General features: G+C 72.6%; 109 protein-coding genes and 3 pseudogenes (2 of these 112 only partly in view). 60 read left to right on the top strand and 52 right to left on the bottom strand.

Features of this window, described 5'->3' with window-relative positions; translation table 11 throughout:
• From ACIRGB_RS14065 to ACIRGB_RS14055, 3 genes are all read right to left on the bottom strand, one after another.
• Positions 1–784: the 5' portion of an alpha/beta fold hydrolase gene (locus tag ACIRGB_RS14065; protein WP_403863275.1), read on the bottom strand. It extends 518 nt beyond the left edge of the window; 784 of the gene's 1,302 nt are visible here — the first part of the coding sequence; it begins with the start codon at positions 782–784; its stop codon lies beyond the left edge, outside the window.
• A gap of 115 nt (positions 785–899) precedes the next feature.
• Positions 900–1,925 (bottom strand): LacI family DNA-binding transcriptional regulator, encoded by a 1,026-nt coding sequence (locus ACIRGB_RS14060; RefSeq protein ID WP_403863273.1) that lies wholly within the window; start codon positions 1,923–1,925, stop codon positions 900–902.
• An 87-nt stretch (positions 1,926–2,012) separates the two neighbouring features.
• A complete protein-coding gene (locus tag ACIRGB_RS14055) occupies positions 2,013–2,333 on the bottom strand; it encodes an L-rhamnose mutarotase (protein ID WP_403863490.1) in 321 nt (106 codons plus the stop codon).
• A gap of 319 nt (positions 2,334–2,652) precedes the next feature.
• Here ACIRGB_RS14055 and rhaI point away from each other — a divergent pair, with 319 nt between their 5' ends.
• The 8 genes from rhaI to ACIRGB_RS14015 all read left to right on the top strand — a co-directional run bounded on the left by rhaI (position 2,653) and on the right by ACIRGB_RS14015 (position 12,630).
• Positions 2,653–3,813 (top strand): L-rhamnose isomerase, encoded by a 1,161-nt coding sequence (gene rhaI / locus ACIRGB_RS14050; RefSeq protein ID WP_403863270.1) that lies wholly within the window; start codon positions 2,653–2,655, stop codon positions 3,811–3,813.
• Positions 3,814–3,947: 134 nt separating this feature from the next.
• Positions 3,948–5,987, top strand: coding sequence for a bifunctional aldolase/short-chain dehydrogenase (locus tag ACIRGB_RS14045; protein WP_403863267.1), 2,040 nt, complete (start codon positions 3,948–3,950; stop codon positions 5,985–5,987).
• On the top strand, positions 5,984–7,438 hold the full coding sequence (locus tag ACIRGB_RS14040) for a rhamnulokinase family protein (RefSeq protein ID WP_403863264.1): 1,455 nt from the start codon (positions 5,984–5,986) through the stop codon (positions 7,436–7,438). Before ACIRGB_RS14045 ends, ACIRGB_RS14040 begins: the two co-directional genes overlap by 4 nt.
• Before the next feature lie 78 nt (positions 7,439–7,516).
• Entirely contained in the window at positions 7,517–8,272 is a 756-nt protein-coding gene (locus ACIRGB_RS14035; RefSeq protein ID WP_403863261.1) for a (Fe-S)-binding protein, read from the top strand.
• Complete coding sequence (locus ACIRGB_RS14030) at positions 8,269–9,762, top strand: lactate utilization protein B (RefSeq protein WP_403863258.1); 1,494 nt, start codon at positions 8,269–8,271, stop codon at positions 9,760–9,762. The genes ACIRGB_RS14035 and ACIRGB_RS14030 overlap by 4 nt, the downstream gene beginning before the upstream one ends.
• The gene (locus ACIRGB_RS14025; RefSeq protein ID WP_403863255.1) at positions 9,759–10,424 is read left to right on the top strand and encodes a lactate utilization protein C; all 666 of its coding nucleotides are present in this window, start codon (positions 9,759–9,761) and stop codon (positions 10,422–10,424) included. Before ACIRGB_RS14030 ends, ACIRGB_RS14025 begins: the two co-directional genes overlap by 4 nt.
• Before the next feature lie 106 nt (positions 10,425–10,530).
• Complete coding sequence (locus ACIRGB_RS14020; protein WP_403863252.1) at positions 10,531–11,316, top strand: ABC transporter ATP-binding protein; 786 nt, start codon at positions 10,531–10,533, stop codon at positions 11,314–11,316.
• Between the two features lie 3 nt (positions 11,317–11,319).
• Positions 11,320–12,630, top strand: a complete 1,311-nt coding sequence (locus ACIRGB_RS14015; RefSeq protein WP_403863249.1) for an FtsX-like permease family protein — start codon at positions 11,320–11,322, stop codon at positions 12,628–12,630.
• Between the two features lie 211 nt (positions 12,631–12,841).
• Here the strand turns inward: ACIRGB_RS14015 and ACIRGB_RS14010 are convergent, their stop codons facing one another.
• The 3 genes from ACIRGB_RS14010 to ACIRGB_RS14000 all read right to left on the bottom strand — a co-directional run bounded on the left by ACIRGB_RS14010 (position 12,842) and on the right by ACIRGB_RS14000 (position 14,946).
• Entirely contained in the window at positions 12,842–13,201 is a 360-nt protein-coding gene (locus ACIRGB_RS14010) for a cupin domain-containing protein (RefSeq protein WP_403863246.1), read from the bottom strand.
• A gap of 78 nt (positions 13,202–13,279) precedes the next feature.
• Positions 13,280–14,257 (bottom strand): pyridoxal-phosphate dependent enzyme, encoded by a 978-nt coding sequence (locus tag ACIRGB_RS14005; protein ID WP_403863244.1) that lies wholly within the window; start codon positions 14,255–14,257, stop codon positions 13,280–13,282.
• An 8-nt stretch (positions 14,258–14,265) separates the two neighbouring features.
• Positions 14,266–14,946 (bottom strand): transcriptional regulator, encoded by a 681-nt coding sequence (locus ACIRGB_RS14000; protein ID WP_403863241.1) that lies wholly within the window; start codon positions 14,944–14,946, stop codon positions 14,266–14,268.
• A gap of 183 nt (positions 14,947–15,129) precedes the next feature.
• On the opposite strand from ACIRGB_RS14000, the gene ACIRGB_RS13995 reads away from it, so the two are divergent.
• Entirely contained in the window at positions 15,130–15,930 is an 801-nt protein-coding gene (locus tag ACIRGB_RS13995; protein ID WP_403863238.1) for a class I SAM-dependent methyltransferase, read from the top strand.
• Positions 15,931–15,987: 57 nt separating this feature from the next.
• Here ACIRGB_RS13995 and ACIRGB_RS13990 read toward each other — a convergent pair whose 3' ends face one another.
• Positions 15,988–16,293 (bottom strand): hypothetical protein, encoded by a 306-nt coding sequence (locus tag ACIRGB_RS13990; protein ID WP_403863235.1) that lies wholly within the window; start codon positions 16,291–16,293, stop codon positions 15,988–15,990.
• Between the two features lie 144 nt (positions 16,294–16,437).
• Between ACIRGB_RS13990 and ACIRGB_RS13985 the strand changes: the two genes are divergently transcribed.
• Positions 16,438–18,099 carry an alkaline phosphatase D family protein gene (locus tag ACIRGB_RS13985; RefSeq protein WP_403863232.1) on the top strand — a complete coding sequence of 554 codons (1,662 nt, stop codon included), beginning with the start codon at positions 16,438–16,440 and terminating at the stop codon, positions 18,097–18,099.
• 198 nt (positions 18,100–18,297) lie between these two features.
• Entirely contained in the window at positions 18,298–19,674 is a 1,377-nt protein-coding gene (locus ACIRGB_RS13980) for a trypsin-like serine protease (RefSeq protein WP_403863229.1), read from the top strand.
• 58 nt (positions 19,675–19,732) lie between these two features.
• Here ACIRGB_RS13980 and ACIRGB_RS13975 read toward each other — a convergent pair whose 3' ends face one another.
• The 7 genes from ACIRGB_RS13975 to ACIRGB_RS13945 all read right to left on the bottom strand — a co-directional run bounded on the left by ACIRGB_RS13975 (position 19,733) and on the right by ACIRGB_RS13945 (position 25,522).
• A complete protein-coding gene (locus ACIRGB_RS13975; RefSeq protein WP_403863226.1) occupies positions 19,733–20,821 on the bottom strand; it encodes a serine hydrolase domain-containing protein in 1,089 nt (362 codons plus the stop codon).
• Positions 20,818–21,738 carry a DUF6895 family protein gene (locus ACIRGB_RS13970; protein ID WP_403863223.1) on the bottom strand — a complete coding sequence of 307 codons (921 nt, stop codon included), beginning with the start codon at positions 21,736–21,738 and terminating at the stop codon, positions 20,818–20,820. Before ACIRGB_RS13970 ends, ACIRGB_RS13975 begins: the two co-directional genes overlap by 4 nt.
• Entirely contained in the window at positions 21,735–22,700 is a 966-nt protein-coding gene (locus tag ACIRGB_RS13965; protein ID WP_403863220.1) for a DUF6895 family protein, read from the bottom strand. Before ACIRGB_RS13965 ends, ACIRGB_RS13970 begins: the two co-directional genes overlap by 4 nt.
• The gene (locus ACIRGB_RS13960) at positions 22,697–23,404 is read right to left on the bottom strand and encodes a hypothetical protein (RefSeq protein WP_403863217.1); all 708 of its coding nucleotides are present in this window, start codon (positions 23,402–23,404) and stop codon (positions 22,697–22,699) included. Before ACIRGB_RS13960 ends, ACIRGB_RS13965 begins: the two co-directional genes overlap by 4 nt.
• A 21-nt stretch (positions 23,405–23,425) precedes the next feature.
• Positions 23,426–23,614, bottom strand: coding sequence for a hypothetical protein (locus ACIRGB_RS13955; protein ID WP_104633466.1), 189 nt, complete (start codon positions 23,612–23,614; stop codon positions 23,426–23,428).
• Between the two features lie 102 nt (positions 23,615–23,716).
• On the bottom strand, positions 23,717–24,361 hold the full coding sequence (locus tag ACIRGB_RS13950; protein WP_403863214.1) for a class I SAM-dependent methyltransferase: 645 nt from the start codon (positions 24,359–24,361) through the stop codon (positions 23,717–23,719).
• A gap of 141 nt (positions 24,362–24,502) precedes the next feature.
• Positions 24,503–25,522: a mechanosensitive ion channel family protein gene (locus tag ACIRGB_RS13945; protein WP_403863212.1), complete on the bottom strand. Its 1,020-nt coding sequence runs from the start codon at positions 25,520–25,522 to the stop codon at positions 24,503–24,505.
• 142 nt (positions 25,523–25,664) lie between these two features.
• Between ACIRGB_RS13945 and ACIRGB_RS13940 the strand changes: the two genes are divergently transcribed.
• Complete coding sequence (locus ACIRGB_RS13940) at positions 25,665–25,847, top strand: hypothetical protein (protein WP_403863209.1); 183 nt, start codon at positions 25,665–25,667, stop codon at positions 25,845–25,847.
• A gap of 114 nt (positions 25,848–25,961) precedes the next feature.
• Positions 25,962–26,387, top strand: a complete 426-nt coding sequence (locus tag ACIRGB_RS13935) for a TIGR03618 family F420-dependent PPOX class oxidoreductase (RefSeq protein WP_403863207.1) — start codon at positions 25,962–25,964, stop codon at positions 26,385–26,387.
• A 21-nt stretch (positions 26,388–26,408) separates the two neighbouring features.
• Here ACIRGB_RS13935 and ACIRGB_RS13930 read toward each other — a convergent pair whose 3' ends face one another.
• Positions 26,409–28,520 carry an MMPL family transporter gene (locus ACIRGB_RS13930; RefSeq protein ID WP_403863204.1) on the bottom strand — a complete coding sequence of 704 codons (2,112 nt, stop codon included), beginning with the start codon at positions 28,518–28,520 and terminating at the stop codon, positions 26,409–26,411.
• Between the two features lie 142 nt (positions 28,521–28,662).
• A complete protein-coding gene (locus tag ACIRGB_RS13925) occupies positions 28,663–29,169 on the bottom strand; it encodes a MarR family winged helix-turn-helix transcriptional regulator (RefSeq protein WP_403863202.1) in 507 nt (168 codons plus the stop codon).
• A 104-nt stretch (positions 29,170–29,273) separates the two neighbouring features.
• Here ACIRGB_RS13925 and ACIRGB_RS13920 point away from each other — a divergent pair, with 104 nt between their 5' ends.
• Positions 29,274–30,836: an SDR family oxidoreductase gene (locus ACIRGB_RS13920; RefSeq protein WP_403863199.1), complete on the top strand. Its 1,563-nt coding sequence runs from the start codon at positions 29,274–29,276 to the stop codon at positions 30,834–30,836.
• Between the two features lie 33 nt (positions 30,837–30,869).
• Here ACIRGB_RS13920 and ACIRGB_RS13915 read toward each other — a convergent pair whose 3' ends face one another.
• Positions 30,870–31,307, bottom strand: a complete 438-nt coding sequence (locus ACIRGB_RS13915; protein WP_403863196.1) for a hypothetical protein — start codon at positions 31,305–31,307, stop codon at positions 30,870–30,872.
• Positions 31,300–31,641 (bottom strand): DUF3140 domain-containing protein, encoded by a 342-nt coding sequence (locus ACIRGB_RS13910; protein WP_403863193.1) that lies wholly within the window; start codon positions 31,639–31,641, stop codon positions 31,300–31,302. Before ACIRGB_RS13910 ends, ACIRGB_RS13915 begins: the two co-directional genes overlap by 8 nt.
• Before the next feature lie 201 nt (positions 31,642–31,842).
• Between ACIRGB_RS13910 and ACIRGB_RS13905 the strand changes: the two genes are divergently transcribed.
• A complete protein-coding gene (locus tag ACIRGB_RS13905) occupies positions 31,843–32,643 on the top strand; it encodes a thioesterase family protein (protein WP_403863190.1) in 801 nt (266 codons plus the stop codon).
• Between the two features lie 28 nt (positions 32,644–32,671).
• Here the strand turns inward: ACIRGB_RS13905 and ACIRGB_RS13900 are convergent, their stop codons facing one another.
• The 3 genes from ACIRGB_RS13900 to ACIRGB_RS13890 form a co-directional block, all read right to left on the bottom strand.
• Entirely contained in the window at positions 32,672–33,124 is a 453-nt protein-coding gene (locus tag ACIRGB_RS13900) for a VOC family protein (RefSeq protein ID WP_403863187.1), read from the bottom strand.
• Positions 33,125–33,220: 96 nt separating this feature from the next.
• Positions 33,221–34,222 (bottom strand): NADPH:quinone reductase, encoded by a 1,002-nt coding sequence (locus ACIRGB_RS13895; protein ID WP_403863184.1) that lies wholly within the window; start codon positions 34,220–34,222, stop codon positions 33,221–33,223.
• Between the two features lie 9 nt (positions 34,223–34,231).
• Positions 34,232–34,804 carry a DUF2269 domain-containing protein gene (locus ACIRGB_RS13890; RefSeq protein ID WP_403863181.1) on the bottom strand — a complete coding sequence of 191 codons (573 nt, stop codon included), beginning with the start codon at positions 34,802–34,804 and terminating at the stop codon, positions 34,232–34,234.
• 189 nt (positions 34,805–34,993) lie between these two features.
• Here ACIRGB_RS13890 and ACIRGB_RS13885 point away from each other — a divergent pair, with 189 nt between their 5' ends.
• On the top strand, positions 34,994–35,419 hold the full coding sequence (locus ACIRGB_RS13885; protein WP_403863178.1) for a hypothetical protein: 426 nt from the start codon (positions 34,994–34,996) through the stop codon (positions 35,417–35,419).
• A 340-nt stretch (positions 35,420–35,759) separates the two neighbouring features.
• Positions 35,760–36,431, top strand: coding sequence for a fascin domain-containing protein (locus tag ACIRGB_RS13880; protein WP_403863175.1), 672 nt, complete (start codon positions 35,760–35,762; stop codon positions 36,429–36,431).
• On the opposite strand, the gene ACIRGB_RS13875 is transcribed toward ACIRGB_RS13880, so the two are convergent.
• Positions 36,413–37,429 carry a sugar kinase gene (locus ACIRGB_RS13875; RefSeq protein WP_403863487.1) on the bottom strand — a complete coding sequence of 339 codons (1,017 nt, stop codon included), beginning with the start codon at positions 37,427–37,429 and terminating at the stop codon, positions 36,413–36,415. The genes ACIRGB_RS13880 and ACIRGB_RS13875 overlap by 19 nt on opposite strands.
• Positions 37,430–37,485: 56 nt before the next feature.
• Positions 37,486–38,118: a bifunctional 4-hydroxy-2-oxoglutarate aldolase/2-dehydro-3-deoxy-phosphogluconate aldolase gene (locus ACIRGB_RS13870; protein ID WP_403863172.1), complete on the bottom strand. Its 633-nt coding sequence runs from the start codon at positions 38,116–38,118 to the stop codon at positions 37,486–37,488.
• A gap of 240 nt (positions 38,119–38,358) precedes the next feature.
• Here ACIRGB_RS13870 and ACIRGB_RS13865 point away from each other — a divergent pair, with 240 nt between their 5' ends.
• Entirely contained in the window at positions 38,359–38,760 is a 402-nt protein-coding gene (locus ACIRGB_RS13865) for a hypothetical protein (RefSeq protein ID WP_403863169.1), read from the top strand.
• Positions 38,761–38,832: 72 nt separating this feature from the next.
• Here the strand turns inward: ACIRGB_RS13865 and ACIRGB_RS13860 are convergent, their stop codons facing one another.
• The 3 genes from ACIRGB_RS13860 to ACIRGB_RS13850 all read right to left on the bottom strand — a co-directional run bounded on the left by ACIRGB_RS13860 (position 38,833) and on the right by ACIRGB_RS13850 (position 41,767).
• The gene (locus ACIRGB_RS13860; RefSeq protein WP_403863166.1) at positions 38,833–40,083 is read right to left on the bottom strand and encodes a CynX/NimT family MFS transporter; all 1,251 of its coding nucleotides are present in this window, start codon (positions 40,081–40,083) and stop codon (positions 38,833–38,835) included.
• A complete protein-coding gene (locus tag ACIRGB_RS13855) occupies positions 40,080–40,790 on the bottom strand; it encodes a FadR/GntR family transcriptional regulator (RefSeq protein ID WP_403863163.1) in 711 nt (236 codons plus the stop codon). Before ACIRGB_RS13855 ends, ACIRGB_RS13860 begins: the two co-directional genes overlap by 4 nt.
• A gap of 68 nt (positions 40,791–40,858) precedes the next feature.
• Positions 40,859–41,767, bottom strand: coding sequence for a LysR family transcriptional regulator (locus tag ACIRGB_RS13850; RefSeq protein WP_403863160.1), 909 nt, complete (start codon positions 41,765–41,767; stop codon positions 40,859–40,861).
• A gap of 127 nt (positions 41,768–41,894) precedes the next feature.
• On the opposite strand from ACIRGB_RS13850, the gene ACIRGB_RS13845 reads away from it, so the two are divergent.
• From ACIRGB_RS13845 to ACIRGB_RS13810, 8 genes are all read left to right on the top strand, one after another.
• Complete coding sequence (locus ACIRGB_RS13845) at positions 41,895–42,896, top strand: fumarylacetoacetate hydrolase family protein (RefSeq protein WP_403863484.1); 1,002 nt, start codon at positions 41,895–41,897, stop codon at positions 42,894–42,896.
• Positions 42,893–43,855: a cyclase family protein gene (locus ACIRGB_RS13840; protein WP_403863157.1), complete on the top strand. Its 963-nt coding sequence runs from the start codon at positions 42,893–42,895 to the stop codon at positions 43,853–43,855. The genes ACIRGB_RS13845 and ACIRGB_RS13840 overlap by 4 nt, the downstream gene beginning before the upstream one ends.
• 23 nt (positions 43,856–43,878) lie before the next feature.
• On the top strand, positions 43,879–45,009 hold the full coding sequence (locus tag ACIRGB_RS13835; protein WP_403863154.1) for an FAD-dependent oxidoreductase: 1,131 nt from the start codon (positions 43,879–43,881) through the stop codon (positions 45,007–45,009).
• Complete coding sequence (locus ACIRGB_RS13830) at positions 45,006–46,004, top strand: amidohydrolase family protein (RefSeq protein WP_403863151.1); 999 nt, start codon at positions 45,006–45,008, stop codon at positions 46,002–46,004. Before ACIRGB_RS13835 ends, ACIRGB_RS13830 begins: the two co-directional genes overlap by 4 nt.
• Before the next feature lie 4 nt (positions 46,005–46,008).
• On the top strand, positions 46,009–46,947 hold the full coding sequence (locus ACIRGB_RS13825; protein WP_403863148.1) for a VOC family protein: 939 nt from the start codon (positions 46,009–46,011) through the stop codon (positions 46,945–46,947).
• A 55-nt stretch (positions 46,948–47,002) separates the two neighbouring features.
• A complete protein-coding gene (locus ACIRGB_RS13820; protein WP_403863145.1) occupies positions 47,003–47,974 on the top strand; it encodes a fumarylacetoacetate hydrolase family protein in 972 nt (323 codons plus the stop codon).
• Positions 47,971–48,117, top strand: a complete 147-nt coding sequence (locus ACIRGB_RS13815; protein ID WP_403863142.1) for a hypothetical protein — start codon at positions 47,971–47,973, stop codon at positions 48,115–48,117. Before ACIRGB_RS13820 ends, ACIRGB_RS13815 begins: the two co-directional genes overlap by 4 nt.
• A 103-nt stretch (positions 48,118–48,220) precedes the next feature.
• Positions 48,221–48,805, top strand: coding sequence for a hypothetical protein (locus ACIRGB_RS13810; RefSeq protein WP_403863140.1), 585 nt, complete (start codon positions 48,221–48,223; stop codon positions 48,803–48,805).
• A 488-nt stretch (positions 48,806–49,293) separates the two neighbouring features.
• On the opposite strand, the gene ACIRGB_RS13805 is transcribed toward ACIRGB_RS13810, so the two are convergent.
• Positions 49,294–49,683, bottom strand: a complete 390-nt coding sequence (locus ACIRGB_RS13805; protein ID WP_403863137.1) for a DUF2087 domain-containing protein — start codon at positions 49,681–49,683, stop codon at positions 49,294–49,296.
• An 827-nt stretch (positions 49,684–50,510) separates the two neighbouring features.
• On the opposite strand from ACIRGB_RS13805, the gene ACIRGB_RS13800 reads away from it, so the two are divergent.
• The 6 genes and pseudogenes from ACIRGB_RS13800 to ACIRGB_RS13775 form a co-directional block, all read left to right on the top strand.
• Positions 50,511–51,869: a glycoside hydrolase family 43 protein gene (locus tag ACIRGB_RS13800; protein WP_403863135.1), complete on the top strand. Its 1,359-nt coding sequence runs from the start codon at positions 50,511–50,513 to the stop codon at positions 51,867–51,869.
• Between the two features lie 107 nt (positions 51,870–51,976).
• The gene (locus ACIRGB_RS13795) at positions 51,977–54,283 is read left to right on the top strand and encodes a beta-L-arabinofuranosidase domain-containing protein (RefSeq protein WP_403863132.1); all 2,307 of its coding nucleotides are present in this window, start codon (positions 51,977–51,979) and stop codon (positions 54,281–54,283) included.
• 116 nt (positions 54,284–54,399) lie between these two features.
• Positions 54,400–55,809, top strand: coding sequence for a non-reducing end alpha-L-arabinofuranosidase family hydrolase (locus ACIRGB_RS13790; RefSeq protein ID WP_403863129.1), 1,410 nt, complete (start codon positions 54,400–54,402; stop codon positions 55,807–55,809).
• 77 nt (positions 55,810–55,886) lie between these two features.
• On the top strand, positions 55,887–57,533 hold the full coding sequence (locus ACIRGB_RS13785; RefSeq protein WP_403863126.1) for a glycoside hydrolase family 27 protein: 1,647 nt from the start codon (positions 55,887–55,889) through the stop codon (positions 57,531–57,533).
• Positions 57,534–57,729: 196 nt separating this feature from the next.
• Positions 57,730–57,873, top strand: a pseudogene (locus ACIRGB_RS13780) (peptidylprolyl isomerase); the annotation flags it as partial.
• Positions 57,865–58,075 (top strand): annotated as a pseudogene (locus ACIRGB_RS13775) (IS630 family transposase); the annotation flags it as partial. The pseudogenes ACIRGB_RS13780 and ACIRGB_RS13775, both read left to right, overlap by 9 nt.
• Positions 58,076–58,124: 49 nt before the next feature.
• On the opposite strand, the gene ACIRGB_RS13770 reads toward ACIRGB_RS13775, so the two are convergent.
• The 5 genes from ACIRGB_RS13770 to ACIRGB_RS13750 all read right to left on the bottom strand — a co-directional run bounded on the left by ACIRGB_RS13770 (position 58,125) and on the right by ACIRGB_RS13750 (position 62,977).
• Positions 58,125–58,442: an Imm51 family immunity protein gene (locus ACIRGB_RS13770; RefSeq protein ID WP_403863123.1), complete on the bottom strand. Its 318-nt coding sequence runs from the start codon at positions 58,440–58,442 to the stop codon at positions 58,125–58,127.
• A gap of 259 nt (positions 58,443–58,701) precedes the next feature.
• Entirely contained in the window at positions 58,702–59,205 is a 504-nt protein-coding gene (locus tag ACIRGB_RS13765) for a DoxX family protein (protein WP_403863120.1), read from the bottom strand.
• A 137-nt stretch (positions 59,206–59,342) separates the two neighbouring features.
• On the bottom strand, positions 59,343–59,999 hold the full coding sequence (locus tag ACIRGB_RS13760) for a lytic polysaccharide monooxygenase (RefSeq protein ID WP_403863117.1): 657 nt from the start codon (positions 59,997–59,999) through the stop codon (positions 59,343–59,345).
• Between the two features lie 85 nt (positions 60,000–60,084).
• Complete coding sequence (locus ACIRGB_RS13755) at positions 60,085–60,531, bottom strand: DoxX family protein (protein ID WP_403863114.1); 447 nt, start codon at positions 60,529–60,531, stop codon at positions 60,085–60,087.
• Between the two features lie 109 nt (positions 60,532–60,640).
• Positions 60,641–62,977 (bottom strand): family 49 glycosyl hydrolase, encoded by a 2,337-nt coding sequence (locus ACIRGB_RS13750; RefSeq protein ID WP_403863111.1) that lies wholly within the window; start codon positions 62,975–62,977, stop codon positions 60,641–60,643.
• 862 nt (positions 62,978–63,839) lie between these two features.
• Between ACIRGB_RS13750 and ACIRGB_RS13745 the strand changes: the two genes are divergently transcribed.
• The 9 genes from ACIRGB_RS13745 (at position 63,840) to ACIRGB_RS13705 (ending at position 74,545) form a co-directional block, all read left to right on the top strand.
• Positions 63,840–65,021: an ROK family protein gene (locus ACIRGB_RS13745; RefSeq protein ID WP_403863108.1), complete on the top strand. Its 1,182-nt coding sequence runs from the start codon at positions 63,840–63,842 to the stop codon at positions 65,019–65,021.
• A 75-nt stretch (positions 65,022–65,096) separates the two neighbouring features.
• Positions 65,097–66,833: an alpha-glucosidase gene (locus ACIRGB_RS13740; RefSeq protein ID WP_403863104.1), complete on the top strand. Its 1,737-nt coding sequence runs from the start codon at positions 65,097–65,099 to the stop codon at positions 66,831–66,833.
• A gap of 43 nt (positions 66,834–66,876) precedes the next feature.
• A complete protein-coding gene (locus ACIRGB_RS13735) occupies positions 66,877–68,193 on the top strand; it encodes an ABC transporter substrate-binding protein (RefSeq protein ID WP_403863101.1) in 1,317 nt (438 codons plus the stop codon).
• Between the two features lie 110 nt (positions 68,194–68,303).
• On the top strand, positions 68,304–69,197 hold the full coding sequence (locus ACIRGB_RS13730) for a carbohydrate ABC transporter permease (protein WP_403863098.1): 894 nt from the start codon (positions 68,304–68,306) through the stop codon (positions 69,195–69,197).
• 2 nt (positions 69,198–69,199) lie between these two features.
• Positions 69,200–70,123, top strand: coding sequence for a carbohydrate ABC transporter permease (locus tag ACIRGB_RS13725; protein WP_403863095.1), 924 nt, complete (start codon positions 69,200–69,202; stop codon positions 70,121–70,123).
• Positions 70,124–70,656: 533 nt separating this feature from the next.
• Positions 70,657–72,003, top strand: coding sequence for a beta-propeller fold lactonase family protein (locus tag ACIRGB_RS13720; protein ID WP_403863092.1), 1,347 nt, complete (start codon positions 70,657–70,659; stop codon positions 72,001–72,003).
• 432 nt (positions 72,004–72,435) lie between these two features.
• Positions 72,436–73,185, top strand: coding sequence for an SDR family oxidoreductase (locus ACIRGB_RS13715; protein WP_403863089.1), 750 nt, complete (start codon positions 72,436–72,438; stop codon positions 73,183–73,185).
• A gap of 276 nt (positions 73,186–73,461) precedes the next feature.
• Positions 73,462–73,668 (top strand): hypothetical protein, encoded by a 207-nt coding sequence (locus ACIRGB_RS13710; protein WP_403863086.1) that lies wholly within the window; start codon positions 73,462–73,464, stop codon positions 73,666–73,668.
• Between the two features lies 1 nt (position 73,669).
• Entirely contained in the window at positions 73,670–74,545 is an 876-nt protein-coding gene (locus ACIRGB_RS13705; protein ID WP_403863083.1) for a LysR substrate-binding domain-containing protein, read from the top strand.
• 31 nt (positions 74,546–74,576) lie between these two features.
• On the opposite strand, the pseudogene ACIRGB_RS13700 reads toward ACIRGB_RS13705, so the two are convergent.
• Positions 74,577–74,711, bottom strand: a pseudogene (locus tag ACIRGB_RS13700) (WhiB family transcriptional regulator); the annotation flags it as partial.
• Between the two features lie 406 nt (positions 74,712–75,117).
• On the opposite strand from ACIRGB_RS13700, the gene ACIRGB_RS13695 reads away from it, so the two are divergent.
• Positions 75,118–75,624, top strand: a complete 507-nt coding sequence (locus ACIRGB_RS13695) for a GNAT family N-acetyltransferase (RefSeq protein WP_403863080.1) — start codon at positions 75,118–75,120, stop codon at positions 75,622–75,624.
• A gap of 97 nt (positions 75,625–75,721) precedes the next feature.
• Here ACIRGB_RS13695 and ACIRGB_RS13690 read toward each other — a convergent pair whose 3' ends face one another.
• Positions 75,722–76,687 carry a pirin family protein gene (locus tag ACIRGB_RS13690; protein WP_403863077.1) on the bottom strand — a complete coding sequence of 322 codons (966 nt, stop codon included), beginning with the start codon at positions 76,685–76,687 and terminating at the stop codon, positions 75,722–75,724.
• A gap of 146 nt (positions 76,688–76,833) precedes the next feature.
• Here ACIRGB_RS13690 and ACIRGB_RS13685 point away from each other — a divergent pair, with 146 nt between their 5' ends.
• The gene (locus ACIRGB_RS13685; protein WP_403863074.1) at positions 76,834–77,181 is read left to right on the top strand and encodes a tetratricopeptide repeat protein; all 348 of its coding nucleotides are present in this window, start codon (positions 76,834–76,836) and stop codon (positions 77,179–77,181) included.
• A gap of 43 nt (positions 77,182–77,224) precedes the next feature.
• On the top strand, positions 77,225–77,881 hold the full coding sequence (locus ACIRGB_RS13680; RefSeq protein WP_403863481.1) for a peptide deformylase: 657 nt from the start codon (positions 77,225–77,227) through the stop codon (positions 77,879–77,881).
• Between the two features lie 35 nt (positions 77,882–77,916).
• Here ACIRGB_RS13680 and ACIRGB_RS13675 read toward each other — a convergent pair whose 3' ends face one another.
• The gene (locus ACIRGB_RS13675; RefSeq protein ID WP_403863071.1) at positions 77,917–79,350 is read right to left on the bottom strand and encodes a dihydrolipoyl dehydrogenase family protein; all 1,434 of its coding nucleotides are present in this window, start codon (positions 79,348–79,350) and stop codon (positions 77,917–77,919) included.
• A 120-nt stretch (positions 79,351–79,470) separates the two neighbouring features.
• Between ACIRGB_RS13675 and trxA the strand changes: the two genes are divergently transcribed.
• The gene (gene trxA / locus ACIRGB_RS13670; RefSeq protein ID WP_403863068.1) at positions 79,471–79,866 is read left to right on the top strand and encodes a thioredoxin; all 396 of its coding nucleotides are present in this window, start codon (positions 79,471–79,473) and stop codon (positions 79,864–79,866) included.
• A gap of 19 nt (positions 79,867–79,885) precedes the next feature.
• Here trxA and ACIRGB_RS13665 read toward each other — a convergent pair whose 3' ends face one another.
• Together ACIRGB_RS13665 and ACIRGB_RS13660 are read right to left on the bottom strand one after the other, a co-directional pair.
• On the bottom strand, positions 79,886–80,920 hold the full coding sequence (locus ACIRGB_RS13665; protein WP_403863065.1) for a LacI family DNA-binding transcriptional regulator: 1,035 nt from the start codon (positions 80,918–80,920) through the stop codon (positions 79,886–79,888).
• Positions 80,921–80,992: 72 nt separating this feature from the next.
• Positions 80,993–81,697: a TetR/AcrR family transcriptional regulator gene (locus tag ACIRGB_RS13660; protein WP_403863062.1), complete on the bottom strand. Its 705-nt coding sequence runs from the start codon at positions 81,695–81,697 to the stop codon at positions 80,993–80,995.
• Between the two features lie 140 nt (positions 81,698–81,837).
• Here ACIRGB_RS13660 and ACIRGB_RS13655 point away from each other — a divergent pair, with 140 nt between their 5' ends.
• On the top strand, positions 81,838–82,401 hold the full coding sequence (locus ACIRGB_RS13655; RefSeq protein ID WP_403863059.1) for an NAD(P)H-dependent oxidoreductase: 564 nt from the start codon (positions 81,838–81,840) through the stop codon (positions 82,399–82,401).
• Between the two features lie 58 nt (positions 82,402–82,459).
• Here the strand turns inward: ACIRGB_RS13655 and ACIRGB_RS13650 are convergent, their stop codons facing one another.
• Positions 82,460–83,365, bottom strand: a complete 906-nt coding sequence (locus tag ACIRGB_RS13650) for a LysR family transcriptional regulator (protein ID WP_403863056.1) — start codon at positions 83,363–83,365, stop codon at positions 82,460–82,462.
• Positions 83,366–83,501: 136 nt separating this feature from the next.
• Between ACIRGB_RS13650 and ACIRGB_RS13645 the strand changes: the two genes are divergently transcribed.
• Positions 83,502–83,705 carry a hypothetical protein gene (locus ACIRGB_RS13645; RefSeq protein ID WP_403863053.1) on the top strand — a complete coding sequence of 68 codons (204 nt, stop codon included), beginning with the start codon at positions 83,502–83,504 and terminating at the stop codon, positions 83,703–83,705.
• A gap of 4 nt (positions 83,706–83,709) precedes the next feature.
• Here ACIRGB_RS13645 and ACIRGB_RS13640 read toward each other — a convergent pair whose 3' ends face one another.
• Positions 83,710–84,417 (bottom strand): SDR family NAD(P)-dependent oxidoreductase, encoded by a 708-nt coding sequence (locus ACIRGB_RS13640; RefSeq protein ID WP_403863049.1) that lies wholly within the window; start codon positions 84,415–84,417, stop codon positions 83,710–83,712.
• Between the two features lie 103 nt (positions 84,418–84,520).
• Between ACIRGB_RS13640 and ACIRGB_RS13635 the strand changes: the two genes are divergently transcribed.
• Entirely contained in the window at positions 84,521–85,408 is an 888-nt protein-coding gene (locus ACIRGB_RS13635; RefSeq protein WP_403863047.1) for a helix-turn-helix transcriptional regulator, read from the top strand.
• On the opposite strand, the gene ACIRGB_RS13630 is transcribed toward ACIRGB_RS13635, so the two are convergent.
• Positions 85,365–86,333, bottom strand: coding sequence for a TerC/Alx family metal homeostasis membrane protein (locus ACIRGB_RS13630; RefSeq protein ID WP_403863044.1), 969 nt, complete (start codon positions 86,331–86,333; stop codon positions 85,365–85,367). The genes ACIRGB_RS13635 and ACIRGB_RS13630 overlap by 44 nt on opposite strands.
• Before the next feature lie 149 nt (positions 86,334–86,482).
• On the opposite strand from ACIRGB_RS13630, the gene ACIRGB_RS13625 reads away from it, so the two are divergent.
• A complete protein-coding gene (locus tag ACIRGB_RS13625; protein ID WP_403863041.1) occupies positions 86,483–87,736 on the top strand; it encodes a polysaccharide pyruvyl transferase family protein in 1,254 nt (417 codons plus the stop codon).
• A 12-nt stretch (positions 87,737–87,748) separates the two neighbouring features.
• A complete protein-coding gene (locus tag ACIRGB_RS13620) occupies positions 87,749–89,188 on the top strand; it encodes an FAD-dependent oxidoreductase (RefSeq protein WP_403863038.1) in 1,440 nt (479 codons plus the stop codon).
• Positions 89,189–89,209: 21 nt separating this feature from the next.
• Here the strand turns inward: ACIRGB_RS13620 and ACIRGB_RS13615 are convergent, their stop codons facing one another.
• The 4 genes from ACIRGB_RS13615 to ACIRGB_RS13600 form a co-directional block, all read right to left on the bottom strand.
• Positions 89,210–90,229: an RNA polymerase sigma factor RpoD/SigA gene (locus ACIRGB_RS13615; protein WP_403863035.1), complete on the bottom strand. Its 1,020-nt coding sequence runs from the start codon at positions 90,227–90,229 to the stop codon at positions 89,210–89,212.
• A 40-nt stretch (positions 90,230–90,269) separates the two neighbouring features.
• The gene (locus ACIRGB_RS13610; RefSeq protein WP_403863033.1) at positions 90,270–90,695 is read right to left on the bottom strand and encodes a CBS domain-containing protein; all 426 of its coding nucleotides are present in this window, start codon (positions 90,693–90,695) and stop codon (positions 90,270–90,272) included.
• An 88-nt stretch (positions 90,696–90,783) separates the two neighbouring features.
• Entirely contained in the window at positions 90,784–91,218 is a 435-nt protein-coding gene (locus ACIRGB_RS13605; RefSeq protein WP_403863030.1) for a PPC domain-containing DNA-binding protein, read from the bottom strand.
• Positions 91,219–91,385: 167 nt separating this feature from the next.
• On the bottom strand, positions 91,386–93,368 hold the full coding sequence (locus tag ACIRGB_RS13600; protein WP_403863027.1) for a BTAD domain-containing putative transcriptional regulator: 1,983 nt from the start codon (positions 93,366–93,368) through the stop codon (positions 91,386–91,388).
• A 180-nt stretch (positions 93,369–93,548) separates the two neighbouring features.
• Here ACIRGB_RS13600 and ACIRGB_RS13595 point away from each other — a divergent pair, with 180 nt between their 5' ends.
• Entirely contained in the window at positions 93,549–94,436 is an 888-nt protein-coding gene (locus tag ACIRGB_RS13595) for an alpha/beta fold hydrolase (protein WP_403863024.1), read from the top strand.
• A gap of 82 nt (positions 94,437–94,518) precedes the next feature.
• On the top strand, positions 94,519–95,802 hold the full coding sequence (locus ACIRGB_RS13590) for an MFS transporter (protein WP_403863021.1): 1,284 nt from the start codon (positions 94,519–94,521) through the stop codon (positions 95,800–95,802).
• Between the two features lie 38 nt (positions 95,803–95,840).
• Here ACIRGB_RS13590 and ACIRGB_RS13585 read toward each other — a convergent pair whose 3' ends face one another.
• The 4 genes from ACIRGB_RS13585 to ACIRGB_RS13570 all read right to left on the bottom strand — a co-directional run bounded on the left by ACIRGB_RS13585 (position 95,841) and on the right by ACIRGB_RS13570 (position 98,980).
• The gene (locus ACIRGB_RS13585) at positions 95,841–96,923 is read right to left on the bottom strand and encodes a hypothetical protein (RefSeq protein WP_403863018.1); all 1,083 of its coding nucleotides are present in this window, start codon (positions 96,921–96,923) and stop codon (positions 95,841–95,843) included.
• 95 nt (positions 96,924–97,018) lie between these two features.
• Complete coding sequence (locus ACIRGB_RS13580) at positions 97,019–97,447, bottom strand: VOC family protein (protein ID WP_403863015.1); 429 nt, start codon at positions 97,445–97,447, stop codon at positions 97,019–97,021.
• A 114-nt stretch (positions 97,448–97,561) separates the two neighbouring features.
• The gene (locus tag ACIRGB_RS13575; RefSeq protein ID WP_403863012.1) at positions 97,562–97,984 is read right to left on the bottom strand and encodes a PPOX class F420-dependent oxidoreductase; all 423 of its coding nucleotides are present in this window, start codon (positions 97,982–97,984) and stop codon (positions 97,562–97,564) included.
• Positions 97,985–98,089: 105 nt separating this feature from the next.
• Positions 98,090–98,980 (bottom strand): NAD(P)-dependent oxidoreductase, encoded by an 891-nt coding sequence (locus tag ACIRGB_RS13570; protein WP_403863009.1) that lies wholly within the window; start codon positions 98,978–98,980, stop codon positions 98,090–98,092.
• Positions 98,981–99,078: 98 nt separating this feature from the next.
• On the opposite strand from ACIRGB_RS13570, the gene ACIRGB_RS13565 reads away from it, so the two are divergent.
• On the top strand, positions 99,079–99,543 hold the full coding sequence (locus ACIRGB_RS13565; protein WP_403863006.1) for a type II toxin-antitoxin system PemK/MazF family toxin: 465 nt from the start codon (positions 99,079–99,081) through the stop codon (positions 99,541–99,543).
• On the opposite strand, the gene ACIRGB_RS13560 is transcribed toward ACIRGB_RS13565, so the two are convergent.
• A complete protein-coding gene (locus tag ACIRGB_RS13560) occupies positions 99,528–100,367 on the bottom strand; it encodes a TIGR02452 family protein (RefSeq protein ID WP_403863003.1) in 840 nt (279 codons plus the stop codon). The two genes, ACIRGB_RS13565 and ACIRGB_RS13560, sit on opposite strands and share 16 nt — an antisense overlap.
• Before the next feature lie 285 nt (positions 100,368–100,652).
• Here ACIRGB_RS13560 and egtA point away from each other — a divergent pair, with 285 nt between their 5' ends.
• The 4 genes from egtA to egtD are packed head-to-tail and all read left to right on the top strand — an operon-like array spanning position 100,653 to position 105,089.
• Positions 100,653–101,954: an ergothioneine biosynthesis glutamate--cysteine ligase EgtA gene (gene egtA, locus ACIRGB_RS13555; RefSeq protein ID WP_403863000.1), complete on the top strand. Its 1,302-nt coding sequence runs from the start codon at positions 100,653–100,655 to the stop codon at positions 101,952–101,954.
• Complete coding sequence (gene egtB, locus ACIRGB_RS13550; protein ID WP_403862996.1) at positions 101,951–103,321, top strand: ergothioneine biosynthesis protein EgtB; 1,371 nt, start codon at positions 101,951–101,953, stop codon at positions 103,319–103,321. The genes egtA and egtB overlap by 4 nt, the downstream gene beginning before the upstream one ends.
• Positions 103,321–104,121: an ergothioneine biosynthesis protein EgtC gene (gene egtC / locus ACIRGB_RS13545; RefSeq protein ID WP_403862993.1), complete on the top strand. Its 801-nt coding sequence runs from the start codon at positions 103,321–103,323 to the stop codon at positions 104,119–104,121. Before egtB ends, egtC begins: the two co-directional genes overlap by 1 nt.
• The gene (gene egtD, locus ACIRGB_RS13540) at positions 104,118–105,089 is read left to right on the top strand and encodes an L-histidine N(alpha)-methyltransferase (protein WP_403862990.1); all 972 of its coding nucleotides are present in this window, start codon (positions 104,118–104,120) and stop codon (positions 105,087–105,089) included. The genes egtC and egtD overlap by 4 nt, the downstream gene beginning before the upstream one ends.
• Positions 105,090–105,112: 23 nt before the next feature.
• Here the strand turns inward: egtD and ACIRGB_RS13535 are convergent, their stop codons facing one another.
• Entirely contained in the window at positions 105,113–106,381 is a 1,269-nt protein-coding gene (locus tag ACIRGB_RS13535; RefSeq protein WP_403862987.1) for an extracellular solute-binding protein, read from the bottom strand.
• A gap of 262 nt (positions 106,382–106,643) precedes the next feature.
• Between ACIRGB_RS13535 and ACIRGB_RS13530 the strand changes: the two genes are divergently transcribed.
• Positions 106,644–106,859: a dodecin gene (locus ACIRGB_RS13530; protein WP_030399431.1), complete on the top strand. Its 216-nt coding sequence runs from the start codon at positions 106,644–106,646 to the stop codon at positions 106,857–106,859.
• A 31-nt stretch (positions 106,860–106,890) separates the two neighbouring features.
• On the opposite strand, the gene ACIRGB_RS13525 is transcribed toward ACIRGB_RS13530, so the two are convergent.
• On the bottom strand, positions 106,891–107,382 hold the full coding sequence (locus tag ACIRGB_RS13525; protein WP_403862984.1) for a hypothetical protein: 492 nt from the start codon (positions 107,380–107,382) through the stop codon (positions 106,891–106,893).
• Positions 107,383–107,442: 60 nt separating this feature from the next.
• Here ACIRGB_RS13525 and ACIRGB_RS13520 point away from each other — a divergent pair, with 60 nt between their 5' ends.
• Positions 107,443–108,462, top strand: coding sequence for an LLM class flavin-dependent oxidoreductase (locus ACIRGB_RS13520; RefSeq protein ID WP_403862980.1), 1,020 nt, complete (start codon positions 107,443–107,445; stop codon positions 108,460–108,462).
• A gap of 41 nt (positions 108,463–108,503) precedes the next feature.
• Complete coding sequence (locus ACIRGB_RS13515; protein WP_403862977.1) at positions 108,504–110,849, top strand: ATP-binding cassette domain-containing protein; 2,346 nt, start codon at positions 108,504–108,506, stop codon at positions 110,847–110,849.
• Positions 110,850–110,906: 57 nt separating this feature from the next.
• Here the strand turns inward: ACIRGB_RS13515 and ACIRGB_RS13510 are convergent, their stop codons facing one another.
• Positions 110,907–110,946, bottom strand: partial view of a DUF2382 domain-containing protein gene (locus ACIRGB_RS13510; protein ID WP_403862974.1) — the 3' portion only. The gene runs 911 nt beyond the window's last position; the window shows 40 of its 951 coding nt (coding positions 912–951); the start codon falls outside the window, past its right edge; the stop codon is at positions 110,907–110,909.

The following is a 110,946-nucleotide window of genomic DNA, read 5'->3' as shown; positions in this document are numbered from 1 at the left end:
GTCCGTTCGGGGTGCGGACGAAGGCGTCCTCCAGGAGGAAGTGCAGCCGGTGGCTGCCCTCGCTGCCGCCGAGCATGATGCCGAGCGACTGGAACGCCTCCACGGTGAGGCGGTAGCCGTTCGGCAGGACCACGTCGTGGGTCAGGAGGTGGTCGGCGATGCGGCGGGCGCGCTCGACGTCCTGCGGGTAGCGGGCGTAGTGCGCGACGACCTTGCGTTCGATGCGCGGGTAGGCGGCCCGGTAGACGTCGTCCGCGTGGGCGTCCAGGGAGGGCAGGCCGCCGGTGATCAGGGCGGTGCTCAGGCCCTCGGGGGCCAGCGACAGGTAGGCGACGGTGCAGAAGCCGCCGAAGCTCTGGCCGAGGACGGTCCAGGGGGCGCCGCCGGTGACCCGGGGGCGGATGGCCTCGCAGTCGCGGACGATGGCGTCGGCGCGGAAGTGGGTGAGGTAGTCGGCCTGTTCGGCGGGGCCGCCGCGCAGCGGGAGCGTCTGGCGGTTGGCCGGGGTGGAGGCGCCGGTGCCGCGCTGGTCCAGGAGCAGGACGCGATAGTCCTTCAGGGCCCGGCCGAACCAGGCGGGACGGCCGATGAAACGGTTTGCCCCGAAGCCGGGCCCGCCCTGGAGGTAGACCAGCCAGGGCAGGTCCTGGTCGGCCTTGTCGCTCGCGACGGCCTCGCGGGCGTACAGCTCGATCGTCTCCCCGGTGGGGTCGGCGTGGTCGAGGGGCACGGTGAAACGGCGGTCGGTGAGGACGACGCCTGGCTGGCGGTAGCTGACGCTCAAGGGGTCTCCCGGGACGGACGGATCTGGCGGCCGGTTCTCGCGGCCGGGTCCCAGTTCAGCACACCGTCCGGCGGCCGCCGACCCCCGGGATCATGACATCGTGCTGACCGGCCGGTCAGCGGGCGGCGAGGCTGGAGCGCCGCACCACCAGCTCCGGCTGGAGGACGACCCGCCGGTGCGGGTGGGTCAGGTCGGTGCCCTCCAGCTCGGTCTCCTCCAGGAGCAGTTCGGCGGCCATGGCGCCCATGGTGACGGCGGGCTGGCGCACGGAGGTGAGCGGGACGGCCGCGGCGGCGGCGAACTCGATGTCGTCGTAGCCCACGATCGCGAGGTCGTCGGGGACGCCGACCCCGGCGGCGTACACGGCTTGCAGGACGCCGAGGGCGAGCAGGTCGTTGGCGCAGAAGACGGCGGTCGGGCGCTCGGCGAGGCCCAGGAGGCGGGCGCCGGCGTCGCGGCCCGCGGCGACGTCGAGGCGCTCGGTGGGCAGTTCGCGCAGTGCGTCGGGGCCGAGCCCGGCCTCGGCGAGCGCGGCGAGGGCGCCGGCGCGGCGGTCGCGCACCTGGTTGAGGCCGGGCGGGCCGCTGACGTAGGCGATGCGGCGGTGTCCGGCGTCCACGAGGTGGCGCACGGCCAGCGCGCCGCCCGCGACGTCGTCGACGGAGACCGAGCACTCGCTGGTGCCCTCGGCGACCCGGTCGACCAGCACGAAGGGGATGCGGTGGCGCCGGAAGCCCTCGATGTTGCGGCCGGTGGCGTCGGCGGGGGTGAGCAGGACGCCCCGGACCCGCTGCTCGGCGAAGAGCGAGAGGTACTCGGCCTCCTCCCCCGGGTTCTGCGCGCTGTTGCAGACCATCACGCCGAGCCCGGCCTCGCGGGCGGCGCGCTCGGCACCGCGGGCGACGTCGACGAAGAACGGGTTGCCCATGTCCAGGACGAGGAGCCCCATGATGCGGCTGCGGCCGGCGCGCAGCTGGCGCGCGGACTCGCTCCGGACGTACCCCAGCCGGTCGATGGCGGACAGCACCCGCGCGCGGGTCTCGGTGGCGACGGTGTCGGGGCGGTTGATGACGTTGGAGACCGTGCCCACGGAGACTCCGGCGGCGCGGGCGACGTCCTTGATACCCACGGAATGGGCCATCGGGCAGAGACCTCCGAGGTCGTACGGGGGATGCGTGGCGGCCGCGGGACCTGCACACAGTACCCGGGCCGCTCCGACGAGGCCCCGTCAGGCGAGGTGGAACACCTCGGTGAGGGGCTTCATCGCCTCGTCGGGGCGCGCCCCGTCGAGGGACTCGAACAGCGGGCCCATCTCCACCTGCCAGCGGGCGTTGACCTCGGTGGCCTCCATCCCGGCCCGGGCGGCGGCGAAGTCCTCGGTCTCCAGGTAGCCGACGAGCAGGCCGTCGTCCCGCAGGAAGAGCGAGTAGTTGTGCCAGCCGGTGGCGGAGAGCGCCGCGCACATCTCAGGCCACACGGCGGCGTGGCGTTCGCGGTACTCCGCGACGCGGTCCCGGCGGACCTTGAGCAGGAAACAGACGCGCTGCATGGAATGCCGCTTTCGTACGAAGGTGATCGGTACCCCATCGGCGAGGACCTCGCCGGCGCCGGACGGGACGGTCTTCACGGCGTCGTGAAAGGTTTCAACCCGGTTGCCGGGGACGTTAGGCAGCGAGGGTGTGTCACGTCAATGGGTTCCTGGTCGAAAAACTTTCGAGAGTCGAAGGCCGTCGCCTGGGTCGCGGAGGGCCGGGGCGGCCGCAAGGGTTGACACCCCTTCGGGCGGCTCATAGCTTCGCGTTCTGAATCGTTTCATGAACTGGTCGTGCGCACAGCGGGCCACGACCCGATGCCTCAGGAGCCCCGAAGTGACCGACCTCGCCGCGGTGAAGGCCGTGCTCAAGACCCAGGCCGTCGAGACGCCGTCGTGGGCGTACGGCAACTCGGGGACCCGTTTCAAGGTGTTCGCCCAGGCCGGTGTCCCGCGCGACCCGTTCGAGAAGCTGGACGACGCGGCGAAGGTGCACGAGTTCACCGGCGCGGCCCCGACCGTGGCCCTGCACATCCCCTGGGACCGGGTCGAGGACTACGCCGCGCTGGCCGCGCACGCCGAGCGGCGGGGCCTACGGATCGGCGCGATCAACTCCAACACCTTCCAGGACGACGACTACAGGCTGGGCAGCGTCTGCCACCCGGACGCGGCGGTGCGCAGGAAGGCCGTCGACCACCTGCTGGAGTGCGTCGACATCATGGACGCCACCGGGTCGCGCGACCTGAAACTGTGGTTCGCCGACGGCACCAACTACCCCGGCCAGGACGACATCCGGTCCCGGCAGGACCGGCTGGCCGAGGGCTTGGCCGAGGTGTACGAGCGGCTCGGCGAGGGGCAGCGGATGCTGCTCGAGTACAAGCTCTTCGAGCCGGCGTTCTACACGACGGACGTGCCGGACTGGGGCACGGCGTACGCGCACTGCCTGAAGCTGGGTGAGAAGGCGCAGGTGGTGGTCGACACGGGGCACCACGCGCCGGGCACGAACATCGAGTTCATCGTGGCGACGCTGCTGCGGGAGGGAAAGCTCGGCGGGTTCGACTTCAACTCGCGGTTCTACGCCGACGACGACCTGATGGTGGGTGCCGCCGACCCGTTCCAGCTGTTCCGCATCATGTACGAGGTGGTGCGCGGGGGCGGCTTCACCTCCGACGTGGCGTTCATGCTCGACCAGTGCCACAACATCGAGGCGAAGATCCCGGCCATCATCCGGTCGGTGATGAACGTGCAGGAGGCCACGGCGAAGGCGCTGCTGGTCGACGGGGCGGCGCTGGCTGCCGCGCAGGGCTCGGGGGATGTGCTGGAGGCCAACGCGGTGCTGATGGACGCGTATGACACGGACGTGCGTCCGATTCTTCGGGAGGTGCGGGAGGAGTCGGGGTTGGACCCCGAGCCCATGAGGGCGTATCGCTCCTGCGGGTGGGCGGAGAAGGTCGTCGCCGAGCGGGTGGGTGGACAGCAGGCCGGGTGGGGGGCGTGAGCATCCGCGTGGTTCCCGTTGTTCGCGGACTGCGGGTCGTTCGTGGTTGATCGCGCCCCCGCGGCGGAGCCGCACACAGATGCAGCCCCGCGCCCCTGAAGAATCACCCCTCGTTCAAGAAGGACTGTAGAGACATGGCGACCCACCCTGCTGCCGATGCCCTCCTCGCCCGTTCCCGTCGGCTCGGTGCCGATCCTCGGAACACCAACTACGCCGGTGGCAACGCGTCCGCCAAGGGCACCGCCATCGATCCCGTCACCGGGGGTGATGTGGAGCTGATGTGGGTCAAGGGGTCCGGCGGGGATCTCGGGACGCTCACCGGGGCGGGGCTCGCGGTGCTGCGGCTGGACCGGATGCGGGCGCTCAAGGGCGTCTACCCGGGCGTCGAGCGCGAGGACGAGATGGTCGCCGCCTTCGACTACTGCCTGCACGGCAAGGGCGGCGCCGCGCCCTCGATCGACACGGCGATGCACGGGCTGGTCGAGGCCGCCCACGTGGACCATCTGCACCCCGACTCCGGGATCGCGCTGGCCTGCGCGGCGGACGGCGAGAAGCTGACCGCCGAGTGCTTCGGCGACACCGTGGTGTGGGTGCCGTGGCGGCGGCCCGGTTTCCAGCTGGGGCTGGACATCGCGGCCGTCAAGGAGGCCCACCCGCAGGCGATCGGCTGCGTGCTCGGCGGGCACGGCATCACCGCGTGGGGCGGCACCTCCGAGGAGTGCGAGCGCAACTCGCTGCACATCATCCGCACCGCCGAGGCCTTCCTGGCCGAGCGCGGGAAGGCCGAGCCGTTCGGTGCGGTGATCGCCGGGTACGAGGCGCTGCCCGAGGCCGAGCGGCGCAAGCGGGCGGCGGCGCTGGCGCCGTACGTCCGGGGGCTGGCCTCGCGGGACCGGGCGCAGGTGGGGCACTTCACCGACGCGGAGGTGGTGCTCGACTTCCTGGCGCGGGCCGAGCACCCGCGGCTCGCCGCGCTCGGCACCTCCTGCCCGGACCACTTCCTGCGCACGAAGGTGCGTCCCCTGGTCCTGGACGTGCCGCCGACCGCCCCGCTGGACGAGGCGGTCGCCCGGCTCAAGGAGCTGCACGCGGCCTACCGGGAGGAGTACGCCGCCTACTACGAGCGGCACGCGGAGCCGGACTCCCCCGCCATGCGCGGCGCCGACCCGGCGATCGTGCTGGTGCCGGGCGTGGGCATGTTCAGCTTCGGCAAGGACAAGCAGACCGCGCGCGTGGCCGGCGAGTTCTACGTCAACGCGATCAACGTGATGCGCGGGGCCGAGGCGGTGTCGTCGTACGCGCCGATCGAGGAGTCGGAGAAGTTCCGCATCGAGTACTGGGCGCTGGAGGAGGCCAAGCTCCGGCGGATGCCGAGCCCCAAGCCGCTGGCCACCCGTGTCGCCCTGGTCACCGGCGCGGGCAGCGGGATCGGGAAGGCGATCGCGCGGCGGCTGGTGGACGAGGGTGCCTGTGTGGTCGTGGCCGACCTGAACGCCGAGAACGCGGCCGCCGTCGCCGAAGAGCTGGGCGGGGACGACCAGGCCGTCGCGGTGGGTGTCGACGTCACCTCCGAGGAGCAGATCGCCGCGGCGTTCGAGGCGGCCGTGCTCGCCTTCGGCGGGGTCGACCTGGTGGTCAACAACGCGGGGATCTCCATCTCCAAGCCACTGCTCGAGACCACGGCCAAGGACTGGGACCTCCAGCACGCCATCATGGCCCGCGGCTCCTTCCTCGTCTCGCGCGAGGCGGCCCGGGTGATGACCGCGCAGGAAATGGGCGGCGACATCGTCTACATCGTCTCGAAGAACGCCGTGTTCGCGGGCCCGAACAACATCGCCTACTCCGCCACCAAGGCCGACCAGGCCCACCAGGTGCGCCTGCTCGCCGCCGAGCTGGGCGAGCACGGCATCCGGGTCAACGGCGTCAACCCCGACGGTGTGGTGCGGGGTTCGGGCATCTTCGCGGGCGGCTGGGGGGCCCGGCGGGCGGCGGTGTACGGGGTGCCGGAGGAGAAGCTGGGCGAGTTCTACGCGCAGCGGACGCTGCTCAAGCGCGAGGTGCTGCCCGAGCACGTCGCGAACGCCGTGTTCGCGCTGACCGGCGGCGACCTCACCCACACCACCGGCCTGCACGTCCCGGTCGACGCCGGCGTCGCCGCCGCGTTCCTGCGATGAGCACCGCCGTGGACGCTGGGGCGTACGCCGCGGTCGACCTCGGCGCGTCCAGCGGGCGCGTCATGGTCGGCCGCGTGGGCGCCGACCGGCTGGAGCTGACCGAGGCGCACCGCTTCCCCAACCGGCCGGTCCGTACGCCCGACGGGCTGCGCTGGGACGTCCTCGCGCTGTACGCCGGGGTGCTGGACGGTCTGCGGGCGGCCGGGCCGGTGGACTCGGTGGGCGTGGACGGCTGGGCCGTCGACCACGGTCTGCTGGACGCGGACGGGGCGCTGCTCGGCAACCCCGTGCACTACCGCGACGCCCGTACCGAAGGCGTCGCGGAGCAGGTGCGGGCCTCGCTGCCGGCCGGCGAGCTGTACGCGGCGACCGGATTGCAGGACGCGCCCTTCAACACCCTGTACCAGCTCGTCGCGGCGCGCGGCACGGCCCAGTTCGCGGCCGCCCGGCGGCTGTTGCTCATCCCCGACCTGCTGACCTACTGGCTGACCGGCGAGCAGGGCACGGAGCTGACCAACGCCTCCACCACCCAGCTGATCGACCCCCGCACCCGGGACTGGTCGCGGGAGGTCGCGGACCGGCTGGGGATCGACCTCGGCCTGTTCGCACCGCTGCGCCGCCCCGGCGACGCGGCGGGGCTGCTGCGGCCGGAGGTGCTGGAGGAGACGGGCCTTGCGGGGCCCGTGCCGGTGACGGCGGTCGGTTCGCACGACACCGCCTCCGCGGTGGCCGCCGTACCCGCCCCGGGTGAACGCTTCGCCTACATCTGCACCGGCACCTGGTCGCTGGCCGGTCTCGAACTGACCGCTCCGGTGCTGACGGAGGAGAGCCGGGCCGCCAACTTCACCAACGAACTCGGCCTGGACGGCACCGTCCGCTACCTGCGCAACATCATGGGTCTGTGGCTGCTCCAGGAGTGCGTACGGGCCTGGGGCGACCCCGGTCTGGGTGAGCTGCTGCGCGCGGCGGCGCGGGTGCCGGCGCTGCGGTCGGTGGTGGACGCGGGTGACGCCGCGTTCCTGGCGCCGGGGCGGATGCCGGAGCGGATCGCCGAGGCGTGCCACGCCTCGGGGCAGCCGGTGCCCGGGACCCCCGCCGAGGTGACCCGGTGCATCCTCGACTCGCTGGCGCTGGCCCACCGCACGGCGGTCGAGCAGGCGCAGCGGCTCGCCGGGCATCCGGTCGACGTCGTGCACGTGGTCGGCGGCGGCACCCGCAACGCGCTGCTGTGCCAGCTGACCGCCGACGCCTGCGGGCTGCCGGTGGTGGCGGGGCCGACGGAGGCCGCCGCGCTCGGCAACGTCCTGGTGCAGGCCCGCGCCCACGGCCTGGCCGGCGACCTGGCGCAGATGCGCGGGCTGTTGGCCCGCACCCAGTCCCTGACCCGGTACCAGCCGCGCGGCGGCACGGCCCGCTGGCGGGCGGCCGCGGCCCGACTCGCCGACGGCTGAACCGGGGCTCCCCCGAGCCCGGTCCGCCGATTAGCCTGCACTCATCATTCGTCCGATGATCGAGCACGAGGAGCCGCGATGCGTGTCGCACTGTTCCTGACCTGCGTCAACGACACGCTCTATCCGGACACCGGCCGCGCCGTGGTGAAGCTGCTCACCGGACTCGGCGTCGAGGTCGACTTCCCGATGGCCCAGACGTGTTGCGGGCAGGCGCACTACAACACCGGCTACCGGCACGAGGCCGAGCCGCTCGCCCGGCACTTCGCCGACGTGTTCGCCGACTACGACGCCGTCGTGACGCCCTCGGGCTCGTGCGGCGCGATGGTGCGGGAGCTGTATCCGCGGATGGGTGAGCGGGCGCGGGCGGAGGGGCGCGGGGACACGCTCGCGGCCACGCTGGCGCCGGTGGTGCCGAAGACGTACGAGCTGACGGAGTTCCTCGTGGACGTGCTCGGGGTGACGGACGTGGGGGCGTACTACCCGCACACGGTGACGTACCACCCGACCTGCCACGGGCTGCGGAGCCTGGGCCTGGGCGACCGGCCGCGGCGGCTGCTGGCGGCGGTGCGGGGGCTGGAGCTGGTGGAGCTGCCGGGCGCCGAGGAGTGCTGCGGGTTCGGCGGCACCTTCGCCGTGAAGAACCCCGAGGTGTCGGCGGCGATGGGAGCGGACAAGGTGCGCAACGCGGAGTCGACCGGCGCGGACGTGCTGTGCGCGGCCGACAACTCCTGTCTGATGCACCTCGGCGGCACGATGTCGCGGCTGCGCTCGGGCATGCGGCCGGTGCACATCGCGGAGATCCTGGCGAGCACCGAGGAGGTGGCGGCCGTATGAGCGGGACCTTCGTCGGGATGCCGACCTTCCCCCGGGCGGCGCGCGAGGCGGTGGGCGACCCGACGCTGCGCGGCAATCTGCGCCACGCCACCCACACCATCCGCGACAAGCGGGCCCGCGCGGTCGCCGAACTGGACGACTGGGCGGCGCTGCGCGAGGCCGGGAAGCAGATCAAGGACCACACGCTGCGCCACCTCGACCGGTATCTGGTGCAGGTGGAGGAGGCGGTCACGGCCGCCGGCGGGACCGTGCACTGGGCCGCCGACGCGGACGAGGCGAACGAGATCGTCGCCCGGCTGGTGGAGGAGGCCGGCGGCAGCGACGGCGGGAGGCGGGAGGTCGTCAAGGTCAAGTCGATGGCGACGCAGGAGATCGGCCTCAACGAGGCGCTGGAGGCCCGCGGCATCCATGCCTACGAGACCGATCTCGCCGAGCTGATCGTGCAGTTGGGCAAGGACCGGCCCTCGCACATCCTGGTGCCGGCCATCCACCGCAACCGGGGCGAGATCCGGGACATCTTCCGCTCCGAGATGGGCGAGTGGGGCCGCCCCGCGCCCGAGGGGCTGACGGACACGCCCGCCGAACTCGCGGAGGCGGCCCGGCTGCACCTGCGGGAGAAGTTCCTGCGGGCCGGGGTCGGCATCTCCGGCGCCAACTTCGTGGTGGCCGAGACCGGGACACTGGTGGTCGTGGAGTCGGAGGGCAACGGGCGGATGTGCCTGACCCTGCCCGAGACGCTGATCTCGGTCGTCGGCATCGAGAAGATCGTGCCGAGGTGGCAGGACCTGGAGGTCTTCCTCCAGACCCTCCCCCGCTCCTCGACGGCCGAGCGCATGAACCCGTACACGTCCATGTGGACCGGCACCACCGACGAGGACGGCCCCAGCACCTTCCATCTGATCCTGCTGGACAACGGCCGCACCGACACCCTCGCCGACGAGGTCGGCCGCCAGGCGCTGCGCTGCATCCGCTGCTCGGCCTGCCTGAACGTGTGCCCGGTGTACGAGCGGGCGGGCGGCCACGCCTACGGCTCGGTGTACCCGGGACCGATCGGCGCGATCCTCAGCCCACAACTGCGGGGCACCGGCAGCGAGATCGACGCCTCCCTGCCGTACGCGTCCTCGCTGTGCGGCGCCTGCTACGAGGTGTGCCCGGTCGCCATCGACATCCCCGAGGTGCTGGTGCACCTGCGGGAGCGGGTGGTGCAGGGCGGGCCCGCGGTCCGTCGCGGCAACCGGGTGGTGCTGAAGCCCGCCAAGGGACACGCCGCCGAGCGGGCGGCGATGCGGGCGGCGCAGTGGGCGTTCACGCACCCGGGCGCGCTGCGCACCGGACAGCGGCTGGCCTCGCGCACCCGCCGGCTGCATCCACGCACGCTGCCCGGTCCCGGCCGGGCGTGGAGCGGCAGCCGGGACCTGCCTGCGGTGCCTGTGGAGCCGTTCCGGGACTGGTGGCAGCGCACGCACGGGGGAAAGGACGGAGCGAAGTGAGCAGCAGGGAACGCATCCTGGGCCGGGTACGGCGCGCGCTGGCGGACGTGCCGGACGACCCCAGGCCCTACGAGGAGGCCGTCGCCCGGGACTATCTGCGCGAGCACGGGCAGCGGTCCGTCCGGGAGACGGTGGACCTGCTCGCCGAGAACCTGGCGGACTACCGGGCGATCGTGCACCGCGCGGACGAGGAGGAACTGCCGCCGCTCATCGCGCGGTTGCTCGCCCGGCGTGGCCCCCGGTACGTGCTGGTGCCGCCGGGCCTGCCGCCCGCGTGGCTGTCGGCCGCCGATCCGACGCGCGTGCCCGACCGGGCGGTGAGCACACCGCACGACCTGGACCGGGTGGAGAGCGTGGTGACCGGCTGCGCCGTCGCCGTCGCCGAGACCGGCACGATCGTCCTGGACGGCTCCCCCGACCAGGGGCGGCGGCGCATCACCCTCGTCCCCGACCACCACATCTGCGTCGTGCGGGTACCCGACCAGGTCGTGTCGTCGGTGCCCGAGGCCCTCGAACGCCTGGACCCGAAGCGGCCGTTGACGTGGATCTCCGGACCCTCCGCGACCAGCGACATCGAGCTGGACCGCGTCGAGGGGGTGCACGGCCCGCGCACCCTGGAGGTGGTGCTGCTGGGCGGTTCGCGGCGCGCGGGGTGTCGCTGAGTACACCCCCCGATACGGGTTCTGCACCCAGTGTGGTCCGGGCCCACTCTCCGTAGCGTCTTCCACGAGGCACCGCACAGGGCGTGCCACACGGAAGGTGATCACGATGTTTCGCTCCGGCGCACGAGGCAAGCACGACCCGGGCCCCGCCTCCGAGGCTCTCCGGCTCGTCAAGGTGACCCGGACGTACGGCTCGGCGGAGAACGCCGTGACCGCCCTGGACGGGGTGACGCTGAGCCTGGGACGTGGCACGTTCACCGCGGTGATGGGACCGTCCGGCTCGGGCAAGTCCACACTGCTCCAGTGCGCGGCGGGCCTCGACCGGCCGGACAGCGGCATCGTGTGCGTGGACGGCAAGGAGCTGACGGGCGGCGGCGAGGCGGAGCTGACCAAGTTCCGGCGCGGCCGGGTCGGGTTCGTCTTCCAGCAGTACAACCTGCTGGAGACGCTGACCGTCGCGCAGAACACGGTGCTGCCGCTCAAGCTGGCCGGCCGCCGCGTCGACCGCGGGCGGACCCGGGAGGTCCTGACGTCGGTCGGTCTCGGAGACCGGCTCGGTCACCGTCCCGACCAGCTCTCCGGCGGTCAGCGGCAGCGGGTGGCGATCGCCCGGGCCCTGGTCACCGAACCGCGGGTGATCTTCGCGGACGAGCCGACGGGAGCGCTGGACACGCGCAGCGCCCGGCAGGTGCTGCTGCTGCTCCAGGAGGCGGTGCGGGTGCACGGGCGGACCGTGGTGATGGTGACGCACGACCCGGTCGCCGCCTCGTACGCGGACTCGGTGGTCTTCCTCGCCGACGGCCGGCTGGCGGGGCGGATGGACGCGCCGACCCCGGACGCGGTCGCGGAGCGCCTCGCGCACCTGGGCGACGACGTGCCGGCGGGGGTGTGAGCGATGTTCGTACTGGCTCTCCGGTCGATCCGGCGCCGCCCCGGGCGGTTCCTGGCGACGCTGCTCTCCGCCTTCCTGGGGGCGGCCATCATCATGACGTTCAACTCGATGCACGACACGGCCGGGCAGGACGGCGTCGACGAGGTCAGCGCGGGGACGCTGGGCACGGCGGCGGGGGTCGTCGGCGGGTACGGGACCCTGCTGGTGTTCTTCGCGGTGGCCTCGACGCTGACGGTCAACGTGCGTCAGCGCACCGCCGAGCTGGAGCTGCTGCGCTGCTCGGGGGCGACCCCGGCGCAGATCAAGCGGATGGTCGTGGGTGAGGCGGTGGCCGTGGCCCTGGTGGGCTCGGCACTGGCGATCGTCCCGGCGATGCTCGGCGGCCGGCTGCTGCTCGACCTGTTCCAGGACAGCGGCCAGGTGGCGCGGTCCGTGGACCACTCCTTCGGGCCCATCGCGCTACTGAGCGGCGTGGACCTCACCCTGCTGGCGTCCGCGGGCGCCGCGTTCCTGGCGGTACGGCGCCTGACCCGGGGCCGCCGGCAGCGGGCCGGGGTGAAGCGGTTCCTGACCTGCGCGGCGCTGGCCGTCGGGGCGGCCGGTGTGTGCTCCACCTTCCTGCTCCCGGCGACGGACGACGCGCTGATGGCGGCGCCGGCCAGCGGGGCCATCATGCTGTCGGCCGGTTTCGCGCTGCTGTCGCCGCGGCTGCTGAAGGGCGTACTGGGCCGCCTGCCGCTGGGCGGTGCGAGCGGCTGGCTGGCCGTGCGCAATCTGCGTGAGCGCATGGATCATCTGGCCGGGATCCTCGTGTCGTTGATCATGTTCACCGCCGTGTCGACGGCGACGCTCACGATGCAGGCCGTGGAGAGCGAGGCGGCGAAGGCCTCCGGTCTGGTGAAGTCGGTGGACGCCAAGAACCTGGAGACGCTCAACCTCACGGTGGTCGGCATCATCGCGGTGTTCGTCTGCGTGATGCTGGTCAACTCGCTGTACGCGGCGACGACGTACCGCTCGCGTGAATTCGGTCAGCAGCGGCTGGCGGGGGCGACGCCGGGGCAGGTGCTGGGCGTGGTGGCCGCCGAGGGGGTGATCCTCACGGTGACGGGGATCTTCTTCGGCACGGTGGCCGCGCTGGCCGGTGTGGTGCCGTTCACGGTGGTCCGCACCGACGCGGTGCTGCCGGACCAGTTCCTCGGGGTGTGGCTCGCGATGATGGCGGTCTCGGCGGCGGCGACGCTGGGGACGAGCCTGGGCACGGCCCGGCGGGTGCTGCGCACTCCGGCGGTGAGCGCGGTGACGCTGGCCGCCTGACCGGCACGGGAAGGGGGTGGGGGGGGGGGGGGGGGGGGGGGGGGGGGGCGGCGGCCGGGGGGCGGGGGGGCCGGGGGGGGGGGGGGGGGGGGCCCCGGGGGGGGGGGGGGGGGGGGGGGGGGGCGCCCCCCGCCGCGGGGGGGGGGGGGGGGGGGCCGCGGGGCCGCCCCCCCCCCCACCCCCTTTTTCCTGCTGTCTGCCGGACGTCCGGCTAGTCGGCCTTGGCGTACTCCTTCGCCATGCTGCCCGCGAAGTCGTACACGACGCACTGTCCGTCGCCGACGACCCAGGCGTCGTGGCCGGGCGAGCAGACGAAGACGTCGCCCGGGCCCACCTCGCTCTCGGTGCCGTCGTCCATGCGGACGTGCATGCGTCCCTCGGCCACGTAGCAGTTGTGGTGGATCATGCAGCTGTCGGTGCCGGCGATCGGTGCCACGGACTCCGACCAGCGCCAGCCCGGTTCGAAGGTGGCGACGGCGAAGTCGAGTCCTTCCAGGTGCACGGCCTCGATGTGCCCGCGGGGGAAATCGCGCCGCTCGTCCGGCTTGTCGAGCGTCTTTGCCTCCAGCATGACGCTCCTCCTTTCCTGGCCCCACCACTCCATCGTCCGCCTGTCAACTCGGCGCCGCCATCCGGGGGAGGCGCGCCGTCAGCGGGGCGGGCCGCAGAGGTCGGCGAAGCGGGCGGCGTCCACGTTGCCCCCGGAGAGGATCACGCCGACGCGTCGGGGCAGGGCGTCGATCCGGCCGTTCAGGAGTGCGGCCAGCGGGGTGGCGCCGCTGGGTTCGAGGACGGTCTTCAGCCGTTCGAAGGCGAACCGCATGGCGCCCCGGATCTCGTCGTCGGACACCACCACGATCCCGTCCAGGAGCCGCCGGTTGACGGAGAACGTCAGCTCGCCCGGGGTGGGGAGCGCCTGGCCGTCGGCGATGGTGCGCGGGACCGGCACCGTGACCCGCCGGCCCGCGGCCAGGGAGCGCCGGGTGTCGTCACCGGCCTCCGGCTCGACGCCGATCACCCGGGTGCCGGGGTGCAGGCCCTTGACCGCGGTGGCGCTCCCGGCGATCAGTCCGCCGCCGCCGACCGGTGCGACCAGGGCGTCCAGGTCTCCGGTCTCCTGGACCAGTTCGAGGGCGGCGGTGCCCTGGCCCGCGATGACGTGCGGGTGTTCGTAGGGCGGGATCAGGGTCAGTCCCCGCTCGGCGGCCAGAGCCTCGGCGAGGGCCACCCGGTCGCCGGTGTAGCGGTCGTAGGTGACGATCTCGGCGCCGTAGGCCGCGGTGGCGTCCCGTTTGGAGGGCGGTGCGTCCTCGGGCATGACGATCACCGCGGTGGTGCCCAGCTCGCGGGCGGCCAGGGCGACCGCCTGGGCGTGGTTGCCCGAGGAGTACGCGGCGATGCCCCGGGCGAGCTGCTCCGGCGTGAGGCGGGAGGCCGCGTTGTAGGCGCCGCGGAACTTGAAGGCGCCGACCCGCTGGTGGTTCTCGCACTTGAGGAAGACCTCGGCGCCGACCAGGGCGTCCAGGGTGCGCGAGCGCAGCACGGGGGTGCGGTGCGCGACGCCCTCGATGCGGGCGGCGGCGGAGCGGACGTCGTCGAGGGTGACCGGCGGGGTGGTGGTCGTCACGAGTGTCCTCAGGGGGTGTCGGCGGCCGGGCCGGTCACGGCGCGGGCCTGGGAGAGGTAGTGGTAGGCGGAGGCGCGGGAGATGCCGAGCCGGGCGGCGACGTGCTCGACCGAGCGGCGGACGGCGAAGACACCGCGCCCGTCGAGGTCGCGGAACAGTTCGAGCCGCCGCTCCCGGTCCAGCGCGGCCCAGCTGGTGTCCCGGCGCAGCGGGTGGGCGTCCACGATGGCGTCGACCACGGCGTCGATGTCGTCGCCGAAGGTGGTCGCCGGTACGTCGGCGGGGGTGCGGGCGGTCCCGGCGAGGGCGCCGAGGAGGGCGTGGGCCCGGTCGACGGCGGTGACGTCCAGATTGACGCACAGGGCGCCGAACACGGCGCCGGTGGAGTCGCGCAGCACCATGGTGGAGGACTTGAGCAGCGTGCCGTCGGCCGTGCGGGTGACGTAGTTCAGCTCGTCGCGCGCCTCGTCGCCGCGGGCCAGCACGCGCATGCCGATCTCGCTCATCGCCCCGCCCACCGTCCGCCCGGTCACCGACCCCGCGACGGCGACGACCGACCGCTCGGGGCGCCGGTAGTCGTGCAGCACCGCCTCGCAGACCGGTCCGAAGGTGGCGGCGATCCCGTCGACGACGGGGCGCAGCGCGGCGAGCACGGCGTCGCGTTCGGCGTCCAGCGCGGGTTCACTCATCCGGATCTCCAGTCGGGGACTTCGACGGATTCCAGACTACACGTCCAGCCCCTGGACAGGGAGTCCACGTCACTTCTCTGCCAGGAACGGGTATGTCTCCCGCTGCCACGAGACCACCGGGCCCGGCACCCCCGCCCGGCACCGCTCACCGCCCGAGTCCCTCGTACGGAGGTCGCTCCCCCCATGCCCAAGGACGCCAGGTCCCCGAAGAAGCTGCGCGGCAACCGTGCCGCGCTCACGCACAAGGCCGGGTACGCGCTGCGCCACCCCGAGCGCGTCGGCCCCTACCTCCGCCGGGCCGGCCGGGACGCGTGGCTGCGGCTCAGGCACCCCGACCACGTCGGCTACTACCGGGCGGTGATGGCCTCCGACGCCCGGCGCGACCCGGAGGCCGCGGTCGGCAGCCGGACCCACGACCGCTGGCTGGCGCTCGGGCGGATGCAGTTCGACTACCTGATCGAGCACGGTCTGCGCCCCGGGCACCGCATGCTCGACATCGGCTGCGGCAACCTGCGCGGCGGCTGGCGCTTCATCGACCACCTCGACCCCGGCCACTACTACGGCGTCGACATCTCCCCGGACATCCTGATCGCCGCCAACGAGACCCTGACCGAGCGCGGACTCCAGGCCAAGCTGCCCCATCTGACCCTCACCGGGGACCTGCGGCTGGACTTCCTGCCCGACGCCCACTTCGACGTCGTCCACGCGCACAGCGTCTTCTCGCACTCACCGCTGAGCGTCGTCGACGAGTGCCTCGCGCACGTCGGCCGCGTCCTGACGGAGACCGGGTTCTTCGACTTCACCTTCGACCGGACGGAGGGCACCGAGCACCAGGTGCTCCGGGAGGACTTCTACTACCGCACGGACACGCTGCTCACACTGGCCGCCCAGCACCGCCTGCACGCGCGGTTCATGGAGGACTGGGAGAAGCGGCCGCACGGCCAGTCCAAGATCCGGGTGAGCCGCTCACCCCTGCCCCTGTAAGGCACCGGTCGCGCCTCTCCGCGGGGGGGGGGGGGGGGCGGACCGTTCGTCCGGCCCCTACGGGCGCGGGTTGACGCGCCGCCAGGCGGGCCGGGCGTCCGCACCCCGGCGGCCGGCCGCGGCGGCGCAGCGGGGGCAGACCCGGCGCACGGCGTCGGCGGCGCCGCCGGACTCGGGCAGCACGTCGGTCCAGCCCACCGCCGGGAACCGGGAGAGCCGCGAGCGGTGGACCGACAGCCCGCACACGGTCTCGTTCCTGCCCTGCTCCCACGCGTGCACCTCACCGGCCGGCAGCCAGCGATGGTCGTCCTCGTCCCACCAGCGGCCGGAGGCCGCCACGTCGTAGCGCCGTGTCCTGGCCATGGCTTCCGGGTGCCCGGAGGGGCCGTGCGCACACGCGCGTACCTCCTCCTGTGTGATCACTCCGCAAGCCCTGCCCGTTTGGGAGGTTTTGTCTGCTTAGCATGCGGGGTCCGCGCATCGCCCCGTTGTACGAGAGGACCCCAGATGGCGCCCACGGGCCGTCCCAGCGCACTGGCCGAGCACGCCTTCTCCCCGCACGACGCCGTGATGGGCGCCGCCGCCCGGCACCTGGGCCGTCGGCGCTTCCTCACCGTCACCGCGGCCGCCGCCGCGCTCGCCTTCTCCACCAACCTGCCGGCCCGCGGCGCGGTCGCCGCCCCCGAACGCGCCGCCCGGATCAGCAAGGACCCCTTCACCCTCGGCGTCGCCTCCGGCGACCCGCTGCCGGACTCGGTACTGCTGTGGACCAGGCTGGCGCCCGAACCGTTCCTGGAGGACGGCGGGATGGGCACGGAACGGGTCACGGTCGAGTGGGAGGTGGCCCTGGACGAGTACTTCGCGGGTGTCCTGTTCCGGGGCACCGCCGACGCCCACGCCGAGTACAACCACAGCGTCCACGTGGATGTGAAGGGCCTGACGCCCGGGACGGTCTACTACTACCGGTTCCGCGCCGGCGCCTGGCTCAGCCCGGCGGGCCGCACCCGCACCGCGCCCGCGGCGGGCAGTGCCACCTCCTCGCTGAAGCTGGCGGCGGTCGCCTGCCAGGCGTACATGGACGGCTACTACACCGTGCTCCGCCATGTCTCCCAGGACGACGTGGACGTGGTGTTCCACCTCGGCGACTACCTGTACGAGTACGCGGTGAACTCCGAGGGCGGTGAGCGCCGCTACACCGACGTCACCCTGCCCGACGTGTTCAACCGCGAGACGATGACCCTCGCGGACTACCGGCTGCGCTACTCGCTCTACAAGCGCGACGAGGATCTGCGGGCCGCGCACGCCGCGCACCCGTTCGTCGTCGCCTGGGACGACCACGAGACCGAGAACAACTACGCGGGCGGCATCCCCGAGAACGACATCCCGCCGTCGGAGTTCCTGCTGCGCCGCGCCGCCGCCTACCGCGCGTACTGGGAGAACCAGCCGCTGCGCGCCGCCCAGCTGCCGCAGGGTCCGGACGCCCGGCTGTACCGCCGGCTGCACTGGGGCACGCTCGCCCAGTTCGACATCCTGGACACCCGCCAGTACCGCTCCGACCAGGCCTACGACGACCGGCCGCACGCCCCCGGGGCCGAGTCGGACGATCCGGCGCGCACCATCACCGGCGCCGAGCAGGAGCAGTGGCTGCTCGACGGCTGGAAGGGCTCGAGCGCGCTGTGGAACGTGATGCCCCAGCAGGTGTGCTTCTCCCAGCGCAAGTTCGACGTGACCGCCGACGCCCCCCTCTCCATGGACGCCTGGGACGGCTACCGCGCCTCGCGCGACCGGGTGGTCGCCGGGGCCAAGGCCGCCGGGGTCGACAACTGGCTGATCCTCACCGGCGACGTGCACGTGGGCTACGCCCTGGACGTCAAGGAGGACTTCGACGACCCGGCGTCCGCCACCGTCGGCACCGAAGTCACCTGCACCTCGGTGGCCAGCGGCCGGGACGGCGTGGAGAAGCCCGCCAACTGGGACCTGTACATGCAGGCCAACCCGCACATGAAGTTCTACAACGGCAAGCGCGGCTACGTCCGGGCCGAACTCGGCCGTCAGGCCACCCACCTCGACTTCAAGACGGTGTCCGCCATCAGCACGCCCGGCGCCGCCGTGACCACGGCCGCGTCCTTCGTCACCGAGGTGGGCGAACCGGGGCTGAAGCCCGCCTGATCCGGGCCCGCCGGGCGCAAGGGCGTCCGCGTACTGCACATGGCACCCACGGCGTCCCCCATAGCGCGAAACAGACCGGGGCCCGGCATCGCCGCGGACCTTTGCGGCAAGGCCTGTGACTTCGCCGCAGGCGACCGTGACCCGCGGTCGCCCACCGAACACCGCTGTCTCGCACAGCGTCCGAAGGAGGCACATCGCATGGTCGGCAGACATGCCGCGCGCAGCCGCCGCGCAGCCCTCACCGCGCTCGGCGCCCTGGTCCTGACCGCACTCCCCTCGGCCGCGTCGGCCGCACCGCCGCCCGTTCCCGGACCGCGGCCCGCCGTGGCCCAGGCGCCCGGAGCCGCCACCGCTCCGGCGCGCATGCTGAGCGCGATGGAGCGCGACCTGAAGCTGGCGCCCGGCCAGGCGGCGGCCCGGCTGGTCAACGAGGCGGAGGCGGGCACCCGCGCGGGCATGCTGCGCAACACTCTGGGCGACCGCTTCGCCGGGGCCTGGGTGAGCGGCGCGACCTCCGCCGAGCTGACCGTGGCCACCACCGACGCCGCGGACACCGCGGCCATCGAGGCGCAGGGCGCCAAGGCGGCCGTCGTCGGCAGGAACCTCGCCGAGCTGCGCGCGGTCAAGGAGAAGCTGGACGCCGCCGCCGTCCGTACCGGGACCCGGCAGACGCCGGTCTGGTACGTCGACGTGAAGACCAACCGGGTCACCGTCCAGGCCACCGGCGAGCCGGCCGCGGCCGCCTTCGTCGAGGCCGCCGGTGTGCCGGCCGAGGACGTGGGCGTCCGGGTCTCGCCGGACCAGCCGCGGGTGCTGGCGGACCTCGTGGGCGGCGACGCCTACTACATCAACGACCAGGCCCGCTGCTCCATCGGCTTCTCCGTCACCAAGGACGACCAGCAGGGCTTCGCCACGGCCGGGCACTGCGGCCAGCCGGGCGCCACCACCACCGGGTCCAACGAGGCCGCGCAGGGCACCTTCCAGGCCTCCACGTTCCCGGGCAAGGACATGGCCTGGGTGGGTGTCAACTCCGACTGGACCGCCACGCCGGACGTCAAGGCGCAGGACGGCGAGAAGATCCAGCTCGCCGGGTCGGTGGAGGCGCTCGTGGGGGCGTCGGTGTGCCGTTCCGGCTCGACCACGGGGTGGCACTGCGGCACGATCCAGCAGCACGACACGAGTGTCACCTACCCGGAGGGCACCGTCGACGGGCTGACCGAGACGACGGTGTGCGCCGAACCCGGCGACTCCGGCGGCCCCTTCGTGTCGGGCACCCAGGCGCAGGGCACCACGTCCGGCGGCTCCGGCGACTGCACCAACGGCGGGACCACCTTCTACCAGCCGGTCAATCCGCTGCTCAGCGACTTCGGCCTCACCCTGAAGACCACCTCCGCCGCAACCCAGACACCCGCGCCGCAGGACAACGCGGCGGCGGACGCCTGGGCCGCGGGCCGGGTCTACGAGGTCGGCACCACCGTGTCCTTCGACGGTGCGCGGTACCGGTGCCTCCAGAGCCACCAGGCGCAGGGCGCCGGCGCACCGGCGAGCACGCCGGCCCTGTGGCAGCGGGTCTGACGGACCGCCGTCCGGCGCGGGGCCGCTCGAAGCGCCCCCGCGCCGGTCCGTGCCCGCGCTATCCCTCAGCGAGGAGCGCGTAGGCGGTGGCGATGAACGGGTCCCGGGCGCGGAACCGCCGGGTACACACGGCGGCCAGGGCGGTGTCGGTGTCGGGCCGGAAGCCCAGGAACGCCTGCTGCCCCAGGGTGGCGCCGCTGTGGAAGTACATGGGCCCGCCGTCCGTGGGGTGCCGGAACCACCCCACCGTGTGCACGTGCCGGTGCCTCAGTCCGCGCCGCAGCACCGGCACCCGCACCGCCCGCAGCGCGCCGGCGGCCGGTGAGCGGGCCGGGTCGAGGTGGGCCTCGAGGAAGGTGAGCAGGTCGCCCGGGGTGGACCGGACGGCTCCGGCCGCCTGGAAGCCACCCGCGTCGAAGGGCGGGACGGGGGTGCGGCCGTCCTTGCGGTGTCCCACGGCGTCGGTCTCGGGCCCCTCCGCCCGCAGGGCCGTTCCGCTGAGGCCGAGGGCGCGCAGCACCTGCCCGGTGATCAGGTCCTCCCAGGGGGTGCCGGTGGTCGCGGCGACGGCGTGGCCGAGGACGGAGACGCCGTAGTTGGAGTAGTGCCAGCGGGTTCCGGGACGGTGCTTCGGCTCGTGGCGCAGGAAGGTGTCGGTCAGCCGCTCGGCCGGGTAGCGGGCGTAGGGGTTGGTGCGCCAGGCGGGCAGGCCCCGGCGCACGAAGTCGGCCGGCAGGGCGGGCAGTCCCGAGGTGTGGGTGATCAGGTGGGCGAGCGTCACGGGGTGCGGGCCCACCGTCCTGCCGGGGTCCAGGCAGGACGCGGCCGCCTCGCCGCCGGTGAGCACGCCGCGCCGGATCAGGCGCATCAGCAGCAACGCGGTGAACGTCTTGGACGCCGACCCGATCTCGTAGCGCAGGTCCTCGCGGGGGACGCCGGGCGGCGGGGCGGTGCCGCCGGCGTACAGGGTGCGCCGCCCGCGCCGGGAGACGGCGAAGACGACGTCGGGTGCGTCGGAGGTGTCCACGGCCTCGGCCAGCCGCTCCCGCAGGGCCGCCCCGTCGGCCGGTCCGGGCTCCGGCGGGGAGTGCTCCGCGTCCTCCTCGGTGGCGGGTTCGCCCGGCCAGGGCGTGCGGCGGCCCGTCACGACGCGGAGTGCGCCAGCTCGGTGAGGGCGCGCGAGGTGGCCAGCAGGGAGGCGAAGGCGGCGACCAGCGTCGGGTGGTAGACCATGTCGAACACCGTGTCGGGGTCGCCCTCGGGCATCGTGCGTACGGCGGGCATGGCGCCGTCGGGCTGCTGCGCGGCGGCGAAGCCCTGCCAGGCGGCTTCGTCGAGGGTGGGCCGGGGCAGGCAGGCGTCCACGACGAGGAGTTCGCCGAGCAGGTCCCAGCGCTGGAGGTCCAGCCAGTCGTCGATCCACACCGGGAGCCAGGTGCCGAGGTAGTCGGCGACGTCGGGCGGCAGGCCGCCGGGGTTCTCGCCCCAGTCGGTGAGGTGGAAGACGGTGTGCGTGATGTCGTAGGCGGTGTGGCCCTCGACCGTCCACGGCTCGGGGGTGCCGGCCAGCCAGGTGGTGGGAATCAGGTCGGCCTCGGGCGGTCGGGCGGTCAGGCCGAAGCGACGCTGGAAGGCGGACAGGCCCAGGCGCCGGGTCGGCGTCACCGGGAGGCGCGCCCAGCTGTCCAGCCGGTGGTTGAGGACCGTGGCGCGTTCCACCTCGGGCTGGCTGTAGCCCAGCTCCTTGAACGGCAGGTAGACCTCGAAGGGGGCGGGCGAGAAGGGTTCGACGCGCTGGCCGCGCACCAGCATGCGGCCGCCGTCCAGGGTCTCGCGCCAGGTGTGGTCGAGCAGTTGGCGCGCGAGCTGGGCCTGGCGGGAACCCGCGACGCCCTCGCGGAAGAGCACCTTGCAGATGAGGGCGAGTTCGCCGATCGGCTTGAAGCGTTCCAGGAAGCCGATTTCGGGGTCCACATCCGGTTCGAGGCGGAAACCGTCCCGGTGGGCCCACAGCCACTCCAGGGCACCGGCTCCGACGCGGTGGATCAGGCGGGTGTCCGTCATCCCGGCGCTCCTTGTCCGGCGTGTCGCGCCGCGTGCCGCAGGGCCGGCGGGCGTGCGGTGGCAGCCGCGGCGAGTGCCGCCGCGAACGCGGCCATCAGGGTGGAGTGGTAACAGTCGGTGAAGTCGTACGGGTCCGGCCCCGGGTCCGGTCCGGCAGCGTCCTGGGCGGCGCCCTCCTCGGGGATCGCGCCGGACGCGGCCTGGGCGGCGGCGACCCGCTGCCAGGCGTCCTCCAGGACGGTCGGTTCCGGCGGGCGCGGCAGGCTCGCCGCTACGGCGAGCAACTCGCAGCTCAGGTCCCACATCCGGGCGTCCAGGCAGGTGTCGAGCCAGGGCGGCAGCCAGTGCAGGAGGTAGTCCGCCAGGTCCGCCGGCACTCCCCGGGGCGTTCGCCCCCAGTCGGTGAGGTGGAAGACGACGTGGGTGAGCGCGTAACCGGCCGCGCGTTCGAAGGTCCACGGTTCCGGCAGGCCGCCCAGCCAGGTGCGGCCCAGTGCCTGCGGCACGTCCCCGTGCGGGGCGATGCCGCTGCGCCGCTCGGCCTCCAGCACGCCGAGGCGGCGGGTGGGGTACTGCTCGGTGAGCCGCCAGCCACGGGTGCGGGTCAGCACGGCGGCGGACGTCTCGTAGCCGGGGTGCCGGAGTCCGGCCGAGGCGAAGGCCGCGTAGACCTCCAGCGGGTAGGTGGCGAAGGGTTCCAGCGACTGCATGAGCGGGAAGAGTTCGCCCCGGTGGGTCTGCTGCCAGGCGAAGTCCAGCAGTTCGGACACGCGGGTGTGCAGCGGGTCCCCGGGCTGGGTGCACCGGGAGACGGAGGCGCAGACCTGGGTGAGCTCGCCCAGGGGTTTCCAGGTCCGGTTGACCTGGCCCTCGGCGGCCAGCGCGTCGTCGCCGAGCGCGAAGCGGTCGCGGTGGGTCCACACCCAGTCCAGTGCGGCCGCCTCGACGTCACGGACGCTCACAGCGGGACTCCGGCCGGCATCAGCCGCGCCGCCTCCAGTTGCAGCGCCACCCGGGGGTCGGAGCCGCCCATGAGGCGTACGAAGTCCAGTCCGGCCTCCAGGCCGAGGGTGTCCGGCACCCCGTCCAGGAGGGTGAGCCAGCGCCCGGCTCCGGCCGCCTGCTGCCAGTCGCGGCGGCGCACCGCCCGTACGAATCCACGGGCGACGTCCACCGGACGGCTGCGCGCCACGCGGGTCACGGCGCACTCCTCGCCGGGCAGCGCGAGCGGGGCGAGGACGGCGAGCTGGTGGGTCAGGAACTGCCAGCCGGCGTCGTCGAGCCAGCGGGCGTCGGGTTCGGCGTCCGGCCGGTCGACGGACGGCGCGGTCAGGGGTTGTTCGGTCCGGCGCAGGGCGCGGGTCATGGCCCAGTGGCTCCACACGACGGTCGGTGCCGCGTCGCCGCGCGGCGGATGGGCCGCCACGGCGTCCTTGAACACCACCAGTTGTGCGGGGTCGGGCGGGACGCGCAGCAGGACGCTGGGCAACAGGGTGTCGGCGCCCAGGACACGTACCGCCGCACGGGTGACGCCCTCACCGGCGCCGCCTCCCGTCAGGGTGCTCCCCGCTCGCACGTGGTCTCCGCTCCGAAGAGCGGAGACCACGTCGGAAGCGAGGTCCAGCACCGTTCCCTGCAGGAGGGCCGATGTGCTCGACTGCTCCATTTCACGGCTCCCGTCGGTCCGTCAACCCTTCTTCGGGCGCGGGGTCGGCGGCGAGAGCAGCAGGTTGGTACCTCCGGACTGGAGGGCGAGCGCGGCGCACTCGCGGCTGTCGCGGAAGACTCCGTCGGGCTCGGCGGGGTCGAGTACCGCGTCGATGTCGATGTTCTCGGTGCGGGTGACTTCCTTGAGCACCTTGTCCTTGGAAGGCATTTCACCATCTCCCTCTGGTAGCCAAATGGCCTTCACATCCAAGGGTGTCCGGTAAGTCCCAGAACATGCCTTTCTTCACAAAATTCCCAGAAGGTAACTCGTTCAACAACCTCCGGCCCGCCGCAGGCGCCACACGTGGTCCTCGCGGAAACCCTCGACGCCGTCGGGCGAGACGCTCGGCCGGCGAGCGGTCCGGCGGGTCTCGACGCTCCACTCCTCCTCGGGCAGGGCGAGTTCGGCGAGGACGCCGTCCAGGGTGGGGAAGACGGCGTCGAACGGAGGTTCGGTCTGCCAGGAGGGCCAGCCGGCGTGCAGGACGACCAGCAGGGTGCCGCCCGGCGCCACGGCCCGCGCGGCGGCCCGCAGTACCGCCTGCTGGTCGAGCGCGACCGGGGATTGCAGGTAGTGGGCGCTCACCAGGTCGAAGGAGCCCTCGGGGAACGAGGGGCCCAGCTCGTGGCGTTCCCAGGCGACGCGGTCGCCCACCCCGGCCTCGGCGGCGTGCCCGGCGGCGCGTTCGAGGGCGGTGGCGGAGATGTCGACGCCGGTGACCCGCCAGCCGCGCGAGGCCAGCCACACGGCGTCCGCGCCTTCGCCGCAGCCGAGGTCGAGCGCGGTGCCGGGCGCGAGGTCACCCGCCTCCTGGACCAGCAGCTCGTTGGGGCGGCCGCTCCACACCCGGCCGGTGTCGCGGTAGCGGGCTTCCCAGAACTCCGCGGCGGGAGCCGGCGCGGGGATGTCGGTCATGGTGCCTCCTGGGGCGGCGCGGTCGTCTGCTCGGCGGGGCGCGCGAGAACCGCGCGCCCCGTGTGCAGGCTGCCCCGGCCGGTCGGGAGGCGCCAAAAATGTTTGCCGGAACGGCAAATCCGGCGTCGGCGGGCGTGCCCGTCAGCGCGTGAGCGCCTCCGCCCCGCCGTCGGCGCCGTCGGCGCCGTCGGCGCTGTCGGCGCGCACCCACACCGTCCTGCGCGCGAAGGGGATCTCGACGCCCGCGTCGTCCAGCGCCTCCTTGACCCGGCGGCGCAGCTCGCGGGTGACGCCCCACTGCTGGAGCGGCGCGGTCCTGACGGCGAGGCGCACCAGCATCCCGTCGGCGTCCAGGGACTGCACGCCCCACACCGCGGGGTCCTCGAGCAGGACGTCCGCGAAGTCCGGCTCCTCGCGCAGCGCGCGGCCGGTGTCCTCCAGCACGCGGTAGACGGTGTCGAGGTTCGCGTCGTGGGCCACGGCGACGTCCAGGACGGCGCGGGCCCATTCCTGGCTGTCGTTGCGGACCCGCAGGATCTCGCCGTTGCGGATGTGCCACAGGCCGCCGTTGAGGTCGCGCACATGGGTCAGGCGCAGGCCGACGTGCTCCACCTCGCCGACGGCCTCGCCGAGGTCGACCGAGTCGCCGACGCCGTACTGGTCCTCGACCATGATGAGCAGCCCGGACAGGTAGTCCGCGACCAGGCTCTGGGCGCCGAACCCGATGGCCAGGCCGACCACTCCGGCGCTGGCCAGCAGCGGGCCGAGGGCGATGCCGACCTGGTCGAGGACCATGGCCACGCCGACCATGAACAGCACGATGGTCACGGCGCTGCTGAGCACCGAGCCGATGGTGCGGGCCCGCTGTTCGCGGCGCTGCCGCGCCCGGGACCGGTCGCGGTGCAGGACGGCGGCACCGCGGGCCGTCCTGCGGGGGCGAGTGCGCTCGGTCTCGGCCGCCGACGGTTCCAGGACCCGTTGGACGACCCGGGTGATGGCCCGCTTGGCCACCGCGCGCAGCACCAGCAGGATCACGACGATGAGCGCGATGCGCAGCGGAATCCCGATCAGTGCCGTGGTGTGGTCGCCGACCCAGTCCGACCACGAGGCCGCCAACTGCGGGTTCGTGGCCGTTCCGATGGGCGGGGAGAGGTGCGACATCGGCTCGGCTGCTCCGTTCCTCGGGGACGACTTGTCTGCCGTCGGGGCCGCCTACCCGCGCACCGGTCGAACATGACGGCTTTCACCGGCGCCCGCCTGGGCACCCGCCGGGAGTCGTCCCACAGCGGAAGGGGCCCGCGGCGTGGTTACCGTTGCCGTCCTGCTACTGCCCGGTCTGGGGCTGCTGTTGTTCGCCATGACGTGTCTGGAGGACCGGCTGTTCCGAGATCCGGCGCCGCCCCGGCACGCCCGGCGCCGGCACCTGCGCCTCCTGCCGGGCGGCGGGCACGGCGTCGGCCACGGCGCCCGGCGGGACGCCGCCTGAGGCCGTTCCCCGTCGCGCCGGCCCGCGCGTACGCGGACCCCGCCGTGCGGGCGCCCGCCCCGCCGGGCGATGCTGTCCGGGACGGGACACACGCGGCGCGGGCGAGGAGAGCGGATGGACGCCGGGGAACGGCACGACGCGGACGACGAGTTCGTCCGGTTCTGGCAGGAGCGCCGGGTGTGCTTCCTGGCGACGCCGCGGGCCGACGGGACGCCCCATCTGGTCCCGGTCGGGGTGACGTACGACCACGCCACCCGCACGGCGCGGGTCATCACGAGCCGGGACACCACGAAGGCGCGCAACGTACGGCGGGCCGCCGGAGCGGTCGTCGCCGTGGGCCAGGTCGACGGCAGGCGCTGGTCCACGCTGGAGGGCGTCGCGACCGTACGGGACGACGCCGGGGCCGTCCGCGACGCGGAGACCCGCTACGCCGCCCGCTACCGGCAGCCCCGGGCGAACCCGGAGCGGGTCGTCATCGAGATCGACGTACGGCGCTTCCTCGGCACGGTGCGCCCGCTCGCTCGGCGTGCCGAGGCGTGACACCGGCCCGGGCCGGGCGGATCACCCCTGCCCCGCCCGGTCCCGCTGCCCCGCCCGGTCCCGGTGGCCCGGCCGGCCGGGCCACCAGGCGACGGCGCCGAGGTCGCGGGCGAGCGCCGGGACCAGCAGCGAGCGCACCACCAGCGTGTCCAGCAGGACGCCGAAGGCCACGATGAAGGCGATCTGCACCAGGAAGGCGAGCGGGATCACCCCGAGCGCGGCGAAGGTGGCCGCGAGGACGACCCCGGCCGAGGTGATCACGCCGCCGGTGGCGGTCAGCCCGCGCAGGATGCCCTCCCGCACTCCGTGGCGCAGCGCCTCCTGCCGGACCCGGGACATGAGGAAGATGTTGTAGTCCACGCCGAGGGCGACCAGGAAGACGAAGCCGTACAGCGGGACGGAGGCGTCCGTGCCGCTGAAACCGAACACGTGGGTGAAGACCAGCGCGGAGACGCCCAGGGTGGCCACGAAGTTCAGTGCCACCGTCGCCACCAGCAGCACCGGCATCAGCAGGGAGCGCAGCAGGGCGATCAGGATGACCAGGATGATGGCGAGCACCACGGGCACGATGAGCGTCCGGTCGTGCTCGGCGGTGCGCTGGGTGTCGTACTGCTGGGCGGTGTAGCCGCCGACTAGGGCGTCCGCGCCGGGGACGTCGTGGACGGCCGTCCTGAGCCGGGCCACCGCGTCCTTGGCGGCGTCGCTGTCGGCCGGTGCCCGGAGCGTCGCGTCGACGCGCACCCGCCCGTCGACCACCTTGGGTGCGCCGCCGCCGGGGCGGCCTGACGCGGCGACCGGGGCCGCGGAGGCGACGCCCGGGGTGTCGCGGGCGGCCGCGAGGACCGGGTCGAGCCGGTCGGCCTCGGCGATGATCACGGCGGGGTTGCCGGAACCGCCGGGGAAGTGCCGTGCCAGCGTCTGCTGGGCGGCGACCGACGGGGTGTCGTTCACGAAGATCTCGTCCAGCGGCACTCCCCTGGAGGTCAGGGTCGGCGCGAAGGCGGCGCAGGCGAGCAGTGCGGCCAGGGAGATCGCCCAGATGCGGCGCGGGGCCCGGTCGACCCGTTCCGCGACCCGGTGCCACAGCCGGTGCCCGGCCTCCGGGTCGCCGGTCCGTACGGGCCTGGCCGGCCAGTAGGCGGCCCGGCCGAGGAGCACCAGGACGGCCGGCAGGAAGGTGAGCGTGCTCAGGACGGCGCAGACGATGCCGATGGCGCCGACGGGCCCGAGTGCGCGGTTGTTGGTCAGGTCGCTGAGCAGCAGGGCCAGCAGCGCGAGGGCCACGGTCGCCGCGCTGGCCACCACCGCCCCCCAGGAGGCCCGCAGGGCGGCGCGCACCGCGGCGAAGCGGTCCGGGTGCCGGGCGAGTTCCTCGCGGAAGCGGGCGGTGAGCAGCAGGGCGTAGTCGGTGGCGGCGCCGATGACCAGGATGGAGAGGATCCCCTGGACCTGCCCGTCCACGCGGACGACGTCCCGTTCGGCGAGCGCGTAGACGACCGCGCAGGCCAGGCCCAGGGCGAAGACCGCGCCCAGGATGATCACCAGGGGCAGCAGGACGCTGCGGTAGACCAGCAGCAGGATCACCAGGACGGTGATCAGCGCGACCCCGAGGAGCAGTCCGTCGATGCCCGAGAAGGCGTCGGAGAGGTCGGCCTGGGAGGCCGCGGGACCGGCCAGCTGGGCCTGGGTGCCCGGCACCCGCCCGGCCGCGTCGCCGATCCGGGCCAGGACGTCGGGCAGCGCGTCGCCGAGGTCGGGCTCGACCTGGACGACGGCCTGGAGGGCCTCGCCGTCGTCGGAGGGCAGCGCGGGCGACGCCCGCCCGACGACGCCGGGCTCGCCCGCCAGGGAGGCGACGGAGCGGGTGGCCTCGGCCCGGCGGCCGGTGACGGGGCCGCCGCCGTCGGCGGTCCACACGACGATCACCGGAAGGGTCTCGTCCTGCTGGAAGGCTTTCTGTGCGTCGATGACCCGGGTGGACTCCGCGCTGCGGGGCAGGAAGGCGGCCCGGTCGTTGGTCGCGACCTCACCGAGTTTTCCGGCGTACGGCCCGAGCGCTCCGCCGATGGCGAGCCAGACCAGGAGCAGGACGACGGGGACGAGCCGGCGGGCCCGCCGGGAGGGGGTGGACATCGGTGTCGGGTCTCCAGGTCTGCGGGGCGGGCGGGAAAGTGACTCGATCATAAACAATCTCAATGATCGAGTTACTTCGGGCCGCCATGACACACCGCGTGTGCCCCAGGTCACTCCTCCGTATGCGGGACCGCCGGGAGGCTCAGCGCTCGTCCGACCGCACCAGGCCCAGCTCGGCGTTCATCGCCGTCAGGAAGCGCACGACGACCGCCAGTTCGTCGTCGTCGAAGCGGGAGCGGGCGGCGGCGGCGGCCTCGGCCAGCGGGCGGAAGTACGTCCGGGCCGCTTCCCGGGCCTCGGGCACGTAGCGCAGGTGCACGACCCGGCGGTCGGCGCTCTCCCGGACCCGGCGCACGTGCCCCGCCCGCTCCAGCCGGTCCACGCAGGCCGTCACCGCGCCCGAGGTCAGCCCCAGATGCTCGCGCAGCCGCCCCGGCGTCATGGGCTCGGGTGCGTCCAGGATCGCGGCGAGCGCCTGGACGTCGGTGGCGTGCAGTCCGTGACCGCCGGCGAAACCGTGCACGAGGCGGTTGATCTCGCCGTTCATCCGCCGCAGTTGTGCCGCCAGGACGTGCAGGTCGCCCGCCTCGGGGCCGGGGCCGGTCCCCCGCTCGTGCGCGTGCTGTCCGCGCTGGTTCGCTGTCGCCACGCGATCAGCGTATAGAAGGGTCGACCTGGGCCGGGACGCGTCCGTCGCGGCGCGTGCGGGGGAAGGGGTCACGGTGACGACTGTCCCGCGAGCGACGGAGCCACATGAGCCAGGCAGACGAAGGACCCGGCCGGACGAGCGATGGGGGCGGCGGTGCGGGCCCGCGCTGCCTGGTCACCGGTGCGACGGGATACGTCGGGGGCCGTCTGGTGCCCGAACTGCTCGACGCCGGACACCGGGTGCGGTGCCTGGCCCGCTCCCCGCACAAGCTGCGCGACCATCCGTGGGCGGGAAGGGCCGAGGTGGTGCGCGGGGACGTGACCGACGCCGACTCGGTGGCGCGGGCGATGGAGGGCGTCGACGTCGCCTACTACCTGGTGCACGCGCTGGGTACCGGCGACGACTTCGAGGCGACCGACCGGCGGGCGGCCCGCGTCTTCGCCGAACGCGCCGCGGCGGCCGGTGTGCGGCGCATCGTCTACCTGGGCGGCCTGACCCCGGCCGGGGTGCCGGAGCGGGACCTGTCGCCGCACCTGCGCTCCCGCGCCGAGGTCGGCCGCATCCTGCTGGCCTCCGGCGTGCCCACCACCGTGCTGCGCGCGGCGGTCGTCATCGGCTCCGGGTCGGCCTCCTTCGAGATGCTGCGCTACCTCACCGAGCGGCTGCCGGTGATGGTCACGCCGAGCTGGGTCCGCACCCGCATCCAGCCGGTCGCCGTACGGGACGTGCTGCGCGCCCTGGTGGGCAGCGCGACCATGCCGCGGGAGGTCTCCCGGACGTTCGACATCGGCGGTCCCGACATCCTCACCTACCGGGACATGATGGTGCGCTACGCCGAGGTCGCCGGGCTGCCCAGGCGGCTGATCCTGCCGGTGCCGATGCTGACCCCCGGACTGTCCAGCCACTGGGTCGGGCTGGTCACGCCGGTCCCGGCGGCCATCGCGCGCCCGCTCACCGAGTCGCTGCGGCACGAGGTTGTGTGCGGCGAGAACGACATCGTCCGGTACGTCCCACCGCCGCCGGGCTGCCCGCTGGGCTTCGACGAGGCACTGCGGCTGGCCCTGCAACGGGTGCGCGAGGCCCGGGTCACCACCCGCTGGTCGTCCGCGTCCGTGCCGGGCGCGCCCAGCGACCCGCTGCCCACCGACCCGGACTGGGCCGGCGGCAGCCTCTACACCGACCACCGCGCGCTGACCGTCGACGCGCCGCCCGAGGCGCTGTGGCGGGTGATCGAGGGCATCGGCGGCGACAACGGCTGGTACTCCTTCCCCCTGGCCTGGGCGGTACGGGGCCGGCTCGACCGGCTGGCCGGCGGGGTGGGGTTGCGCCGGGGGCGGCGGGACGCCGAGCGGCTGCGGGTCGGGGACTCGCTGGACTTCTGGCGGGTGGAGGAGATCGTCCCCGGGCGGCTGCTGCGGCTGCGCGCCGAGATGCGGCTGCCGGGGCTCGCCTGGCTGGAGATGTACGCCGAGACCGACGACGCCGGGCGGACCCGGTACCGGCAGCGGGCGCTGTTCCATCCGCACGGGCTGGCGGGCCAGGCGTACTGGTGGAGCGTGTGGCCCTTCCACGCCGTGGTCTTCGGCGGCATGGCCCGCAACATCGCCCGTGCCGCCGCCCGCGCTCCCCGGCCCTCCGGCCAGGGGCGCGACGGCTCGGACTCCTGAGCCCGGCGCAACGGGCCCGAGGCGGGCCGGCCGTCAGGTGCGGGGGCCGTCCGGGCGGGAGGTGTGGTCCGGGTGGTTCCGGGTCCGGCGGGCCTCCTTCAGCTCCGCCTCGTACAGATGGCGGCGCCCCTCGGCGAGGCGCGCCACCGCCTCCCGCTCCAGGTCCCGGAACGGCTGGTAGTACGTCCGGTCGTAGGCGTCGACGATCTGGAACGTCCAGTGGCCGGGGATGACGTTGCGGCCCAGGATCTCGGTGCGCACGCGCTCCGCCAGCTCCGGGTGGCCCGCGGCGCGCAGCAGCTGGACCGCGCGGTCGAGTTCGAAGTCGGCCGCACCGGTGTGCTGGTGGAAGGCGAACAGGTGGCCGCGGGCGCACTCGGTGGTCTCCAGCGCCTTGGACAGGGACCCGAGGGCCTCGACCGTCTCGTCGCTGACACCGTCGGGGCGCCGGTGCGGGTCGTCGTCATCCATGGTGTGCCAGGGGGTCGTGCCCCCAGTTCATGAGCGAGTGCCGCCACCGGGTGTCCTCGACGTCGCCGGACGGGCGCTGGGCCAGGTGCCGACGGACGTAGCCGACGACCTTGCGCATGTGCTCGTAGTCGTCGTCCGAGAGGTCGCCCTGGTTCTTGTGCAGGATCTCGACGATCCGGCGGCCGGACGCGTGCCCGACGGACTCGCCCCCGTCCTGATGGTGTCCGGCGTCCCGCGACGTGTCGGTGTCGAGCCACCGGTCCAGTTCGGCCGGTGTCATGTTCACCAGTTCGTGGAAGGCGTCCCGGGTCGCGTCCTGCTCGTCGCCGTCCATGACCCCTCACTTCCTCGCTTCTCTTCTTCTCCGGCGCGGGCGGCGTGTGCGCCGCCCCCTGGACGGTCGGGGTTCCCAGCCGGGGGCTCCCCACGCGGGCGGAGTGGTGATCCGCCGCCGAACTATCCTGGTCGCGGCCCCGGCGGCGCCGTCCGGGCCCGCCGTCGTCCTCGTCACCGCCGTCGTTCCAGGAGCAGCCCGTTGAACCCCAGCACCACGTCCCCGGACAGCTACTACGAGCGCGTCGACGAGCACCGCTACAAGCCGACCCCGCACGCGGGCGGTGCGTGGAGCCCGGACGAACAGCACTTCAGTCCGCTCGGGGGTCTGATCGTGCACGCCGTCGACCGGCATCTGGCGGGCCGTGCCGGTGTGCGCATGTCGCTGAGCCGGATCAGTTTCGACATCCTGGGCCGCCCGGCGCTGGACGAGTGCGAAATACGGGTGGAGACCGTCCGGCCGGGACGCACCATCGAGCTGGTCGAAGCGACCGTGCTGATAGCGGACCGGTCGGTGGCGCGGGCCAGGGCGTGGCTGCTGGCGGACGGGGACACCAGCGCCGTCGCCGGCGGCGGCGCCGAGCGGCTCACCGGGCCGGACACGCTCACCCGCTGGCCGCTGGACGCCGAATGGTCCGGCGGGTACATCGCCTCCCTGGACGTGCGTCCGCTCGCCCCGCCCCGGCCGGGTCGCACCACCGCCTGGGTCTCCACCGGCCTCGACCTGGTCGCCGGGGAGAGCGCGAGCCCGCTGGCCTCCTACGTCGCGCTGGTCGACACGGCCAACGGCATCGCGGTGCGGCAGTCGCCGCGGGAGTGGATGTTCCCGAACGTGGATCTGACCCTGCACCTGCACCGCGCGCCGCGGGGCCGCTGGACCGGCCTGGACACCACCGTCGTCTTCGGGCCCACCGGGCAGGGCATCACCAGCACCGTGCTGCACGACCTGGACGGCCCCGTGGGCCACGCCCAGCAGTTGCTGACCGTCCGTCCGCAGCCCTGAGCTGCCCGGCCGGACCCCGCTGGGCGCGTCAGCCCCGGCCCGCGGGCGGATCGGCGAGGATGCCCTCCAGCAGTCCGGTGGCCTGGCCGACCTCGATCAGGTACCCGTCGGGGTCGCGCAGGTAGCACCGCAGCTCGGCCTTGCGGTCGATCGGCGGGGTGAGGAACTCGGCGCCGAGCGCGGTCCACTCGCGGTGGCAGTGCTCGATGTCGGCCACCCGGATGTTGAGGAAGCTCGTCGCCGTCCCGGGGTCGTCCGGCGGACGCAGGGTGACGTCGGGCTTGTCCGGCGTCGGTCCCCCGCCCGGGTTCATGATGATCCAGCTGTTCGCGAGCTTGACGATGCACGGGTTCTCGGCGAGCACGACCTCGCCGCCGAGCACGTCGGAGTAGAAGGCACGCGAGCGCGGCACGTCGGCCACGGTGAGGAAGTGGGTGAGCAGCAGCCCCGTCTCCGGGGCCGGCAGGTCTTCACGGCGCATTCCTGGACCCCACGTTCCTGTGACGGGCTTCCGGACTTCCCCCTCGGGTCCATCATGGACCGGGCCCGCCGGACCGGAAAGACGATCAAGAGGGGATCAGGAGGGGATCAGGACCAGCCGCCCCCGCACTTCCCCGGCCTCCAGTCTGCGGTGGGCCTCAGCCGTCATCGACAGCGGCAGCCGGCCGGCGACGCGCGGCCGCCACGGGGTGTCCGTGAGGACGTCCACGACGCCCCGGGCCGCCGCGGCGAGGTCGGCGGTCGTGGCGTTGCTGATGGCGAAGCCCACGATGCTCGCGTCCTTGGTGTAGAGCCGGCTCACGGGCAGTGCGGCGGGGCCGGTGCCGAGGCCCACCATCGCCACCAGCCGTCCGCCCCGGGCCAGCGACTCCACGGCGTCGGCGAGCACCCCGTGGCCGGAGGTGTCCAGGTGCACGTCGTAGCCGTCGGGGGCGGCCCGGCGCACGCGCGCGCCGAGGTCGGGGGCGCGATGGTCGAGGACCTCGGCGGCGCCCAGGCCCCGCACCGTCTCGGCGTCCTCCGCACGCGCCGTGGCGATCACCCGGGCCCCGGCCCGGGAGGCCAGGGCGACGGCGGCGCCGCCCACGTTCCCGGCGCCGCCACCGACGTAGACGGACTCCCCGGCCCGCAGCCGCCCGTGCCGGAACAGCGCGAGCCAGGCGGAGGCGGCCGGGTGGGCGGCGGCCACGAGGTGTTCCGCGTCGATGCCGGGCGGCGCCGCGTAGAGGCGTTCGGCGGCGACCGTCGCGTACTGGGCGAAGGAACCCTGCCGCCCCGCGTGGCCCAGGCTGTTGCACCACACCCGCTGCCCGGCCGTGAAGCCCGCTGCGCCGGGCCCGGCCACGGCGACCTCGCCCACCAGGTCGCGGCCGACGACGAAGGGCAGCGGCAGCGGTGTGGCGTACGCGCCGGACCGTACGAAGGTGTCCACGGGGTCGGCGGCGACGGCCGTCACCCGCACGAGCACGTCCGTGGGGCCCACGGACGGCACGGGAAGCTCCCCATGGCGGATGGCGCCGACCGGTCCGACGGCGTCGATGTACGCCGCCCGCATCGTGTCGGGGACTGAGCCGTTCATGATCCCATGCTACGAACGGCCCGGTGGTGACGCCGCGGAGGGCCGCCGCCCCGCCGGCTCGCCGGTTCGCGTCCGCCGTTCACCGGCCCGGTGGTCGCGCAGCCGGCGACCGCGCCGGGTGAGCCCCCAGGGCTTGAGGACCGAGAGCAGGGTCATGAAGACGTAGGCGGACAGGGAGACCACCGGCCCGAAGAGCACGTCCCCGGCGTCGGGCAGCGGCCCTCCGGCGGCCACGGCGGCGACCGCCGAGTTCACCCCGGGGCGCAGCGCGAAGAACGTGGCGACGGTGGTGCCCAGGGTCAGCCAGAACTTCGTGTACACCCATCGGTGCCGGGCCAGGCCCCACGGGGTGCCCAGGGCCAGCACCAGACCGCTCGCCAGGGTGAGCAGGGCGAGGGGGAGCAGCAGCCAGTCGGCGAACAGCTTCATGCAGCGGACGGCGGCCTCCACCGCCGCCGGGGAGGCGCTGGTGGCCGCGGTGACGCCGAGCGCCAGCAGCCCGGAGGTGAGCCCGAGCCAGGCGGCGGAGGCGACGACGTGGACGACGAGGGAGGCCCTGCGTACGGGGCGGCTGAGTTTCACCCCGCCCACGCTGCCGGTCGGCGGCCGCCGAGGCGTCCCGCGGCGGGAGTAACCGCCCGTACTGAGCCGGGCGTACGCGCCGGGGGTCGCCGTGACCCGATCGGAGCAACTCGCCGACGCCCGCGCTGCGAGGGGTACGGGCGCGCCCTAGCCTGAGCGTGTCCTCGGAGAAACGCCCTAGGAGTTCCCATGCGTCTGCCCGTCGAGCTCAGGCATGTCGCCCCGCGACTGGCCACCGGGGCTTTCATTCTCAACTCCGGCCTCGCCAAGCGCGGTGCCGACGAGCAGGCCGCCGCCATGATGCACGGAATGGCGAAGAACACCTATCCGTTCCTCGGCAAACTGCGGCCCGAGACGTTCGTCCGGCTGCTCTCCGCCGGGGAGATCGCGCTCGGCACGGCGCTGCTCCTGCCGGTCGTACCGACGGCGCTGGCGGGCGTCGGCCTGACCGCGTTCTCGGCCGGACTGGTAGGGCTTTATCTGCGCACCCCGGGAACGCGCGAGGAGGGCAGCCTGCGCCCGACGCAGGAGGGCACGGCCCTGGCGAAGGACACCTGGATGCTCGGCATCGGGGTCGGATTCGTCGTGGACGGAGCCACCAGCAGGTCGTGTTGACCGCACCCGGCCGGCCGATGGCTCGGCCGCCCGGGTAACGGCGAGTTGCCGGTGCATTAACGGCGGACCACGGAATCCGTAATGCTCTCCAATTCCGGTCGCAGATCGTCGAATTGAGGGCCGAACAGCGCCGGTTCGCACTTCAACATCACTATGCTGAAAGCGCTTCGCCGAGTTCGGCGCGGCGGCTGCCGAGGCACCCGGGGAGGGGTGCCGACCGCGGCCTTTGGGGGGTGCGGAGAAATTCGGGGGTGACGCCGTCATGTCCGGGTGCCCTTTTCCCCGCGGGATTCGCGTCCCGCCGCCCCGGAATCCGTATGACGAAAGCCGAGGAATCACCGTGCGACGTACGACCTCCGTCCTGCTGTCCCTGAGCGCCCTGCTCGCGGCGTCCGCGCTGACCGTTCCCACCGCCGTCGCCGCTCCGCGCGCCGACGGGCCCGCCGCCGCTCCGGCCGGCTGGGAGGCGGTGGACGCGACCGCCCTGGCGCGGATCACCGACGCGAAGGACGCCCGGCGGGCCCCGCTCGCCGCCGGGGACACCGCCGCCGCGGCCGCGGAGCCCGAGCTGCTGGCCGTGCAGTCGGCCCGCAACAACCGCTTCGTGGCCACCGAGAAGAACTACGCCGAGCCGAACACCGGTCTCCAGCGGGCCCGTTCGACCGAGTTCAGCGGCTCCTGGGAGAGCTACGCCTTCGAGTGGGACGAGGCCACCGAGACGTACGCGCTGCGGTCCCTGGCGAACAACCGCTACGTGGCGGTGGAGAAGAACTACACCGGCAGCGCGCAGAACGTCCTGCGGGCACGTTCCACCAGTGTCGGCGGCTGGGAGCGGTTCGTCCTCTACTACAACGAGACCCTGGACCGCTGGGCGCTGCGGTCCACGCTCAACGGGCTCTTCGTCGCCATGGAGAACGGCTACACCGGTTCGCTCCAGTACGCGCTGCGCGCCCGCTCCACCGAGGTGACGGGCTCGTGGGAGGAGTTCGCGCTCTACGACATCGGCGCCTGACCCCAGTCCTGCTCGGCGAGGGCCAGCATCGCCTCGACGGTGTCCTCGTCGGGCAGGGGTCCGTGGTCCCCGACGACCTTCAGCGCGGACGCGGCCGTGAGGTGACCCAGCCGCAGGGCCCGGGTGAGATCCCCGCCGCCGCACAGTCCGGCGAGGAATCCGGCGGCGAACGCGTCGCCCGCGCCGACCGGCTCCACGACCTCGGTGGCCAGGGCGGGCACGGTGCACACGCCGTGCGCGGTGAACGCGGTGGCACCCCGCCCGCCGTCCTTGACGACGAGGACGCGCGGGTGGCTCAGCAGCCGGCGCACGTCCGTGGCGCGCAGGTCGGCGCCCCACAGGCCCTGGGCCTCGTCCAGGCCGACGAAGACGATGTCGGCGCGGTCGGCCAGCTCCCGCAGCACCGGGGCGGCCGTGTCCGGCGGCCACAGCGCGGGGCGGTGGTTGACGTCGAAGCTGACGGCGTGGGCGCGTCGCTCCGGCGGGGTGCGCAGGGCCCGTTCCACCAGGGCCCGGCAGGACGGGGACAGGGCCGGCGTCACCCCGGTCAGGTGGACCAGGGCGGCTCCCGCGATCCGTGCGTCGTCCAGGAGGTCGGGGCCGAGGGCCGAGGCCGCCGAGCCGGTGCGGTAATAGTGCACGCGGGTCCCGGTGGCGCCCGGGTCCTTCAGGAGCAGGCCGGTGGGCCGCGCCGGGTCGGTCCGCACACCGGAGACGTCCACGCCCGCCCGCGCGACGGCCGAGCGCACCCTCCGGCCGAGCGCGTCGTCACCGACCGCGGAGACCCAGGAGACGGGCAGGCCCAGGTCCGCGAGGTACATGGCCACGTTCGACTCCGCGCCCGCCACCGAGAGGCGCAGCGTCTCGGCGTCGTCCAGTGAGTGCGACGGGGCCGGGGCCAGGGCCGCCATGGTCTCTCCCAGGCACACCACCGGCCCCCGCGGCGGCCGCCAGGGGCCGGTGGCCGGATCGGCGGCGGTGTCCGCACGCCTGCCCACCGCGGTGTCCTCGTCCCTGTCCGGCGCGGGCCTGTCCGGCGCGGGCCGTACGTCGGTCACGGCCGGGGCTCCCGCACGGCGGCGCGGAAGGCGCGGGCGCGGGCGCGGAGGCCGTCGAGGTCGCCTCCGTCGGCGGCGTCGCCGATCAGCGGGGAACCGACCCCGACCGCGGTGGCGCCGGCCGCGAGGTGGGCGCGGGCCGCCGCCTCGTCGACGCCGCCGACCGGCACCAGGGCCTCGTGCGGGAAGGGGCCGCGCAGGGCCTTCACGTAGGCCGGTCCGCCCGCCTGGGCCGCCGGGAAGATCTTCAGCGCGGTGGCGCCGAGGGTGCGTGCCGTGATCACGTCGGTGGGTGTCATGACGCCGGCCAGGACGGGCATGCCCCGCTCCCGGGCCGCCGTGACACCCTCCCCCAGGCCCGGGGTGACCGCGAAGTCGGCTCCGGCGCGGTGGGCGGCCACGGCGTCGTCGGCGGTGAGCACCGTGCCGGCGCCCAGGGGGCGGTCGGGTCCCAGGGCCGCTCTGGCGCGTTCGATGACCAGGAGGGCGTCCTTGCCGGTCAGCGACACCTCGATGAGCTCCACGCCCTCCTCGGCCAGCGTCAGCACGGTGCGCAGCGCGGCGTCGGCGTCGCCGCCGCGCACGATGGCGACGAGGCGGTGGGCGTCCAGGGCGGCTCGCAGGTCCACAGGTGGGGTCTCCTACTCCGGGCATCAGGGGTCACAGGCGTCGGCCCGCACGCGGCGGCACCCGGCGGCCAGGGTAGAACGCCGCCGTGCCTCACCGGCGGCCGGGCCGTGCGGGAGGCGGTGCGACGGCTGACCGCGTCCCGTCGCCGGACCTCGCCCCATACATCCAAGTTGCGCGTTTTGCCCCCTTTCTGATGGTGACCCGGACGGAGGACATCCACGTGCGACGAGGTGAGAGACATGCTGGTGCTGGGCCTTCTGCTCATGGCGGGCGCCGCCGCCTTCGCGGGCCTGCTGATCGCGTACAACCTGTCCGGCGGCCCGGACTACACCGTGACGCTGCTGGGGAGCGAGCCATTCACGATCAGTACGCTCGGGGCGTTTCTCGGCGGCATCGCCCTGACCCTGATCTTCGGCCTGGGCATGTGGATGCTCATGGCCGGGACGGTACTGGCGCGCCACCGCGGCAAGAAGCGCCGCAGGGAGCGGGACACCGCCAGGCGGGCCACCGCCGAGCGTGACGCACTGGCCGGCCGCCTGGAGGGTACGGACGGCAGCACGGACACCGCGGACGAGACGGCCGGACACCGCCGTCCCGCCGCCCACCGGCCGCAGTGGCTCCGGCCGCACGGCCACCACTGACCGACCGCCACGCGCAACAGGGCCGACCGGTCCGGCTCACCGCCGGGCCGGTCGGCCGTGCGACGACATGGGTCAGCGCGCGGGCCCGCCGATGTGGCGGTCCTGTCCCGCGCCGTGCCCGGCGACCGCCGTGGCGACGCCGAGGACGGCCAGGACGGTGAGCGGCAGGGTCCAACTGTGCGTGGTGTCGTGCAGGATGCCGAGCAGGAGGGGGCCGGCCGCCGCCACGAGGTAGCCGATGGACTGGGCCATGCCGGCCAGTGCGGCGGCTTCGCCGGAGCTGCCCGCGCGCTGGCTCTGGAAGGTCAGCGCGAGGACGAGGCACGCGCCGCCGCCGAGTCCGAGCAGGGTGCACGCCGGGACGGACAGCGCGGGGGCGGCGACCAGTACGGTGAAGCCGGCCGCCACGAGGGCCGAGGCCCCGGCCGCGATCCAGCGCTGGTCGTGCCGGCCCCGGGTGAGCAGGGGCAGGAGACTGCTCGCGGCCAGCGACACCACCTGGTAGTAGAACAGCGTCCAGCCGGCCGCTGTGCTGCTTGCGCCCCGGTCGATCAGGATGCTGGGCAGCCAGGCGACGGCGGTGTAGAAGGCCAGCGACTGCAGGCCCATGAAGAGGGTGACCTGCCAGGCGACCCGCGAGCGCCAGGGCACGGGGCTGTGGGTCCCGCCGGTGGCCGCCCGTGGCTTGTCGCCCCGCATCCGGGGCAGCCAGGCGAGGAACGCCGCGACGGTGAAGGCGACACCCCAGGCCAGCGCGGTGCGCCAGGAGCCCGGCACGCTGTGGGCGAGCGGCGCGGAGACCCCGGAGGAGACCGCGGCCATGAGGCCCATGACCGTCACGTACAGGGCACTGACGCCCTGGATGCGGTGCGCGGGCACGGTCCGCCTGATCAGGGCGGGCAGCAGTACGTTGCCGAAGGCGATGGCCGCGGAGAGGATCACCGTGCCGGCGAACAGGCAGATCACCGAGGGGAGGGAGCGGACCACCGTCCCGACGGCCAGCACACCGAGCGCCGCGACCAGCAGTCGGGCGCTGCCCCACCGGTGGGAGGCCCGGGCCACCAGGGGCGAGGTCGCGGCGAACGTCAGCAGCGGGAGGGTGCTCAGCAGCCCGCCCCAGCTCGACGTCAGGCCGCTGCCGTGCTCGATCTCCGGTAGCAGTGCGCCGACCCCGGTGAGCGTGGTGCGCAGGTTGGCCGCCACGAGGCAGATCGCGACGACGAGCCCGACCGACACGGTGGGCCCGGCGGCGCCGGCCCGGTCGGCGACCGAAGAGCCGGGCGCGGAGAGCTGACGGGCCGTCGAAGGCGGCTGCGTACTCACTCTTCCTCCTCCGTTCGTGCGGCGCCGGTCTCGTGGTCGCGGGTGAGCCGGACGATCGCGCCCGCGGCGGCCCGGGCACCGTCCGCGTCCCGGCCCTCGATCGCGTCGACGAGCCGCCGGTGCAGGCGGGCGTGGTCCTCGGCGTGGGCGGCGTCCCAGGGCAGACCGCCCAGGGCCGAGGTGAGCGCCGTACCGAGGTGGTCGTACACCTCCATCAGCAGGTCGTTCCCGCTGGCCCGGACCACGGCCCGGTGGAACAGCGCGTCGACGCTCGTGGCCGCGGCCGGGTCCTCACCGGCGCTGGCCGCGTCGGCGTCGGCGAGCAGTTCCCGCAGCTGCCGCAACTGTTCCTCGCTCCGGCGCAGGGCCGCGGCTCCCGAGGCGTACTCCTCCAGAACGGTCCGCAGCTCCAGCACCTTGTCCCGCTGCACGGAACTCGCCCGCCGCACCAGGACCGACTGGAGCTCGCTGGAGGAACGGACGTAGGTGCCGTCCCCCGCCCGGGGCTCCAGCAGCCCCAGGTGCACGAGGGCGCCGATCGCCTCCCGCAGCGTGCTGCGTCCGACACCGAGCTCCTCCATGAGGACCTGCTCCGGCGGGATCCGCGTCCCCACCGGCCAGCCTCCCGCCTCGATGTGTGCGCGGAGACTGTCCACGAGCTGGGCGGACAGGCTGGCCGCCCGCCGAGGTGCGCTGATGCGTTTCATGACCGCACCCTACACAAACATCAGACGTTTGAACATCACACTTCACGCGGCGACAGGGGTGAGGTCGGTCACCGCGCGTCCAGCCGTCCGCCGACGCGGGCGGCGGTCTCGCGCAGCCAGATGTGGGCCGCGTCGTGGGTGTGCACGGGGTGCCACCACATGGCCTCCCGCAGCGGCACGGCCTCGTACGGCGGTTCCACCACGCGCACGCCGGCGAGCGGCGCCAGGAGCCGGGCCAGGCGGGCCTGGATCAGGGCGATGCGGCGGGTGCCCGCCACCAGCAGCGGGATGATCTGGAAGCTGTCCACGGAGACCTCGACCCGGGGCTCGATGCCCAGCATGCCGAGCTGGCGCACCGCCGGGGCGTCGTAGGTGCGCTGATAGGTGACCCAGGGCAGCCGGGCCAGGTCCTCGCGGGTGAGGCGGTCGCCGACGCTCGGGTGGTCGTCGGCGACGAGGAAGACCCAGCGGTCCCCGTACAGGTCGGTGGCCGGGAAGCCGCTGATGACCCCGTGCGGCATCAGCAGGCCGTCGGACGTGCTCAGCAGCGCGTCCGTGGCGTCCACCACCGTCGTGGGGGTCTGCGCGAACCGCAGCCGGATACCCGGAGCCTCCTCGTGCAGGACCCGGGCCAGCTCGGCGCCGAAGACCGCGACGGCGTAGTCGGAGGCGATCAGCTTGAACTCCCGCTGCTCCTCGGCGGGGTCGAAGTCCGCCCGGCTGGCGAACAGGCGCTCCAGCACGTCGTACGCCGTGGAGGTGCGGTCCAGGAGGACCTGGCCGAGGGCGGTCAGCTCGTAGTGGCCGCCGACCCGGGCGAGCAGGTCGTCGTCGAAGTGACGGCGCAGCCGGGACAGGGCCGCGCTCATCGCGGGCTGGCTGAGACCGACCCGCTGCCCGGCACGGGTGACGTTGCGTTCCTCCAGGAGGGCGCGCAGGGCGACGACGAGATTGAGGTCCAGCCGACCGAGATTCACCGCGTTTTCCTTACCTGTCCGGCGACGACCTGCGGGAATTCGCTGCGTGGATGACGATCATCCACAGAATCGATTTCCCTGATCACTGAGGGCGGGTCCAGATTAGTGCCACCGCAATCAGGAGGACCTGTCCGTGAAACCTGAACCCGCGTCCGCCCTCTTCGCCGGACCCTTCGCCCTGGCCACCCTTTCCGCTCCCGAGGGCCCCGCCTTCCCCGCCCTGGTCACCCCCGACGCCCTGGTGCTCGATCTGCGCGCGGCCTTCGAGGACGCGCAGCTGACCACCCGGACGCTGCTGGAGAGCTGGGACACGGCCCTGCCCATGCTGCGGGCGCTGGCGGGCGATGCCGGCCGGGCCCGCCGACCGCTCGCGGACTTCCGCGTGCACGCGCCGGTCGAGCCGCGCCAGGTGTTCCAGTCCGGTGCCAACTACCGGCAGCACGTGATCGATCTGCACGTCGCGCACCGGGCCCCGGGGGACGACCGGCCGGCAAAGGAGCGGCGCGCGGAGGCCGCGGAGATAATGGACCGGCGGGCCGCCGAGGACCTGCCGTACGTGTTCATCGGCCTGCCGAGCGCGATCACCGGACCCTACGACGACGTCGTGCTGCCGTCCTGGGCCGAGAAGCTCGACTGGGAGCTGGAGTTGGCGGCGGTGATCGGCCGCCCGGCCCACCAGGTGTCCGTCAAGGAAGCCCTGGACCACGTCGCGGGTTACACGATCGCCAACGACCTCACCGACCGTGCCACGGTCTTCCGCCGGGACATGCCGCAGATCGGCACCGACTGGCTGCGCAGCAAGAACGCGCCGGGTTTCACCCCGCTCGGCCCCTGGATCGTGCCCACCGTGTCGATCACCGGCCCGGACGACCTGCGGCTAACGCTGAGGCTCAACGGCGAGACCATGCAGGACGAGTCCACCAAGGACATGATCTTCGACGTGGCCCGGATGGTCTCCTACGCCTCGCAGACCGCCCGGCTGCTCCCCGGCGACCTGGTCCTCACCGGCTCCCCCGCCGGCAACGGCATGCACTGGGGCCGCCTGCTGCGCGACGGCGACGTCATGGACGCCTCCATCACCGGGCTCGGCGCCCAGCGCACCCGCTGCGTGGCGGAGGTGACCGAGTGACCCTGGACCGCACCGACCCCGCGGGCTCCGTCGCCCGGGCCGCGCAGGCGTACTCCAACTGGGGCCGCTGGGGCGAGGACGACGTGCTCGGCACCCTCAACTTCCTGGACGAGGCCAAGCGTCGCGAGGGTGCCGCGCTGATCCGGCGCGGTGTCAGCTTCTCCCTCTCGCAGCGTTTCGACATGGACGGTCCGCAGAAGGGCTGGCGGCGGCGCACCAACCCGGTGCACACCATGCTCGACACCGGCACCGACGCCGCCCTCGGCATCCAGGGCTTCCCGCACGGCATCGGCGGCGCCGACGACGTGATCGCGATGCCCTTGCAGTGCTCCACGCAGTGGGACGGGCTCGGGCACATCTTCGACCACGGCAAGGCGTGGAACGGGCGCCCGGCCGAGCAGGTCGTCACCTCCGACGGCGACCTGGTCACCGGCATCGAGCACATGGCCCCGCACGTCGCCGGACGCGGGGTGCTCCTGGACGTCGGCCGGGTGATCGGCGAGAACGGCGAGCTGCCCGACGGCTTCGCGATCACCGGGGAACACCTGACCGCGACCGCCCGGGCCCACGGCGTGAGCGTCGGCCGCGGGGACATCGTGCTGGTGCGCACGGGGCAGCTCACCCGGGTCCGGCGCGAGGGCTGGGGCGACTACGCGGGCGGCCCCGCCCCCGGACTGTCGTTCACCACGGCGGGCTGGCTGCACGACAGCGAGATCGCCGCGATCGCCACGGACACCTGGGGCTTCGAGGTCCGTCCGAACGAGTTCGAGCACGCCTTCCAGCCGTTGCACCAGGTCGCCATCCCCCACCTCGGCCTGCTCATCGGCGAGATGTGGGACCCGGACGCCCTCGCCGACGATTGCGCGGCCGACGGCGCGTACGCCTTCTGGCTCACCGCCGCCCCCCTGCCCATCACCGGCGCGGTCGGCTCGCCCGTCAACCCGATCGCCGTCAAGTAACCAGCGGAACGAGGGAGTTCCCCATGAGCAGTACCCGTACGGTCCTGGTGATCGGCGGCGGCGCGGCCGGCAACGCCGTGACGGTCCTGCTGCGCCGCGCCGGCCTCTCCGTCGACCTGGTCGAGGCCCGGGACGACTGGAACGCCACCGCCGGTTCCGGCATCACCCTCCAGGGCAACGCCCTGCGCGTGCTGCGCGAACTGGGCGTCTGGGAGCAGGTGGAGGCGTCCGGCTTCGGCTTCGACTCGGTCGGCATCACCGCCCCCGACGGGACCGTCCTGCACGCCCGGGACGACCTGCGCACCGGCGGTGACGACCTGCCCGCCACCGTCGGCATGCAGCGCCCCCGGCTCCAGCGGATCCTGATCGAGGCGGTGCGCGCCAGTGGGGCGTCGGTCCGGCTGGGCACCACCGCGGAGATCCTCGGCCAGGACCGGGACGGTGTCGGCGTGCGGTTCTCCGACGGCTCCGAGCACCGGTACGACCTGGTGATCGCCGCCGACGGGCTCGGTTCCGCCACCCGCGCCGCGATCGGCATCACCGACCGGCCCGAGCCCACCGGCATGGCCATCTGGCGCATCGCCGCCCCGCGCCCGGCGGGCGTGACCCGCACCGACCTCGCCTACGGCGGACCGGCGTACATCGCCGGGTACTGCCCCACCAGCGAGACGACGCTCTACGCGTACGTCGTCGAGGCCAACCGCGACCGCGCCTCCATACCGCCCGCGTCGTACGCCGGGGAGATGCGGCGCCTCGCCTCCGCCTACGGCGGCCACTGGCCGGAGATCACCGCGCACATCACCGACCCGGCGCAGGTCAACTACACCTGGTTCGACCGGATGCTGGTCGAGGGCTCCTGGCACCGCGGCCGCGTCGTCCTCGTCGGCGACGCCGCCCACTGCTGCCCGCCCACCCTCGCCCAGGGCGCCGCAATGTCCCTGGAGGACGCCTGGGTGCTGGTGCGGATGCTGACGGACTCCGACAGCTGGGACGACGAGCTGTTCCAGACGTACTACGAGCGGCGGATCGCCCGTGTCCGCCCGGTCGTGGAGGCGTCCGTGCGGATCGGGCAGTGGCAGCTCGACGGGGTGCGCGACGCCGACGTGCCCGGGCTGATGGCCCGCACCATGACCATGCTGCGAGAACTGCCGTGAGCGTACCCACCGTCGATGTGCACGCCCACGTCCTGCTGCCCGCAGTCGACTCCCTCGTCGCCGACTCGCCCGGCCTGGCGGGAGCCAGGGCCCTGGACGCCCGCCGCAACGGCGCGGCCGCCCTCGCCGTCAGCGGCTCCATGGTGCGCGAGCGCATCCCGAGGCTCACCGACGTCACCGCCCGGCTGGCCGCCATGGACACCCAGGGCGTGGACGTACAACTGGTCAGCCCCTCCCCCTCGCACTACCACTACTGGGCCGACGCGGACACCGCCGAGAAGCTGTACCGGCTCGCCAACGAGGCCACGGCAGCGCACTGTTCGACCGCCCCCGAGCGGCTGCGCGGACTCGGACTGGCCCCGCTCCAGCACCCGGAGCAGGCGGTCCGCGCCCTGGACCACGCCCTGGAACAGGGCCTGGCCGGCGTGGAGATCTCCAGCCACGCCCCCGGCCGGGAGCTGTCCGACCCGGCCTACGAACCCTTCTGGTCCCGGGCGGAGGAAACGGGCGCGCTCCTCTTCCTGCACCCCTTCGGCTGCACGCTCGACGAACGCCTGGACCGGTGGTACCTGTCCAACACCGTCGGCCAGCCCACCGAGAACGCCGTCGCGCTGTCCCACCTGATCTTCTCCGGGGTCCTCGACCGGCACCCGGGTCTGAAGCTGATCGCGGCGCACGGCGGCGGCTACCTGCCCACCCACATCGGCCGCTCCGACCACGCCTGGTCGGCCCGTTCCGACGCGGGCACCGGCTGCGCGCACCCGCCCAGCAGCTACCTCAAGCGCCTGTACTTCGACTCCCTCGTCCACGACCCGCACGTGCTGCGCGAGCTGATCCGGGTGGCCGGCGCGGACCGGGTGCTGCTCGGCTCCGACTTCCCCTTCGACATGGGCACCGAGGACCCGGTCGGCGCCCTGCGCGCCGCACGCCTGTCCGACGCCGACTTCCACGCCGTCCGGGGCGGCAACGCCGCCGCCCTCCTCCGGAAGGACTGACACCATGAGCACCCGCCTTCTCACCCACCTGCGGCACGTCGACCTCGCCGTGCCCGACTACGACAAGCAGCTCGACTTCTACTCCGGCGTCTGGGGCCTGACCAAGGTCGCCGAGGACTCCGGCATCTCCTTCCTGGCCGCCGAGGGCTCCCCGGAGCAGTACGTCGTGCGGCTGCGCAAGGCCGAGGAGAAGCGCCTCGACCTCGTCTCCTACGGCGCCGCGAGCGCGGCCGACGTCGACACCCTCGCCGAGCGACTGCTCGCCGGCGGTGTCCGGCTGATCTCCCGGCCGGGCAGGGTCGACACCCCGGGCGGCGGCTACGGCTTCCGCTTCTTCGACGTCGACGGCCGCACCATCGAGGTCTCCGCCGACGTCGGGGTCAGGCGGCACCGCAGGATCGAGGAGAAGGAGTCCATCCCGGTCAAGCTGAGCCACGTGGTCCTCAACTCCCCCGACCTGAACCGCACCCGGGAGTGGTACGAGCGCCACCTCGGCTTCGCCCTCTCCGACACGCTCAGCTCGCCGCACCTGGGCGAGGTCATGCACTTCATGCGGATCAGCAACCAGCACCACTCCATGGCGCTGGCCAAGGGCCCGCACACCTCCCTGCACCACGTCTCGTTCGAGATGCGCGGCCTGGACGAGTACATGCGCGGCTCGGGCCGGGTCATGCGGGCGGGCTTCAAGAAGGTCTGGGGTCCGGGCCGGCACATGGCGGGTGACAACACCTTCACCTACTTCCTCGACCCGCACGGCAACACCGTGGAGTACACCACCGAGCTGGAGTGCCTGGACGAGGACACCTGGCACCCCCACGTCTACGACTTCTCCCGGCCCGAGGTCACCGACCAGTGGGGCACCGCCAACGCCATGAACGAACTCGTCGCCAAGGAGTCGTTCAACGACCCCGACCGCGGCGTCTTCGTCGCCCCGCCGGTCTGAGGCACCCGCGCCGAGGCCCCGCTCGTCCGCCCATTCCTCCCCCTGGAGCCACACCATGCGATTCGCCGCCTACGAGCACCGCCACCGCCATCGGGTGGCCGTCGTGGAGGACGACGGCACCCTCCTCCCGCTGCCAGGCGTCACCTCCCTGACCGCCCTGCTCACGGAGACCGACGGCCTGCCGGGGCTGCTCGCCGCCGGCCGGGAGGCCCTCGACGCACCGCCCGGCCCGCACGTCCGCGAGGTGCGGCTGCTGGCGCCCCTGCGGCCCGCGTCGGTGCGGGACTTCGTCACCTTCGAGGAGCACGTCGAAGGGGTCCGCCGCTCCGCGGAAGACACCGGCGGGGTGCCCGAGCAGTGGTACGCGGCGCCGACCTTCTACTTCACCAACCCGCACGCGGTCTACGGCCACCGGGAGGACATCCCGGTACCGCCCGGCTCGGCCGTGCTGGACTTCGAGCTGGAGGTGGGCGCGGTGATCGGCCGGGAGGGCCGGGACCTCACCCCGGAACGGGCCCGCGACCACATCGTCGGCTACACCGTCTTCAACGACTGGTCCGCCCGCGACCTCCAGTCCGCCGAGATGAAGGTCGGCCTCGGCCCGTGCAAGGGCAAGGACACCGCCACCGCCCTCGGCCCGTACCTCGTCACCGCCGACGAACTGGAGCCGTACCGGGACCCCGACGGCTTCCTGCGCCTGTCCCTGACCGCCGAGGTCAACGGCGAGAAGGTCGGCGAGGACCTGCTGTCCCACATGAGCTGGACCTTCGAGGAGATGACCGCCTACGCCTCCCGCGGCACCCGCGTCGTCCCCGGCGACGTCCTCGGCTCCGGAACCTGCGGCAACGGCGGCTGCCTCGCCGAACTCTGGGGCCGGAGCGGCGAACAGACCCCGCCGCCGCTGAAGCCCGGCGACACCGTCACCCTCACCGTCGAGGGCATCGGCACCCTGACGAACACCGTCGTCCCCGGCCCCGAGCCCGTACCCCTCCCGACCGGCCGACGACGCGACCGGCAACGGCCGTGACCGACCCGCGTCCCGAAAGACCGCTCGGTAAGGTCGCCGCCGAGGCCACGGCCCTCCCCCGGGAGGGAGCGCGCGTCAACCGCCACGTCACCTGGCGGACCGAGGACTTCGGGCGGGTGCACCCGGTCAACGTGACCGGGTGAGCACGGCACCGAGCGGCAACCACCGCGCAGACGCTGACCTTGCCCGTGTTGTCAGAGCCAGCCCATAGGGTGCGTTCACCGTCTCGAAGGAGGAACTGCCGCCGTGGGCTTCTCAGGTCACCTGGTCTTTGCTCGCAGCAACCGCCCGCTGCTGGAAGCCCCCGTGCTGGACGGCCTCGCCGAAGACCTCAAGGCATCCGTGCGCATAGGTGAGTCACGGCCGGGCGGCTGGCAGACGCTCAGGATTGATGTGGGAGCGTGGGACGACGCGGACCTGCCCGCCCTGGTCGAATGGAGCAGGGCACCGGCCTGTGTCGCCGAGGTCTCCGACAGCTCTCTTGCTTTCGTGACCGGGCTGGACGGCAGCGGAGTGCGATGGCAGGCGTGGCTCAACCTGGACAACGTCGCCGGGCTGCTGGCCGAAGAGCCTGAAGACCTCGAAGATCAGCTCCTGTGGTTGGACACACCGGAGTTCCAGGAAGCCGTCAGCCGTAAGCGCGCCGAACTCGACGCGGAGGTTTCCGCAGACGCAGAGGGCGCCATCGCCTGGGCCGCGGCTGCCGGCATCTCGGTGACGCCGGAGACGAGCGAGATCGAAGAACTGCTTCGCTCACACGAGACCTTCGCAGAGGATCTCTTCAGCGAGCTGCTCGACCGTCTGGGGTTTCCTCGGACCGCTCAGACCTGACGAGCCACGAGAAGCACCACGCCGACCGAACACACCGCCGGACGATGAACCTGCTAACCCCTCGCCCGCTCAGCGCATGACGCGTTTCCGCAGGTCACCGCGCCCTTCCTCGCGGATTCAACGGCACCGGCGGCAGTTCCGGACCGGGCAGAGGAGGGCCGTCGTAGCCCTTGCCCCCTGGAACTGTGGCTGCCGGCCTGTAGCGACGAGTGGCGCCACGCCGAGCACTGGGACCTGCTCGGCGAACTCCTCGCCGTCGACCCGGGCCCGCCCGCCTCTTCCACCGGGTGACCCACACCTCCCCACGTTCAGGAGCACGCTCCGCCCGTCCGCGGTCGGCTCGGCCACCACCTGGCCCTCCCTGGCCAGGAACCCTCGCCGCCGCACGAACGGGCTCGCTTCGGCGGCGGAGTGGCAGGGGCGAGCCACCACATCGGCCGGTTCGTGCGGTTCACCGGCGCGGACGACGGTCACGGCGGTGGCCTCGGTCAGACTCGCTCGTACTGGGCGGCGGCGTCCCGGCGCAGCAGCCCCTCGTCGACCAGCGCGCGCCGCAGGCTGACCCAGTCGTCGAGCCAGCCGCCGCAGATGGCGTTCACCTTGGACTCCGGATAGGTGACGTCTTTCTCGAAGGAGTCCGCGACGACCGAAAGGACCCGGTTGCGCACCTGCGCGTTTCCGGGGCCGCGTACGCCGACCGCCGGTCGGTCTGGGCAAGCAGGCCGACCAGGTCGCGACAGGACGGCGGGCGCTCCTGTGACCCGGCCGGGCCGGAGGCGTCTGGAGTCTCGGACAGGTTGTGGGTGTTCGTGGGAGTCAACTCTTCGCTCTCGGTTTCTCGTTCGGGCCCGCGCACCGGATCGGGGCGGGTGGTGCATCGGGGGACGCGCCCCGGAACGTCCCCAGGACCATCGTGCGGAGCGGCTGCCGGGAAACGGCGTATCGGCGACATGCGGACTCTTCAAGCCAGATCCCGGCCGGCCCGCGCCGCCGTCGAGGCCGGCCCGTCGCCATCGGCGCGGCGTGCGGGCCCCAGGGACAGGGGCACCGCGGTGCGGGCCTGCCTTGGAGTGCCCCTTGGCGGGCGAGGCGCGGTAGGCGGAGGGCACGGCCCGGGTGGCCAACGCGATCACCTTCGTGCCCTCGCTGTGGATCCACCGCCTGCGCTCCCACGCGGCCAGCGCCTTCGCGGCCCAGGACCAGTCCTCGCCCGGCCCGCCAGGGGCGCACAGGTCGCGGTGGCGGGTCCCGCCGATCAGGGACCGGCAGAGACGGGCCTCGGCTCCTGCCAGCAGGATCCGGCCGGTCGGCAGGTCGGGCCGTCGGTCGGTGAGCGCGATGGAGTCCCAGCCCAGCCGGTAGGTGAACGAGGCTGAACTCGCCCTCGGGCCCTCCCTCGGCCGCCTCGAGACCGGCGCGACGGGTCTTCCTGCCGACACAAGGAGTGTCCACTGGCGTGAACGTGAGTCACGTCCGCGATGCGGAATCGTCGCACAACGGTCAAGACCTCGCAGCGAGTTCAGCGTGCTCGACGGCAGCGCCACCCCGGCGTCCGGTCGCCCCGAGTCGCACCGAAAACGGAACCCGTCAGAGGCATTGACGCACCCACGTCCCATACCTATCTTCTGCTCGACGTACCGTACGCAGTTCGACATTTCGAACAACCTGAAGTGTCAGGGCAGTTCACGCAGAAATGGGACGAGCGTTGAACAGAACCCTCAGGGCGGTCCTCGCCGTCCTCACCTCGATGGCCGCCCTACTGGGCCTCACCACCGCCCTCGCCGGTACGGCCGGAGCCGCCCACCCGCCGGCGGGGCAGACGACGCGGTACACGATGACCGCGTTCACCAACAGCAGCGAGTCGAACATGTACGTGTACGACTCGCCGGACGCCACCGGATTCACCCTGCGGAAGGGTCCGGCCTTCACCCCGCCGTCCGGTCTGATCCGAGACCCCAGCATCTTCAGGCACACCGACGGCTTCTACTACCTCACGTACACCACCAACTGGAGTGGGAACACGATTGGTTTCGCCCGCAGCGCCGACAGAGTGAACTGGACGTTCCTGTACAACCACACGATCCCTGTCAGCGGGCTGACCCGCACCTGGGCGCCCGAGTGGTTCGTCGACACCGACGGCAGCGTCAACGTCAACGTGTCCCTGACGTCGGCGAGCAGCGCGACCCACTTCACCGCTTACAAGATCACGGCGACCAATTCCGCGCTGACCACCTGGTCCACCCCCACCCAGCTGGCGGGCATCGGCCCGAACCACATCGACACCTTCGTCGTCAAGGTCGGTTCCACCTACCACGCGTTCACCAAGAACGAGACGACGAAGTACATCGAGTACGCCACCGCCTCCAGCCTCACCGGCCCGTACACCTTCAAGAAGACCGGCAACTGGGCGGGCTTCGGCGACTGGGTCGAGGGCCCGGCCCTGGTCCGGCTCGACAACGGAGGCTGGCGCATCTACTACGACGGCTACCGCGCCGGCAGATACTGGTACAGCGACAGCTACGACAACTTCGCCACCTGGTCCACGCCCACCGAGGTGCCCGGACTGTCCGGCCTCATTCGCCACGCCACCGTGCTGAAGGAGACCGTCTCCGGTGGTGTCATCCTCCCGGCCAACACCACTCGGTCTCTCCAGTCCGTCAACTTCCCGGGCCGATACGCCGTGGTGCGCTCCGACAACCTCGGCCATGTCGACCCGGTGACCCCCTCCAGCAGCACCGCCGTCAAGCAGAGCGCCACTTTCACCGTCGTGCGCGGACTCGCGGACGCCAACTGCTACTCCTTCCGCGACTCCGCCGGGCGCTATCTGCGGCACTGGGATTACCGGGTCCGCTTCGACAGCGGCAGCGGCACGGCCGTCTTCGACAAGGACGCCACGTACTGCGCCCGTCCGGGCGCGACCGCGGGTTCGGTGAGCCTGGAGTCGTACAACTACCCAGGCCGCTACCTCCGCCACTACAACTACGCGCTGCGCCTGGACCTCTACCAGAAGACCGACACCTTCCGCGCCGACAGCTCCTTCACGCTGGTCGGCCCCTGGGCCTGACCTGCCCAACTTCGCAGCGGTGCAGCCTTTCTGGTTTTCCGTCAGGTGCCAGGAGCTCACCGCGTGGATACGCGATCGCACCTTCTGCCCTCACCGAAAGGTTCACGATGTCGCCCTCCGTCAGCAGACGGCGCTTGCTGCAAGCAGTGGGGGCCGCCGCCGCCGCCTCTGCCACCGGATCCGTCGTCTGCGCGTCCCCCGCTCACGCGGCCGTGCCTCCCGCAAAGGCCGATGTCGGGGTCTCCGCGCACCCCTTCGCGCTCGACCAGGTCCGGCTCACCGCGAGCCGCTGGCTGGACAACCAGAACCGCACACGGAACTACCTGCGGTTCGTCGATGTCGACCGGCTGCTGTACAACTTCCGCGCCAACCACCGGCTGTCCACCAACGGTGCTGCCCCCAACGGCGGTTGGGACGCGCCCGACTTCCCCTTCCGTACCCATGCGCAAGGGCATTTCCTCACGGCATGGGCACAGCTGTACGCCGTGACCGGGGACACCGTCTGCCGGGACAAGGCGACCCACATGGTTGCGGAGCTGGCCAAGTGCCAGGCCAACAACAGCGCCGCCGGCTTCAACGCCGGGTACCTCTCCGGTTACCCCGAGTCCGACTTCACCGCTCTCGAACAGCGGACCCTGAGCAACGGCAACGTGCCGTACTACACCATCCACAAGACCCTCGCCGGCCTGCTGGACGTATGGCGCCACATCGGCAGCACACAAGCCCGTGACGTGCTGCTCGCCCTGGCGGGATGGGTCGACCTGCGCACCGGCCGGCTGAGCGGTCAGCAGATGCAGGCCATGCTGGGAACCGAGTTCGGCGGCATGAACGCCGTGCTGACCGATCTCCACCAGCAGACGGGCGACGCGCGGTGGCTCACCGTCGCCCGGCGGTTCGACCACGCGGCGGCGTTCGACCCGCTGGCGGCCAACCAGGACCGGCTCAGCGGACTGCACGCCAACACCCAGGTGCCGAAGTGGATCGGGGCCGCCCGGGAGTTCAAAGCGACCGGCACCACCCGCTACCGGGACATCGCCACCAACGCCTGGAACTTCTGCGTCGAATCGCACACCTATGCCATCGGTGGCAACAGCCAGGCGGAGCACTTCCGCGTCCCGAACGCCATCGCCGGCTACCTGAACAAGGACACCTGCGAAAGCTGCAACACCTTCAACATGCTCCTCCTCACGCGTGAGTTGTTCGCGCTGGACCCGAACCGGGCCGCGCTGTTCGACTACTACGAGCGGGCGTGGCTGAACCAGATGATCGGCCAGCAGAACCCGGCCGACCCCCACGGCCACGTCACCTACTTCACCCCGCTCAACCCGGGAGGCCGGCGCGGTGTGGGTCCCGCGTGGGGCGGCGGCACCTGGAGCACCGACTACGGCACGTTCTGGTGCTGTCAGGGCACGGGCCTGGAGATGCACACCAGGCTGATGGACTCCATCTATTACCGCAGTGACGACACACTGATCGTGAACCTGTTCGTGCCTTCGGTGCTCACCTGGTCGGAGCGTGGAATCACGGTCGCCCAAACCACGACCTACCCCGTCAGCGACACCACGACGCTGCAGGTCACCGGCAACGTCAGCGGGACCTGGGCGATGCGCTTGCGCATCCCGGGCTGGACCGCGGGGGCCACTGTCAGTGTCAACGGCACGCGGCAGGACATCGCGACCACGCCCGGCAGCTACGCCACCCTGACCCGCTCCTGGACCTCCGGCGACACGGTCACCGTCCGTCTGCCCATGCGGGTCGTCATGCGAGCGGCCAACGACAACGCGAACGTCGCCGCGATCACCTACGGTCCGGTGGTTCTGTCCGGCAACTACGGTGATTCCGCGCTGAGTTCCCTCCCCACGCTGAACACGTCCTCGATCAGACGGACCAGCAGCACGTCACTCGCCTTCACCGCCACCGCCAACGGCTCCACCGTCGATCTGGGCCCGTTCCACGACGCGCACGGCCACAACTACACCGTCTACTGGAACGCCGGCGGCACCGTCCGTCTCAGCAATGTGGACAGCGGTCTCGTGCTGGGCATCCAGGACATGTCCACGGCCGACGGCGGCCGCGCCCTCCAGTGGCACGACTCGGGCACAGCCGACCACGACTGGCACATGGTCGCCGATGGAAACGGGTTCCGCCTCCGCAACGCCCACAGCGGCAAGGTGCTCGGCGTCTTGAACATGTCCACGGACGACAAGGCGACCGTCCTGCAGTGGTCGGACAACGGCACCGCCGACCACCGATGGACACTGCTCGACCAGGGAGACGGGACGTACAAGATCCGCAACGAGCACAGCGGCAAGTTGCTCGCCATCGCGAACAACTCCACCGCTGTCGGCGCGTTCGCCATCCAGGATTCCGACGACGGCACCGCCGACAACCGGTGGCGCATCGTGAGGATGTGAGTTCCGCCCTGGAGGCAGACGGCCGCTCTCCCCCTTGCATCTACTCACCAGCTCGACCCTTGTTCGGCATCACGCACATGACGAACAGAACCGCTCACTCAAGGAATGAGGCCTCCATGCGCAGACGTGGCTTCAGCCGCAGGCACGTGTCAGTCGTGCTCGCGACCCTGCTCGCTTCGGCGGCGACACTCGTCGCCAACCCCGCCCAGGCCGCCAGCACGAGCACCGTGCGCGGCGCCGGTTCCGGCCGGTGCCTCGATGTGCCGGGCACCAGCCAGACCGATGGCACGAACGTGCAGATCTGGGACTGCCACGGCGGGACCAACCAGCAGTGGACGCTGACGGACGACAACGAGCTCACCGTGTACGGCAACAAGTGCCTGGATGTACCGGGCCACGCCACCACGGCCGGTACCCGGCCGGTGATCTGGTCCTGCAACGGAGGGACCAACCAGCGGTGGCGGGCGAATGCCGACGGCACGATCGTGGCCGTGGAGTCCGGGCTGTGCCTGGACGTCAACGGCGGCGCCACGGCCAACGGCACGGCGGTGCAGCTCTGGAACTGCAACGGCGGCAGCGGCCAGAAGTGGACCGGCCTGTCCGGGACGCCGACCACGTGTGCTCTTCCCTCGACGTACCGGTGGAATTCGACGGGTCCACTGGCGCAGCCGTCGAACGGGTGGGTCGCGCTGAAGGACTTCACCACCGTGACGTACAACGGCCGGCACCTGGTCTACGGGACCGTCTCTGACGGATCGTCGTGGGGCGCGATGACGTTCCGGCCCTTCACGAACTGGTCGGACATGGCCTCGGCCGGCCAGACCAAAATCAGCGGGTCCGCGGTGGCACCCAAACTCTTCTACTTCGCGCCCAAGAAGATATGGGTGCTGGTCTCGAACGGGTGGGGCACCGCCTGGCCCTTCACCTACCGCACGTCCAGCGACCCCACCAACCCCAACGGCTGGTCCGCGCCGCAGGAGCTGTTCACCGGCAGCGTCCCCGTCGGCGGCCCGATCGACCCGACCGTGATCGCCGACGACCAGAACATGTACCTGTTCTTCGCCAACGACAAGGGCAGCATCTACAAGTCGACCATGCCGATCGGGAACTTCCCGGGCAGCTTCGGCTCGTCGTACACGACGGTGATGAGCGACACGGAGAAGAACCTGTTCGAGGCGCCGGAGGTCTACAAGGTCCGGGGCCAGAACCAGTACCTCATGATCGTTGAGGCTCGTGGTGCGACTGAGCAGCGATTCTTCCGCTCGTTCACGGCCTCCAGCCTGAACGGTCCGTGGACCCCGCAGGCCGCCACCGAGAGCAACCCCTTCGCGGGCAAGGCCAACAGCGGTGCCACCTGGACCAACGACATCAGCCACGGTGACCTGGTCCGCAACAACCCCGACCAGACCATGACCATCGACCCCTGCAACCTGCAGTTCCTCTATCAGGGCAGGGACCCCAAATCGGACGGCCTCGACTACCTGAAGCTGCCGTACCGGCCTGCCCTGCTCACCCTGCAGCGCTGACCCGCGCGCACCTGATCACCAACTCATGAGCGGCCCATCAGGCCCGCGTAGCCACGCGGGCCAGGAAGGAACCCCCCATGGTTTCCCTGCACAGACGATTACTGCGTCTCCTCACGGCCACCGCGCTGACGCTCACCGCCTGCGTCACCGCCTCCGCCGGCTCGACCGCCCAGGCCGCGCCGGGCAGCCCGGCGCTGACCCCGCCACTGGGCTGGAACAGCTGGAACAGCTTCGGGTGCGGGATCACCGAGGCGCAGGTCCGCCAGGCCGCCGACGCGATGGTGTCCACGGGCATGAAGGCCGCGGGCTACCAGTACGTCGTCGTCGACGACTGCTGGTTCGACCCGCAGCGTGACGCGGCGGGCAATCTCCGGGCCAACCCGACCAAGTTCCCCAGCGGCATGAAGGCGCTCGGGGACTACATCCACGGCAAGGGCCTGAAGTTCGGCATCTACCAGGCGCCCAACGAGAAGACGTGCGCCCAGGGCGTGGGGACCTACCCCGGCTCCACCGGCAGCAAGGGCCACGAGGCCCAGGACGCCGCCACGTTCGCCTCATGGGGTGTGGACTACCTCAAGTACGACTGGTGTTCTGGCAGCGGCACCCTCAACGAGCAGATCGCGCAGTTCACGACCATGCGAGACGCCCTGCGTGCCACCGGCCGCCCGATCGTCTACAGCATCAACCCCAACAGCTTCCACTCCCCCACCGGCGACAAGTACGACTGGGGTGAGGTCGCCGACCTGTGGCGGACGACCGAGGACCTGCTCGACATCTGGCAGAACAACAACACCAACAGCTACCCGATGGGCGTCGGCAACGTCCTGGACGTCACCGCGCCGCTGGCCGCGCAGTCGGGCCCGGGAAACTGGAACGACCCCGACATGCTGGTCGTCGGCCGTCCCGGTCTGTCGCTGACCGAGTCCCGCTCCCACTTCGCCCTGTGGTCGCTGCTCTCGGCCCCGCTCATGGCCGGCAACGACATCCGCACCATGTCCGCCGACGTGAGCGCGATCCTGCGCAATCCCCGTCTGCTGGCGGTCAACCAGGATCCGCTGGGCGCGGGCGGGCGCAGGGTGCGTGACGACGGCGACACCGAGGTGTTCGCCAAGCCCCTGTCCGACGGTTCGGTCGCCGTGGGCCTGTTCAACCGGGGCGGGGGCACCGCGACCATCACCGCCTCGGCCGCGCAGGTCGGACTCACCGGAGGGTCGTTCGCCCTCACCGACCTGTGGACCGGTGCCACGTCGAGCACGTCCGGGCAGATCTCGGCGAGCGTCCCGGCGCACGGTGTCGCCGTGTTCAAGATGACCGGCGGCAGCCCGCTGGCCTCCACCACCGCACGCCTGCGCGCTACCGGGTCCGGCCGCTGCCTGGACGTGGACCGCGCCGCCACCGCGGCCGGGTCGGCGACGCTGATCTGGGACTGCCACACCGCCGCCAACCAGCTCTGGACCACCTGGGCCGGAGGCGAGATCCGCGTCTACGGCGACAAGTGCCTGGACGCCTCCAACCAGGGCACCACCAACGGCACACGGGTCGTCATCTGGCCCTGCAACGGCCAGAACAACCAGAAGTGGACGAGGCAGACCGACGGGTCGATCCGCAACGTCCACGCCGGGCTCTGCCTGGACGTCCAACAAGCAGGGACCGCCAACGGGACCCCGGTCGTCCTGTGGACCTGCAACGGCCAGAACAACCAGAAGTGGACCACACTCCCGTAACCCGCCACCCCTGCCACCGCGCGGGCAGGCACCCGAGCGGTTGAGGGCAGTCCCACGACAGCGGACCGAGTCGCGGGGCCGCAGGCTGTCACGGCTGCGGCCCCGCCACGGCTCCCAGGTCAGGACATTCCCATGATGCAAACGGCAACTCCGAGGCCCTGACGGTGACCGGCACACCCAGGCCGGCCGAACGCTCGTGTTCCACCGGGTCGTCCGGGGCTTCGTGATCCAGGGCGGTGACCCCCTGGGCAACGGGACGGGCGGGCCCGGGTACAAGTTCGCCGACGAGTTCCACCCGAAGCCGGCGTTCACCAGGCCCTACCTGCTGGCCATGGCCAACCCCATCGAGGCCCACTTCGGGTCCCTGCGGCAGTTCACCCTCGCCAACTCCCACCATCCGAACCACACCGTCCAGGCCCTGGGCCCTGCACGCCTACCTGCGCCGGCGCAACCAGAACGCCCGCCACCCCGACGTCCTGGCCGCCCAACGCCGCGAACGCGCACGCGTCCGCAGCGAACGAGGTCTCCGCCGGGGCGGCAGGCCACTGCCGACCGCAGCCCGACCCGGCTCAACCCGGCGAGGTCACAGCATTAGTCGTCGAATTCGAAGCCCGAAGCCTCCGCACGGGCCATGATGTCGCGGACTGCGCCGGGGCTCGTGATGACGGATTCGACGGCCGTCTTGAGTCGCGCGAGGTCGCTCGAACTGCCGACCGCGCGGAACATGCCAGCCTCGCTGTCGAAATCGACGTGCTCTGCGATATCCGGCCAGGCAAACCGCACGAGCCCCTCCCAGAAGTACCCGTTCGGCTCGTGCCCGGCGGCAGCTACTGCGGCATCGGCAGCCAGGCCGCCGGCATCCCATGTCAGCGAGTGCTCGCCATCGAAGTCATGGAGGTGGATGGTCACGGCGCGATCGTCTCACCCCAGCACGCGAACCGTTCGCCGGGTCCCTCGCGATGCGGCAGTCGGACGAGCCGAGGACCACGAGGAACTCGCCGACGTCAGGGTACGGAGAGAGGTGGTGGACGGCCCGGGGACCACTGGCGTAGGTCTTGCCGAGCTGGGTGCATGGTGACGGCGCTTACCGCGTGTAGTTCCTGGATGGTGGTGCGGACCTGCAGGCTCGGGCGGATTGTCCGGCGGCTGCGTAGCGGGGTCGGTGAGGTCAGCCAGAGAGCTCGTCAGCTGCGACGGCCAGGCAGGCCGCCACGAGGACCAGGTTTTTCAGGACGTACTGGCCTTCGAGCGTGGGCGCACCGTGGTGCCACATCTGTCCGGGGAGCAGCGCGAGAGAGGTGAAGACCCCGGCCATGTGCCCGAGGAACAGGGCCAGGGCGGGTCGGAGGAACAGGCCGGTGACCAGAGCGAGTCCGATCAAGGTCTCCGCGGTGCCCAACAGCGGCATGGACACGGTGGTGGGCAGTAGGCCACTGGTGAGCTTCGTCATGGCGGCGGCCGCGATCTCCTCGGCCGGACTTCCGTCAGGGAAGAGCTTGAGCACCCCGAACCAGCAGTAGAGGACACCGACGCTGATGCGCAGAACCGAGGTGCTGCGCGCCCGGTAGTGCTCGGCCGCGCGCTGGGTGGCTGTCCTTCGGGCCGATGGGGTGCGGAGGGCGGGAAGGAGCCGTTCGCGCAGCAGGCGGCGGGGGTGGCTGGTCAGGAGCATGGGTCCTCCGTGAGGCGACCGGTCCGGCCGCGGCGGCCGACCGGTGAGAGCGAGGGCGGAAGGCCCCGCGAGGTGCGCGCCTCGCGGGGCCGGTGTGTCGTGGTGTCCTGGTGTCGTTCAGCTGGGTCCCGCTGGCGTCAGCTGAAGTTGACGTCGCTGCACAGGAAGTACTTCTGGTCCATGTGGGACGCCTTCCAGACGGTCACCACGACGTGCCGTCCGCTGTAGCCGGAGGTGCTGACGTCGGTGACGTAGTGCGGCTGGTAGGGGTAGCGGCCGGTCTTCTTCACCAGCTCCAGGTCGTTCCACCCGATCAGCTGGTACTCCGGGTTGAAGCCTTGCTTGGTGACGTAGACCTCGAGCCAGTCGGCGCCGTGGCGGGCCTCGTCGTAGAGGTCGACGGTGAAGTTGGAGCCGATGTCGGTCGTCTTCCACGGGCCGGGGCGGTCGAGCGGGCGGTAGTTCGTCTCGCCCTGGCCGCCGGCGCTGCAGATCTGTCCGTCGGGGATGACCTGCTTGTAGTTGTCGCCGGTGTTGTTGGCGTAGACGGCCTTCCACGCGCCGATGGCGTTCGGGTTCTCGTGGTAGGTGCGGTAGCACATGGGGTCCTGGGACTCGTTGGGCTCGGTGTAGCCCCAGCGCTGAAGACAGCCGTAGTTGCGGGTCTCGGGGGTGATGACCGTCCCGTGGGCGGCGGCCGTCGGCGCCCCGGCGAGCAGGCCGAGCAGGCTGGTGGCCAGCACGGTGGCGCCCAGTGCGGTACGGCCGGCCGTGGTTGCGGGTAGGCGGTTCATGGTGTTCTTCCTCCATGGGTGTCGGGAGACCACAGGTCGACGTACACCTGTGATTTACGTGCTCATGTCACGCAGTTGGGTGAGGTCAGATGCTGTGGGCGTCGCTCACCTCCTTTCGTGTGAGCTGTCTGCGGTGGGTGGTGAGGGCCAGGAGTTCGGCTGCGGACCATCGGCCGGGGCCGAGGGCGGCGATGAGCAGGAAGGCCCAGCAGAACAGGGCTGCCTGCTCGCCGCCGTTCTCCAGCGGGAACAGCCCGTCCGGCTGGTGGTGGACGAAGTAGGCGTACGCCATGGATCCGGAGCACACGACGGCGGCCGGCCGGGTGCCCAGGCCGAGCAGGACGAGGGTGCCCCCGAGCAGTTGGATCACTGCCGCCCACCATCCGGGCCACTGGCCGGCGCTGGGTGGTTGCCCGTGCGGTCCGCCCAGCACATCGAAGAGCGTGGCCGCTCCGTGGCAGGCGAAGAGCAGTCCGAGCACGATCCGGAACAGGCCCAGAACGGGCCCCTGGTATCTGGTGGGTGTCTCCACGGTGGTGCCCTTTCTCAGCGGCGAGCAGGGGATGGACCGTTCGCGGTCTGCGGTTGCGCAGTCCGGTGGCCGTCGGCAGCGGCGGATCGCCGGCGGCCACCGGGGTGGGTCAGGAGGTGAGGGTCCACTTCTGGCTGTCCCAGGTGCCGCAGTCCCACAGGTGCAGGCGGGCGCCGTCGGCGGTGCTCTGGCCTTCGATGTCCAGGCAGCGTCCGGACTTGAGGTTCTTCAGGGCGCCGTTGAATTGAAAGGCCCACTTCTGGCTGTCCCAGGTGCCGCAGTCCCACAGGTGCGCCTTGGTGCCGTTGGTGGTGGCGCCGCCTTCGACGTCCAGGCACTTGCCGCCGGACTTCAGCTGCTGCCCGTCGAGCGCCCAGCTCATCGAGGCCACGTTGGCGCAGGACCACTGCTGGACGGTGGTGCCGTTGGCGATGGAGCCGCCGGCGCGGTCGACACACTTGGCGGTCGCACCGTTGACGATCTTGCCGCCGGTGACCGGGTCGGGGTCGGGGTTGTTGCCGCCCGGGCCCCAGGCGTTCCAGTTGTCCCAGTTCTCGGCGTCGAAGCCGATCCGGCCGAGCTGGTCGGCGGCCCAGTTGGTGCCGGACTTCTGGATGACGGTGCCCCCGACGGTGTAGTTCTCCAGCTTCAGGCCGCGGCTGTCACGCGTCTCGTTGCCGAGGGTCACCTTCTGCCCGGCGCTGTTGCTGTACCGCTTGAGGAGGCTGACCTGGGAGGACGGGTCCAGCTGGTTCCAGGCGCCGATCCTGAGGTTCTTGACATGGATGTTCTCGGTGCTGGAGAGGGCGAAGACGCGGATCGCGCAGTTGGTCATGCCCTCGACGGTGATGTTCTCGAAGGTCATGTTCTTCACCCACGCGCCCGGGTCGGCCTTGGTGGTTGAGCCCATGTCCTCCCAGTGCGAGGAGGAGTTCAGGATGCAGGTGTTGTACTTGACGTCCTTCCAGTACATGCGGTTGTGGATGACGTGGGTGTTGCTCACCCGGACGTTGTCGATGGTGCGCGGGGTCCAGCCCCACTGGATGACGGGGCCGTTCTCGTTCTTCCAGACGACGGTGTTATCGATGCTGACGTCGCTGTGGTACATCTTCAGCACGTCGTCGTTGGCGTTGAAGAACGTGTTCTTCATGGTGCTGCCGCGGTACAGCTCGATGCCGTCGGTCTGCCAGTACCAGGAGCCGACCTGCTTGTAGTTGTCGACCCGCATGCTGAACGTCTGCTCGTCGCCGTAGACCACGAAGGAGTGGTAGGGCGGCTCGTTGATGGTCACACCCTGCAGGTCCAGGTGCTGCTGGCGGCCCTGCGCGGAGGCGAACTGCAGCATCTTCACGCAGCTGGAGTGGCAGTTCGAGGCGCCGGAGAGGTGGTCGTAGTTGTTGTTGGTGTCCGCCTCGTAGACGTACTGCTCACCGGAGAGCACGCCCTGGCCGGTCACCTTGTACAGCCCCTGGCTGTCGTCGGGGAACCGGATGGCCCCCTTCACGTACGCACCGGGGGCCAGGTAGACCCACTTGACCTGCTTGGGCAGCAGCGCGTGGTACTTGGAGGTCATGTAGTAGGTGCCGGGCCGGAAGTACACGATCTCCTCACTGATGGTGTTCAGGTTGGTGACCTGGCCCTGCTGCGGATAGTGGATGCTGCCGGAGGCCGCCGTCGGGACCAGCCTGTCCTTCTCGGCTCCGGCCGGCGCCGGCTCGGCGAAGATCATCATGGAGTTGCGCGGCTCCGTGTGGATGGCCCGGTTGCCGCCGCCGCCCTGGTCGGTGAGCTTGCCGGCATCGTTCGCGGGGCCGGACATGTCGTTGTAGGCCGTGTACAGCTGCGGGTCGAACTCGACGGAGAACCGGTAGCCTTTGGCGTCGTAGGGCACCTTGACGCGCACGGTGTTGCTGTTGACCAGTTCCTTGGCGAAGTTCAGGCTGCTCGGCTTGATCTTGACCTGGTCGGCCGAGGAGATCGTCTGGCCGGTGCGCAGGGAGACGTCGACCCACACGTCGGTGGTGTACTGGAACGAGGACCAGCTCATGGTGAGGTTCGCGGACGAGGAGAACTCGGCCCCGTCCTCCTTGGTGTAGCCGATCTTGCCCTTGCCGCTGCGCGGGATGCTCATGTAGGCGAACGAGTCGTACTTCGTCGTCGGGGCCGCCTCGGTGGCGACCTTCACGTCGTAGAACGACGACCGCCGGACCTTGTCGTTGGCCACCGGGCTGGTGGTGTTGAACTCGTAGTTGTCGTGCCACCACGTCTTCAGAGCGGTGCTGTCCGCAGGCGTCGGCTCAGCCGCCGAGGCGGCCCGGACGTCAGGGGCGGGGCGACTCGAAGGCGTCCCGGCGGCGGCCGTGCCGGCGGGCACGATGACCGAGGCCAGTGCCAGTGCCAGACCGACGGCGATCGCCGCCAGTCGTCTCAGTGCTGCTGCAGGCATGCGGATATCCCTTTCCTTGGCAACAGGGGACCCACCGACGGCTCGGCGCCGTCCCCAAACGGTTCGTTCGGGCGGCTCGATCAGCGCGCAGGCCAGCGAGACGGCACGCATCAGGGGGAAGCGCGGCCGAGACGGCTGGCGGTGGGTGTCTACAGAGTGCTGGGGGCGGACATCGGGTGTCCCCGGCCAGTCCGGACTACGTACACGTGAAGGGCCGGTTGCCCGGCGGCTCGGCCGGCCACCGCCTCGGCGCGGGCCGGTGACCGGACCAGTGCAAGAGTCCTCCCTTCAGCAGACAAGAACGGGTGGCGCGTGCGCCCGGGTTCATCCGAGGGGACTGGGACACTCCGGTTCTCCGTCCCGCCCGGGCCGGTGGACGCGGCACGCACGCCGCTGAGCGCGCCAACGGCGCAGACAACGGGTCCCTGGGGTGCCGCCCAAGCGCCGGGATGCTGAGCCCAGCGCTGTGCGGTCGCCGGATAACGTCCCGTCATTTCTTCCTCGTGTCAACGAAATGAACAAGATTCATTGACGCTCGACCTCCGTTCCGTCCGGACAGAGGTCTCAGACCGGGATGTCTTACGCAGGCAGCAGGCACACGAGGTGCGATTACGGTTGTGTAACGCGCTGTTTTCTTTCTTGACGCACGAAAAACGGGAGGACAGACTCCCGTCATGTCCAGCCGGCTCAGGACACCGGGCCGGGGCCCGGAGTGAGGCGCGAGGAGGGGACGATGAACTTCCTGTCCCTGCTCATGCCACGGTTTCGGCGTCATGGGCGACGGCCCGCACCGCATCGGGTTCGATGGAAGCGGACCGGCCGGACCAGCCCTTGACCGACTACGCCTTTGGAGGCGCGCGTGATGAGCCCGTCCAAGATCCGCTTTTCGGAGCTTGTCGGTGAGCAGACCCGGGCGGAGATCTTCGCGACCGTGCTCACCGCGGGTCCCATTTCGCGCACCCAGCTCGCCCAGCGCCTTGGCCTGGTGCCCTCGAGCGTGACCCGGATGCTTCCCCCGCTCCTGGAGCATGACTACCTGCGCGAAGCGGACACTGCCCCCCAGGGGCGGGGCCGGCCGCAGAAGATGCTTCATGTCAATCCCGACAAGCACGTCGTCGTCGGCACGAAGATCGGTCCCAAGCAGGTGTCCGGGGTGGTCACCGACATGGCGGCCAACGTCCTGGCCCGCGCCGAGGAACCGATCGCCGACTGCACACCCGAGACTGCCCTGTCCGCCGCTGCAGCCCTGACCAGCAGGCTCCTTTCCGAGGCGCCCGAAGCGGCGGACAGGGTGCTGGGGCTGGGCGTCGGCGTCAGCGGTCACGTCGACTCAGGCGCCGGTGTCTGCCGCTACTCGGCCCTGCTCGACTGGGACAAGGTAGACGTGGCCGGCCCGCTGCGTGAGGCGACTGGTCTGCCGGTCGTCGTGAACAATGACGTCAATACCCTGGTCGTCGCCGAGCGCTGGTTCGGACAAGGGCGCGACGTCGACTCGTTCGCCGTCGTCACCGTCGGTCCCGGCATCGGCTGCGGCCTCCTCCTCGACGGAACCCTGTTCTCCGGCGCCACCGGCCTGGCCGGAGAACTCGGCCACCTGCCCCTCGACCCCGCGGGCCCGATGTGCAGCTGCGGCCGCCGCGGCTGCCTGGAAGCTCTCGCCGGTGACCGGGCGGTCCTGCGCCATCTGATGGACGCCGGTGTCCCCTGTGCCACCATCTCCGAAGCCATCGACCTGGCCCGCTCATCCGGCGGCTCCGCCCAGTCGGTCGCCCGCTCCGCGTTCGCCGAAGCAGGAGCCGCCCTGGGGCGGGGCCTGGCCGGCATGTGCAATCTCCTGAACCTGCAAAAGATCATCATTGCCGGAGAAGGAGCGGTCGCCTACGACCTCTTCGGCCCGGCGGCGTCACAAGCACTGGAAGCCCACGCCTTCTCCACCGCTGCCCGCGACTGCGACGTCCACGTCGACCCCGTCCGCCACGACCTGTGGGCCAGAGGCGCGGCCTGCCTGGTCATCCGTGACGCGGTGGGCGCAGCCATCTCCTGACCCGCCGCCGACCGTCACCACATCCCCCCTTCCGTCTTCACTTCAAGTAGCCGATCACACACGATGAGGTTTGACGTGCCCGAAAACGCGCCCAGCCCTGCCGACGCCTGGTGGAGCAAAGCGGTGGTCTACCAGATCTATCCACGCTCCTTCGCCGACTCGGACGCGGACGGCATTGGCGATCTTCAGGGAATCACCGAGCGTCTGGACTACCTCTCCGAGCTCGGCGTGGACGTGCTGTGGCTTTCCCCGGTCTACCCCTCACCGCACGACGACAACGGCTACGACATCAGCGACTACCAGGACATCGACCCGCTGTTCGGCACGCTCGCCGACTTCGACCGGCTGCTGGCCTCCGTGCACGAGCGCGGCATGAAGCTGGTGATGGACCTGGTCGTCAACCACACCAGCGACGAGCACCCCTGGTTCACCGCCTCCCGCGACGGCGGTCCGGGCGGCCCGAAGCGCGACTGGTACATCTGGCGCCGGCCCCGCGAGGGCATGGAGCCCGGGACGGCGGGAGCGGAACCGAACAACTGGGAGTCGTGGTTCTCCGGTCCCGCCTGGACCTACGACATCGCCAGCGGCGAGTACTACCTGCACACCTTCTCCCGCAAGCAGCCCGACTTGAACTGGGACAACCCCGATGTCCGCCAGGCCGTGTACGCGATGATGCGCTGGTGGCTGGAGCGGGGGGTGGACGGCTTCCGCATGGACGTCATCAACCTGATCTCCAAGAACCCGGCCCTGCCTGACGGCATTGTCGCCGAAGGTGCCCGCTTCGGCGACGGAAGCCCCCACTACGTGTGCGGGCCCCGTATCCACGACTACCTCGCCGAGATGCACCGCGAGGTCTTCGCCGGCCACCCGCGGCGCCTGCTGACGGTGGGCGAGATGCCCGGCGTCACCGTCGAGGAGGCCAAGCTCTTCACCGACCCCGCCCGCCGCGAACTCGACATGGTCTTCCAGTTCGAGCACGTCGGCCTCGACCAGGGCCCCGGCGGCAAGTTCGACGTCCGCCCCCTGAAACTGACCGACCTCAAGGCCAGCCTCGGCCGCTGGCAGACCGGCCTGGGCCAGACCGGCTGGAACAGCCTGTACTGGAACAACCACGACCAGCCGCGTGTGGTCTCCCGCTTCGGCGACGACTCACCGTTGTACCGCTACCGCTCGGCGAAGCTGCTCGCCACCGTCCTGCACCTGCACCGCGGCACACCGTACGTCTACCAGGGCGAGGAACTCGCCATGGCCAACACGCCCTTCGCCGCCATCGACGACTTCAGGGACATCGAGTCCCTCAACCACCACCGCGATCAGCTGGCCCTCGGCGCCGACGAACAGCAGGTCCTCGCCGGGCTGCGGCACCGCAGCCGGGACAACGCCCGTACGCCCATGCAGTGGGACGCCACCGAACACGCGGGCTTCACCGCCGGCACCCCGTGGATCGCGGTCAACCCTGACCACACCGAGGTCAACGCCAAGGCGCAGCAGGCCGACCCCGACTCCGTCTTCCACTACTACCGCCGCCTGATCGCTCTGCGGCACACCGAACCCGCCCTCACCCACGGCGACTTCCACCTGCTCCACCCCGGCCACGAACAGCTCTACGCCTTCACCCGCCACGACGCGGACCGGGCCACCGAACTGCTCGTCCTGGCCAACTTCAGCGGCACCGACCTCACCGTCGACCTGCCCGACGGCTGGGAGCACAGCGAGACCCTGATCGCCAACGTGCCCGCCACTTCACCCCTCACGAGCCCGCACACCCTGCAGCCGTGGGAAGCCCGCGTCCACCGCCGCCGCACCAGCTGACACCGCCCGCCCTTGTCGCAACGACGCACACCAAGGAACAGCCATGAACATCCCGCGCACCCCGTCCGTCCTTCGCAGAAGGCCGCTCCTCCTCGCGGTCACCGCCCTGGCCCTGCTGGCACCGCTGACCGCCTGCGGCGGCTCCGACAGTGCCGAGGGCGACGGCAAGACCCTCCGCCTGTGGCACTACGAGCAGGAGGACGGGGCCCTGAGCAAGGCATGGGACGCGGCCATCGCCGAATTCAAGAAGACCCACCCCGACGTCAAGGTCGTCTTCGAGCAGAAGACGTTCGAACAGATCCAGCAGAACGCCGGCATGATCCTCAACTCCGACAAGGCGCCCGACGTCATGGAGTACAACAAGGGCAACGCCACCACCGGCCAGCTCGCCAAGCAGGGCCTGCTCACCGACCTCACCCCTTTGGTGAAGGAACACGGCTGGGACAGGAAGATCAGCGACAGCGCCTCCGTCACCGCCCGCTACAACGACAAGGGCGAGATGGGCGGCGACACGTGGTACGGCATACCCAACTACGGTGAGTTCGTCCTCACCTACTACAACGACGACCTGTTCAAGAAGTACGACGTCGACAAGCCCACCGACTTCAAGAGCTTCGAGGCCGCGCTCGCGAAGTTCAAGGCCGCCGGCATCACGCCGCTCGCCAACGCCGGCAACGACCACCCCGCCAGCCACTGGCTCTACCTGCTCGCCCTGTCCAAGGCGAACAACACCTGGGTCGACAACTACCAGCGCTACCTTGGCAAGGTCGACTTCCACGGCCCCGAGATGACCTACGCCGTCGACAAGTACCAGGAGTGGCTCGACAAGGGCTACTTCGACAAGAAGGACGTCGGCCTCAAGGGCAGCGACATGGCCGAGCAGTTCGTTGCCCAAAAGCGGCCCATCATGGTCGGAGGCAACTGGTGGTTCGGCAGCCTGACCACCGACATCAAGAACTTCAAGTGGTCCACCGCCCCCTACCCGGGCAGCGAGAGAACGCTTGGTTCCGGCGGCAACAACTGGGTCATCCCCACCAAGGCCAAGAACAAGAAGCTCGCCGAGGACTTCATCGGCATCACGATGTCCGACAAGATCCAGAAGCTGATCGGTGAGGAGGGCAACGTCCCGCTCGCCGCCAAGCCGGCCGACATCACCAACCCCAGGTCCCGCCAGCTCACCGAAGCCTTCGCGCAGGCCCAGGAGAACGACGGCCTGGCCTTCTACCCCGACTGGCCAGTCGCCGGCTACTACGACACCTGGGTCGCCGCCACGCAGAACCTCATGAACGGCGGCAAGGCCGACTCCGTCCTCGACGAGCTGGCGGCCCCCTACGAGAAGTACGTCGCGACCCGGCCGTGACGTTCCCTCCCCGGCCGGCGCATCGTCGCGCCGCCGGCCGGTAACCACGCGTTCCGGGGGTGGCTGCCCGGACCCGCCGCGGCAGCCGCCCCGCCCAACCAGGAGCAACAGTGAAAACCAAACGTCACCCGCGGTCCACGGGATATGCCGTCTTCCTCACGCCGGGCCTGCTGCTGAGCCTGCTCTTCCTCGTCGTCCCGCTGGTGATGACCTTCTACTACAGCCTCACGGCGTGGCAGGGCATCGGCGACCCCACCTTCATCGGCCTGGACAACTACACACGCCTCTTCCAGGACGCCGACTTCTGGGCCTCCTTCCGCAACATCGCCTTCGTCATCATCGGCATCGCCGTCGTACCCACCCTGCTCGGCCTGTTCCTGGCCGCGCTGCTGTTCGACTACATCGGCAAGAAGCACGGCGACGGCATCGTCGGCATCTTCCGCTCCGGCCTCTACCTGCCTCAGGTCATCCCCGTCGCCGTCACCGGCCTGATGTGGGGATGGATCCTCGCCCCCGAAGGAGCCGTCAACAGCATCCTCGACACCATCGGTCTCGGCTCCCTCGCCGAGAACTGGCTCGGCGACCCCGACCTCGCCCTCTGGGTCGTCCTCGGCGTCCTCGTCTGGATGCAGCTCGGCTACCCGCTCGTCCTGTTCATGTCCGGCCTGCAGCGCATCGACCCCGAACTCTACGAGGCCGCCTCACTCGACGGCGCCTCCTGGTGGCAGCGCTTCACCCGCATCACCGTGCCCATCCTGCGGCCCGAGGTCTACGTCGTCCTCGTCACCACCACCATCGCCGGCCTGAAGGTCTTCGCCCAGATCTTCGTCCTCACCGGCGGCGGCCCCGGCAACTCCACCCTGGTCCCCGCCTACTTCGCCTACCAGAACTTCTTCGAACGCGCTGACGTCGGCTACGGATCCGCGATCTCCAGCACCATCACCCTGCTCGTGCTGATCATCGCCGGAACCATGCTCACCCGCCAGGCCCGCGAGGACGGATGACCATGACCACCGACACCACCACACCCGTCACATCCCGCACCCAGAAGACCGACCCTCCCGCGCCCGCACCCCCCGGACGCCGACGCAGGACCCGGGCACCCGGCAAGCGCAGTGCCGGCTCCTACGCCGTCGTCGCCGCGGTCACCGTCTTCGTCCTGGCCTTCCTCGCCCCGTTCGCCATCATCCTGCTCAACTCCTTCAAGACCAGCGCCGACTACCGGGCCAACGGGTCACTGTCCTGGCCCGAGCACTGGAACTGGGACATCATCGGCGACGTCTGGGAACGCGTCGACTTCACCCAGAAACTCGTCAACAGCATCCAGATCAGCCTCGGCGTCGTCCTCATCGCCGTCGTCCTCGCCCTCTTCAACGCCTACGCCATCGGCATCGGCCGCGTGCGCTGGCGCACCGCCTTCCTCGTCTTCTTCCTCGGCGTCAACGTCCTGCCACAGGAAGGACTGGTCTACCCCATCTACTACCTGTTCAAGGAGATGGGCCTCTACGACGGCAAGCTCGGCTACACCATCCTCGTCGGCATCACCTACAGCGCCTTCGGCACCTACCTGCTCTCCTCCGTCTTCAGCAGCTTCCCCCGCGAACTCATCGAAGCCGCCTCCCTCGACGGCGCCGGCCGCTGGACCATCCTGTGGCGCATCATCCTGCCCATGAGCTGGCCCACCCTGTCGGTGATGTGCGTCTTTTTCTTCGTCTGGAGCTGGAACGAGTTCCTCTACCCCCTCGTCCTGCTCATCTCCAACGACAACCAGACCGTCCCCCTCGGCCTGTCCGTCATGCAGGGCCAGTACACCAGCGACCCCACCGCCCTGAGCGCCGCCGCCCTCCTCGGCGTCATCCCCATGGTCGTCTTCTTCCTCATCTTCCAGCGCTCCCTCACCCGCGGCGTCACCGCCGGCGCCGTCAAGTAGACCGGCACGGCCACCAACCACCCCGGATCCGGAACCATCCACCGCCCCGCAACCGGATCCGGGGTACAGCCGTCACACCCGCTCCTCACCGCTGTTCTCGCCTTGTCGGCGCCCGCTCCTGGCTCCGTCGCGCACGCCGACTCCGCGTGCCCCGGCGCGGCGGGGACGGCCGCGGTGATGGGGAGTACTGCTCACGGGCCGGCTACTGCTGCGTGGCCACGCTGGTCACCGACGGCCCGGACGCCTGCCCGGTGTTCCGAAGGCTCCAGCGCGCCCGCCTGCGAGGTCATCAGGGAGGCCCCCGACGGCGACCCATCCCCTCAACTCCCTACGAGAGCCCACGATTCGGCGAAGGACAGCAGGTGGTCAGGGGGCCGGTGGCGGTGGGACCGTGTGACGGTGCCGCCGCCGGTTCCTGGGGCCTTCCGGTTCCCGCGGTCGTGGTGCGGGACACAGGGGAAGGGATGTTGTCGATGTTCCTCACGTTACGGAACCGTTCGCCACGCAGGGCCGGAGCCGGTCGCCGTTTCGGCTTGCTGACGAGCCTGGTGCTGGCGACCACCGCCATCTCCGCTCTGCCCGCCACCGATGCCGCGGCCGCCGTTCCCGGTGGTCCCGCACTCTACGTCGTCAACAGCGGAGACGGCAGCGTCTCGTCGGTCGACAGCAGCAGCAACACCACATCCAGCATCGAGGTGGGCTCCGTCCCCTACGGTGTGGCCCTCAACGCGTCCGGCAGCCTCGCGTACGTCACGAACACGGACAACGGCACGGTCTCCGTGATCGACACGGCCACCTCGGAAGTGACCGCCACCATCCAGGTCGGGCAGACGCCCTACGCGGTGGCCGTCGCTCCGGACGACGCCCGGATCTACGTCACGCACCCCGGCGACGGGACCGTCTCCGTGATCAGCGCCGCCACCCGCACCGTCACGGACACCATCACCGTCGGCGGGCGGCCCGTCGCCCTGGCGGTGAACCCGTCGGGTTCGCAGGTCTACGTCACCGACGACAGCGACGGCAACGCCGTCCGCGTGATCAGTACCGCGACCGACACCGTCACCTCCGTACCGCTGCCCGCCCACTCCTACGGGGTCGCCTTCAACCCCGCCGGCACCCTCGCCTACGTCGCACTCGTCAACGGCGGCTCCCTCGCGGTGATCAACACCGCGACGGGCACGATGACGTCGACCATCCCCGTCGGAATCGCCCCGCACGCGGTGACCTCCTCCCCGGACGGGAGACTCGTCTACGTCACCAACAACGGCAGCAACACCGTCTCGGTGATCAACGCCGCGACCGGCACCGTCACCGCCACCGTCCCGGCCGGCGGCGGACCGGAGGCCGTGGCCTTCGATCCGGCCGGAAGCCGCGCCTACGTCGCCAACGCAAACGGCGACACGGTGACAGTGATCGACACCGCCACCAGCACCACCACCGCCACGTTCGCCGTCGGCAGCCGGCCGACCGGGATCGCCTTCGTCCCCGCTCCCACGGCAGACCTGAGCGTGACCTTGGCGGCCAAGGGGACCCCCGGCCTGCTCAACGGGCACATCGACTACACCGTCACGCTCACCAACCACGGTCCCTCAGAGCTGAGTTCGGCCACCGTCACCGCGGCTCTACCCGCGCCGATGACCGCCACCAGCAGCTCCTGCACCACCACGAGCGGCCGCGTCGTCTGCACCGTGGGGACTCTCGCGTCCGGTGCCGTCACGACCCGAACATTCCGGGTTCCTGTCGGCACACTCACCCTAGGGCTGCCCTACACCGTCAAAGTGACGCGCACTGCCGGCAACCCGGTCGACCCGCGGCCCGCGAACGACACGGCCACCCGCACGTGCACCGTGGTGACCTCGCTGATCATCACCTGCGGCTGACGACACCGAAGTGTGAGCCCCCATCGTTACCGCCACGACCGTGGGGCCCGACGCGGCTTCTCACCGAGCGGTGCTTGGCGAACCGCCTCCATGGCACGGCGATCTTCCTGCCGCCGGGCAGGTAGCCAACCACGCTCGGCGCCGAGGTCACCCGAGCCGCCCATGCGCTCCACCTCGGCAAGCCGGAATCCCTTAGGCAATCGCCGCAGACCGCATCAACCAGGTCCCGGTCGCGATCGGTGCGACGACCGACGACTGGCGCGGCTTCGCACTAGGCAGCTCCCCCGCGCACGAGTCCGCTGACTGGGGGTACCGATGATGTTTGTGGAGCGACCCGAAACTTCTGTTACCTGATGCCTGGAATGTCCACCTAGGCTCGGCTCCGGAACGTCATCCAGTCGATGGCCGACAGGGCCGTGAGGAAGTGCGGACATGACTGAGAACACGCTGAGGGACAAGATCGCCGTCGTCGGCGGTGGCGAGAAGAACCTGGGCGGGCTGATCAGCAGGACATTCGCGGAGGCCGGGGCGAAGGTGGTCGTGCACTACCACAGCTCCGAGAGCGATGCCGAGCAGACGGTCAAGGCGATCCAGGAGGCCGGAGGACAGGCCGTCTCCGTCCAGGGGGATCTGACGAAGGTCACCGACGTACGGCGGCTCTTCGACACGGCCGTGGACACCTACGGCGGCGCCGACATCGCGGTCAACACCACCGGGATGGTACTGCGCAAGCCCATCCTGGAGACCACCGAGGAAGAGTACGACCGCATGTTCGGCATCAACGCCAAGGCGGCGTACTTCTTCATCCAGGAGGCGGGGCGCCGACTGAACGACCACGGCAAGATCATCAGCGTGGGCACGTCTCTGCTCGCCGCCTTCACCGACGGCTACTCCACCTACGCCGGCGGAAAGGCGCCCCTGGAGCACTTCACCCGGGCGGCGGCCAAGGAGTTCGCGGACCGCGGGATCTCCGTGAACACGGTGGCTCCGGGGCCGATGGACACGCCGTTCTTCTACGGTCAGGAGACCCCGGAGCGAGTGGAGTTCCACAAGTCGCAGGCGATGGGCAACCAGCTCACCCAGATCGAGGACATCGTCCCGATCATCAGGTTCCTGGCCACCGAAGGCTGGTGGTTCACCGGTCAGACGATGTTCCCCAACGGCGGCTACACCACCCGTTGACCCTGTGCCCTCCCCGTGGGGCGTCCCGGCCGGCCCACGGGACGGCCGGGTTCGCCGACGCCGTTGACGCCGGCGACAAGGACGCCCTTTTCGTCACGCCGGCCAATGACGCCACCGAGGACGTCTCGGCCGTCGGCCGGACCCTGACGGCCGCGTACACCAACGCCATCTGGGACGGGCCTGGAGGCGGCTCTGGACGCCGCCGAACACCGCGGACGCCTCTCCGCCCGGGGTGCCGGCCTGGCGGTCGCCGTCCCCGTGGTGATGACGCTCCTGATGTTGGGAGCACTGCACCGGGCGACCCGTACCGGAGCGGTGGGACACGCCCTGCTGGTAGTCACCGGTGCACTCGTGGTGCTGGCTCTGGGCTTCAGCGCACCCGCCCTGGGAGTCGGCGGCACCGTCCTGGGTATGGGCCTGGCGGTGGCCGCCACCCTGGCAGCCAACCTCTTCACCGTCCGCCATCGATCCGAAGGGCGTTGAGGTGCGCCTGGACCTGAACAAACTCGACCACCTGATCGCCGTCGCCGAGGAAGGCAGCCTCACCCGAGCCGCCGCCCGGCTCCACCTGTCCCAGCAGGCCCTGTCCACCTCCATCCGGGTCCTCGAACGCGAGGTCGGGGTTCCGCTGCTGGAGCGCGGCAGCGCGGGCGTCACCGTACTGCCCGCCGGAGCGGCCCTGATCGACGACGCCCGCGTCCTCAACGGCATGGCCCGCGCCGCCCTGCACCGCGCCCGGCACATCGGACGGGGCGAGACCCAGATGCTCCGCATCGGCTACACCCCCGCCGTCACCGGCGACGAACTCGTCACCCTGCTCGCACCGGTGACCGAAGCCCACCCCGACATCGCCCCCGACATCCACCAGCGCTACCCCTCCGAGCTGACCGCCGCCCTGCTCGCCGGCGACCTCGACATCGGCCTGTGCCGCGGAATGACGCCCACCCACGGCCTGACCCGCACCACCCTCGGCCACCAGCGCCTGCACGTCGCCGTCGCCTGCGACCACCCCTTGGCCGCCCGCACATCCGTGGCACTGCCCGAACTCGCCCACGAGACCTTCCTCGTCTGGGGCGCCCCCGGCCGCTCCGGCTACACCGACCTCCTCATCGACCACTGTCGCAACGCCGGTTTCGAACCGAACACCGAACGCACCGCACGCCAAGGCACACCCCCCATCACAGCCGTCATCGGCACCCGCCACATCGCTTTCGTCACCACACCACCAGGCCCCGCGGCGGGCGGCAAAGCACACGTCCTCAGCCTCGAACCCCCCATCCACGCGCCACTCCACGCCCTCTACCTCCCCCACACCACCTCCCCCAGCCGCACCACCTTCCTCACCCACGTGAAACTCTGAGCAGGAACCTCCGGCGCATGACGGCTAATGCTCAGTTCCGCAAATTGTCGTGCTCCGACCGGGCGGCCTCGAGCAGGTGGCGCCAGGACGAGACCAGAGGACGCCGTCGCAGGAGGGCCCGCCGTTCGCGCTCTGTCATCCCGCCCCAGATTCCGTGCTCGATCCGTTTTCACACTGCGTCCGCCAGGGAAACGAGGGCGGGCTGGCTCGGGGAGAGGACGGCATCGGGGTGGGCGGGGACGAACGGGAGGCCTGGAGTAAGGGAGCTGCCTGCCGGACCTCACCCGCGGTCTCATCCGTTGCGCATCGGTGAGCGGCAGGGCAGCAGCCCTGCTCAGCGGGCTGGAGCTGGATGCGGGTGGCTTGCTGTGTCGCCGCTTGTCGGCACCGAGGCCGTAAACAGTTTCTCCTGTCAGGTGCGGCAGGAGAGACTTCGCCAGGACAGTGAGCAACGCGATCGTCGGCTGTCTCCGATGTCGCACCAGCGCCCGAAGGGATCAGGGCCATGGCAAGACCCGCGCCACCGCGACAGAAGTCACCCTTCCAAATGAAGTGGCTCTAAGAGAGTGATCATGCGAACCGATGTCAAGCTGTACCGTCTCAACCAACGCCTTCTCGCAGAACTGCTGCACACAGCCGTCACGGACGCCGATCCGTTAGAGGTGATGCCACCCGTGAAAGGGCCGAGCGGCTGGACGCCAGAGCGCCGGGCAGCATTCGTGCAGTTCCACGAGGCGCGTTCCCTCTCAGCGGACCCCCTGGAGACCACCTTCGCCATCACCGTCGCAGAGCAGGTCGCTGGGGCTGCGCGCCTGTGCCCCTTGGACGGGCAGACCGGTATGGCGGAGGCCGGCGTGTGGATCGGGCGGACCCACCGAGGTGCAGGCGTGGGAACAGCGGTACTCGAACTCCTCCTGAACAGAGCCAGTGCACAGGGGTTCACCGCCGTATATGTGAGCACTACACCGGACAACACGGCAGTGAGGTCCCTTTTGTCAGCAAGGGGCGTCGTTCTCGTGCCTGACGGTAATGCGTTAACGGCGCACATAAAACTCATTACCGGTCCACCGGGTGCATAGTGTGGGCTTTCGGTCTTGCTGACTGCGCAGCCAAGGTAATGAGGGTTCCCGGCAGCCTACACCCCGGCGGTCAGCGAAATCGACGTATTTCCGCAGGTCAGCGCGTCCTCCCTCGCGGTTTCAACGGCACCGGCGGCAGTTCCGGGGCGGGCAGCGGGGCGCCGTCGTAGCCCTTGACCTCGCCGAACCGCGTCCCTTCCATCCAGTCCCGGCGGGCCTGTTCGATCTCCTCCTGGGAGCGCCCGATCCAGTTCCAGAACATGATCAGCTCCTCCTCGAACGGCTCGCCGCCCAGGAGCATCAGGCCCGCGTCCGAGTCGGCGCGCAGGGGCAGCTCGTCGCGGCCGCAGCCGAGGTAGAGCATCGAGCCCGGCACCAGGGGCACGCCGTCGACGTGGGCCTCGCCGCTCATGGCCAAGACGGCGTACTCGAAGTCCCGTTCCAGCGGCAGGCGTACGTCCGTGCCGCCGGTGAGGGCCAGGTCGGCGCCGACGAGGGGCGTGTACGTGGTGCCGGGCGAGGTGGCGGTGTCGAGGGTGCCGAGGAGTACGGTGGCGGACAGGCCCGGGGCCGTGACCCGGGGCAGCTCGGCGTGGAACTCGAAGTGGGGGTCGGTGTGGCGGTGGGCGTCCGGGAGGGCCACCCACAGCTGCGCGCCGTGCAGGAGGCGCGCGTGCGGGCGCGGGCTCTCCTCCGAGTGGCTGATCGCGCGGCCGGAGGTCATCAGGCCCAGCTGGCGCGGGCGGATGGTCTGCACACTGCCGGTGGAGTCGCGGTGCAGCACCTCGCCCTCGTGCAGCCAGCTCACCGTCTGCAGGCCCATGTGGGGATGCGGCGGCACCTGCATGCCGGGCTCGTCGGCGATGTCGTCGGGGCCGTAGTGGTCGACGAAGCACCAGGCGCCGACCATGCGCCGGCCCAGGTTGGGCAGCAGTCGGCGCACCTCGGTGGACTCGCCGAGCGTGACGTGGCGCGGGCTGAGGAGTTCCCGTACGGGCTCCGTCACCACGAAGCCGCGGCCGCCGCAGAGACTGGGTACGGCTTCGCGATCAAGGTTGCTCATGCCGCCCAACCTAGACCCGGCGGAGCCTTCGCGTCAGACGGACCGCGGGCCGTCACCGTGGCGGGCGACGGCGCCGCCACGCACACATCATCAGTAGTGGAATGTTCAACCGTGTGGCGGGGTTGGAGGGGGCGAAGGAGGTCTCAGTGGACATGACGTACTACGACCACGGAACGCCGGCGGAGCGCTGGGAGCGCGCGCGGATGTTCTTCGACGCCAAGGACTACGCCGCCGCGGCGCGCGTCCTGGACGGACTGGTCGAGGAGGTGCCCGAGCAGACCGGCCCGCGGCTGCTGCTGGCGCGTTCCTACTACCACTCGGCCCAGCTGCGCCGGGCGGAGGCCGAGCTGCGGAACGTCGTCGAGCGCGATCCCGTCGAGCAGTACGCCCGGCTGATGCTGGGCCGCACCCTGGAACGGCAGGGGCGGCAGGAGGAGGCCGACGCCCAGCTGCGGATCGCCTCGGCCCTCGCGGGCGACTTCGCCGAGATCTGAGCGCGAGCCGGGAGCGTGGCATCCTGGCGCGATGGGAACCGCGATGGGAACTCCGAGTGATCGTGCCCCGCTTGCCGAGCGGGTCGAGGAACTGCTCGCCGTCGGCGGCCCGTTGCCGATCGTCGCGGCCGGGGACCCGGTGCTGCGGCGCGCGGCCGAGCCGTACGACGGGCAGTTGGCGCCCGCGCTCTTCGAGCGGTTCGTCGAGGCGCTGCGGCTGACCATGCACGCGGCGCCGGGTGTCGGGCTGGCCGCGCCGCAGGTCGGGGTGGGGCTGCGGGTCGCGGTGATCGAGGACCCGGCGCCGGTGCCGGAGGAGGTGCGGGTGGCGCGGGGGCGGGTTCCGCAGCCGTTCCGGGTGCTGGTCAACCCCTCGTACGAACCGGTGGGCGCCGGGCGGGCCGCGTTCTTCGAGGGCTGTCTGAGTGTGCCGGGCTGGCAGGCGGTCGTGACGCGCCCCGCCGAGGTGCAGCTGCGGGCGCGGGACGAGCACGGGCGGGCGGTGGACGAGGTGTTCGCGGGCTGGCCGGCCCGGATCGTGCAGCACGAGACGGATCACCTCGACGGCACCTTGTACCTGGACCGGGCCGAGTTGCGCTCCCTGGCCTCGAACGCGGCGATGGCGGACCTCTGGTCCCAGCCGACGCCGGAGCGGGCGGCGGCGGCGCTGGGCTTCGGGCTGCCGGACCCGGCGGCCTGACCGGCCACCGGGTCCGTTCTCCCGTGCGGTGCCCGTCAGTTGTCCCGGTACGCCTCCAGCAGCCTCAGCCACACCTCACTGATCGTCGGGTACGACGGCACCGCATGCCACAGCCGGCTGAGCGGCACCTGGCCGGCGACGGCGACGGTCGCGGAGTGGATCAGCTCGCCGACGCCCGGGCCGACGAAGGTGACGCCGCGGACGATCTCGTCCTCCAGGTCGACCACCATGCGGGCGCGGCCCTGGTAGCCGTCGCCGTACAGGCTCGAACCCGCCACCGCGATGGGCACGTCGACGGCCCGCACACGGTGTCCCGCCTGCTCGGCCTCGGCCAGGGTCAGACCGACGGACGCTGCCTCGGGGTCGGTGAAGACCACCTGGGGAACGGCGTGGTGGTCGGCGGTCGCGGCGTGCGCGCCCCAGGGGTCGGACTCCAGGATCGGCACCCCGGAGGCGCGGGCGGCGATGGCGGCGCCCGCGATGCGTGCCTGGTACTTGCCCTGGTGGGTGAGGAGGGCGCGGTGGTTGACGTCGCCGACGGCGTAGAGCCAGTCGTGGCCCTCCACCCGGAGGCTGTCGTCGACCGGCAGCCAGGAGCCCGGCTCGAGGCCGACGGTCTCCAGGCCGAGGTCGCCGGTGCGGGGCGTGCGGCCGGTGGCGAAGAGGATCTCGTCGGCCTCCAGGCGGTCGCCGGTGTCGGTGACGGCGACGACGGTGCCGTTCTCGCGGGTGACGGACTCGACGGAGACGCCGGTGCGGATGTCCACGCCGGCCTCGGTGAGCGCCTCGGCGACCAGTTCCCCGGCGAACGGCTCCATCCGCGCGAGCAGGCCGGCGTCGCCGCGCACCAGCATCGTGACCCGGGAGCCGAGGGCCTGCCAGGCGGTGGCCATCTCGACGGCGACGACTCCGCCGCCGACGACGAGGAGGCGGCCGGGCGCGCTCTTGGCGCTGGTGGCCTCGCGGCTGGTCCAGGGGCGCACCTCGGCGAGTCCGGGCAGCGGGGGCAGGGCGGCGGCGCTGCCGGTGCAGACGGCGACGGCGTGCCGGGCGGTCAGGGTCCGGCGGCTGCCGTCGGGGCCGGCCACCTCCACGGTCCGCGGTCCGGTCAGCCGTCCCTGTCCGCGGTACAGGTCGGTGCCGGTGCCCTCGACCCACTGGACCTGGCCGTCGTCCTTCCAGTGCGAGGTGAACTCGTCGCGGCGGGCGAGGACGGCCTGCGCGTCGAGGGGCTCCTGGACCTGCTGGGCGAGGCCGGGCAGGCGGCGGGCGTCCGCGCGGGCGATGACCGGGCGCAGCAGTGCCTTGCTGGGCATGCACGCCCAGTAGGAGCACTCGCCGCCGACCAGTTCGCTCTCCACGATCGCGGTGGACAGCCCGGCCGCGCGGGTGCGGTCGGCGACGTTCTCTCCGACGGGGCCCGCGCCGATCACCACGACGTCGTACGTAAGGGAATCCGATTGCGTCATGGGGTCAGTCTGGTGGGTGGTGTGCGCCGTGGCCACATGGGTACGTGCGCGGAATACCCACCAGGTCGGCAGTGTTGTGCCGAAGAATTCTCCCCCCGAACCAGGAAGAGGGATCACCTCATGACCAGCACCGTGGAACTCACCAAGGAGAACTTCGACCAGACGGTCACGGACAACGAGTTCGTGCTGATCGACTTCTGGGCGGAGTGGTGCGGTCCGTGCAAGCAGTTCGGGCCGGTCTACGAGAAGGCGGCGGAGGCCAACCCGGACCTGGTGTTCGGCAAGGTGGACACCGAGGCGCAGCCGGAGCTGGCGCAGGCCTTCGGCATCCAGTCGATTCCGACGCTGATGATCGTGCGGGACCAGGTGGCCGTGTTCGCGCAGCCGGGCGCGCTGCCGGAGGCGGCCCTCACCGACGTGATCGGTCAGGCCAGGAAGCTGGACATGGACGAGGTCCGCAAGGCGGTCGCCGAGCAGCAGGCGCAGGACGGGCAGGACGGCCGGGAAGGCCGGTAGCGGGCGGTCCGGCCGCCGGTCAGCTCGACTCCCGGTGCACCACCGTCGCGCCCAGCACCTTGTGGCGCTCGGGCGCGGCGCCCGGGTCGTGCACCGCCCGGTCGACCAGGGCGGCCAGGTCGCGGCCGGCGGGCAGCTCCAGGTGGACGGTGCTCAGCCGGGGCCGCAGCAGCCGGCCCAGCATCAGGTCGTCGGCGCCGATCACGGCGACGTCGCCGGGGATGTCGAGGCCCTCGTCCTGGAGGGCCCGCATCAGCAGCATCGCGTACTCGTCGTTGTACGCGAACACCGCGTCGAGTCCCAGGGGTCGCCAGCGCGCCGCGAGGCGGGCGGCGGCCCCTTCGTCGTAGGCGAGGGGCAGCTCGGTGACGGTGGCGTCGGTGCCGGAGACGGCCTCACGGGCGCCCGCGAGGCGCGGTGCCGAGAAGACGTCCAGACCGCGTTCCGCGGGCACCACCACGCCGATGCCGCGGCGTCCGCGGTCGTACAGGTGGCGGGTCGCGCCGCGGCCGACGCCCTTCTGGTCGGTGAGCAGGGCGTGCGCGCCGTCGACGGCCTCGGGGCCGAGGGTGAGGACCGCCCGGGCGCCGGAGCGTTTGAGGATCTCCACGCCCCGCGGGCCGAGGTCGGCGCCGGGGACCAGGACGGCGACCGGCCGCAGCTCGGCCCAGGCGCGGGCGGCCTCGTCGCCGTGCACGCCGACGGTGCCGTACTGCACGACGGTGTAGTCGAGGCGGCCGAGCGCCGACTGGAATTCGGCGAGGAAGCGGCTGTAGAGCGGGCCGGCGGGGAAGGACGGCGCCGGCATCAGGACCATGCGGCTGTGCCCGGCGCGCAGCGAGCGGGCGGCGGCGTGCGGGACGTAGCCGAGTTCCCGGGCGGCCTCACGGACGCGGCGGCGGGTGGGTTCGCTGATCCGTACGGCGTCGGTGTTGTTGAGGACGTAGGAGACGGTCGCGCGCGAGACGCCGGCCAGGCGGGCCACGTCGGCGCTCGTGGGCACGGAGCGCGCTGCGGAGGGCTCGGGGGGCGGCGGAATCGGTATCTGCACCATGACGTACGGCATCCTGGCAGAAGCCGGGCGCGGGGCGGCGGGCGGGGCAACGTCGTCCGCGACGGACGGAGTTCAGGCCGACGGGGCGGTGGCCGGGGGCTGGGTCCCGGGGGCCGGGGGGTCGGTGCGGGTGACCCGTGCGACCAGGTCGAGCCAGCCCGCCCGTACGCGTTCGGCGGGCAGCCCGCTCTGTCGGGTGAGGTGGTGGATCAGGGCGGCGTCCAGGTAGGCCATGAGGGTGTGCGACAGGAGTTCGCTGTCGGCGTCCGGCACGGCCTCCCGCAGCAGCAGTGCCACGTGGTGGCGCAGGAAACGGCGCGGTGGGGAGGTGTGGCGGCGTTCGGCGCTGGGTTCACCGGCCAGGAGCAGGTCGAGTTCGTCGATGGAGCGGCGCAGCAGCGCGCAGCCGAAGGCCCGCAGCCGCTCGACCGGCGGTGCGCCGGGGCCCAGCGGCGGCGGGCCGCTCAGCAGCGCGGCCTGGAACTTCCGCTCGGAGTGGTCGAGCAGTGCCGCAAGCAGCCCGGTGCGGTCGCCGAAGCGGCGGAAGACCGTGCCCTTGCCCACGCACGCCGCGGCGGCGACCGCCTCCATGGTGAGGGCGCCCGCGCCGTGCTCGGCGACCAGCCGCTCGGCGGCCTCCAGGAGCCGGGCGCGGTTGCGCGCGGCGTCGGCCCGCAGGCAGGGCTCGTCCTCGTCGGTCCCGGTGCCGAGTTGCAGCAGCTCGGGCGGACCGACGTTCTCCTGGGGCTGCGGGAAGTGCGGCGGGGCGGCGGACATGAAGCCAGCGTAAAGCATCGGGAAGAAAACTGGACCGCGGTCCGTTTGGGATGTTAGAAATTAAACGGACCCCGGTCCGGATCGTAAACCGCAGGGTTTCGGCCCGCCCGTCACCAACTGTTCCAGTAGTGGGAGTACTCATGTCTGTCCGCATCCTTGCGCTCGTCGGCAGCCTTCGCGCCGGTTCGCACAACCGTCAGCTCGCCGAGGCGGCCGCCAAGTTCGCGCCGGAGGGCGCCGAGGTGCAGCTGTTCGAAGGGCTCGCCGACGTCCCCTTCTACAACGAGGACATCGACGTCGAGGGCAGCGTCCCGGCCGCCGCCGCGAAGCTGCGCGAGGCCGCCCAGGCCTCCGACGCCTTCCTGTACTTCTCGCCCGAGTACAACGGCACCATCCCGGCCGTCCTGAAGAACGCCATCGACTGGCTGTCCCGTCCGTACGGCGCCGGCGCTCTCTCCGGCAAGCCCGCCGCCGTCGTCGGCACCGCCTTCGGCCAGTACGGCGGCGTGTGGGCGCAGGACGACACCCGCAAGGCCGTGGGCATCGCCGGCGGCAAGGTGATCGAGGACATCAAGCTGTCCATCCCCGGTTCGGTGACCCGCTTCGCCGAGACCCACCCGGCCGACGACGCCGAGGTCGCCGCCCAGCTGACCGAGGTCGTCGCCCGGCTGCACGGCCACGCGGACGAGGCCGTCGCCGCCTGACCGGCGCGGAGAACGTGTACGGGACCGGAGCTCGGCCGAGCTCCGGTCCCGCCGTGCGTCAGGCCACCGCCGCGGCGGCCAGCGCGCGCAGCTCCTCCAGCGCGGCCGCGACCGCCGCACGGCGATGGCCGCCGCCGCGCGTGCAGGTGAGCAGCTTGCGGTGCGGCCGGCCGGCGCAGGGCACGCGGACGATCGGCAGCTCGGGGGTCAGCCGGGCGAGCCGGGGCACCAGCGCCACGCCGAGCCCGTGGGCGACCAGGTGGGCCGTGACGTTCCAGTCCACCGCGAGATGCACCACGTCGGGAGTGAACCCGGCGGCGCCGCACGCCGCCACCAGATGCGTGCGGCACGGGCTCTGCGGCAGCGGCGCGATCCAGCCCTCGTGCGCCACGTCGGCGAGATCGGCCTCCTCCCGCCCGGCCAGCGGATGGTCCGCGGGGACGACCAGGTCGAACGGCTCGTCCAGGAGCGGCCGCTGCTCGAAGCGCGTGTCGGCCGACGGCGGGCTGACCGGGGTCGCCTCCACCACCGCCAGATCGCTCTCCCCCTCGAAGAGCAGGTCGAAGCTCTCCGCCACCTCGACCTCCCGGATCCGCACCGACAGCCGGGGGTGCCGCTGGCGCAGCCGCGCCGCCATCGGGGCCAGCAGGACGGCGACGGCCACCGGGAACCCCGTCACCCGCAGCGGCCCGGCCGGCGCCCCCTCCCCCGCCCGCAGCTCCTGTTCGGCCTCGTCCCAGCGGGCCTCGATCGCGTCGGCGTGTTCCAGCAGGCTCTCCGCGGCCGGGGTGAGCCGCACCCCGCGCCCCTGCGGCTCCAGCAGGTCGACGCCCAGGTCCCGGGCGAGCTGCCGGATCTGCTGGGAGGCGGCCGAAGGGCTGAAGTGCAGGGCACGGGCCGCCGCGGTGACGGTGCCGTAGTGGGCGACGGCCCGCAGCACGTGCAGCCTGCGCAGATCAATCATGAAGTGCACGCTTCACGGTGACGTCCGTAAAGTCAACCTGGACGTGAACGGACCGGTGGCCGCACGCTGTCCGTGGCGCCCCGGTGGGACCGGGGCCCGCACCAGCATCCCGACGCACCACTGACGAGGAGTCGCCATGCCCAGCACGACCGGTGTCGTCTGCCCGCACTGCGGGTGGCCCGACGGTGCCGAGCCCTTCCAGGTGCTGTCCGCCCACCCCACCGGGGCGGGCGGCACCCTGTGGACCCGGTGCGCCTGCGGTTCGCTCCAGGCCCGCGTCGTCGACGGCCGCGGCACCCGGGTGGTCTCCCGCGGCAGGCCCACGCCGGCGGTCCGCTGACCCGCTACCAGGGCAGCGGACCCGCCGCGTCGACGTAGCCCCCGGTGGGTCCGTCCGGGCCCAGCCGGGCCATCCGGACGATGACCTCGGCGCCCTCGGCCACGGTCTGCGTGCCGGTGTTGCCGTTCAGGTCGGTCGCGGTGAAGCCGGGTTCGACGGCGTTGATACGCATCTCCGGAAAGGCCTTCGCGTACTGCACGGTCAGCGCGTTGACCGCGGTCTTCGACGCCGGATAGGCGAGGCCCGGGTAGCCGTACCCGGGGCTCTGCGGTGAGGTGAGTCCGGTCAGCGAGGCCAGTCCGCTGCTCACGTTGACCACGACGGGCGCGGCGGAGCGGCGCAGCAGGGGCAGGAACGCGTGGGTCACCCGCACCAGGCCGAAGACGTTGGTCTCGAAGACGGTGCGCAGCAGGTCGGCGGTCGTGTCCTCGGCCCCGGTCACGAAGTTGTGCTCGTCGCGCTGTTCGACGCCGGCGTTGTTGACCAGGACGTCGAGGCCGCCGTCGGCCGCCACGGTCCGCACGGCGGCGGCGACGGAGGCGTCGTCGGTGACGTCCAGGACGAGGGGGCGCGCGCCCAGTTCCCCGGCGGCGCGGCGGCCTCGCTCGGGGTCGCGGGCGGCGGCGTAGACGGTGTGGCCGGCGGCGACGAGGCGGCGGGCCGTCTCGAAGCCGAGGCCCTTGTTGGCTCCGGTGATCAGTGTGGTCGTCATGGGACCGAGCCTGCGGCCCGCCGGTGCGGGCAGCCAGGCGTCCGGTCTTCCTGGGACCACGGGTACCAGGAAGACCGGACGCCCGAGGTGTTCACTGGGGGGCATGACGGCTACGGAGTTCGGGCGGGCGCTGCGGCTGCGCAGGGACCGGGTCTCCCCCGAGTCGGCCGGACTGCCCGCGGGCGGGCACCGGCGGGCGGCGGGGCTGCGGCGCGAGGAACTGGCCCTGCTGGCCGGTGTCTCCGTCGACTACGTCACCCGCCTCGAACAGGGCCGGGCGGCCAACCCGTCGGTACAGGTCGTCGAGGCCCTGGTACGGGCGCTGCGGTTGCCGCCCGAGGAGCGCGCGCACCTGTTCCGGCTGGCCGGGCTGGTGCCGCCGGGGCCCGAGACGGTGCCGGCGTACATCCCGCCGAGCGTCCACCGGCTGCTCGACCGGCTGGCCGGCACCCCGGTCGCCGTGTACGACGCGGCGTGGACGCTGCTGCTCGCCAACCCGCCCTACGCGGCGCTGATGGGCGACCCGTCCCGGTGGCGGGGCCCGGAGCGCAACGGCGTGTGGCGCAACTTCGTCGGGCCGGGCAGCCGGGCCCGGTACACGCCCGAGGAGCGCCGGGCCTTCGAGGCGGCCCTCGTCGCGGACCTGCGCGCCACCGCCTCCCGCTACCCCGCCGACCGCCCGCTGGCCCGGCTGGTCGCGGAGCTGCGGGCCCGCAGCGCGCGGTTCGACGAACTGTGGCGGGCGGACGCGGTCGGCCGGCACGAGGCGGCCCGCAAGGTCGTCGACCACCCGCGGGTGGGGCCCCTCACCCTGGACTGCGACGTGCTCGGTGTGGCGGGCAGCGATCTGCGGATCATGGTCTACACGGCCGAGCCGGACACCGCCGACGCGGAGCGGCTCGCCCTGCTCACGGTCCTGGGCACCCAGGAACTGGTGGAGCAGCCGGTCAGGGCGCAGGCGGGTGGCCCGCCCGCTCCTGCCGCCGGGTGACCCACAGGCTGCTGGCCGTGGTGACCGCGAGGACCAGCACGATGAACCCGAGCGAGAACGGGATGCCGATCTCGGGCACGTGGACGCCGGACTCGTGCAGGGCGTGCAGCACCAGCTTGACGCCGATGAAACCGAGGATCACGGACAGGCCGTAGGAGAGGTGGACCAGCTTCTTCAGCAGGCCGCCGATGAGGAAGTACAACTGTCGCAGGCCCATCAGGGCGAACGCGTTGGCGGTGAACACGATGTACGGGTCCTGGGTCAGCCCGTAGATGGCGGGGATGGAGTCCAGGGCGAACAGGATGTCGGTGAACCCGATGGCGAGCATCACGACCAGCATCGGGGTCATCACCCGCCTGCCGTTCTCCTCGATCCACAGCCGGGTGCCGTGGTACCGGTCGGCGACGCCGAAGCGGCGCTCGATCGACTTCAGCAGCTTGTTCTCCTCGTACTCCTGCGCGTGCTCCTCCTTGCGGGCGTCCTGGACGAGCTTCCAGGCGGTCCAGATCAGGAAGGCGCCGAAGAGGTAGAACACCCAGGAGAAGGCGGCGATGATCGCCGCGCCGGCCGCGATGAACGCGGCGCGCAGCACCAGGGCCACCAGGACGCCGACCATCAGCACCCGCTGCTGGTACCGCGAGGGCACCGCGAACTTCGCCATGATCAGCACGAAGACGAAGAGGTTGTCGACGCTGAGCGACTTCTCGGTGAGGTACCCGGCGAAGAACTCGCCCCCGGGCCCGCCCCCGCCCACCACGAGCAGCCCCACTCCGAACAGGCAGGCCAGGACCACCCAGACGGCGGTCCAGATCCCGGCCTCCCGGAGGGACACGTCGTGCGGTCTGCGCCCGATGAAGAAGTCGGCGGCGACGAGGACGCACAGGCCTGCGACGGTCAGCAGCCAGACGCTGAGGGAGACGTTCACCGGTGCTCCTCGTGCGGGACGGAATCGCGTACGGGTGGTTCTCGGTCAGGGTGTTTCCGGGATGCGGCGCAGGCAACCCGGCACCGTGCGCGGCCCCGCGCACCGAGAACGGCGCGCACCGGCCGATTCCGACGTGACGGGAGCCCCGGATGAACGTTCGGCCCTCGCATCCGCACCCCGCCCGCCGGGGCCCGCGCATCGGCGTACTGGGTTCCTACGGCGGCTTCAACATCGGCGACGAGGCGATCCTGACCTGCGTGCTGAGCTGTCTGCGCGCCCGGCGGCCGGACGCGCACCTCGTCGTGCTGAGCCGGAACGCGGAGCACACCCGCGCGCACCACCCCGACGCCGACGAGGTGGTGCCCTGGGAGGGGGTCAGCCGCAACCACGTCCTCGACGTCCTGCCCGGCCTGGACCTCCTCGTGCTGGGCGGCGGCGGCATCCTCTACGACGGCGAGGCCCGGCGCTATCTGCGGCTGGTGCGCGCCGCGCAGACCCGGCACGTGCCCACCTTCGCCTACGCCGTCGGCGCCGGGCCGCTCACGGACGCCGAGGACCGGGACGCGGTGCGCACGGTGCTGGCGGAGATGGACGACGTCGTGGTGCGGGACGAGGAGTCGCGGCTGGTGCTGGAGGAAGTCGGCCTGGAGCGGGAGGTGGCGGTCACCGCCGATCCGGCGCTGCTGCTGGCCCCGGAGCCGTTCACCGGGGCCATGATGCGCGACGAGGGCATCCCCTCCGGGACGCGGCTGGTGGGGATGTCGGTGCGCGAGCCGGGGCGGGCCGCCGAGAAGCTCGACGAGGGCGACTACCACGCGCTGCTCGCCGACGTGGCGGACTTCCTGGTCCGCCGGCTGGACGCGCGCGTGGTGTTCCTGCCGATGGAGCGGCACGACGTACGGCACGCGCACGCCGTGCTGTCCCACATGACGGCCCCGGACCAGGGCCGCATCCTGCACGGCGACTACAGCCCGGGGCAGGTCCTCGGCTTCATGCGCCACCTCGACGTGGCCGTGGGCATGCGGCTGCACTTCGTGATCTTCGCCGCGCTCACCGGCGTACCGGTGCTGCCGCTGCCGTACTCCGGCAAGGTCTTCGACTTCGCGCGCCGGCTGGGCGCCCCGGCGCTGGTGGGGGTGGCGCGGGAGCAGGCGGGGCTGCTGCTGGCGGAGGTGGACCGGCTCTGGGACGAGTATCCGCAGCGCCGGGACGACCTGCGCACCCGGATGGGTGAGCTGTGCGCGTCGGCGCGGGAGACCTGCGAGCGGTGCGGGTCCCTGCTCGACGAGATCGGCGCCGCCCGCGGGTCGGGCGGCGCCCCCGCGGCCGGTGACGGGCCGGCCGACGCGGGGCCGGCCGGTGACGGGCCGTACCGCGCCGAGCCGCGGCCGCTGAACGCCTGACGGAGGTGAGCGATGCCGATCCTGGAAGAGCCCCGCGACTCCCGCACCGTCACCCTGCCGCCCCGGCCCGCCCGGCACGGGGGCCGCTGCGACGTCCTGGTGGTGGGCGGCGGCCCCGCCGGGTTCGCGGCCGCGGTCGGCGCGGCCGACGCCGGGGCCGATGTCGTGCTGGTGGAGCGGTACGGCTTCCTCGGCGGCAACGCGACCGTGGCGCTGGTGATGCCGCTGATGTCGTTCCACAACGAGCACCGGCAGGCCGCGTTCACCGAGGCCGGGGACACCGCGCGGCTGCTGCCCACCGACCACGGCGAGGGCGAGCCGGTGGTCGCGGGTGTCCTGTGGCAGTTGCTCGACCGGCTCATGGGCCGCGGCGGCTGCCTGCCGCCCTCCCCGAAGACCGGGTACACCGTCCCCTTCGACCCGGAGCTGTTCAAGCTGTCCCTGCTGGAGATGATGGACGAGTCGGGGGTGCGGATGCTGTTCCACTCCTTCGCCTCCGGCGCGCTGCCGCTGGAGGACGGCTCGGGCTGGCGGGTGGTGTTCGAGACCAAGTCGGGGCCGGTGGTGATCGACGCCGGGGTGGTGGTGGACGGCACCGGCGACGGCGACGTGGCGGCGGCCTGCGGGGCGCCGTACGAGATCGGGCGGCCGGAGGACGGTCTGGTGCAGCCCATGACGCTGATGTTCCGCGTCGCCGACTTCGCCCGGCCGGACTTCGCCGCGTACGTGCGCGAGCATCCCGACCAGTGGCGGGGCGTGCACGGGCTGTGGGACCTGATCGAGGAGGCCAGGGCGGGCGGCGAACTGCGGCTGCCGCGCGAGGACATCCTCTTCTTCGCCACCCCGCACCCGCGCGAGGTCGCCGTCAACAGCACCCGGGTGAACCGGGTCCTCGGCACCAGCGTCTGGGACCTCACCCGCGCCGAGTACACCGCCCGGCACCAACTGGCGCAGATCGACCGCTTCCTGCGCACCCGCGTGCCCGGTTTCGAGGAGTCGTACGTGGTGCAGAGCGGCACGCACATCGGGGTGCGGGAGACCCGGCGGGTGCTCGGCGACTACCGGCTGACCGGTCACGACATCCTGGCGGCGCGCACCTTCCCGGACGTGGTCGCGCACGGCGCCTATCCGGTCGACATCCACAACCCGCGCGGCTCCGGCACCGTCCTGAAACGGGTGCCGCGGGGCAGCTTCTACGACATTCCACTGCGCTGCCTGCTGCCCCGGGGCACCGACCGGCTGCTGGTGGCGGGCCGCTGCATCTCCGGGACGCATGTGGCGCACTCGTCGTACCGGGTGATGCCCATCGCCATGGCGACCGGGCACGCGGCCGGGGTGTGCGCGGCGCTGACCGTACGGCACGGGCGCGGACCGCGCGGGCTGCCCTACCGGCTGGTCCAGCGGGAACTGCTGCGGCAGGGGGCCCGGCTGCGGACGGCGCGGCCCGGCTGACGCCCTGGGCCGGGTCCCCGGTCAGCCCGCCCAGTCCAGCAGGCGTTCCCGGTGCTCGGGGGCGCGCAGGTGGGCGAGGGACTCCTTCTCCAGCTGGCGTACGCGTTCGCGGGTGAGGCCGACGTGCTGGGCGACCTGTTGCAGGGTGCGGGGGCGGCCGTCGTGCAGTCCGTAGCGCAGGCTGAGGATCAGGGACTCGCGGGGGGCGAGGGTGCCGACGGCCTCCCGCAACTCCGCCGCGAGCGCCTGGAACTCGGCGACCTCCGGGGCCCGCAGCACCTCGGTGTCGGGGATGAGGTCGCCGACGACGGTGTCCCCGGTCTCGTCGACGGGGGTGTCCAGGCTGACCGCGTCCCGGCCGACCCGGCGCAGCCAGACGACCTTGTCCACGTCGGTGCCGCTCTCGGCGGCGACCTCCTCGGTGGTCGGCTCGCGGTCGAGGCCCGCGCGGAGTTTGCGTTCCACCTTGGCGAGCTTCTGCAACTGCTCCACGACGTGGACCGGCAGCCGTACGGTGCGGGCGTGGGTGGCCAGGCCCCGTTCGATGGCCTGGCGGATCCACCAGGTGGCGTACGTGGAGAACTTGAAGCCCTTGGTGTGGTCGAACTTCTCCACGGCCCGGATCAGTCCGAGGTTGCCCTCCTGGATGACGTCGAGGAGGGGCAGCCCGCGGTGGGCGTGGCGCTTGGCCATCGACACCACGAGCCGCAGATTGGCCCGCACCATGTGGTCCTTGGCCTCCTGGCCGTCGTGGACGGTCTCCTCCAGCGCGCGGCGCCGCCCGGGCGTGGGGGCGGGCTCGCCGGTGTCGGCGGCCTCCAGTTCCTGCCGGGCCCGTACGCCCGCCTCGATGCGGGTGGCGAGGCGCACCTCGTCCTCGGCGGTCAGCAGGGGGGTGGCGCCGATCTGGGTCAGGTACTGGCCGAGCAGGTCGGGTTCCTCGTCGGGTTCGGGGATCCGGGTGCGCAGCCGTGCGGTGCGGGTGGTGGCGCGGCGGTCGTCCCGGGTGCGGGCCGCGGGGGTGCGTGCCTCGGGCGCCATGGCGTTTCCTCCGTCCCTCCCGGCGGTGGGGGTGCGGGTGTCAGTGGCCGGGTGCGGCCCGGCCGATGTCGGCGAGCGCGGAGTGCGGGTCGTCGGCGGCGGCGAGGTCGGCGAGGGTGACCACGCCGACCGGGACGCCGCCGTGCTCGACGACCGGGAGCCGGCGCACGGCGTGGCGGCGCATCAGCTCGGCGGCGCGGTCGGTGGTGTCGTCGGGTCCGAGGGTGACGACGGGCGGGGGTGTGCACACCGCGCCGACCGTGGTGGTGTCGGGGTCCCGGCCGTCGGCGACGCCGCGGAGCACGATGTCGCGGTCGGTGAGGACGCCGAACAGGTCGCAGTCGTAGGTCACCAGGACGTCGCCGACGTCCTCCTCGCGCATCAGCCGGGCCGCCCGGGTCACGCTCGTCATGGGCTCCACGGCCACCGCGGCCGGTGACATCACGTCTCGGATGCGCCGTGTCATGTCGTGCCTCCCGGGGGTGTCGGTACGGGATGGTCCGCGGGCCGCGCAGCCCGCACCCGGGCCGGTGAACCGTGCCGCGACGGCCGGCTCAGCCCAGGTCGATCAGGGCCAGGCCGATGTCGGGGCGGTGGGTCTTGGCCAGCTCCGTCGGGCTGTCCCGGACGACGACCTCCAGCGTCGGCCAGACCCGGCCGGACAGCAGGTGGCCGCCGCGGGTGGAGCCGTCGGACAGGCCCAGTACGGCGTGCAGGTGCGGGGTGGGTCCGTCGTCGGCGACGGCAATGTCCCCGATGAGGGAAAGCACCTCGCACTGCTCTTGGACCGGGATGGGCCGGTAGTCCTTGGCCTGCCGGTCGAACCAGCCGACGACCGCCTCGGAGAAGGCGCCCACGGCGGTCACCTGGGAGGCTCCCAGGGACCGGTCACGGGCGAAGGCGGTCAGCTCGGCGACCGGGTCCTCTCCCGCGTCGAGCACCACCACGTACACCGCGGACGGACCGTCCTGAACCTGCTGCCACTTCATGGCCCGGCGGGTACCCGGCAGGGACCGGGGCAACCCCGGCCGGCGTCCCGACGCGCGGCCCGCCGCGAGGACGCAGGGCACGCTCGGTGTCGCTGCGGCCTGCCCCGGTCGCGGTGCTGCTCGGGCGGGTGCACCGATCTCGTCGGCCTGACGGCGCCGCGGCGCCGTCAGGCGTCCAGGGCCCGGCGGATCGCGTCGAGCCAGCCGTCGACGGGTCCGAAGGTGAGCAGTCCGCTGCCCGCGCCCGCGAGTTCACCGGACGCGGGCAGCAGCCTGTCGTAGGTCCGCCGCAGCGCCGGGCGGTCGCCGAGGGCGAGGGCGAGCGCGGCCTCGGCGCAGCACAGGGCCTCGTAGAGCAGGTCGGGCGGCGGTTCGGGCAGGGCCCGCAGGGCGCTGCGGGCCTCGGTGTCGCGGCCCTCGGCCAGCAGGGCGAAGGGCTCGGCCCAGGGCCGGTACGGACCCCAGTCCGCGTCCGGGTCCACCCGCGCGGGCCGCCCGTGGGCCAGGCGCAGGCCGAGCAGGGCGAGCGGCAGCAGCCCGCGTTCCAGGCCCGGCATCCCCGCGCCGTCGAGTCGCCCGGCGGCCGACCGGTAGGCGGCCTCGGCGCGGTCGTGGGCGTCGGCGCGGGGGCCGGCGGTGGCGGCCTGCCGCAGGGCCAGGTACCAGGCGGTGAAGACGGCGACGAGGGGCCGTTCGTGCCGTTCGGCGAGGCGGTCCACGGCCGCCGCCTGGGCGTCGGCGGCGGTGAGGTCGGCGAGGGCCGAGCGGGCCTGGAGCCGGATCAGATGGCCGAGGATCTCGTAGTTGACCAGGCCGTGCCGGGTGCCGAGGGCGACGAGTTCGACGCCGATCGCGTCGCGGCGCGGGGCCAGTCCGGCGCGGGTGCAGGACTGCATGAAGACGCCGTTGAGGGCGAACGCGAGCAGCGCGGGGTCGTCCAGGCGGCGGGCGATCCGCTCGGCCTCGGCGGCCGCACGGGGCCCGCGCGGGGAGCGCACGCCCCGCGACTCCAGGGCGACGGTGGCCAGCAGGCGGCAGCGTGCCGCGTCGGTGGCGGGGTCCTCCGGCAGGGCGGCGAGGGTGCGTTCGGCGGCGGCGACGATGCTCCGGGCCAGTTCGGGGTCGTCGCTGCGGGTCCAGTTGGCGGGGACGTCGTAGGCGCCGATCACCCGGGCCGTCAGTTCCGCGTCGCCCGTCTCCTCCGCCGCCTGGACCGCCGTCAGCCGGTGCTCCCGGGCGGCCTCCAGGCCACCGCCGCCGGTGACCGCGAGGCTCCGCAGCAGACCGACGGTGGATTCCAGGCGGGCCCGGGAACCGGCGGCGACGGTGCGGTCGTACGCCTCGGTCGTCCGGGCCCACAGCCGGGCCGCCGGGTCCGCCGGTTCGCCGGGCGGGTCCAGGTCCGGGTCCTGGGCGAGGATCCCGGCCTCCAGCCTGCGCAGCCGGGGACCGGGGTCGATGCCCAGCCGTCCGGCCAGCAGGGCACGGGCGCGGCGCAGCACGGCGAGGGCGTCCGCCTGCCGTCCGGTCCGGTACAGGGCGAGCGCGAGCAGGCGCCAGGACTCCTCGCGCCAGGGGTGCTCGGTGAGGTGGGCGTCCAGGTCGGGGACCGCCTCGGCGGCGCGGCCGAGTTCCACCAGCAGCTCCGCGCGGCGTTCGACGGCGCGCAGCCGCAGCTCGGTGAGCCGGGAGCGTTCGCCGCGGGCCCAGTCCTCCGTGCCGAACTCGGCGTAGGCGGGTCCCCGCCACTCCCCCAGGGCGGCCCGCAGCCGGTCGGGTGCCTGGGCGGCCGGGAGCCGGTCCGCCTCGGCGACGGCGGCCTCGAAGCGCCACGCGTCCACGGTGCCGGGCGCCGCGCGCAGGGCGTATCCCGGGCCCTCGGTGACCAGCAGCCGGGCGGGGGCGCGCGGCGGGCGGTCGGGTTCCAGGGCGCGGCGCAGGTCCCCGACGAAGGTGCGCACCGCTCCCACGGCCCGCGGTGGCGGCGCGTCCCACAGGTCCTCGACCAGCCGGGCGACCGGGACGACCCGCCGCCGGGCCAGGATCAGCCGGGCGAGCACGGCCCGGTGCCGGGGGCCCTTGAGGGCGAGCGCTCGGGGGCCGCGCCAGGCGGTGACCGCTCCGAGGACACCGAACGTGACCGCTTCCATGTTCCGTGTTCCGTCCGCTCCGATCCGCCACGCGTGCGATCACCACGGTACGCGTGCGGGGCGGCCCCTCGCCGTTTGCTGATCGGTTGCTGATTCGCGCGCGGCAGTCTCGAAGACGTCACCGGGACTCGTGCCACGAGCGGGACCGGACACGAGCGGAACAGAGAGGCACTCACCACCATGACCACCACGGAACCGGCCATCCCCGGCTTCACCCAGGAACGCGTGACGGTCGCCGACGGCATCGGCCTGCACGTGGCCGTCGGCGGCACGGGCAGCCCGGTCGTGCTGCTGCACGGCTTTCCCCAGACCCACCTGATGTGGCGGCACGTCGCCGCCGACCTGGCGGCCGACCACACGGTCATCTGCCCCGACCTGCGCGGCTACGGCGCCAGCGACAAGCCCGCCGACCCGGACGGCACCGCGTACGCCAAGCGGGCCATGGCCGCCGACGTGGTCGCTCTGGCCCGGGAGCTGGGGCACGAGCGGTTCGCGCTGGCCGGTCACGACCGGGGCGCGCTGGTCGCGGTGCGCGCCGGGCTCGACCACCCCGACGCGGTGACGCATCTGGCCGCGCTGGACGTGCTGCCGACGCTGGACATGTGGGACGTCCTGCACGGCACGACGGCGGCGGTGGGCTTCCACCTGTACCTGATGGCGCAGCCGCCGGGGCTGCCGGAGCAGCTGATCGGCGGCGCGCCGGACGCGTTCTTCGGTCACTTCCTCGACGTCTGGACCCGGGACCCGGACGCCCTGCCCGCCGATGTCCGCGCCGCCTACCTGAAGGCGTCGCGCGAGGCGGTGCCCTCCATCGTGGCCGACTACCGGGCCTCGGCCGGTATCGACGTCGAGCACGACCGGGCGGACCGGGAGCACGGCAACCGGCTGCGGATGCCGGTGACCGTGCTCCAGCAGGACTGGGGTGCCGCTCTCGGCTACGACGCCGCCGCGCTGTGGCGGGCGTGGGCCCCGGACCTGCGGCACCGGACCGTCGGCTGCGGCCACTTCATGGCGGAGGAGGCGCCGGGCGAGGTCGCCGGGGCGCTGCGCGACCTGCTGGCCCGGTAGGGACACACCGGGGACACGTACAACGATCGGTTGTATGTGCCGCCCGGCCGGTTGTTTGATCCACCCGGCCCGGCTCGCTTTGATGTCGGGCGTGACGGAGTCGGGTGCGGTCGAGTCGGACGTGGTGGGCGGCGGTTCGCTGGGGAGGGGGTTCGGTTGGTTGTGGGCGGCGTACGCGGTCAGCGCGTTCGGCACGCGGCTGGCCTTCGACGCCTTTCCGTTGATCGCGGTCCTGGTGCTGGACGCCGGACCGGCCCAGGTGGCGGCGCTCGCGGCGGCCGGTCTCGCGGTGGGCGCGGTGGTCGCCGTGCCGCTCGGGCCGTGGGTGGAGTTCCGGCGCAAGCGGCCGGTGATGGTGGCGATGGACCTGGTCCGGTGCGCGGTGCTGCTGAGCGTGCCGCTCGCGTACGTCCTCGGCCGGCTCGGCTTCGCCCAGCTGCTGGTCGTGTCGGTCGTCGTCGCCGCGGCCGACATCACGTTCAGGGCCGCCGCCGGTTCCTGTCTCAAGGCGCTGGTGCGGCCGCCGGACCTGCTGCGGGCCAACGGCCGGTTCGAGTCGACGACCTGGACCGCGGCCCTGCTCGGGCCCCCGGTCGGCGGGGCCGCGGTCGGGCTCTTCGGTCCGGTGGTGACGGTGGCGGTCGACGCGGTCAGCTATCTCCTCTCGGCGCTGGGCATCCGCGCGATCGGGGGCGGGGAGCCGCGCCCGCGGCGCACGGAAGCGGGCCGGCTGCGCGCCGGTGACCTGCTGGACGGCTGGCGGTACGTGCTCGCCTCGCCGGAGCTGCGTCCGCTGTTCCTCAACACGGTCCTGGTCAACGGGCTGATCATGGCGACGACACCGCTGCTGGCCGTGCTCATGCTGGGCGATCTGGGCTTCGCGCCCTGGCAGTACTCCCTCGCCTTCGCGGTGCCGTGCGTGGGCGGGCTGGTCGGCGCGCGGCTGGCCGGGCCGCTCGTGGCGCGCTTCGGGGAGCACCGGGTGCTGGTCACCAGTGGGGTGCTGCGGGTGTGCTGGCCCGTCGGGCTGGCCTTCGTGGGGCCGGGGACGGCGGGCCTTGTCCTGGTGATGGCGGTCGAGTTCGGGCTGATCACGTCCGTCGGCGTGTGCAACCCGCTGTACGCCACCCGTCGGCTGGAGTCGACGCCCGCGGACCGGGTGGCGCGCACGCTGTCGGCCTGGACGGTCAGCGGGAAGCTGACGACCGCGGCGCTGACCGCGCTCTGGGGTCTGCTGGCCGGCCTGACCGGAACGCGTACGGCGGTCGCGCTCGCGGGCGCCGTACTCCTGACGACCCCGCTGCTGCTGCCCCGGCGGGCCCCCGCCCCGGCACCACCCCTGGTGAAGCCCACCGCCGACGCGTGAGGCCCCCCGGCGCACCCCTCCGTCACGCCGAAACACCGTCACGCCCCCGGCAACGCGCCCCCGCCCAGGCCGGGGAAGCGGCGGCGGGCCTCCGCGAACAGGGTCGGGTAGGCGGTGCCGTGGGCTGCCGCGGCGGCGAAGAGGGTGCCGAGGGCGGCGCGCAGCGGGTCCGGGTCGGCGGCGGCGCGGAGGGCGGGCAGGGCCAGGGCCCGGCACAGCGGGGCGCCGTGGCCGACGCCGGGCGGGTCCGGCGCGGTGAGGGCAGTGCGGTCGTCGGTGAAGAACCGCTCCCAGGCCAGCTGGGTGTCGTCGAACGGCGCCGGCAGGGGCTCGCCGCGGTCCAAGGCGGCCAGGGCGGACGCGATCCAGTCGACGCCGTCCAGTCCGGCGGCGGTGAAGGCGCGGCGGGCGGCCCACCGGGCGAGACCGCGCTGGGTGGCCGGGCACGCCGCGTCGACGGCGTCGAGCAGGTCCCGGTCCAGCGGCACGAGCCCGCGGGCGACATCGCCGGCCTCCCGCACGCGGGGGCTGGGCAGCCGCCCGCCCCAGGACCGGATCTCGGCGCGCTCCCGCTCGCTCGGCTCCCCGGAAACGGGTGGCCCCAGGGCGCCCGCGCAGTGGTGCCGGTGTGCGGCGCCGCGGGCGGTCCGCCGGACGACCCGGTCCGCGGTGGGCGGGGCCGGCCAGAACTGGAGGAGGTACTGGCCGACCGGCCCCGCCTCCCGCGCCGCGGAGGACATGGGCCCCGCGCCGCCGTCCAGGCCGCGTCCGCAGTAGCGCACCCGGTGGTCGGCGGGCGGCAGGGCCACCTCGCACAGCGTGCCGTGGCCGCAGGGCAGGACCGCGGTCGAGGCGGTCAGCGGCCGGAAGGACGCCTCCACCACGTCCTCCCAGTGGTCGTCGAGGGGCGGCGCGGCGCCGTGCACCTCGACGGTCAGCGCGACGGGCCCGCTGCGCACGCCCGTGCACAGGAAGAGGCAGCCCGGGACGGCCGGGCCGCACAGGCCGTCGGTCTGTCCGGCGCAGCCCTCCGACGGCTCCGGCCCCCGCGGCTCCCGGCGGCTGTCCACGTGGAACCGCCCGTGGGCGACCGGAAGTTCACCCCTGTACACCGTCCGCATCCGCACGGCCAGTCCCCCTCGCATCCGGCACTTCGAGGCCACCAGTATGCGGAGGGGGACTGACAACGAAAGCGGGACGGTGCCGGGAACGCCGGTCAGCGGGCCCCGGGTACGTCCTCCGTGACGCCGTTCAGCGGCGAGGAGGGGTCACTGCCGTACGGGCGGGTGAAGGCCTCCATGCCGTGCCCGGAGGGGTCGGTGAAGTACACGCCCCGGCCGCCGTCGTTGCGGTTGATCCGGCGCGGATACCGGCCGTGCGGATCGGCCTGGATGGGGACCCCGCCCTCGACGAGCCGGGCGAGGACGGCGTCGAACTCCTCCTCGGAGACGAGGAACGCGTAGTGCTGCGTGGGGATGTCGGTGTCGACGGTGGCGAAATCGAGGGTGACGCCGTTGGCGGTCGTCACGGGCAGGAACATTCCGGTCGGTTCGCCGACCTCGAGACCGAGGACTCCGGCGAGGAAACGGGCGGACTTCTCCCGGTCGCGGGAGAGAACGATGGTGTGGTTGAACTCGACTGACACGGGTCAATGCCTCCACGGGCATCTCCGCGGCGCCTCCATGCCTCACCCGGACGGTGACCGACACGCGATGCCGCGCGAAGATCATACGCCGCGAAGCCGCGCCCGGGCAGTCCGTCAGCCGGCCTGATCGCTGTCCTTCATCGCGCCCCAGCCGTGCCAGCGCTCGACCTCGATCCAGGCGCTGACCCGGGGCCGCTCCCGGTTCGGGTACGGGTTGCCGGTGTAGTGCCGGGAGAGGCGGTCGATGCCGGAGAGGTCCTCGTCGTCGCGCATCTCGGCGACGCGGCCGATGAGGGTGACGTGGGTGTACCAGTCGTCGCCCGCGAGGACGGTGAGGGTGACGCGCGGGTCGCGGCGCAGGTGTCCCAGGCGCACGCGGCCCGCGTCGAGGTTGATCAGCACGCGGCCGTCGTCGTCCCACACGTACCAGGTGGGCGTGGTGACGGGGGCGCCGTCCTGGCGGAGGGTGGCCATGACGCACGGGTTGGGGCGGCGCAGCAGTTCGACGGCCTCGGGCGGCAGCGGCGGCTTGGACATGCGGACTCCTCGCGATTCGGTGTGGTCCGGCACCGGCTCCGGCTCCGGTGTCGGTGTCGGTGTCGGTGTCGGGGACGGTCTCGTGCACCGGTACCCCGAGTGGGCTCAGTCGGTCGCCTTCTCCTCGAAACTGGCGAAGTAGGCCGCCGCCATGTCCTCGTCGCCGTGCCCCTGGGCGACGGCCCGGGCGAAGCGTTCCGCACCGGCCGCGGCGAGGTCCAGCCGGACGCCGTTGGCCTCGCCGGCCTCGACGATCAGCCGGGCGTCCTTCTCGGCGGTGGCGACCGCGAACTGGGCCGGCGTCAGCGCGCCGTCGCGGATCAGACCGGCCTTGGCACGCAGGTAGCCCATGTCGAGGGGCCCGCCGGCGATGGCGTCGAAGAAGGCGTCCGGGTCCACGCCCAGGGCCTTGGCCAGGGACAGGACCTCGCCGACCGCGTTGGTGGCGGCGAGGACCCAGCTGTTGGCCACCAGTTTCAGCCGGGTCGCGCTGCCGGCCGCGCCGTCCTCGCCGGTCCACACGGTGCGCGAGCCGACGGCGTCGAACACCGGCGCCACGGTGTCCCGGGCCACGCCGGGACCGGCCGCCAGCACCAGCAGCTGACCGGCCTCGGCGGGCTGCCGGGTGCCGAGGACGGGGGCGTCGAAGAAGACGAGGCCGTGCTCGTGGGCGAAGGCGGCCAGGTCGGCGACCGCGTCGACGCCCGCGGTGGTGGACTGCGCCCACACGGTGCCGGGGCTCAGCCCGGGCGCGGCCCGCCGCATGACGTCGAGGGCGGCCGGGCCGTCGTAGAGCATCGTGAGGACCACGTCGGCGCCCCGTACCGCCTCGTCCGGGCCGTCCGCGACGTGCGCGCCGTCGGCGGCCAGCGGCTCCGCCTTGTCCCGGCTGCGGTTCCAGACGCGGACGGTGTGTCCGGCGCGGGCGAGGTTGCGGGCCATCGCGGCACCCATGATGCCGGTGCCCAGGACGCTCACGGTGAGCTGGTCGGTCATGACGTCGCCTTCTGACTCGTACGGTCGTGCCGGGGCCAGCCTGCCACCGGACGCGGGTCCCCGCGCGTCCGCGCGGACCCGTCCCGTACGGTACGGCCGTGAACGCCTTCACCGACGACATCGACAGCAACGGCGAGACCGTCCCGGGCCGTTACGGCCCCTCCGCCACGACCGAGGCCGACCCTCGGCAGGTGGGCCGGGTGCGGACCGAGTACTCCCCCGCGCACGACGGCGACCCCGATCCCGGCGAGATCGTCTGGACGTGGGTGCCCTACGAGGAGGCGGACGGCCGGGGCAAGGACCGGCCGGTGCTGGTGGTGGCCCGGGAGGCGGCCGGGACGGTGCTGGCGGTGCAGCTCTCCAGCAAGCGGCACGACGGCGACCGCGAGTGGGTGCCGATCGGGAGCGGGCCGTGGGACCGCTCGGGGCGCGACTCCTGGGTCGACGTGGACCGGGTGCTGCGCCTGCACGACGCCGGGATGCGCCGCGAGGCGTGCGCCCTGGACCGGATGCGGTTCAACCTCGTACGGCAGCGGCTGCGGGAGCGCTACGGCTGGAGCTGACCGGGGCCGCCCGCGCCCTCCGGGAAGGCGCGCTCGAACGCCGCCCGGACGGTGGCGCCCGGGGTGCGGTCCAGGATGCCGAACGCCACCCGTTCGAAGGCACCGGCGAACCGCCCGCCGGGGCCGAGCGATGTCCGGAACGCGCCCGCCACCCGGGCGGGGTCGTTGCGGAACACGCCGCAGCCCCAGGCGCCGAGCACCAGCCGCCGGTACCCGTGGGCCGCGGCCGTCTCCAGCACCCGCTCGGCGCGCGCGGCGAGGGCGGCGGGCAGGTCGGCGGCGCGCTCCGGGGCCGTGCGCAGCACCACGCCCGCGTTGGGCGCGGCGGAGGTGAGGAAGCCGGCCGTGAAGGGCTCGTCCAGCAGGCGGCCCCGGTCGTCGCGGAAGACGGGCACGGCGGGCGAGTGGACGACGCGGTCCGTGTAGAACGGGTCGCGGTGGGCGCGGTGGTGGTCGTAGAACGCGCGCGCCCGCAGCAGGCAGGTGTACAGGGCGGAGGCCCGGCACAGGGCCTCCTCCTGGGCCTGGGCGCCGTTGAGGTAGCCGCCGCCCGGATTGCGCGCGGAGGCGAAGTTGAGCACGGCGACGTGGCCGCCGAGCCGCCGGGCGGCCTCCAGGCTGCTCTCGCCGGTGACCTCGAAGACCGTGCCCGCCCCGGCCGGAACGGACACCTCGACGGGCTCCGGACCGTACATCCGCGTGCCGTCCCCGGCCGCCGCGATCGCCGCCGCGAGGGACACCTCACGCCCGTCTGAGGCGCGATAGGAACCGGCCGCGACGATCTGCTCGGTCTGCTGTGCGATGCCCCGCAGGCGCGCGCTCACGGCGCCACCCCCGTGGACGCCGTGGCCGCGCGCGGCGCGGTCTCCCCCGTCGTGCTCATGCGGGAATCCTGGGTGATGCTGGGGATGCGGTGCAACGGAGTTTCCCGACCGGCGAACGACGTGGAAACCCCCGGAAACGGGGGGATCGCGGAGATGACCGAGCGGGAACGTCCCGAAATGCACCCTTGTGCGGAGCGGCACGAGGGTCTTGGGTGGGACGAGTGTGCCGGCCCGGCCCACCGCAGAGGGGCCGGCGGCATGGTGGAATCTCAGGAGGATCCCTACATGTCCGATTCGGTTGGCGGCTGTATCCGGCCGCGTACCGCTGTCAGTGAGGCCGAGGTCGAGGCGCTGGTCCACGGCATCTGCTTCAAGACCGGCCCGCCCGGACTCCTCGGCGTCGAGGTGGAATGGCTCGTCCACGAGCTGCGCGCGCCGCGGCTCCCCGTGTCACCCGAACGGCTCCGCGCGATGTACACCGCGCTGCGGGCCGTGCCCCTGAGGTCGGCGCTGACCGTCGAGCCCGGCGGCCAGCTGGAGCTGAGTTCGCTCCCCGCCGCCTCGCTGACGGAGTGCGTCCGCTCCGTCTCCGCCGACCTGGACGCCGTCCGCGCCGTACTGCGCGAGGACGGCCTCGCCCTGGTCGGCCTCGGCCACGATCCCTGGCAGGCGCCGCGCCGCTACCTGCGTCAGCCGCGCTACGACGCCATGGAGTCCTGTCTCGACCGCACCGGTCCCGGTGGCCGCTTCATGATGTGCGCCTCCGCCTCCGTGCAGGTGTGCGTGGACGCCGGTCACGAGGAACCCGGGCCGATGGGCCACGTACGCCGGTGGTGGCTGGCCCATCACCTGGGCGCCGTCCTGCTGGCCGCGTTCGCCAACTCCCCGCTGTCCGGCGGCCGGCCCACCGGCTGGCGGTCCACCCGGCAGCTGCGGTGGACGCAGATCGGGGAAGGCCGGGCGGGCGGTCCCCCGCTGGACAGCGACCCGCGCGGCGCCTGGGCCCGGCACGTGCTGGACGCCCCGGTGATGTGCGTACGCCGCGACGACGGCCCCTGGGACGTGCCGGAGGGCCTGACCCTGCGGCAGTGGACCCGCGAACCGGTGCCCCGGCCGCCGACCCGGGAGGACCTGGACTACCACCTCACCACGCTCTTCCCGCCGGTACGGCCCCGCGGCCACCTGGAGCTGCGCATGATCGACGCGCAGCCCGGGGACGACGGCTGGATCGTGCCGCTGGCGGTGACCGCCGCGCTGTTCGACGACCCGGAGGCCACCGAGACCGCCTACCGGGCCGTCAAGCCGCTGGCCGAGCGCACGCTCGGTCTGTCCGCGCCGCACAACCCGCTGTACGAGGACGCGGCCCGTGCCGCGCTGACCGATCCCGAGCTGCGCGAGGCGGCCGTCACCTGCTTCACGGCGGCGCTCGCCGCGCTGCCCCGGCTCGGCGCGGGCACCGAGGTGATCGACGCCGTCGCCGGGTACCGGGAGCGGTACGTCCTCAGGGGCCGCTGCCCCGCCGACGATCTGCTGGACATGCCGGGCGGCGCGGACCGTGGCCCGCACGGGAGGGAGACCCGCTCATGACCGACCCCACCGACCACACCGACCCCACCGCCACCGCCACCGTCACCTCCGGCCACGGGGCCGTGGACGCCGAGCGGCTGCGTGAGCGGGCCCTGACCACGCTGGTCACCGCCCGCGAGCGCACCACGCTGCTGACCAGCTGCGTCGAGGGCCCCGACCTGACCGGCCAGGTGTCGCCGCTGATGTCCCCGCTGGTGTGGGACCTGGCGCACATCGGCAACCAGGAGGAGCAGTGGCTGCTGCGCGCGGTCGCCGGGCAGGAGGCGATACGCCCGGAGATCGACGGCCTGTACGACGCCTTCGAGCATCCCCGCTCCGAGCGGCCGAGCCTGCCGCTGCTGTCGCCCGCCGAGGCCCGGCGGTACGCGGCGGACGTGCGCGGACGGGCCCTGGACGTGCTGGAGCGCACCGCGTTCGACGGGACGCGGCTGACGGAGGCCGGCTTCGCCTTCGGGATGATCGCCCAGCACGAGCAGCAGCACGACGAGACCATGCTGATCACGCACCAGCTGCGCCGGGGCCCGCAGGCCCTGACCGCCCCCGATCCGGACCCGGTGGGGCTGTTCACCGGGCCGGCGGAAGTCCTGGTGCCGGGCGGCCCGTTCACCATGGGCACGTCGACCGAGCCGTGGGCCCTGGACAACGAACGGCCCGCGCACCGGCGCGAGGTGGCGCCGTACTTCATCGACACCGTCCCGGTGACCAACGGCGCCTACCGGGCGTTCATCGAGGACGGCGGCTACGACGACCCGCGCTGGTGGACTCCCGAGGGCTGGGACCACGTCCGCCGGCACTCCCTCAGCGCCCCGCTGTTCTGGCGCCGGGACGGCGGGCAGTGGCTGCGGCGCCGCTTCGGGGTGACCGAGGTGGTGCCGGCCGACGAGCCGGTGCTGCACGTGTGCTGGTACGAGGCCGACGCCTACGCCCGCTGGGCCGGGCGGCGGCTGCCCACCGAGGCCGAGTGGGAGAAGGCCGCCCGGTACGACCCGGCCGGCGACCGCGCCCTGCGCTATCCGTGGGGCGACGCCGACCCGGGCCCGGAGCACGCCAACCTCGGTCAGCGGCACCTGCGCCCGGCGCCCGCGGGCAGCTACCCGGCCGGTGAGTCGCCGCTCGGCGTACGGCAGTTGATCGGCGACGTCTGGGAGTGGACGTCGAGCGACTTCGCCCCGTACCCGGGCTTCAGGGCGTTCCCGTACCGGGAGTACTCGGAGGTGTTCTTCGGCCCCGAGTACAAGGTGCTGCGCGGCGGTTCCTTCGCGGTGGACGCGGTGGCCTGCCGGGGCACGTTCCGCAACTGGGACTATCCGATCCGGCGGCAGATCTTCTCCGGGTTCCGCACCGCCCGGTCGGCGGAGGCGTCCTGATGTGCCGTCACCTGGCCTACGTGGGCCCCGCGGAGCCGCTCGGCGAGCTTCTGGTGGCGCCGCCGCACGGTCTGTACCGCCAGTCGTGGGCGCCGCGGCACCAGCGGTACGGCACGGTCAACGCCGACGGGTTCGGGGTCGGCTGGTACGCCGAGGGCGACCCGGTGCCGGCCCGGTACCGCCGGGCGGGGCCGATCTGGGCGGACCAGTCCTTCGCCGACCTGGCCCGGGTGGTGCGGACCGGTGCGCTGCTGGGCGCCGTACGGGACGCGACGCTGTCCGGCGCCGACGCGGAGGCGGCCGCGGCGCCGTTCGCCGCGGGGACCTGGCTGTTCAGCCACAACGGCGCCGTGGCGGGCTGGCCGGACTCGCTGGCGCCGGTGGCCGCGACGCTGCCGCCCGGACAGCTGCTGTCCCTGGAGGCGCGCAACGACTCGGCGCTCGTGTGGGCGCTGGTCCTGGCCCGGCTGCGCGCCGGGGACGACGAGGGCCGGGCGCTGGCCGAGACGGTGCTGGAGGTCGCCGCGGCGGCCCCCGCCTCCCGGCTCAACCTGCTCCTCACCAACAGCTCCAGCGTCACCGCCACCACCTGGGGCGACACCCTCTGGTACCTGTCCCGTCCGGGCGGCGGCACGGTCGTCGCCTCGGAGCCCTACGACGACGACCCGCGCTGGCAGGAGGTCCCCGACCGGACCCTGCTCGCGGCGAGCGGCACGGACGTGCGGCTCACCCCGCTCAAGGTGCCGGGCGAGACCGCCCCGGCAGACGCTTTCGTCTCTGCGAAGGAGCCCCGCACGTGAGCCAGTTCCGTCTGACCCGGACGCTGCCCGAGGACGCCACGGACGCCGCCCTGCGTGCCGACGTCCTGGCGGGCCTGACGAGCACGCCCAAGTGGCTGCCGCCGAAGTGGTTCTACGACGCGCGGGGCAGCGAGCTGTTCGAGGCGATCACCGCGCTGCCGGAGTACTACCCGACCCGGGCCGAGCGGGAGATCCTGGTCGACCGGGCCGGCGAGATCGCGGCGGCGACCGGTGCCCGCACTTTGGTCGAGCTGGGCTCCGGCTCCTCGGAGAAGACGCGGGTGCTGCTCGACGCGCTGACCGAGCGGACCGGGCTGCGCGGCTATGTGCCGGTCGACGTGAGCGAGAGCGCCCTCACCCAGGCCGGGCAGGCGCTGGTAGCCGAGCGTCCGGGGCTCCAGGTGCACGCGCTGATCGCCGACTTCACCGCCGGGCTGACGTTGCCCGACACGCCGGGACCGCGGCTGGTGGCGTTCCTCGGCGGCACCCTCGGCAATCTGCTGCCCGAGGAGCGCGCCGGGTTCCTGGCCTCCGTCCGCGCCCTGCTCTCCCCGGGCGACAGCCTGCTGCTCGGCACGGACCTGGTCAAGGACGAGGGGGTGCTGGTCCGCGCGTACGACGACGCGGCCGGGGTGACGGCCGAGTTCAACAAGAACGTGCTGTCGGTGGTCAACCGTGAGCTGGAGGCCGACTTCGCGCCCGCGGCCTTCGAGCACGTGGCGCTGTGGAACGCCGAACGGGAGTGGATCGAGATGCGGCTGCGCTCGCGCACCGCGCAGACCGTCAAGATCCAGGCGCTCGACCTGGCCGTGGACTTCGCGGGCGGGGAGGAGCTGCGCACCGAGGTGTCCGCGAAGTTCCGGCGGGAGGGGGTGCGGGCCGAGCTGGCGGCGGCCGGGCTCGACCTGGCCCACTGGTGGACGGACGGCGAGGGCCGTTTCGCCCTGTCGCTGAGCGTGGCCCGCTGAGCGTGGCGCGCTGAGCGGGCCGGTCAGCGCGCGTTGGCGTCCAGCAGTTCGGTGACGCGGTCGGAGGCCCTGCGGGCCTCCGACTTCGCGTCCGCCCCGGTGAGCACCTTCGTCATGTACGCCTTGATCGGGTTGTCCGCCTCGACCGCGCCCCACCGGGGCGTACCGGGGGTGGCCCGGCCCTGTGCGGCGCCTGCCGCCATGGCCTCGATGCCCTCCTCGCCGGAGACCTCCTCGGCGAGCGACTTCTTGTTCGGGACGTAGTTCATGGTGCGGGCCAGGTCGGTGTTCCACTTCTCGCCCGCGAGCGCCTCGATCACGGCGAGGGCGCCCTCCTCCTGGTCGGTGTTCTTCGGCACGACGAGGTCGGAGCCGCCGGTGAAGACGGCGCCGGGCCTGCCGGCGCTCTTGCCGGGCACGGGGAAGAAGCCGATCTTGCCCTTGAGGTCGGGGTTGTCGCGCACGATGGACTGGGCGAGGCCGGGCACGGCGACGATCTGCGCGACCCGCCCCTTCGCGAAGACCCCGGACTGCGGCGGGTGTTCCTCGTCGGCGTCGACCGGGCCGTCGCCCAGGGCTTGCAGTTCGCGGTAGAAGTCCATGCCGCGCAGGGCCGCCTCGGAGTCCAGGGCGCCCGTCCAGGAGCCGCCCTCGCCGTCCTGGGTGGCCAGTTCGCCGCCCTCGTCCCAGATGAAGCCGGAGAGCGTGTACCAGTCCTGGCCGGCGAGGTAGATGCCCTGGTCGCCGTCCTTGTCGAGCTTCTCCGTGGCGGTGAGCCACTCCTCACGGGTGCGGGGCGGTCCCTCGACGCCGGCCTGCTCGAAGAGGTCCTTGCGGTAGATGACGACGCGGTTGGCGGCGTACCAGGGGATGCCGAACTGCTGGGACATCCACTGCCCCGGTTCGGCCAGACCCGGCAGCCAGTCGCGGATGCCCCAGTCGCGCATCGACTCCAGGGTCAGGTTCTGCAGTCGGCCGCCCTCCGCGTACTGCGGCACCTGGGTGTTGCCGACCTCGACGACGTCGGGTCCGTCCGAGCCGTCGGCTCTCAGCGCGGCCTGCACCTTGTCGCCGATCCCGGTCCACTCCTGGATGCGGATGTCCAGGTCGAGGCCGGGATGGTCGGCCTCGAAGCCCTCGGTGAACCGCTTCAGGAAGTCCTGCGAGGCACTGTCCTTCATCAGCCACACGGTGACGGTGCGCCGCTCGCTCCCGCCGTCCCGCGAGACCAGGCCGCAGCCGCTGAGCACGGAGGCGGACACACAGACAAGGGCGAGGAGGCGACGTCTCACGAGGGGTCCTTCTGACTGACGAACAGAGGGCGCAGGCAGGCGTGTCCTGCACACGCGAAGAGAGACCCGACGTGGGGGACGAGCCCGAGGCTCGAACGGGTGTCTGGGATTTTGGTATGGACCATTACAAAGGTCAAGGGGAGGCACCGGGAGGTACCGGACGGTTTCCACCTCCGAGGCCGATGCCTCGCGCTCCGCCCCGACGTGGGGCACGGTGGAGTGACGCAGGGCACACCGCCGCCCCGCGGAAGGGAGCACCCGCATGTCGAACCACACCTACCGGGTCACCGAGGTCGTCGGCACCTCGCCCGACGGCGTCGACCAGGCCGTCCGCAACGCCATCACGCGCGCCTCGCAGACCCTGCGCAAACTGGACTGGTTCGAGGTGACGCAGGTGCGCGGCCAGATCGAGGACGGCCAGGTCGCGCACTGGCAGGTCGGTCTCAAGCTCGGCTTCCGCCTGGAGGAGTCGGACTGACGCCCCCGAGCCCCTCGGACGCCCACGTCCCTCAGGTGCGGCCCTCGCGCTCCTGCGCCGCGCGCAGCTCGGCCGACCGGGCCGCCCAGCGTGCCCGGAGCACGGGGAAACCGGCCCGTTCGGCGTCGTCGCAGACCAGCTCGTCGTCGTCCACCAGGACCCGGACCTCGCGGGTCCGCGCGAGCCGGCGCAGGATCTCCAGCTTGGTGCGCCGGGCGGGCCTGCGGTCGGCGTTGCCGCGCATGTGCACGGTCCCGTCCGGCAGGCCGTGCGCGGCCAGCCAGTCGAGCGTGTCCCGGCGGCAGCGCTCGGGCCGTCCGGTCAGGTAGACGATCTCGCACTCCTTCGCGCTCTCCCGCACCAGCGCGATGCCTTCGGCGAGCGGCGGATCGTGCGGCGCGGCGGCGAAGAAGGCGTCCCAGTCGCGCGGCCGGCGCTCCAGGAACCGCTGCCGGTGCGCGGTGTCGGCGAGGGTGTTGTCCAGGTCGAACACGGCCACCGGGGGCCTGCTGCTGTCGCTCACCCGCCCCACCCTAGAGCGCGCCGCCGGGAATCTGTGGGGCGTGGGAGCGTTGCACACCATGTGACCTCCGCACTCGCCACCACCCGCTTCTCCGTCCTCGACCGTTCCCGCATCCGGGCCGGCCGCACCGCCGGTCAGGCGCTGCGCGACACCGTGGAGCTGGCCCGGGAGGCGGAGCGGCTCGGCTACCACCGGTTCTGGGTGGCGGAGCACCACGGCGTGCCCGGGGTGGCCGGATCGGCGCCGACCGTGCTGGCGGCCGCCGTGGCCGGGGCGACGGACCGCATCCGCGTCGGCACCGGGGGCGTGATGCTGCCCAACCACCGGCCGCTGGTCGTCGCCGAGCAGTTCGGCGTGCTGGAGTCGCTCTTCCCGGGCCGGATCGACATGGGTCTCGGCCGCTCGGTCGGCTTCACCGACGGCGTCCGCAGGGCGCTGGGCCGGGAGAAGGACGACGCGGAGGACTTCGACGCGCAACTGGCCGAGCTGCTCGGCTGGTTCCGGGGCACCTCGCCCACGGGCGTGCACGCGCGCCCCTCGGAAGGGCTGACCGTACCGCCGTTCGTGCTGGCCATGGGCGAGGGCGCGGCCGTCGCCGCCCGGGCCGGCCTGCCGATGGTCATCGGGGACCTGCGCGACCGGGACCGGATGCGCCGCGGCATCGACCGCTACCGCGCCGGGTTCCGCCCCTCCGAGTGGAGCCGGGAGCCGTACGTCGTCGTCTCCGGGACCGTCGCGGTGGCCGCCACGCCCGAGGCGGCCCGGCGGCTCCTGGTCCCGGAGGCGTGGTCCATGGCCCACGCCCGCACACGCGGCTCCTTCCCGCCGCTGCCGCCGGCCGAGGAGGTCGAGGCCCGGACGATGACCGCGAAGGAACGCGAGCTGTACGAGGCCGGTCTCGCCGGCCACGTCGCGGGCACCGAGGAGCAGGTCGCCGACGAGCTGGAGCGGCTGGTGAAGGAGACCGGGGCGCAGGAGGTCCTGGTCACCACCAGCACGTACGACCGCGCCGCGCTGCTCGACTCCTACCGGCGGCTCGCCCGGGTCACCGGTACGGGGCCGCTCGGCACCCCGGCGTAGAATCGCGGGGTTTGTCCCCCCACCGTACGGAGCCCTCCGCGATGCACAGCCCCCACGACCCGTACGTCCGGGTGCGCGACGCCCGCGAGCACAACCTCAAGGGCGTGGACGTGGACGTCCCCCGGGACGTGGTGGCGGTGTTCACCGGGGTCTCGGGCTCGGGGAAGTCGTCGCTGGCCTTCGGGACGGTCTACGCGGAGGCGCAGCGGCGCTACTTCGAGTCGGTCGCGCCCTACGCCCGCCGGCTGATCCACCAGGTCGGCGCCCCCCGGGTGGGCGAGATCACCGGGCTGCCGCCGGCCGTGTCGCTCCAGCAGCGGCGGGCGACCCCGACGTCCCGTTCCTCGGTGGGGACGGTCACCAACCTCTCCAACTCCCTGCGGATGCTCTTCTCCCGCGCCGGCGACTACCCGCCGGGCGCCGAGCGGCTGGACTCCGACGCGTTCTCGCCGAACACCGCGGCCGGGGCGTGCCCTCGGTGCCACGGGCTGGGCCGGGTGCACCGCACCACCGAGGAGCTGCTGGTCCCCGATCCCTCGCTGTCGATCCGGGACGGTGCGATCGCCGCGTGGCCGGGCGCCTGGCAGGGCAAGAACCTGCGGGACGTCCTGGACGCGCTCGGGTACGACGTGGACCGGCCCTGGCGCGAGCTGCCCGCCGAAGCGCGGGAGTGGATCCTGTTCACCGACGACCAGCCGGTGGTCACGGTGCACCCGGTGCGGGACGCGGACCGCATCCAGCGGCCCTACCAGGGCACGTACATGAGCGCCCGGCGCTACGTGCTGAAGACGTTCGCGGACTCGAAGAGCGCCACGCTGCGGGCGAAGGCGGAGCGGTTCCTCACCAGCGCGCCCTGCCCGGTGTGCGGCGGCGGCAGGCTGCGGCCCGAGGCGCTCGCGGTGACCGTCGGCGGCCGCACCGTCGCCGAGCTGGCCGCGCTGCCGCTCACCGAGCTGGCCGCCCTGCTGCCGACCGAGGGCGAGACGGCCAGGGTGCTGACCGAGGACCTGACCTCCCGGATCGCGCCCGTCGTCGAGCTGGGGCTCGGCTATCTGAGCCTGGACCGGCCCACCCCCACCCTGTCGGCGGGCGAGTTGCAGCGGCTGCGCCTGGCGACCCAGCTGCGGTCCGGGCTGTTCGGGGTGGTGTACGTCCTCGACGAGCCCTCGGCGGGACTGCACCCGGCGGACACGGAGGCGCTCCTGACGGTGCTCGCGCGGCTGAAGGCGGCCGGGAACTCGGTGTTCGTGGTGGAGCACCACCTGGGCGTGATGCGCGGCGCCGACTGGATCGTGGACGTCGGTCCGCGGGCCGGGGAGCACGGCGGGCGGGTGCTGTACAGCGGCCCGGTCGACGGGCTGGCCGAGGTCGCGGAGTCCGCCACCGCCCGTCACCTCTTCCACCGCTCCCCCGCGCCCGTCCGCGCGGCGCGCGCCCCGCGCGGCACGGTGACCGTCGGCCCGGTGACCCGGCACAACCTGCGCGGGGTGACCGCGCGGTTCCCGCTCGGGGTGCTCACCGCGGTGACCGGCGTGTCCGGCTCCGGGAAGTCGACCCTGGTCGGCGAGATCACCGAGGACCTGGCGGGCGTGGACCGGCTGGTCTCCGTGGACCAGCGGCCGATCGGCCGCACCCCGCGCTCCAACCTGGCCACGTACACGGGCCTGTTCGACGTCGTGCGCAAGGTCTTCGCCGCCACCGGCCAGGCGCGGGAGCGGGGTTACGGCGTGGGCCGGTTCTCCTTCAACGTGGCGGGAGGGCGCTGCGAGACCTGCCAGGGCGAGGGCTTCGTCAGCGTCGAGCTGCTGTTCCTGCCGAGCACGTACGCGCCGTGCCCGGACTGCGACGGGGCGCGCTACAACCCCGAGACGCTCGAAGTGGCCTACCGGGGACGGAACATCGCCGAGGTGCTGGACCTGACGGTGGAGGGGGCGGCGGAGTTCTTCGCGGACACACCGGCGGCGGCCCGCAGCCTGGCCGCGCTGCTGGACGTGGGCCTCGGCTATCTGCGGCTCGGCCAGCCCGCGACCGAGCTGTCCGGCGGGGAGGCGCAGCGCATCAAGCTGGCGAGCGAGTTGCAGCGCGGGCGCCGCGGCCACACCCTGTATCTGCTCGACGAGCCGACGACCGGTCTGCACCCGGCCGACGTCGAGGTGCTGATGCGCCAGTTGCACGGTCTGGTCGACGCCGGGCACACGGTGGTCGTGGTCGAGCACGACATGGGTGTGGTCGCCGGCGCCGACCACGTGATCGACCTGGGTCCGGGCGGCGGCGACGCGGGCGGCCGGATCGTGGCCGCCGGGACGCCCGCCGAGGTGGCGGGCGCCGATGGGAGCGCCACCGCGCCCTATCTGGCCCGGGCCCTGGACGGCCGTGAGCGCCGGTGAAGTCCCTTCACCGGCGCACGGTCCCGCGCTGACGAGTCCGCGGGGTCCGGGGGACGGTCATTCGCGGCCCCGCCGCTTGCCGCCCCGGCCGGTCTCG

The organism is Streptomyces sp. NPDC102490 (assembly GCF_044765285.1).
Lineage (GTDB): Bacteria > Actinomycetota > Actinomycetes > Streptomycetales > Streptomycetaceae > Streptomyces.
The sequence above is the reverse complement of the archived record's forward strand: the minus strand, read 5'-3'. Positions and strand labels throughout refer to the sequence as shown.

Excerpts from the sequence above, each read along its gene's own strand:
- ACIRGB_RS13605 (WP_403863030.1), bottom strand. The coding sequence starts at position 91,218 with ATGAAGTGGCAGCAGGTTCAGGACGGTCCGTCCGCGGTGTACGTGGTG.
- ACIRGB_RS13695 (WP_403863080.1), top strand. The coding sequence starts at position 75,118 with ATGCGAACCGATGTCAAGCTGTACCGTCTCAACCAACGCCTTCTCGCA.
- ACIRGB_RS13915 (WP_403863196.1), bottom strand. The coding sequence starts at position 31,307 with ATGGATGACGACGACCCGCACCGGCGCCCCGACGGTGTCAGCGACGAG.
- ACIRGB_RS13955 (WP_104633466.1), bottom strand. The coding sequence starts at position 23,614 with ATGCCTTCCAAGGACAAGGTGCTCAAGGAAGTCACCCGCACCGAGAAC.
- ACIRGB_RS13620 (WP_403863038.1), top strand. The coding sequence starts at position 87,749 with ATGCCGATCCTGGAAGAGCCCCGCGACTCCCGCACCGTCACCCTGCCG.
- ACIRGB_RS13600 (WP_403863027.1), bottom strand. The coding sequence starts at position 93,368 with ATGGAAGCGGTCACGTTCGGTGTCCTCGGAGCGGTCACCGCCTGGCGC.
- ACIRGB_RS13785 (WP_403863126.1), top strand. The coding sequence starts at position 55,887 with ATGGTTTCCCTGCACAGACGATTACTGCGTCTCCTCACGGCCACCGCG.
- ACIRGB_RS13985 (WP_403863232.1), top strand. The coding sequence starts at position 16,438 with ATGGCGCCCACGGGCCGTCCCAGCGCACTGGCCGAGCACGCCTTCTCC.
- ACIRGB_RS13945 (WP_403863212.1), bottom strand. The coding sequence starts at position 25,522 with ATGTCGCACCTCTCCCCGCCCATCGGAACGGCCACGAACCCGCAGTTG.
- ACIRGB_RS13930 (WP_403863204.1), bottom strand. The coding sequence starts at position 28,520 with ATGTCCACCCCCTCCCGGCGGGCCCGCCGGCTCGTCCCCGTCGTCCTG.
- ACIRGB_RS13735 (WP_403863101.1), top strand. The coding sequence starts at position 66,877 with ATGAACATCCCGCGCACCCCGTCCGTCCTTCGCAGAAGGCCGCTCCTC.
- ACIRGB_RS13910 (WP_403863193.1), bottom strand. The coding sequence starts at position 31,641 with ATGGACGGCGACGAGCAGGACGCGACCCGGGACGCCTTCCACGAACTG.
- ACIRGB_RS13835 (WP_403863154.1), top strand. The coding sequence starts at position 43,879 with ATGAGCAGTACCCGTACGGTCCTGGTGATCGGCGGCGGCGCGGCCGGC.
- ACIRGB_RS14040 (WP_403863264.1), top strand. The coding sequence starts at position 5,984 with ATGAGCACCGCCGTGGACGCTGGGGCGTACGCCGCGGTCGACCTCGGC.
- ACIRGB_RS13575 (WP_403863012.1), bottom strand. The coding sequence starts at position 97,984 with ATGTCCAAGCCGCCGCTGCCGCCCGAGGCCGTCGAACTGCTGCGCCGC.
- ACIRGB_RS13950 (WP_403863214.1), bottom strand. The coding sequence starts at position 24,361 with ATGACCGACATCCCCGCGCCGGCTCCCGCCGCGGAGTTCTGGGAAGCC.
- ACIRGB_RS14015 (WP_403863249.1), top strand. The coding sequence starts at position 11,320 with ATGTTCGTACTGGCTCTCCGGTCGATCCGGCGCCGCCCCGGGCGGTTC.
- ACIRGB_RS13990 (WP_403863235.1), bottom strand. The coding sequence starts at position 16,293 with ATGGCCAGGACACGGCGCTACGACGTGGCGGCCTCCGGCCGCTGGTGG.
- ACIRGB_RS13655 (WP_403863059.1), top strand. The coding sequence starts at position 81,838 with ATGTCTGTCCGCATCCTTGCGCTCGTCGGCAGCCTTCGCGCCGGTTCG.
- ACIRGB_RS13610 (WP_403863033.1), bottom strand. The coding sequence starts at position 90,695 with ATGACACGGCGCATCCGAGACGTGATGTCACCGGCCGCGGTGGCCGTG.
- ACIRGB_RS13645 (WP_403863053.1), top strand. The coding sequence starts at position 83,502 with ATGCCCAGCACGACCGGTGTCGTCTGCCCGCACTGCGGGTGGCCCGAC.
- ACIRGB_RS13980 (WP_403863229.1), top strand. The coding sequence starts at position 18,298 with ATGGTCGGCAGACATGCCGCGCGCAGCCGCCGCGCAGCCCTCACCGCG.
- ACIRGB_RS14035 (WP_403863261.1), top strand. The coding sequence starts at position 7,517 with ATGCGTGTCGCACTGTTCCTGACCTGCGTCAACGACACGCTCTATCCG.
- ACIRGB_RS13660 (WP_403863062.1), bottom strand. The coding sequence starts at position 81,697 with ATGTCCGCCGCCCCGCCGCACTTCCCGCAGCCCCAGGAGAACGTCGGT.
- ACIRGB_RS13640 (WP_403863049.1), bottom strand. The coding sequence starts at position 84,417 with ATGACGACCACACTGATCACCGGAGCCAACAAGGGCCTCGGCTTCGAG.
- egtB (WP_403862996.1), top strand. The coding sequence starts at position 101,951 with ATGACCGACCCCACCGACCACACCGACCCCACCGCCACCGCCACCGTC.
- ACIRGB_RS13855 (WP_403863163.1), bottom strand. The coding sequence starts at position 40,790 with ATGAAACGCATCAGCGCACCTCGGCGGGCGGCCAGCCTGTCCGCCCAG.
- ACIRGB_RS13665 (WP_403863065.1), bottom strand. The coding sequence starts at position 80,920 with ATGGTGCAGATACCGATTCCGCCGCCCCCCGAGCCCTCCGCAGCGCGC.
- ACIRGB_RS13585 (WP_403863018.1), bottom strand. The coding sequence starts at position 96,923 with ATGCGGACGGTGTACAGGGGTGAACTTCCGGTCGCCCACGGGCGGTTC.
- ACIRGB_RS13790 (WP_403863129.1), top strand. The coding sequence starts at position 54,400 with ATGCGCAGACGTGGCTTCAGCCGCAGGCACGTGTCAGTCGTGCTCGCG.
- ACIRGB_RS13675 (WP_403863071.1), bottom strand. The coding sequence starts at position 79,350 with ATGACGCAATCGGATTCCCTTACGTACGACGTCGTGGTGATCGGCGCG.
- ACIRGB_RS13715 (WP_403863089.1), top strand. The coding sequence starts at position 72,436 with ATGACTGAGAACACGCTGAGGGACAAGATCGCCGTCGTCGGCGGTGGC.
- ACIRGB_RS13885 (WP_403863178.1), top strand. The coding sequence starts at position 34,994 with ATGCGTCTGCCCGTCGAGCTCAGGCATGTCGCCCCGCGACTGGCCACC.
- ACIRGB_RS13935 (WP_403863207.1), top strand. The coding sequence starts at position 25,962 with ATGGACGCCGGGGAACGGCACGACGCGGACGACGAGTTCGTCCGGTTC.
- ACIRGB_RS13650 (WP_403863056.1), bottom strand. The coding sequence starts at position 83,365 with ATGATTGATCTGCGCAGGCTGCACGTGCTGCGGGCCGTCGCCCACTAC.
- ACIRGB_RS13765 (WP_403863120.1), bottom strand. The coding sequence starts at position 59,205 with ATGCTCCTGACCAGCCACCCCCGCCGCCTGCTGCGCGAACGGCTCCTT.
- ACIRGB_RS13615 (WP_403863035.1), bottom strand. The coding sequence starts at position 90,229 with ATGGCGCCCGAGGCACGCACCCCCGCGGCCCGCACCCGGGACGACCGC.
- ACIRGB_RS14060 (WP_403863273.1), bottom strand. The coding sequence starts at position 1,925 with ATGGCCCATTCCGTGGGTATCAAGGACGTCGCCCGCGCCGCCGGAGTC.
- ACIRGB_RS13995 (WP_403863238.1), top strand. The coding sequence starts at position 15,130 with ATGCCCAAGGACGCCAGGTCCCCGAAGAAGCTGCGCGGCAACCGTGCC.
- ACIRGB_RS13825 (WP_403863148.1), top strand. The coding sequence starts at position 46,009 with ATGAGCACCCGCCTTCTCACCCACCTGCGGCACGTCGACCTCGCCGTG.
- ACIRGB_RS13970 (WP_403863223.1), bottom strand. The coding sequence starts at position 21,738 with ATGACGGACACCCGCCTGATCCACCGCGTCGGAGCCGGTGCCCTGGAG.
- ACIRGB_RS13680 (WP_403863481.1), top strand. The coding sequence starts at position 77,225 with ATGGGAACTCCGAGTGATCGTGCCCCGCTTGCCGAGCGGGTCGAGGAA.
- ACIRGB_RS13805 (WP_403863137.1), bottom strand. The coding sequence starts at position 49,683 with ATGCACCACCCGCCCCGATCCGGTGCGCGGGCCCGAACGAGAAACCGA.
- ACIRGB_RS13820 (WP_403863145.1), top strand. The coding sequence starts at position 47,003 with ATGCGATTCGCCGCCTACGAGCACCGCCACCGCCATCGGGTGGCCGTC.
- ACIRGB_RS14030 (WP_403863258.1), top strand. The coding sequence starts at position 8,269 with ATGAGCGGGACCTTCGTCGGGATGCCGACCTTCCCCCGGGCGGCGCGC.
- ACIRGB_RS13920 (WP_403863199.1), top strand. The coding sequence starts at position 29,274 with ATGAGCCAGGCAGACGAAGGACCCGGCCGGACGAGCGATGGGGGCGGC.
- ACIRGB_RS13900 (WP_403863187.1), bottom strand. The coding sequence starts at position 33,124 with ATGCGCCGTGAAGACCTGCCGGCCCCGGAGACGGGGCTGCTGCTCACC.
- ACIRGB_RS13725 (WP_403863095.1), top strand. The coding sequence starts at position 69,200 with ATGACCACCGACACCACCACACCCGTCACATCCCGCACCCAGAAGACC.
- ACIRGB_RS14000 (WP_403863241.1), bottom strand. The coding sequence starts at position 14,946 with ATGAGTGAACCCGCGCTGGACGCCGAACGCGACGCCGTGCTCGCCGCG.
- ACIRGB_RS13625 (WP_403863041.1), top strand. The coding sequence starts at position 86,483 with ATGAACGTTCGGCCCTCGCATCCGCACCCCGCCCGCCGGGGCCCGCGC.
- ACIRGB_RS13690 (WP_403863077.1), bottom strand. The coding sequence starts at position 76,687 with ATGAGCAACCTTGATCGCGAAGCCGTACCCAGTCTCTGCGGCGGCCGC.
- ACIRGB_RS13595 (WP_403863024.1), top strand. The coding sequence starts at position 93,549 with ATGACCACCACGGAACCGGCCATCCCCGGCTTCACCCAGGAACGCGTG.
- ACIRGB_RS14055 (WP_403863490.1), bottom strand. The coding sequence starts at position 2,333 with ATGCAGCGCGTCTGTTTCCTGCTCAAGGTCCGCCGGGACCGCGTCGCG.
- ACIRGB_RS13570 (WP_403863009.1), bottom strand. The coding sequence starts at position 98,980 with ATGACCGACCAGCTCACCGTGAGCGTCCTGGGCACCGGCATCATGGGT.
- ACIRGB_RS13530 (WP_030399431.1), top strand. The coding sequence starts at position 106,644 with ATGTCGAACCACACCTACCGGGTCACCGAGGTCGTCGGCACCTCGCCC.
- ACIRGB_RS13795 (WP_403863132.1), top strand. The coding sequence starts at position 51,977 with ATGTCGCCCTCCGTCAGCAGACGGCGCTTGCTGCAAGCAGTGGGGGCC.
- ACIRGB_RS13865 (WP_403863169.1), top strand. The coding sequence starts at position 38,359 with ATGCTGGTGCTGGGCCTTCTGCTCATGGCGGGCGCCGCCGCCTTCGCG.
- ACIRGB_RS13635 (WP_403863047.1), top strand. The coding sequence starts at position 84,521 with ATGACGGCTACGGAGTTCGGGCGGGCGCTGCGGCTGCGCAGGGACCGG.
- ACIRGB_RS13960 (WP_403863217.1), bottom strand. The coding sequence starts at position 23,404 with ATGGAGCAGTCGAGCACATCGGCCCTCCTGCAGGGAACGGTGCTGGAC.
- ACIRGB_RS13895 (WP_403863184.1), bottom strand. The coding sequence starts at position 34,222 with ATGAACGGCTCAGTCCCCGACACGATGCGGGCGGCGTACATCGACGCC.
- ACIRGB_RS13760 (WP_403863117.1), bottom strand. The coding sequence starts at position 59,999 with ATGAACCGCCTACCCGCAACCACGGCCGGCCGTACCGCACTGGGCGCC.
- trxA (WP_403863068.1), top strand. The coding sequence starts at position 79,471 with ATGACCAGCACCGTGGAACTCACCAAGGAGAACTTCGACCAGACGGTC.
- ACIRGB_RS13710 (WP_403863086.1), top strand. The coding sequence starts at position 73,462 with ATGTTGGGAGCACTGCACCGGGCGACCCGTACCGGAGCGGTGGGACAC.
- ACIRGB_RS13515 (WP_403862977.1), top strand. The coding sequence starts at position 108,504 with ATGCACAGCCCCCACGACCCGTACGTCCGGGTGCGCGACGCCCGCGAG.
- ACIRGB_RS13590 (WP_403863021.1), top strand. The coding sequence starts at position 94,519 with ATGTCGGGCGTGACGGAGTCGGGTGCGGTCGAGTCGGACGTGGTGGGC.
- ACIRGB_RS13750 (WP_403863111.1), bottom strand. The coding sequence starts at position 62,977 with ATGCCTGCAGCAGCACTGAGACGACTGGCGGCGATCGCCGTCGGTCTG.
- ACIRGB_RS13745 (WP_403863108.1), top strand. The coding sequence starts at position 63,840 with ATGAGCCCGTCCAAGATCCGCTTTTCGGAGCTTGTCGGTGAGCAGACC.
- ACIRGB_RS14010 (WP_403863246.1), bottom strand. The coding sequence starts at position 13,201 with ATGCTGGAGGCAAAGACGCTCGACAAGCCGGACGAGCGGCGCGATTTC.
- ACIRGB_RS14020 (WP_403863252.1), top strand. The coding sequence starts at position 10,531 with ATGTTTCGCTCCGGCGCACGAGGCAAGCACGACCCGGGCCCCGCCTCC.
- ACIRGB_RS14045 (WP_403863267.1), top strand. The coding sequence starts at position 3,948 with ATGGCGACCCACCCTGCTGCCGATGCCCTCCTCGCCCGTTCCCGTCGG.
- egtA (WP_403863000.1), top strand. The coding sequence starts at position 100,653 with ATGTCCGATTCGGTTGGCGGCTGTATCCGGCCGCGTACCGCTGTCAGT.
- egtC (WP_403862993.1), top strand. The coding sequence starts at position 103,321 with ATGTGCCGTCACCTGGCCTACGTGGGCCCCGCGGAGCCGCTCGGCGAG.